This is a genomic window from Pedobacter suwonensis (assembly GCF_044762335.1).
In the GTDB taxonomy this organism is placed as follows: domain Bacteria; phylum Bacteroidota; class Bacteroidia; order Sphingobacteriales; family Sphingobacteriaceae; genus Pedobacter.
The window spans coordinates 57,672-173,014 of sequence record NZ_JBIWEB010000007.1 but is presented as its reverse complement, the minus strand read 5'-3'; the positions used below and the strand labels follow the sequence as shown (position 1 = coordinate 173,014).

The window sequence follows — 115,343 nt, the reverse complement described above, 5'->3', positions numbered from 1 at the left end:
TCAACGGCGATTTACTAGGTTCGGTGTCCTTATTCAGGTTAAGCAACATCAGTACAAATAAGAAGAGTACCATGATTGCCCCCATGTAAACAATAAAGTTTACCACTGCTAAAAACTGTGCGTTTAGCAATACATAGTGAACAGTGAAGGTAAAAAAGGTAAGGATTAAGTACAATACACTGTGGATCGGATTTTTTGCAAAAATCACCAGCAGCGAAAAGATGATACTTAATGTGGCTACGAAATAGAATACTTGTGTACTCATTAATTGTTGTTTATTTATTTATGTCTGTTCGATGGTTTGTATCTCCACAAACCATTATTTATATTTCGTTTCGCGAAGACACGAACCGAGATCTATTGGCATTTCTTGTTTAGTCCTTTCGACAGGCTGAGGATGACAATTATTATTTTTTCATTTCAAGTGGCGCCTCCACCAACTTATCTTTTCCGTAAATAAAATCCTTACGTAAATAATCAGCAGGTACAATCGGGCCATCTAAGTAAATAGCTTCTTTTGGACAAGCTTCTTCACATAAACCACAAAAAATACAGCGCAACATATTGATTTCGTAAGTGGCTGCATATTTTTCCTCGCGGTATAAATGTTTTTCTTCGGGCTTACGTTCTGCAGCAATCATGGTAATGGCTTCAGCCGGACAAGATAAAGCACACAGGCCACAGGCAGTACAACGTTCTTTACCATTCTCATCACGTTTTAGCGAGTGCATCCCTCTAAAGTTGGTAGAAAATTCGCGTTCTACTTCAGGGTATCTTACGGTAGCCTCTTTTTTAAATAAGTGACTGATGGTAATGCCCATGCCCTTGGCAATTGCCGGGAGGTACATGCGCTCCATAAAGCTCAAAGGCTTTTGTTCCAGTACTTTTTTCTTATTACTTAATGATTCCATAATTAAAACTTCTCAATAATCGCAATCACAATACCTGTTATTATAATATTGGCAATAGCCAATGGTATTAAACCCTTCCAGCCTAAATTCATCAATTGGTCGTAACGGAAACGAGGGATGGTCCAACGTACCCACATAAAGAAAAAGATGAACATGACAATTTTACCAAAGAAAACAGCTGTACCAATAAGTGGCGCCCAGGTTGGACCTAAGTGCGCAGCAACGTAATCCATACCAGGATAGTTATAGCCGCCCCAATATAAGGCTGCCATTACTGCCGATGATACAAACATGTTGATATATTCTGCAAAAAGGTAAAATCCTAATTTCATAGACGAATACTCGGTATGGTAACCTCCAATCAATTCGGTTTCACATTCCGGTAAATCGAAAGGTGCACGGTTGGTTTCGGCAAAAGAACAAACCATAAAGATTAAAAATCCCAGTGGCTGGTACCAAACGTTCCAGTTTAATCCATGTTGCTGATCAACAATTTCTTTTAAGCTTAAGGTATTAGTCATTAAAAGCAAAGCGATGATTGATAATCCCATTGCAATCTCATAACTGATATTCTGTGACGCCGCACGAATGGCACTTAATAAAGAATATTTATTGTTTGAGGCCCATCCGCCAATCATTACACCATAAACACCTAAGGATACTACACCAAAAATGTATAAAACACCTACGTTAATATCGGCAACCTGAAGCGGAACAATTTTGCCACCAATTTCAATTGGACTACCCCATGGAATTACAGCGGTACCAATACAGGCACAAAGTAATGCTAAACCAGGACCAACAATAAATAACCACCTGTTAGATGAAGCTGGGATAATCTCCTCCTTCATAAACATTTTAACACCATCGGCCAGGGGTTGTAAAATACCAAAGGGGCCAGCTCTATCCGGACCTAAACGATCTTGCAAATATGCAGCAACCTTACGTTCAGCATAGGTAGAATACATGGCAATAACTAAACTGATGCCGAAAATTACAGCTACCAGGATAAATTTTTCTATAACAAAAGCGCTATCCATTAGTATTTAACTGTTTTATGTAGTTCAATTTCATTTGCAGCCTGTAAAGCCTCATTTGGCTGAATTACATGCAAAGGTTTTAATGTTTCGTAGTGGTTAGATGCAATTACCGAAGTATCATCAATGTGTGTTGGACGTTCAATTACCCAATCAGCAGTTGCTTTTTTATCAAAGCGGCAAGTATTGCAAATAAAGTCTTCTACTTCGCCAAACTGATCTTTACGGGCTGTAACACGCAAAACATCTGTCCCTTTATACCAAAGTGTTACCTTACCACTACACTTTTCATGATCGCAATCGCGGTGTGCATCAACAGGTTTGGTAAACCAAACGCGGTTTTTAAAACGGAAAGTTTTATCAGTTAAAGCACCAACCGGGCAGACATCGATTACGTTTCCTGAAAAATCGTTATCAACCGCCTGCTGGATATAAGTAGAAATTTCTGAATGATCGCCACGGTTTAAGATACCGTGAACACGTTTATTGGTAATCTGATCTGCAGTAAAAACACAACGATAGCATAAAATGCAACGGTTCATATGCAACTGAATCTTATCGCCTATATCTATCCGTTCGAAAGTACGGCGCTCAAACTCATAACGTGTTTTTTGTAAACCATGCTCGTAACCTAAATTCTGCAAATCACATTCACCTGCCTGGTCACAAACCGGACAATCTAAAGGGTGGTTTATCAATAAAATCTCCACCACGCCTGCACGTGCTTCCAAAACTTCCGGTGAAGTAATGTTAAGTACCTCCATCCCATCCATTACGGTTGTACGGCAGGAAGCCACCAACTTAGGCATTGGGCGGGGGTCTTTCTCCGAACCTTTAGTCACTTTTACAATGCAGGTACGGCATTTACCACCACTGCCCTGTAATTTAGAATAATAGCACATTGCCGGCGGAACAATGTCCCCTCCGATTTGCCTTGCAGCATTCAGAATGGTTGTTCCGTTATCAACCTCTACTGTTATCCCATCTATCGTAACCTTAACTTTTCCACTCATGGTTAATGATATTCTTTTTATTTCTTGATCTCGCATTGGTTTGTGTCTCCACTAACCAATTCAATTATATTATTTCTCTTTCGAGATTTTATAACCAATTTCTTTTCTTGGCTGTTGTTGCTGCTCCAGTAGCTCATCAAAATACCTGAAGATGACTTCAATGTTTTTATCCTGATGATCTAGTTTCTTTTTTATCTTTTCTACTTCTAATCTTAAGTTCAGGTTCGAAGCCAATAATTCTCTAATTTCTGTAAATACTCTAACAATTTGGATATTTACCTCAATGGCTTTATCGCTATTTAATACACTTGCCAGCATTACCGCCCCATGTTCTGTAAAAGCATAAGGTAGAGCTGATGAGAATTTCAATTTATTTAGGTGCTCGAATTGCGAAATCAAACTATCTTTTTCATCCTTTGTAATCTGAAACATAAAATCTTCTGGAAAGCGTTTTATATTTCGTTTTACCTGCTCATTTAATCTTTTAGTAGTTACCCCATAAAGCTCGGCCAAATCAGTATCAACCATTACTTTTTTATCTCTCATTTCAATAATTTTATTGAGGATAATCTCAGCTGGTATTTTTACCGACAATTTATCTTTAGCCATAGTTATATATTTCAAAGGCGGTCGCAAATTGCGACCAGCTCCTAAGTAAAATATTACTTATTTCTCTTCCGCTACCGGAGCTTTTTCAATCGGCGTTGCATAATTGGCAATACCGTAATTTTGGCTCTGGCTTTTTACCGGTTCCTTAATGTGCCATTCAAATTCATCCCTAAAGTGACGGATCGCACTGGCAACAGGCCAGGCAGCCGCATCACCCAACGGACAAATCGTATTTCCTTCAATTTTACGTTGGATATCCCACAATAGATCAACATCTTCCATGGTTCCATGTCCGTGTTCAATTTTGTGCAATACTTTTTCCATCCATCCTGTACCTTCACGGCAAGGGGAGCATTGTCCACAGCTTTCATGGTGATAAAAACGGGAAAAATTCCAGGTATTACGAACGATACACTGATCTTCATCGAAAGCGATAAAACCACCAGAACCTAACATGGTTCCCGTTGCAAAGCCACCTTCTGATAATGATTCATAGCTCATTAAACGAGGCTCTCCGTTAGCCAATTTTAAAGTTAAGTTCGCCGGTAAAACAGGTACAGATGAACCACCCGCAACTGTCGCTTTAAGACGTTTGCCATTGGCAATACCGCCGCAATATTCATCAGAGTAGATAAATTCTTCTACCGGTAAACCTAATTCTATTTCATAAACACCTGGTTTTACTAAATTACCAGATGCTGATATCAATTTTGTTCCAGTGCTTCTACCAATACCGATTTTGGCATATTCGTCACCACCATCGTTAATGATCGGCACTACAGCTGCAATAGATTCAACATTGTTAACCACAGTAGGGCAACCATACAAACCAGCAATAGCCGGAAAAGGCGGTTTAATACGTGGATTACCTCTTTTTCCCTCCAGTGATTCTAACAAGGCAGTTTCTTCACCACAAATGTAAGCACCACCGCCAGGTTGAACATATAATTCTAAATCGTAACCTGTTCCTAAAATGTTTTTACCCAACCATCCGGCAGCTTTAGCTTCGGCAATTGCCTTTTCTAAAATACGGATCTGAGGCATCATCTCACCACGTACATAGATGTAAGAAACCTTTGCACCTAAAGCGAAACTGGAAACAATCATTCCCTCAATTAACGCATGAGGGATGTAAGTCATCAGATAACGGTCTTTAAAAGTTCCTGGCTCAGATTCATCGGCATTGCATACCAAATAACGTGCAACACCTTCTGGTTTAGCCAAAAAGCTCCACTTCATTCCCGTTGGGAAACCTGCACCTCCGCGACCGCGTAAACCTGATTTTTTAACCTCTTCTACAATCTCTTCCGGGGTTAAGGTTTTCAGGGCTTTTTCCACAGCACGGTACCCGCCTTTCTGGCGATAGACTTCAAGTGTATTGATGCCCGGTACGTTTATATGCTCAAGTAATAATTTACGGCTCATTATTTATAGATGTGAGATGTGAGATATGAGATGTTAGACAAATGCCTGGTCTCATACCTCAAATCTAGTTTCTCAAATCTTATTTTTTAAATCTTCAATCAATTTATCTACACTTTCGGTAGTTAAGTTTTCATAGAAAGTATACTCCGGGCTAATCTGCAATACCGGGCCATAACCACAGGCAGCTAAACATTCAACTCCTCTAAAGCTGAATAAACCATCAGGAGTAACTTCTCCTTCCTTAACACCCAATTTGTTTTCAAGGTGGGTTAGTATTTTCTCGGCACCCACCAGGCAACATGGACCGGTACGACAAACCTCCAGGGCGTATTTACCTTGTGGTTTTAAAAAATACATGGTATAAAATGTAGCTACTTCATAAACTTCGATCGGCTGAATATTTAAATATTCAGCAACCTGATCCATAGCTGAAGTAGGCACCCAAAGAAACTCAGCCTGCACCAAATGTAATAATGGCAATAAAGCTGATTTTTGTTTTCCTTCTGGATAACGGCTTTTTACTTCATCAAATTTGGCCAGCAATTCTGATGAAAACACTACAGGTGTTTGTTCTTCTACTTTAAGCATCTAATTCTCCTGCAATAATATTCATACTACTCATGTTTATAATGGCATCAGACAATAACATGCCTTCGCTCATTGGTGCAAACATCTGGTAGTTTATAAAACTTGGTCTGCGGAAGTGCAAACGATATGGGGTACGGCCACCATCATTTATCAGATAGAACCCCAATTCACCATTTCCACCTTCTACAGCGTGATAAACTTCTGCTTTCGGCGCATCAATTTCGCCCATCACAATTTTGAAGTGATAGATTAACGCTTCCATATTGTTGTAAACTTCCTGCTTTGGAGGAAGGTAAAATTCAGGAACATCGGCGTGGAAAATACCTTTTGGTTCTGTTTTTAACTTCACAACGGCTTGTTCAATAATGCGGACACTTTGCCACATCTCTTCATTACGTACCAAATATCGGTCGTAAATATCACCGCTTGTACCAACAGGTATTTCAAAATCAAAATCCTGATATGAAGAATATGGATCACTTACACGAACATCATAATCCACGCCTGTTGCGCGTAATAATGGGCCGGTCCAGCTATATTCTAAAGCAGTTTCTTTACTCACTTCTGCAACACCAGCCGTTCTGTCAATAAAAATACGGTTACGCGTTAACAGATTTTCGAATTCTTTTAATGCTTTAGGAAATTCTTTTAAAAATTTATCGATTTTGGCAAAGGCAATATCATTGAAATCTCTTTCAAAGCCACCAATACGCCCTATATTTGTGGTTAAACGGGCACCACATACTTCCTCTAAGATTTCGTAAATATGCTCACGGAACTGAAAAAGATATAGGAAAGTGGTGGTAGCTCCTGTATCCTGACCGATAATCGTATTACAAATAATATGATCTGCAATACGCGAAAGTTCCATAATAATTACCCGGAGATAATCTACACGTTTCGGCATCTGAATATTCAACAACTTTTCCACCGTCATGTGCCAGCCCATATTGTTAATAGGCGAAGAGCAATAATTTAAACGGTCGGTAAGTGGTGTAATCTGATAAAATGGGCGATGCTCGGCAATCTTTTCGAAAGCACGGTGTATGTACCCAATAGTAGAAACGCCGCTCACAATACGTTCGCCATCTAATTGCAGAACGTTTTGAAAAACGCCGTGGGTTGCAGGGTGTGTTGGACCTAAATTTAGGGTTACCAGCTCACTTTGCGGGTCGTTATCTGTAAATACCGGATGGTTATGATTCATAGTTTACCTTCCAAAAAATTCGTCTTTTTTATCTACCCTGTTCGGATCTTCCAATGGATATTGCTTCAACATCGGGTGAACGCCCAAGTCATCCATATTTAAAATACGGCGTAAATCAGGATGCCCTTCAAATCTAACCCCGAAAAGATCGTAAGTTTCACGTTCCATCCAGTTGGCACCTTTCCATAAAGTTGTTGCCGTAGTGATAGTTGGGTTCTGTTCTGAAATGAACACTTTAATTCTAACCCTTACTTTTTCAACCATGTTATGCAAATGGTAAACCACTGCAATACCATGATCTTTACCAGGATAATGAACCGCTGTAATATCAGTAAGGAAATTGAATTTTAATTCTTCTTTAAGATGTGAAAGCACATTTACGATAACATCTTTATAAGTTACAAAAGTTAATAAACCATAAGGCTCAGAAACAGCAGTAACCTTTTCGCCAAACTTTTCAGTCAGTTTAACGTGTATGTCGTTATTTAGCGTGGTTTCTTCCATTATTTAATGCCGTATTGACCTAAGAGTTCTTTGTAATAATCAGAATTTCTTCTTCTGCCCGACTCGTTCTTCACTAAATCCTGAATACGCTGGAAACCATCTAAAATGGCTTCTGGTCTTGGCGGGCATCCCGGAACATAAACATCCACGGGAATCACTTCATCGATGCCTTGTAATACCGAATAAGTATCAAAAATACCACCACTACTCGCACAGGCTCCAACTGCCATTACCCAACGCGGTTCTGCCATTTGGATATAAACCTGCTTTAATACCGGAGCCATTTTTTTAGCAATGGTACCCATAACCATTAACACATCTGCCTGACGGGGAGAGAAACTCAAACGCTCTGCACCAAAACGACCTAAATCATAGTGAGAACCCATGGTTGCCATAAACTCAATCCCACAACAAGAAGTTGCGAAAGGTAGAGGCCATAATGAATTTGACCGGGCCAAACCAATCACCTTATCTAAAGAGGTGGCAAAATAGCCAGGCCCTTCGGTTCCTGGAGGCGCATCAACTATATTAATTTCACTCATGTTTATAAACAAAAAATGCTCATCCCTTCAAAGAATGAGCAACAAATTTACAATATTTTAAAGGCAAAAAAGCGCGCATTACCTGATTTAGAACCTTTCTAAATAAAAAACCGCTATAGGTTAGTGTAAGTGATACACATCCCGGTTTATAACTGGCAATTTTTAGTTTACAGTTATTAAACTCGCGATAATTAAATGCTAATTGCAAACTGATAACCGGGACCTGATACCTGCGAACTGATTAGTTCCAGTCTAAAACCTTTTTCTTGATTACGTAGATAAAACCAAGCAACAATGTACCCATAAAGATAAACATTTCAATCATTCCATCCATTTTTAATGCACGGAAGTTAACTGCCCAGGGATACATAAAGATCACTTCTACATCGAATAATACAAAGAGTATGGCTACTACAAAATATTTGATTGAAAAAGGCTGGCGTGCATTACCTATTGATTTTACCCCCGCTTCAAAAGTCTCCAGTTTATCGCTGGTTTTGCGTTTCGGCCCTAAAAAGTGGGTAGCAACCAAGGTAGTTACTACAAAACCTAAAGCAACAATTACCTGAAATATAATTGGTAAAAAATCTATAGCTGAACTTTGCGCTTGCATAATTTCTATTTTTGTGATGCAAAAGTAAAAGAAAAAGGCAGAGTAACCAAACTCTGCCTTTTCTAAATTATTTAACTTTAAAATTATTTGCCTTTTGGCTTAGCTACTGCACCTGTCAACTCTTTTAATTTAGTTGTTGCATAACTATCAGTTGGATCTAAAGCAAGACATTTATTTAAGTAATCAATTGCCTTAACCTTATCTTTATCAGCATACCAAGAACCTAGCAACCTATAAGACTCTATCAAATTATTTTTAGCAGACGCTTGTTCTTCTGGTTTTACCAAAGTGATATATTTTTCATAAAAAGGAATCATTAAACCTTTTGGAGCTGTAGGGTTCTGAATCTGATCGATATAATCATTAATTCTGGCTCTAAAAAGATAGGATTGAGCTAAGTCAGGGGTTACTTTCGACAAATGACTAAGCGCCGAATCACCTTGAACTAAACCTTGCAAATTCATTGGTTTCTTTTCACGTTTTAATGTATAAGATTCCATAAATCTATTTATTCCGATGTACAAATAGTTATAAAGAGATCCTTTGCCATTTGGATTATACTTAGATGCTAACTCGTAAACCTCAGCTGATTTTGCAAATTTCTTAGCATCATACAAGCTTTTACCCGCCTCTGCCAAAGCTTCAGCATTTGTCGAATCAAGTTTAGCCGCTTCGATAATATTACCAACTGCCAGGCTATCCTGTCCAGCTTTCAATTGTGCTTTACCTAGGTAAAGGTAATCGTTACCTAAAATCTTTGATTTATCCTTTTCCTTAGCGAAAAACTCAGTCATGTAAGTTAAAGCTTGAGGATAGTTTTTATTTTCATAAGCAGCCCATCCTTTTAATCTTGCCACAACGCCTGATTTAGAATCATTAGCTGGAACCTGAATGGTTGACGCAACTTGCTCTAAGGTCTGAAAATCTTTAGCATAGTATAAAAACTGCATATAACGCAATTGAGACTCTAACGATTTATCCGTTAAATCCATATATTTTTTATAATTCTCAATTGCTTTTGCTGCTTTTTCTTTATCAACACCAAAGCTACTCCATTGTAAATATAACTCACCTAACTCACGGTAAGCCGGACCATAATTTGGATCAGCTGCAATTACATCCTGTAGTTCTTTTTCTCCTTCAGGAAAAGCCCTGGATTCTTTATACATCTTACCGATTTGCGTTTTAGCTCTCCTGTTATTCGGATCAACATCATTCACACGCATGTATGGACCTAATGCTTCAGAGTTTTTCTTTTGTAAAGCATATGCATCACCTTGAGCCAGGAAAACCTCAGCATCCTTGTCTTTAGAATCCAATTCATCAGCTTTGGTGATATTGGCTAATGCATTGGTAAAGTCAGGTTTTGATACATCATCGCTTGGTTTATCCTGTGCTAAATAAGCTCTACCGATATACAAATAAGTTTTGTAATCTTTAGAAGCCAATGCTACAGCTTTATCAAAATTAGTTTTTGCAGATGTTGGATCATTAGATAATAAATCCGCTTCGCCCAAACCAATTAAGTTTAGGTTGTTTTTAGGATCAGCGGTAAGCCCTTTGTTAAATACGGCTCTAGCTGAATCAATATAACCGGTTTTTAAATAAACCAAACCAAGATTGTAATAATTATCACCATCTGAAGCTTTTGAACTTACCAACGATTTAAGCATTGATGATGCTTTTTGATATTGCTCCGCGTCGATGGCTTTTTTCGCGTCATTTAAACTTTGAGCAAAAACTGCAGAACCCATCAACACCAAACCTACATTTAAGGTTATTGCTTTCTTTAAAATTTTCATCGGATATCCTGTTTTTTATTTAATAAAAATGAAGTGCCTCTATAGATTTACTTCGTGGTTCAATTTATAATTTTTAATTTAATTTCCTTTAGTCAGGTTAATTTGTCTCGGCATTAATTTATGTGGGCCAAGTCCAGATTTAAGTACAATCAATTGCCCTCTCTGACTTCTTAACCATGTTGCAAATCCTGTGCCTAAACCGTCCCTTCCTTCGCAATCAATAATATTGATATTTCTTAAGAAAGGATAAACGCCATTAATCAAGTTATCTTGAGTTGGTTTATAGAACTGATCATCTCCCGCCTTACCCTTCAAATTCTTCACACCCAACACTTTTATCTTCGACAGGTATTCGCTCAGCTCTGTATCTTTGCCCGTAATCCAATTTACGCCTAAAATACCAATAAAATTTTTATCTTCCGCAATAAGTTTAATTACTTCCTTGCTAGAATTTTTTGAATAAACTCCTGTAGCTGGAAACTGGCTGATATGGGCCAGCTCTTTAAAATACTGAAAGGTACTGGAATAAGCGTTATCAAAGACCAGTTTTTTATCTGATTTCTTCCCTTGCAAAATATCAATAACCTCTTTAACGTTAATTGTACTATCGATATTGTCTTTATTGGTAATTAAAGCAATACCATCAATGGCAAAACGCGAAGTATTGATTTTAATCTGACGTTGGTTGTAATATTTTTCTTCTGCCTTGGTTAACAATCTTGGCAAAACGATCACCCTTACACTATCATTCAAAAAAGCAGGTAATAATTTTTCTTCAGGTTTAACTGTAGCCTGAAATCTGGCATCCGGATAATCTAAACTAAAAATATCGATCTGATTTTGAACAATCGGTCCAACACTTTCATCAACCAATATTTTTAATGTACCACTTGTTCTCGTTTCTTTAACAGCAGCCGCCTTATTTTTGCGCTTGCAGGATACCAATAAAGCCAGTACACAAAATATTAAAAGAATTTTTTTCATTAAATGATTAATCGCGCCTACCAAGGCTTAAAAGTCTTACAAAAGCATAAATAATAAGGAAGATACCAATTGTAATCCGCCCCCATTCCGGAATAGCACTCAACCGAAGTGCAATAGGTTTATAAAATATAAATGCGATACCAAGTATTACATAAAAGATAAACATGATAAGGCCTAAAATGAGCAAAAACCGCTGTTTAGGCGATTTTTGCTTAAAGATATCGAAATTTAACATTTACGATTAGTTCAATGTAAAGTTAACGTTGATGTTATATTTTACCCTTACCGGCTTACCATTCTGGATACCTGGATTCCAACGTGGACTTGCTTTCAATACACGGATGGCTTCTTCATCAGTTCCGCTACCCAAACCACGGGTAACTGTGATATCAGTTAGTTTACCATCTTTTTCCACAACGAAAGATAAAAATACTTTACCCTGAACGTTGTTTTCTTGTGCCATTGGCGGGTATTTTATTGCTTTACTTAAGTAGCCATAGAATTTAGAAATACCTCCCGGGAATTCTGGCTGTTTCTCGATACTCACAAAGTCATAAACTTTATTGTCATCAACCGCAACAGCAGCTTCTCTTTTTGGTCCTTCACCAACCGGCTCAGCGATAACAATATCAGCTGTTGGATCACCTTTGATATCTCTCTGACCTGGATCAGCTTCCTTCAATTTTTCAACCGTAGGTGGTTCATCACGAACCTCAATATCAGGTTTTACAATTGGAGGTGGCATTTTCACCTGGTCAACCTTTGGTGGCGGTGGCTCTACCGGTGGCGGTGGAGGTGTTTCCGGATTTACCGGTGGTGGTGGAGCTAAAATTACTTCCTGTGCTTTTACCTGTTCTTCCTGCTGATCCATTGAGCCTTTAATAAGACTATAGATTTTTGGAGTAAAAAATAAAATCAGGAAGACAATAGATCCAATAATTAAGGCTCTTGTAGTATTAGCACCATTGGTTTTACGCAATTGATACGCACCATAGCTTTTGTTTTTATCTTCAAAAACCACTTCAAGCCATTCTTTTCTGAATATATCTAACTTCGACATAAAATTGGTTTTATTTGATTATAAAATTCCCTTTTCTCTCATGAACTGCTTCTCATTATCAAGGATATTATCATCATCAATCTGACGAACCTTTACTTTAAGAATCTCTAACTCGTCCATAATATCCACAAAGTTCTGAAAGGTAGAACCTGATGTTGGTTTTACCAGGACCACAAAGTCACCAGCAACACCCGAAGCATCAGCTGCTTTTCTATTTTTTACGATAGCATCTTCAATCTGTGAACCTGATTCAATTGTTGGTGCGCTTTCGCCAGCTACTCCCATGTACCAAGCTACTTTATTGTTTTTACCCAATAAAATGGTCATCGTTTTACTTGCTTTCAGCTCTAATCTGTTTTCAGGTAACTTCTCGTTTTTATCCGGCTTTGCAATATCCATCGCTTGTGGCGTAGAGATTACTGTTGTCAAGATAAAGAAAGTTACCAAAAGAAACATTAGATCCACCATTGGGGTCATATCAACCCTTGGCGTGGCTTTCTTCCCGCCCGTGTTTAATTCTGCCATTTCTTATTTCTTCTTTTTAGCTTCAGAATTAGTTACCAACAAAAATTTGTTTACACTTTGTTTCTGAAGTACATCAATAATCTTTTTCACAACTGGATACTCTTCTTTAGCATCACCTTTGATACTGATACGCATATCCTGATTGTTGATCTCTTTTGTAGCCTTACGCGCATTCAGCACCCAAGCATTTAATTGATTATCGGTTGAGTCAGCAGGAATACCTGGCTGAATGCCTGGTTTCATGCGGTCACCCGCGTTCATCGCAATTAACTGCTTTAAGCTTTGAATAGGAACACCGAAACTTCCGATCCCTGAGAATCTAACCGTTTCTTCTGGTGTAAATTTTACACCATATTGTTCGCCCATTAGCTGCAATGTTTTTTCTCTCACTTTTGGTCCTGCTACTTCAAAGAAAACTTTTCCCTGGCCAATGGTCAATATCGCATTGTTTTCTACCGGCACCTTAAACTCATATGTAGATGAGGGTGTAGAAACAGCTAGGGGTTCTGGTTGTCTTGCCGTAGCAGTTAAAATGAAGAACGTAAGTAACAATGCCGCCACATCGCACATTGCGGTCATGTCTGTTACTGTACTTGTCCTTTTTACTTTAATTCTAGGCATAATTTTTTTTACTAGTTTTAATAATGATGATCTTTTTTCCGGTTTTCCATAAAGCCGGTAAAAATTTTTTCAAAATTCTTATTTATGCGAACTAGCGTATGTTTGAACGATGCTGAAACCAGCCTCATCGATTGCGTAAGTTAACTTATCAATTTTAGATGTTAAGATGTTATACATGATGATCGCTAAAGTTGATACCGAGATACCTGTCATGGTATTGATCAAGGCCTCAGAGATACCTACCGCCAATGCTGCCTGATCCGGAGCACCAGAGTTAGCTAAACCGGCGAATGCACGGATCATACCTGTTACTGTACCCAATAAACCGATCAAAGTACCGATTGATACCAAAGTAGCGATGATGGTTAAGTTTTGCTCTAACATTGGCATTTCTAAAGCTGTAGCTTCTTCAACTTCTTTTTGGATAGCAACGATAGATTGCTCAACATCCATATTAGTATCCGCTTCAACTTCACTGTATTTTTTCAAACCAGATTTAATTACGTTAGCAACTGAACCTTGTTGTTTGTCGCATTCCGCTTTAGCTGCTTCGATATTACCTGAATTTAATAAACCTTTTACTTTAATAATGAAAGTATCTAAGCTTGATTTACCACTAGCTTTACCGATAACGATTAAACGCTCGATAGAGAAAACGATTGTTGTTAATAATAAACCAATCAAAACGGCAACAATAGGACCTCCTTTGTAAGCTGTACCTGGATAGTTGTTTGGTAATGGTAAGTTTTCGTTGTTGTTATCGATAAAGTTCGACGGATCTCCCAATACATATTTCCAAATCACGAATCCGATAACGATACAAATAGGAATAACTAATGTTGCGAAAACATTTGAAGCACTAGAAGAGCTCTCTTTTTTAACAGTTGCTGGTTTTGGTGCGTTTGCCATTTTTTTTTGAATTTTTAGTTTTAGTTCTTGTTTTTAATTTTTAGCTGTTTGTTCTTTTTGTATTACACTCAACGTTTCATATTCGATATTGTTGCGAAAAACAAATTTATAAATTGATTTTAAATTACAAATTAATAAATCAATAAGCAATTAAATCGTTACTTAGAATTTTGTTCCGCTAACTCACCACCGTGTATAACAAAAAAATTGCCCCAGCCGAGGCAATTCTTTCACAATAAAAACTAAAAAAAAATCGAATTGCAAATTTTTCGTTCAAAAAATGCATTTTAAAGCACATTTAACATAATTTTAACGCCACGTGACTGCTTTTTGGCACTTTTGTCAGTTCGAACTGCTTAAAATTATCTGTAAAAGCATTTAGTAGTTCATAGGCTTTTAAAAAGTATTCTTCCTGATTATCCCATGTTTTGGCGGGATCTAAAATTTCATCCGGCACCCCAGGGCAACTTAATGGCATCATCAGTTTAAATACATGGTGTTGCCTATATCTGTTATGATCTAAGCTGCCATCCAAAGCTGCGGAAATCATTGCCCGGGTGTACCTTAATTTCATCCTTTCCCCTACGCCATAAGGACCTCCGCTCCAGCCGGTATTCACTAACCACACGTTTACCTGATGTTTTTCCATTTTCTTGCCCAATAATGCGGCATATCTGGACGGATGCAACGGTAAGAAAGCCTTACCAAAACAAGCCGAAAAAGTTAATTGAGGCGCTGTTATGCCGGTTTCCGTTCCAGCTACTTTTGCCGTATAACCGCTCATAAAGTGGAACATGGCCTGCTCTACATTTAATCTTGAAATGGGAGGTAATACGCCAAATGCATCTGCAGTTAAGAAAAAGATGTTTTTTGGAACAGCTCCTATTGAAGGTAAGATGGCATTATCAATATAATCTATTGGATAAGCCACGCGGGTATTTTCTGTTTTACTGATATCAGTATAATCAACCTGTTGCGTACCCGGGAAAAAACCAACATTCTCCAATAGCGATCCAGATTTTACTGCTTTAAAAATCTGTGGTTCTTTCTCTTCGCTTAAATCCACACATTTAGCATAACAACCGCCTTCAAAGTTAAATACCGAATCTTCGCACCAGCCATGTTCGTCATCGCCAATTAATCCTCTTTCCGGATCAGCTGAAAGAGTGGTTTTTCCAGTCCCGGACAAACCGAAGAATATAGCGGTATCGCCGTTTTTACCTCTATTGGCAGAACAATGCATGGATAAAGTATTATGATATACTGGCAGAATAAAATTTAAAACAGAAAAAATTCCCTTTTTTATTTCACCTGTATAACCGGTTCCGCCAATCAAAATCATTTTTTTGGTAAAATTGATGACCGAAAAATTCTGCTGTCTGGTTCCATCGGATACCGGATCGGCTAGAAAACCTGGTGCAGCAATGATCGTCCACTCTGGACTTGCCCCTAATTGATCTTCTGCGGGGCGAATAAACAAATGATGGGCAAAAAGATTCTGATAAGCCGTTTCCGTAATTACCCTGATGGACATCGCATATTCGGGATGGGCGCAGGCGGAAGAATCGCGAACATAGATTTTCTTATCTTCCAGATAATTGGTTAGCTTATAAAATAGCTGATCGAATTTTTCAGAAGAGATTTTAATGTTTACATCTCCCCACCAAACCTGATCGTTGGTGATGTCGTCGCAGACAATAAAACGATCTTTGGGAGAACGGCCGGTAAACTTTCCGGTGTCAACAGCAAGTGCCCCTGAAGTGGCCAACATACCTTCTTTATTTAATAAGGCCTCATCAATTAATTCCGTTGGAGATAATTGGTACTTTACAGCAATGTGATCGCCTAGATTTAAATAGCTTAAATCTGGCGTTTGCAGTTTCTTTTTGCTCATAACAATAAGTTAGTTAGTGCCGCAAAGGTAAAGACTTATTTTGTACAAAAAAGAGTTTTAAAACTTAATTTTTTACATATTGTAGCAAATACACTATGATTTAATCGCCTTAATTTCAATAAATTGAAACCATTTTTTAAACACAAAAAAAATTAAAAATATACACTAAGTAAATTTAGATAAATGGTTTTAGTAATGTTTAATCCTTACGACCACACCTACTTATAAGGATTTAAGAAGTGACGCTTCTTTGATTAAAAGATCAACTCTAAGTCCCATCTATGAATATACTCTTAAAAGCATCGGAGCAGGCTAATCAAGGGAGGGAATAATTAGGCGCTGGAAAGGAAAGCAACTTAGATAGCAGCAACAGCCCGCGTTAATTAAGCCTGATAAAAGCGGAAGCTCCCGATCTCACAAACAGTAAACAGCAATACCATCGGGACTTTAGCGGTTAGCAGGGCTGAAATGCCCAAAGCACTACTGAAGCACCTTTTTAATAAAAAAGTGTCTCCCATATCTTATTGGAAAAGCTTTAGTAGTTTTTTTTGCGCCTTTGAATAGCTGCGGCTTTGAATATTTCCCGAAGACCGGGATAATATCGCTATTGCATTTACTTAAACGTTTTAATAAAAATTTCGAAATAAAAATTAAATAACATTTGCATTTTAAAAAAATAATCTTCTACTTTACGGTGTATAAAGTACACCAAGACAAGATGAATTTTAATACTTCAATTATTACAACGATTATTATTACCACCGGTATAAACCAGCGGGGCTAATTTGTTGTAAATTGAAAAAACATAAAACACAGAGCGTCCCGATTTTCATCGGGACGCTTTTTTTTTAAAACCATGCTGAATGAAACCTGCAAAAACGAGCATTTCAAACCAACGTTGAACGCAGCAACAAACAGTTAAACCTCATATCAATAATGAAAGTACTCAAATTCGGCGGCACATCCGTAGGTTCGGCCGAGAACATTAAAACGCTTTTACGCCTGGTTGGCGAAGAAAAAAAGAACAATAATCCGGTAGTTGTATTATCGGCAATGAGTGGTGTAACCAATTTACTTACCGATATGGCCGAAATGGCTGAACGTCGTGAAGATTACGACGCACACTTAAAAGAAATTGAGGCCAAACACTTTGCTGTCATCCGCGCCCTTTTGCCTGCGGCAGCACAAAACCCGGTGTTTACCCGTCTGAAGATCTTTTTTAATGAATTGGAAGATCTACTGCAGGCCGTAACCAATCTGCGTGAATTAAGTTTACAAACAAAAGATCAGATTCTGAGTTATGGTGAACGCTGTTCCACCTTTATGATCAGCCATATTGCGTCCCAGAACATTGGCGGTTCGCTTTATGTAAATGGATCTGAACTGATTAAAACCGACAGCAACTTTGGACAGGCAAAGGTTGATACTGAATTGACTGAACTGCTGATCAGCAACTTTTATCGGGAAAATAAAGACCAAGTACTTTTTGTAACTGGTTTTATCGCCAGCAATGCTGATGGCAGGGTTACTACTTTGGGTCGAGGTGGTTCTGATTATACCGCAGCGGTTTGGGGTGCCGCATTGAATGCGGAAGAAATAGAAATATGGACGGATGTTAACGGCATGATGACTGCTGACCCCCGTATGGTTAAAAAGGCTTTTTCCTTGCCTGAACTAAGCTATACCGAGGCCATGGAACTGAGTTATTTTGGGGCTAAAGTAATTTACCCGCCAACTATGATTCCAGCTTTTATGAAAAGGATTCCGATTGTGATCAAAAACACTTTCGAGCCTGATTTCGCGGGAACCTACATCAAAAGCGATGTAAAAACATCAAATCTGCCTATTAAAGGAATTTCTTCTATTGATCATATCAGCATCATCAACCTAACCGGAAGCGGTATGGTGGGTAAAGCTGGCTTTAGCGGGCGGTTATTTTCTCTGCTTTCGCGCGAACAGATCAATGTGGTATTGATTACGCAATCTTCATCAGAACATAGCATTACTTTCGCCGTTAAACCGACAGACGCTTCGAAAGCCATTTCCTTAATCAAGAAAGAATTCGAACTCGAACTGGATGCTAAAAAACTGGAATTGCCAGAAGTTGAAAATAACCTTGCCGTTTTGGCCATTGTTGGCGAAAATATGAAACGTACTCCCGGCATGAGCGGACGCTTGTTCAGTGCCTTAGGCCGTAATGGTATCAACGTAAGGGCAATTGCCCAAGGTTCTTCTGAATACAACATCTCGGTAATTATCAGCGCAGCTGATCTATCTAAAGCGGTAAATGCAGTACATGATGCCTTTTTTACCGAACTGAAAAGAACATTGAACGTTTTCTGTTTAGGCACCGGAAACATCGGCAAAACGCTATTTAATCAGTTGAAAGAGCAAATGCCTTTTCTCGCTGCCAATAATGATCTCCAGGTGAAGGTAACAGGCATCAGCAATACACGCAAAATGATCTTCAATGCCGATGGACTTTCTTTGAAAAATTGGGAAACAGAACTGAAAACGGATGGTGAAGAGGCAGATTTAGCCGGTTTTGTTGCCAAAATGAAAGCCCTAAACTTGCCCAACTGTGTTTTTGTTGATAACACGGCAGCAGAACAGCCTATCGGATTTTACCAGGGCATATTTGAAAGCAGTATTTCGGTAGTTACCTGTAATAAAAAAGGCAACTCGGCAGATTATGCACAGTACAAATCATTCAAAGATACTGCCCGTAAATTTGGCGTTGACTTTTACTACGAAACCAACGTTGGTGCAGGCTTACCGATTATCCGTACACTGCGCGAACTGATGATGAGTGGTGATAAAGTAGCACGGATTGAAGCTATTTTATCAGGAACGATTTCTTACATTTTCAATAATTTTAAAGATGATGCGGGCTTTTATGAAACAGTAAAGGAAGCACAGGAACTGGGCTATACTGAGCCAGATCCCCGTGACGACCTAAATGGAAAAGATTTTATGCGTAAGATGCTGATCCTTGCCCGCGATGCTGGTTATCCATTAGAAGCCAGTGATGTAAAAATCGACAATATTTTGCCTGATGCCTGCTTAAATGCAGCATCTGTTGAAGACTTCTATTCAGAATTACAAGCCAATGCAGCTTACTTCGAGAATTTAAAAAACACCGCAGCTAGCGAGGGAAAGGTTTTACGCTATATCGGTAAACTGGAAGATGGCAATGTAGAAATCAGCCTGCAAATGGTAGATGACAGTCACCCTTTTTATATGCTGTCGGGCAGTGATAATATTATCTCTTTTACTACAGATCGCTACAAAACCCGCCCATTGGTAGTAAAAGGCCCTGGTGCTGGCGCCGAAGTGACCGCCGCCGGAGTTTTCGCAGATATCATTAACCTAGGTACTTTAAATAAATAGCTAAGCCAATTAATAATGAAGAATAGTATAAAAGTTTTCGCTCCGGCAACTGTTGCAAACGTAGTTTGTGGCTTCGATGTACTGGGTTTTGCCGTAAACGAACCTGGTGACGAAGTTGAAATGCGATTTACCGATACACCAGGTGTGGTGATCAAACAAATAACCGGTGATGACGGCCGCCTGCCTTTAGATGCCGCAAAAAATACCGTAAGTGCCAGCGTTCAGCATTACCTACGGCATATTAACCGCTTAGATAGAGGTGTAGAAATTGAACTGCATAAAAAAATGCCTATCGGCAGCGGACTGGGCTCAAGTTCTGCCAGTACCGTTGCTGGTTTATTTGCCATTAACAAATTAATGGGCGATTTACTAACGGTTAAGGAACTGGTTCCTTTTGCCATGAAAGGCGAAGAACTGGCCTGCGGTTATGGTCATGCCGACAATGTTGCACCGGCTTTACTAGGTGGTTTTGTACTGGTAAGAAGTTATGAACCCTTAGATGTAATCTCATTACCCACTCCTGCAGGCATGTATGCTGCAATTGTTTACCCGGAGGTTGATGTACCCACTAAAGATGCCCGTCAGATGATTCGCAGTAAGGTAGCTTTAAGAGATGCCGTTAAGCAATGGGGAAATGTTGCAGGTTTAGTGAGCGGACTATTTATGAATGATTTCGACCTGATTGGAAGAAGTATGCAGGATGTTCTGGTAGAACCAGTACGTTCGATCCTGATTCCTGGTTTTGAGGAAATGAGAAAACTGGCAACAGAGAACGGCGCAATTGGATTTGGGATTTCAGGTTCCGGACCATCCGTTTTCGCCTTAACAAAAGATGAAGAAACAGCCAGAAAAATTACCAAATTGCAACAACAACATTTACATAAAATAAATATCAATAGCAAAGCTTTTGTTTCTCCGGTGAATGCCGAAGGACCTAGCGTAATGTAAAATGGAAGATGGATGATGTAAACCATATTTTCCATCATCCATCTTACCTCATCCATTCTAAACATGAAACTATATTCAACCAACAATAAAGATTTACGTGTTTCTTTTAAAGAAGCCGTTTTTAACAGCATGCCACAGGATAAGGGCTTATATATGCCTGTTGAAATTCCACAGCTTAATGCCGAATTCATTCAAAATATTGAGCAATATTCTCTACCTGAAATTGCTTACCAGGTAGCTTCTACGCTATTAAAAGAGGAGATTCCGGCTGAAGATTTAAAAGTACTAATTAACGATGCCATTAATTTTGATGCACCCGCAGTTCAGTTAGATGATAAAACCTTTGTTTTAGAACTCTTCCATGGTCCATCGTTAGCGTTTAAAGATTTTGGCGCCCGTTTTATGAGCCGTGTAATGGCTTACTTTTTAAAAGATGGGGAGCAGTTGCTGGATGTTCTGGTTGCTACTTCGGGTGATACCGGTGGTGCAGTGGCACTAGGCTTTTTAGGCGTGCCTAATACCAGGGTAACGATCCTTTATCCGGAAGGGAAAGTGAGCCCGATACAGGAATTACAGTTAACCACCAACGGTGAAAATATCAGGGCTGTTGAGGTAAAAGGAACATTTGATGATTGCCAGGCTTTGGTAAAACAGGCTTTTGCTGATCGTGAACTGAATGCTAAATTCAGGTTGACTTCTGCAAATTCTATCAATATCTCCCGATTGATTCCACAGACATTTTATTATTTTAACACTTACGCCCAACTTAAAAAGCAAGGTTTTGAGGATGTGATATTTTCTGTTCCAAGTGGGAATTTTGGAAATATTGGCGCTGGCTTATTAGCTTATAAACTTGGATTACCAGTTAAACAGTTTATTGCCGCTACCAATGTTAATGACACAGTACCGCGCTTTTTAGAAAGTGGTGTTTACGAAACCAGGCCATCAACCCAAACCTATTCCAATGCCATGGATGTTGGTGCGCCTAGCAATTGGGTCCGCATTATGGATCTTTTTGATCAGGATGTAGAGGCGGTAAAAAAAATGGTTACTTCTTACCGTTTCACTGATGATGAAACACTGGATGGTATTAAAGAAATAGACGAAAATTTAAATTACGTAGCCTGTCCGCATACCGCAATTGCATATTTAGCCATTGAAAAATACAGAAATGAAAACTCTGCAGATAACAGTGCCGCTGTTTTCTTATCAACGGCGCATGCCTGTAAATTCCCCGATATTTTCCCGGCGGATATCGCAACTAAAATTGAAATCCCAGTGCAAGTAAAGGCGTTAGAAAGCAAGCCTAAACATGCAGATCAGTTGGATGTGGGTTTTGAAGGATTTAAAGAATATTTGCTTAAAGGGTAATAATTAGATTGATCGTCATTTCGAGCGGAGTACAACGAAGTCGAGAAATCTGTCTAGAGATAGATCTCTCCGTTCCGCTGCGCTACAGTCGAGATGACGATTTATAAAAATGCAAATCCATTCCAACTTCTGACCTATCTCTAAAGTTAGCCGGGATTTGTAATCCTTAATCAAAAAAGTCATACAACACAAAGGTCCGGACTATAAATCCGGACCAACTTGAAAATATTTATTTAATTAACAGAAGCGAATGCTGTAGAAGTAATGCTTACGTTATTAAATGTCGCGCTTCCTGAGCTGGTGGTGATGGCCTGTCCATTAAATCTAAAAGTGCGTGAACCTGGGGCTGAAGTGTAAATAATAACCGTATAGGTACCGGCGGTCAATGGCCCATATGAACTTCCGCCCGGACCAAAATAAGCACTAACAGGCGTAGGACCGTACAGGTAAATAGATCCGTTATCACTGGTTCCGTTACTTAAATTTAAGCCAATGCTAAAAAATTTTCTGACGTTAATTTCTGCCTTGGTATTTTGCAAAGGTAATACAGCCAGTACTGTACAAAACAGCAATAATTGAATAAGCTTTTTCATGAGAATTGTTTTTTAATGTAGATTTATATCGGTTAGTTATATAAAAATAGAAATTTAAACGTTACGCAGGAAGATATTTGTAAAAATAAACAGTCATAGCACTACGTTAGTTAATACAAACCTAACTAAATTAAAAATTTCTTTAGAAATTAATCTTAGCAGACTACAAGTCTAAACCCTATTGAACCGGGAATTGTTTCAGAAGCAGAACATTACAACTATAGTTCGGCTATAAACTATGCTGGTGGTTTAGGCCTGCTGGAAGTTGTTTATTTATGATTAGATATTAATTAACCAGATTACAAATCTGATACAATTGGTCCGGATTACAAATCCGGACCAACTAATACCAACTAAATTACTTAGCGCCCTGCGATTTTAGCATTTTTAACTCATGCCTTAATGCCTCGATCTGTTGCTGTTGTTCCTTGATGCTGGCTACCAAAAGCGGAACTAAACTTTCATAATCTACCTTGGTGATGGTAGCACTTTTAAAAGCATTTTTTCCTGCACTGTAATCTTTGGACTGCACCGAAACAATATTTGGAACAGCTGCCTTTGCATCAGCTCCAACAAAACCATATTGGGGTCTGGCAGATAGTTTTAACTTCTCGGCCCAGGTTTTATCATAATTAAAGCTTACGGGCTCCAACCTGGTAACCAGGCTTAAGGCGTTTTCTACAGGTTTAACATTATTCTGCACGACTTCTTGTGCACTGATTTTTAAAGAGGCAGCGATTAAAAGCACTGCAAATGAAATTGCTCGTTTCATATCTATTAATTATTTTGAAATTTTTGAAATAGAAAATTGTTTCTGTTTTTTCGAAACAGGAAATAAATCCAAAAAGATGTATTAAATGGATGGAGGCGGTGTTAAAACCTCTGGAAAGTATGCCAGTTGGAAAGCATGATCAGGTATGATCACCTTTTTCGAAGTCTGAAATGGGAAGTGCAAGATTCCGTTAAATGAAATTTCCTGTACCGCAAATTCACTTTCTGCTTTCTTTTCTTCCTTTTCGGGTGCGTCGTCATTTATAGATAGAAGCTCAACCTGATGATCAGAATAACTTAAATACGAAACCACATGGCTCACTTTTAAGAAAAAGGCAAGCGCCATGCAGACAATCAATATATATCTAAGACTACCTGATTTCATTGCTACAAATATAGATGCTATTAAATTAAAACAATAATTTAAACTTAATGTTCTGTGTAATTTTCAAATGTAGCAATAGGCTAACAGCATTATGGCAGACGCGAAGACCTCTCGTGCCGAAACTTAGGTTAGTTATTTGCTGTAAATTTCAGTTCGGCCCGGAGTGCTCAGCGAAGCTAATCTTAATGCAATCGATTTAAGATTCCCAATCAAGTTAGGAATGACGATCACTCCTGGAGATAATGAAACTTTAAATCTATTTGTCACTCCTACTGATTTTTATACCATAAGTTATTCCTCAAGGACGACAATTCTGTATTTAACACACAGCTTGTTTTTTACTAAAAAATAGCCTTTGCAATTTGTTTGGTCTGTTCAGGGCGGCCCATGGTATAAAAGTGTAATACCGGCGCACCGAAATCAATCAGTTCTTTACATTGTTTGATCATGGCCTCAGTACCAATTTCTTTCGCCTCGTTGTTGTTTTTAGCATATGATAGCGCATCGGTTAACTCATCAGGCAAATCAATATGGAATATTTTAGGTAATACGTTTAACTGTGATAAGGTACTGATAGGCTTCAAACCCGGTATAATCGGAATATTGATATCGTTTTCCCTGCATTTCTTTACGAAATCAAAATACTTCTGGTTATCGAAGAACATCTGGGTAACAATAAACTCCGCTCCCGCCTCAACTTTCTTTTTCAGGTATTTAAAATCGGTATTCATATTGGGTGCTTCGAAGTGTTTTTCAGGATAACCTGCCACGCCGATGCAAAAATCGCTCTTAAAGGTTTCTACATCTTCATGCAGGAATTTACCTTCGTTATGATTCTTGATATGCTCAATTAAATCTGTAGCATAACAGTGTCCACCGGGAGTTGGCACAAAATTCCCGTCTGCCTTACGTGCATCGCCACGCAAAGCTAACACGTTGTCGATTCCCAAAAACTGAAGATCAATCAGTGCATTTTCGGTTTCTTCTTTGGTAAATCCACCGCAAATGAGGTGTGGAACGGCATCAACCTTATATTTATGGATAATGGCCGCGCAAATGGCAATGGTACCCGGACGTTTACGGTAAGATACCTTTTGTAGCAAACCATTAGCCTGCTCTTTATAAATATAATCCTCACGCAGTGAAGTTACATCAATAAAAGGCGGATTAAACTCCAGCAAAGGCTCTATCGCATCGTAGATCCATTGGATGCTTTGCCCTTTGATAGGCGGCAATAATTCAAAAGAGAACAGGGTTTTACCCTTTGCGTTTTTTATATGGTCTGTAATCTTCATACTCCTAATCCCGAATAACCGGGACTTTAAATTTTAATTATATACAATTCCTTCCCCTTTCGAGGAGACGGTTAATAAGCTAAATTCGGACTTAACCATCGCTCTACTTCTTCAACCGGCATATTTTTTCTGATGGCGTAATCTTCTATCTGGTCTTTGGTGATTTTTCCTAATCCAAAATATCTTGACTCGGGATGTGCAAAGTAAAACCCACTTACTGCAGCAGTTGGATACATGGCGTAACTTTCAGTCAAACGTAGACCAATTTTATTTTCAGCATCAAGCAATTCGAACAGGGTTCCTTTTTCAGTGTGTTCAGGACAGGCAGGATAACCCGGCGCCGGACGGATACCTGCGTATTCTTCTTTAATCAATTCCTGATTACTTAAGTTTTCATCCTGGGCATAACCCCAATATTCTTTACGTACCCGTTCGTGCATGCGCTCGGCAAAAGCTTCTGCCAAACGATCGGCCAGCGCTTTAGCCATAATGCTGTTGTAATCATCGTAATTAGATTCGAACTCATTCACCAGTTCATCAATCCCAATCCCTGCAGTTACGGCAAAACCACCAAAATAATCCTGAATTCCGCTTTCTTTTGGTGCAATAAAATCCGACAAAGCATAATATGGCTGCCCATCTACTTTTTCAGCCTGTTGGCGAAGGGTGTGGATTTTGACTAGTTTGGAGTTTGGAGTTTGGGGTTTGGAGTCTTCCAACTCAGCACTCTCAACTCTCAACTCGATGTCGTCTCCTACCGCGTTTGCCGGCCAAAAGCCAATCACAGCCCTTGCGGTTAATAATTTCTCATCGAGGATGCGTTTTAACAGAACCTGTGCATCATCAAACAGTTTCTTTGCTTCATCGCCTACATTTTTATCGTCGAAAATTTTAGGATAACTACCGCGGAGTTCCCACGTGTGGAAAAAAGGTGTCCAATCGATGTATGGAACCAATTCTTCCAGGGGATAATTATCGAAAACTCTCGTCCCTGTAAATTCCGGAACCGGTAAATCGGGCTGAAAATCAATCTTAAATTTATTTGCCCGTGCTTCTTCTAAAGTTTTAAAGCGTTTATCTGAGCGTTTATTTAAATGTGCTTCGCGTGCTTTATCATATTCAGCTTTGATGCCGGCGATATATTCATCTCTCGTTTCCGGATTCATCAAGGTACTGCAAACGGTAACACTTCTTGAAGCATCTAATACATGGATAGCTGGTCCTGAATAATTCGGCGCTACTTTTACTGCTGCATGGATACGTGAAGTGGTTGCACCACCAATGATCAATGGTACGGTAAACCCTTCTCTTTCCATTTCTTTGGCAAAGTGAACCATTTCGTCCAGCGAAGGCGTAATCAAACCACTTAAACCAATAATATCAGCATTTATTTCTTTGGCTTTTTTGATGATATCCTGTGCCGGAACCATCACGCCCATATCTATAATTTCAAAGTTGTTACAGGCCAGTACCACGCCTACAATATTTTTACCAATATCGTGTACATCTCCTTTCACGGTGGCCATCAATACTTTTCCGGCCGAAGAATTCTGGTCCTGATCAGGATTGTTCAGTTTTTCCTGCTCAATAAAAGGTAACAGGTAGGCCACTGCTTTTTTCATTACCCGGGCCGATTTTACCACCTGGGGCAAAAACATCTTTCCGGCACCAAATAAATCTCCCACAATATTCATCCCATCCATCAATGGCCCTTCAATAACCTGGATCGGACGGTCGTATTTCTGCCGGGCTTCTTCTACATCATCATCCAGGTATTCTACAATACCTTTAACCAGGGCATGTGATAGTCTTTCTTCAACAGAACCTTTCCTCCAGCCTTCATCTTTAACTACTTCTTTACCTTTGGTTTTTACGGTATCGGCATATTCAACCAGGCGTTCGGTTGCATCTTCCCTGCGGTTCAACAGTACATCCTCTACCCTTTCTAACAATTCGGGCGGAATTTCCTGGTAAACCTCCAGCATACCGGCATTTACAATACCCATATCTAAACCTGCGCGGATGGCATGATAAAGGAAAGCCGAGTGCATGGCTTCTCTTACGACGTTATTTCCCCTGAAAGAAAACGAAATATTAGAAACCCCTCCGCTTACCTTGGCGTGAGGCAGATTTTCTTTGATCCAACGGGTGGCATTGATAAAATCGACTGCATAATTATTATGTTCCTCCAATCCGGTTGCCACAGTTAAAATATTAGGGTCGAAAATGATATCTTCCGGCGGGAAACCGATTTCGTTTACCAGGATATCATAGCTGCGTTTACAGATTTCGATCCGGCGTTCATAATTATCGGCCTGCCCATGCTCATCAAATGCCATTACCACTACCGCTGCACCATATTGCATAATTTTACGTGCGCTTTCACGGAATTTATCTTCGCCTTCCTTTAAAGAAATGGAGTTAACAATCCCTTTCCCCTGCAGGCATTTTAAGCCATTTTCAATCACCGACCATTTTGATGAATCGACCATAATCGGCAGTTTGGCGATATCTGGCTCTGAAGCAATGAGGTTCAGGAATTTGGTCATGGCGGCTTCCGAATCCAGCATTCCTTCGTCCATATTCACATCAATTATCTGTGCACCACCTTCAACCTGTTGCAGGGCAACGGCCAATGCAGCTTCATAATCGCCACCCAAAATCAGTTTAGAGAATTTTGGAGATCCGGTAATATTGGTCCGCTCTCCAATGTTCACAAAAATGCTTTCTGGGGTAATGGTTACAGGCTCCAGCCCGCTCAGGCGCATGTATTGCGGAAGTGTGGGTAATTTTCTGGGTTTGGCTTTTCGTGCATTTTTAGCAATACAGCCAATATGCGCTGGTGTTGTACCGCAGCAGCCGCCAACAATATTTACAAAACCCGAGGCAATAAAATCATCAACCAGATGGGCCGTTTCGTGCGGTTGCTCATCGTAAGCACCAAACTCGTTGGGTAAACCTGCGTTTGGATAAGCTGAAACATAGCAGCCTGCCTTTGTAGCCAGCTCTTCAATATGCGGACGCATTTCTTTTGCACCCAAAGCGCAGTTAAAACCAATACTTAGCGGTTTTGCGTGCATTACAGAGTTTAAGAAAGCTTCGGCAGTTTGCCCGGAAAGTGTTCGTCCGGAAGCATCAGTAATGGTACCAGAAATCATGATTTCCAATTTACGCCCTATTACCTCTTCATATTTTTTAATGGCTACAATAGCCACTTTAGCATTTAAAGTATCAAAAATGGTTTCAATCAACAATACATCCGAACCACCATCTACCAAACCCCGTACCTGCTCATAATAGGCTTTTTCCAGCTCATCAAAATAAACCGCCCTAAAACCAGGGTCGTTTACATTTGGCGACATGGAAAGGGTACGGTTTGTTGGGCCGATAGCACCGGCTACGAAACATTTACGATCAGGATTTGCTGCCATAAATTCGTTTACAGCTTCTTTTGCCACCCGTGCGCCTTCAAAACTCATTTCGTAAGAAAGGTCTTCCATCTGATAATCAGCCATGGAAATACGCTGTGTACTAAACGTATTTGTTTCGATAATATCGGCGCCGGCCGCCAGGTACTCCAGGTGTATCGTTTTGATGATATCCGGACGCGTGATATTGAGCAAATCGTTATTGCCTTTCACGTCACAGGGATGGTTTCTAAATCGTTCCCCTCTAAAATCTTCCTCGCTTAAGTTATATCGCTGAATCATGGTACCCATTGCACCATCAATCACCAAAATACGTTTTTCTAATTCTTCTCTTATACCCATTTGCTGTTGTAAGATTTGAGATATGAGATATGAGATATGAGAGGGAATAAGACGCAATGTCTCAAATCTCAAATCTATGGTCTCAAGTCTCTAAAAGGCTTATTGAAAAAGTTGGTACGTGAATCGTAATCCTAAACTTATCTGTTTCCGCTATTTGCAGAATAGAATTTAGCACCTTGTAGGTTACAGGTTGCTAAGACTTCGTCGGGTCTAATCCCTCCGTCTTTCTTAATAAGCATACAAAAATGCAACAAAGCATTATCAATTCCAAAAATTATCGCTTTGCGGCCAAATAAAATTACAAAGGCCACGCAAAACTGCGCAGCCTTAAGAATATTATTTTGTTTTTGAAATCTATTTTCTGCTTCCAAAAATGCGTAATAGGAAAAGGAATATGTTTAAGAAGTCCAAGTATAAGGACAATGCAGCTACAATAGCCATTTTCTTGCTTTCAACCTGAAGAACCTGTTCGCCATTTGCCTCAATTCCTTCACCAATTCTTTTGATTTTTTGCACATCATAGGCTGTTAACGCAGTAAATATTGCAATACCAATGAATGCCATAAACAAACTAAACTGTTCGCTTTGAATAAACATATTAATTACACTGGCAATCACTAAACCAATAACCCCAACCATTAAGATTGGTCCAAATTTACTTAGGTCAATATTGGTTGTATATCCCATAAATGCCATAATTCCAAATATTCCCGCAGCGCCCGCAAAACAGCTCACGATTGAGCCTGAGGTATAAGTTAATAAGATAAAACTTAAACTCACCCCAGTTAGTACTGAATACAGAACGAAAACACCAATTAGTGCGGGTAATGATAATCTACTTAAACCAAATCCCATTAAAAGAACTAATCCAAGTGGTGCGAACATGGCAATATATCCGAAAATCGACATACCAACTTTACCGGTAGATGGGTTAACGGTTAGCAGGTATTGCATAAACTGCTCATTTGTTCCAAATAAATAGGCCGCTACTGTTGATAAACTCAATGCCACAAACATCCATAAGAAAACGTTGGCGAAGAATTTTTTAGAAACCGATCCTTCCTGAACGAAAACACTGTTGTTTTGATATTGATAATTTTGTTGTTCCATTTTAATTTTTGTATGTTAAATAATATAAAAATAAACATTTAGTTCAATCTTTTTGTCAGCAGTTCTTCAACTTTTTTAAAGAACTGTAAAGGTTTTAAGGTACGCCATGGCAGATTGTCAAATGCACCGCCAAAGTTAATGTAATAATCAATGCTGTTATCACGGAATTCACTGATTACGTGTTCCTGAAAATTCACCCCAACAATCCAGCCATCTTCTACTTCCTGAAACCATTCTTCATAATAACTATCGTCTGAAGCATGAAAATTCAGTACATTTTCACCAATCAGGATAAATTTATTAAGTCCTTCATCCATCATCATCTCCAAAATATCACGTTTGAGCAACATAATGTCGTTATTAATGGCATCGTTCCACTCGCCTATAAACTCTATAATGGCATAATTGCGGTCATAGTCAGCGTACAAAACCTTCATATATAAGGTATTAGAACCAAACTCATCCCATTGCGGGTGTAGCAAAAAGTTATAGATCTGCTTATCAAAGTAAAGTTCTGAATACTCGGTGTTATAAAATGGCGAACGCTCATCTTCTGCCGAAATATAATCATCTCTCCACTGGTAATAAGGCTCAATTTCGTGCATACTTTTTTTTAATTATTGAAGGATTCAGTTTTGAATGAGTGAATGTTGAGATCAGTTCTAGATCACAGCACTTTTTCAGTCTATCCCTCGGTCATTCAATCATTCCATCCTTCTCTCATTTTTTAGTGCCCTGCTTCTACAGCTTTACGTACACTTCCATAACGGCTTAACAGTTCAGCGGCTTCATCATAACCAATGTTCAGTTCATTGGCCACCATTTGTGTACCGCGGTCTACCAGTTTATGATTGGTTAACTGCATATCGACCATTTTATTGCCAACCACGCGGCCCAACTGAACCATCACCGTGGTGCTTAGCATATTTAATACCATTTTTTGCGCCGTACCGGATTTCATGCGCGTAGAGCCGGTAATAAATTCAGGACCAACAACTACTTCAACCGGGAAATCCGAAGCTGCGGCAATAGGTCCGCCGGTATTACAAACAATGCAACCTGTTAAGACTCCATGTTCACGAGCTATTTTTAATCCGCCCACTACATAGGGCGTGGTACCTGATGCCGCGAGCCCAACCAGGCAATCTTTTTCATTGATATCAAATTCCTGAAGATCTTTCCAGGCTTGGTCCGCATCATCTTCAGCAAATTCTACCGCTTTCCTAATCGCAGTATCTCCACCAGCAATAATTCCTACAACCCAATCAAATGGCACACCGTAAGTAGGCGGGCATTCTGAAGCATCTACTACACCTAAGCGACCGCTTGTACCTGCACCTATATAAAAAAGACGCCCACCTTTTTTCATCCGCCCGGCCACTGCCGACGTTAACTTTTCAATCTGAGGCAAAGATTTCTCAACTGCAAATGCTACAGTTTTATCTTCATTATTAATGCCCTGCAAAACCTCTAATACCGACATCTGATCGATATGTTTATAGTTAGATTCTTGCTCGGTAACTCTGTTCATAAATTTAATTTTGATAAAATTCGGTAAATTCTTTCTAAAAACTAGGTTAAAAATCTAAAAAATATCTGCCATAAATTTTAGCCAACCGCGGCAGGTATTATTTAATGCTAAATATTATAAACAAAAGACATGAAAATACAGTTAAAAAATATATCAACCCGCTAATTTTCATAAATTTGCAGTAACGCCAATGAAAAAAAATACCAGGAACAACATACTAATCGCTTTAAGCTATTCTATAATCTTAATAGCGGGCATGTTTTTGGGTATAAAATTCATTAAAGACCAAGGTTTTGGCGTTAAAAAAAGTCCGCAGCTTGCTGAAAACAGCGACGAAAAACTAAACGAAATCTTACATATCATCAATGGTAATTATGTTGATGACATCAATACGGATTCGCTTCAGAACTTACCTATTGATAGCGTTCTGCACCAGCTTGATCCACATAGTGTTTACCTGCCACCAACCGATGCGCAGGATATGACCGATAACCTGGAAGGAAATTTTGAAGGGGTAGGTATAGAATATTATATGCTTAACGATACCATGATGGTTACAGGGGTGGTGAAGGACGGACCAGCATATCAGGCAGGAATTAAACTAGGCGATAAGATTTTGAGTATTGATACTGCTATAGTAAGCGGACGAAACCTGCCTAAAGATCAACTTACCGGTCGTTTTAAAGGTAAATCCGGCACTGGTGTAAGCGTAGTGCTCTTACACCCGGGCGCATCACAGAGCAACCGCATTATGGTTACCCGTGGTAAGGTAAACATCAGCAGTATTGATGCTGCTTACATGATTAACAACGAAACCGGTTATGTTCGGATCAGTAAATTTGGTGCAAATACGGATAATGATTTTGCTGCTGCAGCCAATAACCTGAAAGCAAAGGGGATGAAAAAACTTATTCTTGACCTGCGTGACAATGGAGGTGGTTATTTTACCGCAGCTACAGGCCTGGCCGATCAGTTTCTGGGAGAAAATAAGCTCATTGTATACACCCAGGGTAAGCATGAGCCCCGGACTGATTACTTTTCTACCGGCACCGGGTCTTTTCAAAATGGCAAACTAGCTGTTTTGATTAATGAAAATACGGCTTCAGCGAGCGAAATTGTTGCAGGAGCTATCCAGGACCTGGGTCGTGGGATTATTGTTGGCCGCCGCTCTTTTGGCAAAGGTTTGGTACAAGAACAATTTGCATTTGGCGATGGCTCTGCATTGAACTTAACCATAGCAAGATATTACACCCCTTCTGGGAGAAGTATCCAAAAATCATACAAGAAAGGCTATGATGCTTATAAACATGAGTTGGACGAACGGATGATGGATGGAGAACTTACCGGAGACCGTACTTCTTTTCAGGATTCTATCGAGAAAACGGAAGGGGTAATTCAACACAATAGAAAAGCTAAACCTGTTGGCGGCATCCAACCAGACGTATTCGTAAAATTAGACACCACTGGCTATAATAAGTTTTACACTGGTTTAGTGAACAAAAAAGTGCTTTCTGATTATGTATTTAATGTACTGACTAACAGGTACAGTGCCAGCTTTGTAGAACAGAACATCAATATCTTTACCATAAACGATAATGACTTCAAAGATTTTATCGGATTCCTGCAACGCAAAAACATAACGATAGACCGGTTTCAATTGTACAATTCAAAGAATGTGATCTTAAATGATCTTAAAGCTTTACTTTGCCGCTATTATTTAGGCGATGTGGGCTATTATAAAGCTGTAAACCAGAATGACAATGCGGTAAGGCAGGCGCTCCTTAACCTTCAATAGCCATATTTTATATGCTTCCAAAGTGAAATTGGCGCAATAAATCAAGTTTAAATTTCTAAATCTACCTTAAAAACAATATAATATTCTGATTTTAAATCAAATATTAATACTAAATTCTGATTTATTAATTTTGCCGGTAAACATTTCATTTATGGAAACGAGCAGATTAGAAGCAAAAGACCAGGAAGCATTAAAAGATCTTTTAGAGAAGGCAAAGGAACAAACCGAGTTATTTCTAGGCTATCCCGTAGCTAAGGATTTTGATTACCAGGCGCTTTCCGGCTTTTTGAAATATCCGATGAATAATCTGGGTGATCCTTTTGTTACTTCCACCTATGGTGTCGGATCGCGCGAACTGGAAAAAGAAGTGGTTCAGTTTTTTGCCGAACTTTTTCGTGCACCCGCCGATAATTGGTGGGGTTATGTAACCAATGGCGGTTCAGAGGGGAATCTGTATGGATTATACCTGGCCCGCGAGCTACATCCAAAAGCAATGGTTTACTACTCAGAAGCTACGCATTATAGTGTGCAGAAGAATCTGCATTTGCTGAATATGTCGAATATCGTAATCCGCACGCAGACAAATGGAGAAATCGACTATGAAGATCTTGAGTACACCATTAGAATGAACCGCCACATGCCTGTTATTATTATGGCCAATATTGGGACCACCATGACTGAAGCACGTGATGACGTGTCTAAAATCAAAGCCATTTTAAAAAAACTGGCTATCCAGCATTATTATATCCACGCTGATGCGGCGCTTTCTGGTACCTATAGCGCACTGATTGAACCCAGGCCAGCATTCGATTTTGAAGATGGCGCAGACAGTATCGCCATTAGCGGCCATAAGTTTTTGGGTTCTCCGATGCCTTGTGGCGTGGTGGTGGCCAAAAAATCTAATCGCGATCGGATTGCCCGTTCGGTAGCTTATATCGGGAGCGTTGACACGACGATTACCGGATCCAGAAATGGCCATAGTCCCTTGTTTTTATGGTACACCATTAAACGTTTGGGCATAGCGGGCTTGAAAAGCAGGGCCATGCATAGTTTAGCAACTGCCGCTTATACCGAACAACAATTTCAAGCGCTGGGTATCGCTGCCTGGCGAAATGCCAATGCCATCACCGTAAACTTCCCTACCCCATCTGCAAAAATCTGCAAAAAATGGCAGCTTGCCGCCGAGCAGGGAAATTCGCATATTATCTGCATGCCAAATGTAACAGCATCACATATTGACCTCCTGCTTGCCGACCTCAGAACCGAATTGGTTTTACAGGATTGAGACTACAAACATTTCTATACACCTGCTGTTTAAGATGAGTATACGTTAAACAGATTTAAATGAAAATAATCATTGTAGGCGCTACAGGTACGCTGGGTAAAAAAGTAACTGAGGCTTTTGCTCCAAGGCACGAGATCATCCGTGTGGGGAATACCAAAGGCGATGTTCAGGTAGACATTACCAATGAAACATCGATCAAGAATATGTTTGAGCAGATCGGTCCTTTCGATGCCCTGATCAGTACGAGCGGGAAAGGTCCCTTTGCTCCTGTAAATCAATTAACGGGCGAAGTATTTAAAAGCGGTTTGCTGGACAAACTATTGGGACAGATTAACCTGGTGCTTATTGGCCAGCATTACATTAATAAAGGTGGCTCATTTACGTTAACTTCGGGCATACTGTCTGAACGTCCCGTTGCCGCCGGTTCTGTATTGAGCACTATAAACGGTGGCCTCAATGCATTTATTTTGGCAGCTGCCCGCGAAATCGGAAGCGGAATCCGCATAAATGCCGTCAGCCCCAATGTGGTTGAAGATTCGCCTGCTTTTTTCGATTCTTTCCCCGGAGAGATCCCGGTCACTATGGAAAAAGTAATTAAAGCTTACGAGAAAAGTGTATTGGGTATTATAACAGGCGATGTGATTAAGGTTTATTAGTAATCTTAAGCATTTCGGAAAAGTCTGTGCTGTGATGACTTAATAAAAACTTAGCGTAAAAATCCACTTAGCTAAAACCCCAAAGTTTATATTAGCCTAACTAACAAAACAAGTATGATTGAAACAGAACGCCTCATTTTAAAACCTTTAACGCACGATCAGCTCTTAAAATATATTAAAGATGATCATTCTTTAGAACAAGAATTTGGCCTTCTACCCACCAGGAAAAACATTTCTCCTTCGCTGCGTGAGGCTTTGGAACAAACGATTTTACCTAACGTTTTAGATAAAGACAAGGATTATCTATACCATACTTTATGGACAATTATATCCAAACCAGACAACAGAATGGTAGGCGATATCTGTTTTGTTGGTGAACCCGACCAAAATGGCGAAATCGAAATCGGTTATGGCACTAATGAAGAATTCAGGGGCAGAGGATTTATGACTGAAGCGATTGGAAGATTAATTGAATGGGCCAGGGAACAGCCTAAAGTAAAATCAATTTTTGCTGCCACAACAAAGGACAATGTGGCCTCTTATACCATTCTAGAAAAAAACAACTTTATCCATATTGGTGAAGTTGATGATATGTTAAGCTGGAAAATAGAATTAAAGTAAGCTTCACTGTCAATGCTACTAGTCTTAGCCTACCGCAAAAATATTGCTTAGTTTTTTGCAACTTTATTAATTTACAACGAAGACACAGAAAATTACGGAATAGTGCTCGCGTTTACCATTCTCATTTGCAAAAAGGAGGCCGTGAAAATGCCGATTTTATCTACTTTCGATTCCTATTCCCACGTTACAAATGTGGATCTCCTCCATCCTCGTTACAAACCAGGACGATAGTAAAATATTGAAACCTGGTCGTATCAAAGGATAAATGAGTTATCTGTATAGCTATAATATTAAGATATTACAATACAATCTCAAATAAACTTAAACTGATTCCTTCGTAATGTTTTGGCAATCCATCTGTTTTTTCCATGGTTACTACCCCAACATAATTAAACCCACAATCGGTATAATATTCCAGAAGCTTTTTATTATCCGCCCAGGTATCCATTCTAATAAATTTAATGTTATTCCCTACCGCATAATCTTTAGCCCATTTTATAATTTCCTTCACAAAAGCATAACCCCTAAAATCAGGATGGGTTACAATCCTATGGATATAAATTGCATCATGATCACGCGCTCCCCAAATTAAAGGATCCTTAAATGTAACGGCAAATACACAGGCTACTACCCCATCTATGAGGATTTTATATTGACGGTTTTCATTAATTTCGGTCTGCACCATATCCATATTGAAGCCTTGCCAGTGTTTGTTAAATACTTTCTTTTGGTGCGCAATAGCCAAATCATAAAATTCGAAAATGACATCGATATCTGTTGCCTGGCTATTTTGTATTTGTAATTGCATGTGGTAAAGTTAAGGATTACTAATAACATTGTCCTTTAGAGCGGTACTGCAGCCAAATTAATAAATCTGTCTGGATAGATATCTCCACTTCGCGTTGCTCCGGTTAAGATGACGACTATTCTGTTGAGATACCGTACCTAAACAGCCTTTATGCGAGAGAAGTAAATTAATTAAGGCACGGCGCCGACACCTTACGGATTCTTCACTTCGCTCAGGATGAAAATGCTGTACAAACAAAAACAGGACTACTTTCGCTATCGAGTGCAGTCCTGCTGTAAAATAATATTGGTTTTCAGGCATATAGATCTTAGCCCTCCACCTTTTAAACTTCAACCTCGACCCTATTTCTGTCTGAAATAAATCTGGATCGGTGCGCCGGAAAAATCGAAGTTTTCCCTTAATTTATTCTCGATGAAACGTTTATACGGATCTTTAATATACTGTGGCAGATTACAAAAAAAGGCAAACATTGGCGAAGTTGCATTAATCTGAGTGATGTATTTAATTTTAATGTGTTTTCCTTTCAAAGCCGGTGGCGGGAATTTCTCAATCAGCGGCAACATTACATCATTTAATTTTGATGTAGGAATTTTCTTGCTGCGGTTTTTATAAACCTCTAAAGCTGCCTCTATTGCTTTAAAAATCCGCTGCTTGTTTAATACGGAAGTGAAAATGATCGGCACATCAGTAAACGGACGGATACGCTCATGGATCTGCTCTTCGAAAGCTTTCATTGTTTGCGTATTTTTCTCGATCAGATCCCATTTGTTTACCAGAATCACAATACCTTTTTTGTTTTTCTCGGCCAGGTGGAAGATATTGATATCCTGACTTTCAATCCCCTCAACCGCATCAATCATTAACACCACTACATCAGCTTCTTCCAAAGCTTTAATGGTACGCATTACCGAATAAAATTCCAGGTTTTCTTTCACCTTGGTCTTTTTACGTAATCCGGCTGTATCGATCAACATAAACTCATGACCGAATTGATTATAGTGGATTTTGATGGAATCGCGGGTTGTACCTGCGTTTGCAGTCACAATATTCCGTTCTTTACCAATTAATGCATTAACGAGAGAAGATTTACCCACATTCGGACGACCGGCAATGGTTACTTTAGGCAATTGATTTTCTTCTTCAGGAATATCTTCGAAATTTTTAACAATTTCATCCAATAACTCTCCTGTTCCGGAGCCTGTCATAGATGATAAAGGATATACTTCGCCCAATCCGAAACCATAGAAAGTATGGATTTCGTTATATAGAGCCGTGTTATCTACTTTATTTGCGCAAACAAAAACGGGTTTATTACTTCTGCGCAATACTTGGGCAATATCATCATCCAGATCGGTAATACCTGTGGTTACATCTACCATAAAGATCAACACGGTTGCCTCTTCAATGGCAATCATCACCTGCTCGCGAATGGCAGCTTCATAAACATCTTCAGAGTTGGCTACATAACCGCCCGTATCAATTACCGTAAATTGTTTATCAATCCATTCGCCCACTCCATAGTGCCTATCGCGGGTTACCCCACTCATATCGTCTACAATGGCTTTACGGCTTTCGGTTAATCTGTTAAAAAGGGTACTTTTGCCTACGTTTGGCCTGCCTACGATGGCTATAATGTTACTCATGGTCTTCTTTTGATAGTTAATGGCTGTAGTTAACGGTCCTGGTGCCTTGAGCAAGCTGCTCAAAAATTTGGCTATCAGCCATTGACTATCAACTACTAACCGATTTATTTCGGGCTGCAAAGGTACGGTTATTTTTTCGTAACCGCTATTAATATTAATTTTTATACTTTTCCAAAAGTGCTTTGATTACATCTTCCGTTAATTCATTTCCTTGCAACAGCGGAAAACCTTCCCACCTTACCACTCCTTTTGGATCAATAAGGATAGCATGCGGAATACCTTTAATCTGAAGCAAATCTTTAACAGTTCCTTTAGTATCTATGGCTTCAAAATAGTTGATCTTTGGATTATTAAAAGCTTCTACTTTTTCCGCTGCTTCATCAGAAATACCAATGATTACAATTTTATCCTCATATTTCTTCTGGATATTGTTTAATGCAGGAATATATGCCCGGCATGGCCCGCACCAGGTTGCCCAAAAATCAATCAGCACAAATTTCCCTTTGGTATCAGGCTGTTTTGAAATCCATTTTTCAACAATTAGTTCCGGTGCCTTTTCGTTAAGGATAGATTTGGCCCACAACTTTTTACCATTGTTTGATTCCTGGGCAAAAACCACTGTACTGATCAACAGCAGGACAAAAGTTAAATTTCTCTTCATATCCTAAAAATCGGAATTAATTATCGTAACCGAAGCTTTTTAAATAATTCTTTTTACTTCTCCAGTCGGGAATTACCTTTACAAACATTTCCAGGAACACCTTGCTATCTAGAAATTTCTCGATTTCTAAACGTGCCTCGGTCCCAACCTTTTTTAACATGCTTCCGCCAGTGCCGATTAAAATGTTTTTTTGCGAATCTCTTTCGACTACAATTTCTGCAGTAATCCTGATCATGGTGCCTTTGCCATTTTTCATTTCCTCCTCCTTAAAGCTCTTTACAATCACTTCGGTACTGTAAGGGATTTCTTTCTGGTAATTCATGAAGATTTTTTCGCGGATCATCTCCGAAACGAAAAAACGCTCAGAGCGGTCGGTTAAATCTTCTTTGTCGTAGTATGGCGGGTGTTCTGGCAACATTTCCAGTACGCGATCCAACAACCCATCTACATTGTGTTTATGTAAAGCTGATATGGCATAAACCGCAACCGGATTTAACTTTTCCTGCCAGCAGGCAATTTTCTCTTCTACCTGTTCTTGCGTAGCCTGATCTATCTTATTGATCAACACAATTGTTGGAATATCCTTACTCAGGATTTTATCCAGAACATCGTCTTCATCATGCACCTCATTAATGTCGGTTACAAATAAAAGTACATCAGCATCGGTTAAAGATCCGTTAACGAAGCTCATCATACTTTCCTGCAAACTGTATTTTGGCTTAATTATGCCGGGCGTATCGGAAAAAACGATCTGATAATCTTCTTCATTTACGATACCTAAAATACGGTGCCTTGTAGTTTGCGCCTTAGGGGTAATAATACTAAGTCGCTCGCCCACAAGCACATTCATAAGGGTAGATTTACCCACATTTGGTTTACCTATTATACTAATAAAACCTGCTTTATGCGCCATTAAAATATTTTTTAAAAAAAATTTGCAGTACAAAGAAACGAATTATATCTTTGCATTCCAATTCGGAAACAGAGTTAAGGATTTAATTCATAAAAAACGAGTTGTATGTAGAGTGCGGGGTGGAGCAGTTGGTAGCTCGTCGGGCTCATAACCCGAAGGTCGCACGTTCGAGTCGTGTCCCCGCTACCAATTCAGTTGGTGGTTCTCAGTTGGCAGTTTACTGCGAATTGAAAACTGGAAATTAAAATACTGAAATGGCCCGTTCGTCTAGGGGTGAGGACGCCAGATTTTCATTCTGGAAACAGGGGTTCGATTCCCCTACGGGCTACGAAACCGCTACAAAGCTGAGCGGTTTTTTTTATCAGTTTCAACACTGCAAAATTGAAGGTTGGTATTTCCCTTAAAAATACATGAGAGTGCGGGGTGGAGCAGTTGGTAGCTCGTCGGGCTCATAACCCGAAGGTCGCACGTTCGAGTCGTGTCCCCGCTACCAATTCAGTTGGTGGTTCTCAGTTGGCAGTTTACTGCAAATTGAAAACCGGAAATTAAATACTGAAAATGGCCCGTTCGTCTAGGGGTGAGGACGCCAGATTTTCATTCTGGAAACAGGGGTTCGATTCCCCTACGGGCTACAAAAATCAATGTCAAATGATGTCAAAACCCTGCAAATCAAACATTTGCAGGGTTTTTTATTGACATCAAAAACCCAAAATATGCATCGAATCGCGATAAAAAAGTGAGTATTTCGGTGCGTATCTAAAACGCTAAACACTACGCACCGAATTCTCAATAATAACCTGAACGCCAACATGTTCACCGAGTAAACATCTTGATGCGAAAAAGCTGCTGCCTTACTTTTGTTTCACTCTAAGTAAGTAATTATGAAAGGTAATTTTCATCTGCTTTATTATCTAAGAAAGCAAAAAGTCTACAAAGGAGGCCCAAGGGCCATTTATATGCGCATCACCGTAGATGGTAAACGGGCAGAAATGTCTATTGGTCGTGAATGTGAATCCGACAAATGGAATAGTTCTGCAGGGCGTGCCATTGGCACAAAGGAAAATGTCAGAACCCTCAATAGCTACCTGGATAGCTTACAAAGTAAGATGAGAATGGCTCATCAGGCTTTACTCGACACAGGGCAACAGATTACTGCAGCGACTTTGCAAGAACAGTTTACAGGCAAATCACAAAAAAGCAGATATCTAATGAGGTTGTTTGCAGAACATAATTCGAGGATGAAGGAATTAATCGGGAATGGCTTTGAGGCCAATACGTTAAAAGGGTACATTAATAAATTAATAAAATGATATTGCACCGCTAACGTTAAAAGCTCGATAATATCTTTACTCGCACATCTTTCTACTATAAAAAAAGCCTGAATAGAAAGATTTTTTAGAGTTATATATTATAGCATCGATTCACCAACTCTTAAAGAATCCCTTATAACATCTATTAATTAGTTGAACTGTAGTTTACCAAATTTTACATCTTTACTCAAAACTATCTTTTATCCTATATTTTTCAACGCATTGATTTATAAATCTAAATTTTATCCCAAACTTACCCACCCTTGCATATCCAAATATGCGTAATGATGTTTTATACATTTAAGATAAATATAATGTAATAAAAATCAATGTTAAATGAATATGTACTTTATGACTGAAAAAGTAACCTTAAAATAAAGATCATAAATTAAATCGACCGTTTATTCCACAAGTAAAATTTTGCATAGGTGTTATTCTTTAATCGCCTAACGTAGGCTAAGTTATTTTGTTAAAAAGAAAGTCAAAATCTATATTGATTTCTTATAGGAAATTTAATTGTCTATTTTATCAAATTGTACCTTTGATTTATAAGATCAAGAGTTAATCTCCACCAATATAGTGGTGATTAATTCGGTGTGTAAACAATTCAAAACCATTTAAAAATCTGAAAAACAGCACCTTAAAACAACTAGGCATTCCCTATTTGGCTACTGATTATTGTCTTAAAATTATTATTTGTTGTATTTAATAGGATCCTGGATTACCTGTTGTATTTTACTACATTCATTAAGGTATGCTAGATGCTTTAAAATGTTGTCTATATTCCCAAGGCGCCTTAAAATTTAAATTCGGTTTAGTTTGATAGTAGAATAGTGAAGCACCAACCCCTTGGAATTGTCACCTCACTATTAATAGCGCTATATACCTTTGAAATACCTAGATTAGCTTAACGAGGATCAACCTGTATTTGAGAATCATAACTGCGAATTAATGAATCCAATTGCTTACTCTGTGAAAATTCGATGCAAGACTTCATATAAGGCTTCCTCCCTTCATAATCTGCGATCTGGGAGGGTCCAATAGAAAGAAAAGTTTTGTATGCCAGACTGTCAATAGCCTTGTAAATGTTTCGGGAACCGGAACGATTGTAATCAGTTATTTCCACATATACCGTTTTACTAATGTCGTTTTGAAGCGCTGTATCTTGTTTGCTTATCAAAGACAAACAACTGCATAATGCATACTCCTTTGCCCATTGGCGTTTTTCTTTTAAGACCGACGCATTGGCGTGTTTTTTACTCACCTTACAGCCTCCTGTGTAAAGTAAAATGCACATAAATGGCATTATCAAAAATGTTTTTTTCATGGTAACTTCCAAACTGTAACTTTTGCCGTTCCACCGTTTGCATTAAAATAATCGTGACCACCAATAGCCATGCTTCCTGTCCACAAAGTTGCATGCCCCATGGCCCCGAATTTTGAAGGGTAGTTCGGTTGCATTATGTATAAACCTTTTATATTTTTTAATTTCCCCCTAAAAAGAGTTCCTTGGGGGCCTCCGTCAGCAGCGGTCAACTCAACTTTGTCGGTGGTTGAAAAAATCTGCTTTACATAATTATAGAGATGCGCTGATGAAACGAAATAATACTTACCATCTGCACCGCTTGTTGTCTCTCCCGGGATATAAGGAATTGCAATTCCCGAATAATTTAAAGCTCGCGAAACGCGTAATGCGCAAGCGTTTGCGTACGCTACCGGATTAGACTGATACAAGCTTAGGATGTTTCCACCTACCAATGTGTAAACATCTGGAGCCGGCATATCTCCGCCTGTAGAATTTTTTGGATAGTTAGCATACATCGTACTGTAAGAGGGAGCGACCTTCACGCCATATTGCGCTTGCGGCGGATCATTCCAGGCCGCTACCTCTGGATCGGTATCCGAGAGATTGGGGATCGCTTCAGCGGAAACAGAAGAATAAGATGATGTTCCATTTGTCCAGGTGATATCTGTGCCGGTTATGGTCTCAGGAAGGAAAGAAGAGGGATTCTCGCTAGATGTGTCAGACCCGTTTCCTTTACCTATGTTATAATAGTAATCTCCTGTAAAAGGGCCTTGAGACTGATCTGCGTGGAAGTAAGCGCTAACGACCTTGCCGTCATTGGTATAAATTTCCGTCATTGTTCCGGTATAAGTTACACCGTCAACAGTCAGGGTCGTTTTAAACTGATCGGAAACCAAGTACCCCATTGATTTAACATAGTCAATCAATGCGCCAAAATTGGAGGCCTGTACAACTGCATTACTGCCATTAATACCAAATATGCCTGGTGTACCAGGACCACCTGGGCTAGGATTATCACCTCCACCATCACTACATATTAATGTACAATTTTGCCCAATCTCCTGAGTCTCACAGATCCAATCGCTATCGTCTCCACTCCCAGGACCACCCGGACCTGAGCAAATAGTCTGAAAGATGGGCGTACACATTGGAACACAAGATGAGGCAGACATTTCAGTACTCGCGCTCAGTTGTTTATTCATCGACGAATTGCTGATTTTATATTTCCCTATAACCTTACCGTTTTCTATACGTAGCAGACGATATGGTACTCCATCCATTTTTTTGAACTCAATATATCCGGTAAAAGAGGAGTTTAACTTTGCAAAAGTATTCTCCCGTATACTTTTTCCCTTATCTATATAGCTAATGTCTGGGATATAGGTTATAATGCTTGATTTAAGAGAGGCCAAAGAGTCTTTGTAAACAATCAGTCTTGATAATGAAAATTTTGACCTTTTAAGATCATCTTTTGCACGCTCACCATTTAAATGGTAAATTGAAATCTCATTCTTTGGGATTGCAATGGCTACCTCGACCATGCTGTAAGAATTTATCACAACTTCAGTGGTACTTTTCCAATTAGGCGTAATCACAGACGTAATCGGCGCTATGTTACCATTAGTAAATTTAACCTGCTGGTTCTTGCTTAGATTATCATAATACTGTTTCGCCTCTGAAGTTGTTAATCGGTCATTTTTTTTAAATCGTAGAGATTCTTTAGCACAAGAGAATGCTAAAAGACAAGTGATAAGGATTAAAAATTTTCGCATTAATTTATTTGATTATTTATATTAAGCTGTAAATATAGATATATGGATATCTGTTATCAAATTTGTTATTGCTGTATTATATGCTAGACTATCAATTATCTGATAATGAACACAAATAATAATTTAACTTAGACTCTCCGATGTATCACATCAAAATACATTTCAACTTGATACGATCCGAACCAATAATCTAATAGGAGAGTGATTCATAACGTTTTGATTGCTTTAAAATTTCAATACACGATACAAATTGATAGATCAATATTTGTATTCTGGAATATCGAATTGTATATTTGAATTGTAAGATTTAGAGTTAGTCTGCATTAAGGTTGTGGTGAGTAATTCGGTGCGCAGGAATTCAAACAGCCATTAAGATATTGAAAGCTAGTAAGATAAGAATATGGTTATATTCCCCTACGGGCTACAAAAGGGATTTACTCCCCAAACAGAGAAAGGCAGCTCCAAAAGAGCGGCTTTTTTTTATTTGGAAACCCCAAGCCTCATTCATAATCCTTTAGTCCGTATTGGTACTTTAAGCACACAAATTTCTTCATACAAGCATTTCACCAACCGATATTGGCCTTCTGTGATTTTAAATAGCAGCATCAAAATCGAAAAACCATAATCATCTAAAACCAACCTATTTTTGGTCAGCAGCATAAAAATTTTGCATTTCCTTTCTTAACCAAACCTCAGCTCCTTTTAAGCATGCCTTTATCAGGTTACCTACGGAAATATTATCTGCAAAATTTATTTAGACTTATTTTAATTAAATATATTTGCGCCTTAATTTTCTATCCCTTAACTAATGATAAGTTATTTACGTACGCTGCTTGTAACTGCTATTCTATCCAGCTGTTTAACAGCAACCGCTCAAAACACTGGAAGCATTACCGGTAAAATCCTTCTTGTGAACGGCACTCCCTATGCTTCAGCATCTGTTACCATAACCGAACTCGAAAAGGCTACGCTTACAGACGAAACCGGCACTTACCACTTTAATCATATTAACAGGGGGAGTTATCATTTAAAAATCCAGGTTTTAGGCGCACCAGAATACATGATAGAAGTTACCGTTATAGAAGGGCAAACCGTAACGGGCAATTTTCAATTACCCAAAGAAAACGTACAAGCTTTGCAGGAAGTGACCATCGCTTCCAACATTAACAGATTTTCCAAACGTGAAAGCCGTTATGTGGCGCGCTTGCCACTCAAAAACCTGGAAAACCCGCAGGTTTACAATTCCGTATCGAAAGAACTGATGCAGGAGCAAGCTGTAATAGATTTGGGTAGCATCTCGAAAAACGTACCTGGAGCGGGCATCCCTTTAATTCTGAACCAGGGAAGGGTTACTTTCCGCTCTCGTGGCTTTGAAACCGAACCTAACGCCCGCAACGGTGTGGCCGGACCTGCTTTTTCATTTATCGATCCAGTAAATCTGGAACGGATTGAAGCCATCAAGGGGCCATCTACAACGTTATTTGGCACCAATATTTCCAGTAGCTACGGCGGTTTATATAACCGTGTAACTAAAAAACCTTATAACGATTTTGGTGGTGAGGTAGCCTATACCGCAGGAAGCTGGAACCTTAACCGATTAACACTTGACGTAAATACACCCGTTAATGCGGATAAAACTGCCTTATTCCGCCTGAACGCAGCTACTACACATCAAAAAAGCTTTCAGGACCTTGGTTTCACCAATAATATTGCGATAGCCCCCAGCTTCTCCTATCAGCTTACCGATAAATTGTCACTGTTGATGGATGTTGAATTTGGACAGGAAAAAGGCACATCTGTTGTGCGATTCAATCCCTTTATCATACCTAATACCAATCAATCGATAACCGATATCGGCTTCCCGTATAATAAGACATTCCTGAGCAACGATCTTACTTATTCCACACAGATGCTGAACATCTTTGCTCAGGTAAATTATAAAATATCGGGTAGCTGGACATCCCAAACCATTATCTCCAGAAACCGTTCAACCATTGACGGCTACATCACTGCACTGAACGGAAGATCTGCCACTACAGTGCGCCCGCAGATTATAGTTGGAAATACCAATTTTATTGCAACCAACATACAGCAGAATTTTATAGGTGATTTTAAAATAGGAAAATTTCGTAACCGCATGGTTGCCGGTATAGATTTTTATAATAATTATAATGATTTTGACCGGGTTACCGTTAATTACAACCAGGATGTAAACTTTATAAACCCGCAGCCGGCGTATCGCATCAGCCGTTTCAAGGTAGACTCGCTGACCAGCAGGGGTACTTTACGTAAAGAATATAACCGCGACAACACCTATGGAGCCTATGTATCAGACGTATTTAACATTACCGACCAATTGCTGGCCATGGCGAGCATCAGGATAAACATGTTCGACTATAAGGGTGTCTATAATATCGTAACCGGCCAAATCACCGGAGGTTTAGGCTCAAGCGGCACGTCTGCAGGTCCTTATAAACAAACAGCTGTTTCACAAAAGCTAGGGTTAGTTTATGAAATTAGCAAAGATCACCTGTCGTTATTTGGTAATTATATGGGTGGATTTTTTAATCGAAACGGCCAGTCACTTGATGGTACCGCATTCAAACCAGAACATGCCAATCAGCTGGAATTTGGTTTGAAAGGCGACTTATTTAATAACCGTTTATCAGGAACGGTAAGTTACTATGATATAAAGGTAGAAAATGTTTTGCGTCTGGACCCAAGGGATATCAACTATTCTATCCAGGACGGCGCGCAACTCAGCCGCGGTATCGAGGTAGACATCATCGCAAACCCTTTCAGTGGCCTGAATATTATAGCAGGCTATGCTTACAATTACAGCTTATTCACCAATGCTGATGCAACGGTAAATAATTTGCGTCCGGCATTATCCGGTCCGGATAAAATGGCTAATCTCTGGGTGAGTTATCGTTTGCCGGAAGGAAGCCTGCGCGGCCTTGGTATTGGCTTTGGCGGTAATTACGGAAGTAAATCCTACCAAACCAACACACAAAGTACCAAGATAACCATACCGGCTTACACCATGTTGGATGCCGCCCTGTTTTATGACCAGCCCAGATACCGCGTTAACTTTAAGGTAAACAATTTAACCAGTGAAAAAGCCTGGTCGGTAAGGTTAACGCCACAGGCTCCGGTACAATTTATTGGCAGCATTGCGCTGAAGTTTTAACAGAATGGCCAATAATCGGTTTAAAGGCATTACGGGCTGGCTGCATTTGTGGCTGGGTTTAATCACAGGACTTGTTTTAATGATGGTTGCATTGTCGGGCTGCCTGCTTACTTTTGAGGATGAACTGGAACTGGTATTTTTTAAGGAACGCCATTTTGTAAGTCCCACCCGGCAACGTTTAAGTGCAGACAGTATATTCAATATTGCCAATAGTATTTACCCTGACAAAAAAGTATCTAAATTAATTTTGGAGGCGGAACCTGAACGAAGTGCAGAAGCACGTATTGGTAAAGGTCCTGAAATGAAAGTTGCTTATCTCAATCCCTATAACGGAGCGGTGTTGTACAAAGGCCTTTTTCAGAAACAGTTTTTTAGATCAGTAAGGAACCTGCATCGTTATTTATTACTGAATCAAACAGGAAAGGCCATAACCGGTATTTCCTGCTGCATTTGTTTATTTCTTACTATTAGTGGAATCATGATCTGGTGGCCGGCCAATAAAAAGGCCATCAAACAACGCTTTAAAATTAAATGGAATGCCAAAAACAAGAGGCTTAACTGGGACCTGCATGCGGTAACTGGCTTTTATCTCTCGTTTTTCCTGATCCTGATTACCCTTACAGGCCTCGTAATGAGTTACAATTGGGCAGAAAACCTGATCTATAAACTGGCAGACGGTAAAGCGCAGAAGGAACTTTCGCCCAAAAACCTGGTAAAGTCTAAAAAAGCCAATCCAGGTATCCTGCAGAAGATCGAGGACAGTATGAATAAGTTGTACCCTAATCCAGGTAGGCTTAACTTCAATATTTCACCTAAAAGCGGTCTGGCGATCATGGCTCAAAAGGAAAGTGAAGAATTACCTCCCGGATGCACCAATGCAGCTTATTTTGACGGCAAAACCGGACAGATCATCAGACAGCTGCCCTTTGCATCTGTAAGCTTGGGGACAAAAATCAAAAAGTATGTTTTGCCTGTACATGCTGGAAGTATCTATGGTTTGGGCACAAAAATCCTGGCTTTTGTGGTTGCCTTATTTACGGCGAGCCTGCCGATAACCGGTTTTATGATCTGGCTTGGCAAACGTAAAAAGAAAAAAAAGCCAGTGGCTGATAAACGTTCTTCAAAAACGTTGGCAACAGCATAGCGACAATTTAAACCAATATCAAACCCGGTGATCAATCACCAACGGTGTTTTACCGGTAATAGCATTGGTATACAGATTTAAATCATTACCAGCTAAAACCTCTACATTTTTTACTTTGTACCCAAACACCTCATATAGCTGTTGAAGTTTTTGTTCTACATACACATCTTTGTCGGTATTGGCTAAACCGGTTATCAGCATAAACCTTATTGACGTATGTCCTTCATGAGGGATAATCTGTATCTGAAACCGTTCAACATCAGCAAAAACAGCATTAAAATCATCCAGATCATAGTTGCACTCATTAAACATAAAGGAATTTGAAGATCTACCCTTTAACTCAAGATAAAGTTTTCCATCAACTTCCCCCCATTTGCCGATATCGCCGGTATCATACCTAAAGATTGGAAAACGCTTACGGAATAGATTGCTGACCAATAGTGAGCCATAGCCATCTGCATCAGGATTATCTGCTTCCACTATCAGGCCATCAATCACGTTGAACAATAATGGCGATCGGCTATAATCGCACCAGGCCCATATCCCCGTTTCTGCAGAACCATATAATGAATAGACCTGCCGGGTTTCAAAAGTATCTTCAAAAAGTTTGATATATGACGGTGGTAAAAACTCGCCACCAAATAAGAGATTGGTGACGGATAAACAAAGCTGGTGTTTTTTAAGGTATTGCGCAAAACAAAATAATTTTGAAGGTGTACCCAATAATACATCGGGCTTAAAATTTAGTGCCATCTGGTAAGTGTCTTCAAAAGGTAGGTTTCCACCGGCTACTAAAGTTGTCGCACTGCACCTTTCCAGCAGATCGTCCATAATTGCGGCGGTACGGTACATATCCATATAACCAAACATATTGAGCGCAATGGTTTTTGGGGTAAATACTTCAGCTTGTTGTAATGTGGAAGCAAGGGCTGCACGCTGTCCGAGATTTTCTGCAATATCGACTGGAAAAACCAGCGGTTTTTGGGTAGATCCACCAGAGCGCACCAGATAAACCCCCTGTTCCTGGCTATGCAGATCAAAATGGTCATTTAATAGCTTAATCAATTCCTTCTTACCAATTATCGGCGCATCTAAATAATCTTCATAATTAAGATAATAAGACCTGAAAAGATCTGATTGTTTGACAACCTGGTAGTATTGATTGAGCGTTGGATTGATCATTATTTATCTTTTGATAAGCAGATAGCCAATGTATTTTGGCAAATAACTGCGATAATGCCATAAAAAACTTATTCTTTGGCGATTGGAGGGCAAATTTTGTAACGCATGTTTATACCAGCGCTCACCGATCATGCCCATCAACAGCCTGTCATGTTTATCCTTACTCCTGATGTACCTTCCAATCACCAGTGGCAATTCGATCTGCTTGAAATGACTGTATGTTTTCCGAGAAAGGCTTCCAGGCACCTCATTAACATAAAGATAAGCTCCGGTTTGCAAGGCTATCTTCCCTGGCACCTCGTTCAATACGCCTTTAAGTACCCGATACCAAAAATCAATACCTTCATTTAACTGCGCATCGGGCTCATATCGGTTAGCGGCAATCCATTTACTTCGTGTAATTACATTACTGCCAACCCCCATAATAAAATGCGGATTGCTAACTGCCCTTAAAGGATGGCTAATCAGATACAAATCCGTATCAAGCGGTTCAAGGTACTTTTTTAAAGGTTCCAGATCAGGATATATTTCCTTACCCGGCATGAAAACGATATTAAGCACCATAAAATCCAGCTGATGCTTTTCAAATGCATGAGCGGCAACTTCCAGTAAATTTGGATGGTATTCATCGTCGGCGTCCAAAAAACTGATTAACTCGCAACTGGCAGCAGCAAAACCGATATTGCGTGCATTGCCAGGTCCCTTATTTTCGGGGAGCTCAATAACCTGTATCCTGCAATTGCCAAAAGCCGAAATATGATCGCGCAAAAAACCGTAGACGACAGAAAGACTATTATCTGTACTTAAATCGTCAACAATGATCAACTCATCCGGTTGTTTACTTTGCCGGATGAGCGAATTTAATGTTTGCACGATGTAAGCTGCTTTATTGAATAGCGGGATGATAACAGCATGCGTCATACCTATGATGTTGATACCATTGCAGGAAAAATGACTCCCCTACCCTGATGGACATTAACCACACTTTCTGCTGAACCACGGAACAGGCCATGACCAAATGACCGGTCATTGCAACACAATAACATCCCTACCAGATTGATCAGGCTCTTTCCGGTATCGTTGCCATATTTAAACAAACGCTGGGGTACATACTGCTGTACCATGTATTCTGTCCATTGTGTATCAATCGTATCCAGCCAAAAACCGGCTTCGCAATCACTTTTTACATACATATCAATACCACGGCCACCACTATTGCGTTTTAATACCCAATTTAAGGACGAGTTGCTTACTTCATTCCTTTTATCTGGTGTATGTAGGGTATATGTGGGAATTAAAAACGACTGTAAGAAAAGATATTCTTCTTCAGAAAGATAATTGCTCATGATCTCTTCGTTATACAGCACAGCAAGGATGCGTTTATCATGAACCAATATCAATGTACGTACATCGTTAAAGTAGTTGCCTTTACTGATGATCAGTTTCAATACTTCAGGATCAAACTTACGCAGTTCTTCGCGGTCCATTTCCAATATAAACTGATCAACGGGTTTACCATCTAGCATAATAAAGCCGTTTTCGCATTTTAACTGGGCTGGATTTGCAGAAATATAATTTAAGCCCTGTTTGCTAAACTCATTCAACAGGTAAAACACTTCGGTTCCTTTTTCTTTCTCATGTACCAGCACAATAGGCTCATGATTATTGAAGCGTTTAAAAACGGTACGGATAAAATCGCGCTGATGAGGAACAGCCTCTAATAGGGGCAAGCTGCTATCCTCAGCAATCATGTTCAGGTAATAACTCAGCATCCAACCATTAATCGGATACCTGGCCCCTATTTCGCAGATTCTGGTGCTGCCATCTTCTGCCTGTAAAAAATCAGGACGGTACAGGCCAACTTCGTAAGGTTGTACGCTTGCAATGCTCAAAATATTGTTCAAACAAGCATCAAAATTGTAAATGGCACGTATCCTTTCATCGTCGAAATAAGCGTTTACAATATTGGTCAGTGCCTTGTTTAGCACCTGGCATAGTTTTTCCATCCGTGAAATTTCGCTACGGCTTACAGCAACAGGCACTGGCGAAAATGAATCAGCACCATTGCAGGGTATTTCGCCCAGGTGTTTCACCAATAATTCGTTCAGCATTTCCCTGCTACAGATCATGTGGTTTTCTACAAGCTCAGCCGTCATCATTTATACAATTTCTTCTTCAGAAAGTACAGGATCCAAACTGGCGCTAATGGTTTCCATTACGGCTGCCTTTTTACTCAAATAATCAGCAACAATCTCACGTAAATCATAATCAGCCAAATTTATACCCATCGCCTTAACGTAATAATTGATGGCATTAACAGCATAAAAGAAATGGTTTTTTTCTGTTGGCCCGCAGTGTACAGTTATCCAGGCCAAGGTATGTTTCAATGTATCCTTATCAAAACCAAAATCATCTTCCAGCCAACTCGTAAACTTTGGTAAAATAAACTCCACCTCACCATGGGTATAAATTTCATGAACCAGCGTAGTTAACAAGCCGATCATTAAATCTTTGTTGCGCAACGAGTTTTGGTCTTTCCAATATTTAAAAGCACGTGCGCTAGGATCGAGATATTGCCTTAACAACCATCCATCGTCGCCACAGGTATTTGTCGCCATCGTATAAAACAGATCAGAGTGCAACACTTTGCCAACAACTGCCAGATCTTCATCAACAATTCTGTTTAGGCTGGCTACCGATCTGAAAAGCTGAGCTTCATCTGCCACAGGTATATTTTTATGGATCAGCATGGTCATGCGGTTACTTAATCCCGCAACAGTAACTGCACTGTTGTTGGTTTGGCTCCAGCTATGAAAAAAGGGTTTAAGATGGTCCCTGTCATGCAGAACTGCCGTTAGTTTCACAAAACTGTCTTCAATTGTTTTGAAATGTTCAGCCTGTTGCGGAAAATAGGTTAAAAGTTGGTGCTTCAATGGAGATTCTTCCATCCCTTCAAGCACAGGAATGATAATTGACAATAAATTTCTCATGATTATTTGGTTAAAGGTTTATTAAACAATAAAGAAATACGAATTAAAATATTCTCAATTTGTATTAAAATACAAGTCTAATCAGACATTTTAGCACCTTAGACGCGAGGAACGGCAGTTATTTTGATAACAAATTATTATCTGATATTTAAAGATATACCATTAGGATATCATAATCGGACTAACTGATGGAAAAGTGATTTTCATTTTGACGAGCGGTTTGAGGGTGATAAGATGAATTTTATTTATACATATATACATACTTTTTATTAAAATAAAGAATACATATTTTATATATTTTTAAAATACACATATAAAACTATTTAATATTCATAATAGTATTATTAAATATACATACATTTCATGGTTTACATCAGGTTAATGCTTACCACGCTTTAGGAAGTTATTTTCAGTTTACAATTAATCAAAGCAAAAAAGATTTACACTTTGATTAGTATAGAGGCTGATTATACGGCGACGGGTATATGGTAGATTTTTTACCCAATCTTAATAATGAGGATAACGGCAATATGTTTTAACATTGCTTTGAAGGAACTTGGAAGGCAGGTGCGGCGAAAAAAGCGATGCGTCATCCGATATTCGAAAACACTCCTGTAAAGAGGCCCATATCGTTAAAATTTAGATTACATTATGGATGTCAAACCATAATAAACATACATAAAAGGAAAATCCATTACGATATGGGCTTCAACGCTATTTCATCGCCAACTGTTGATCATCTGCTTCGGCCATTTCTTTATAGAAGGCCTTAAACTGATCGATTTTATCTAAAGGAACATAATCTTTCTTTAACACAAAACTTCGCTTTAATAACAGTTTATTTCCCTGTTGCTCGCTCTCAAGCTTAAAATCAATAAAGTCATTGCTCAACTTTACTGATTTAAAAGGCTGAACCATTGCCTTGCCATTGGGAAGCTCTAAAGATAATTCCTGGTTAGACTCGTCAATTCCGAATAATTGGGTAAGATCTATACCAAACTTTCTAGGTGAAACCACCTGTAGAGCGGTAGCATAAGATTTGTTCGACCATGGAATAGAGAATATGGACATGCCGGCCACACTTTTGCTCACATTCACCAATTTATAAGAACAGGCTGTTCCTACGGTATCAGATGTTGATTTTGCGGCATTAAGATTGGTAAAATTTAAGCTATAAACTTCATTTTCAGGATAAGTACCCGTTAAATCTTCCTTCATCTTTTTAATTTGATCGGTATTGCTCAAATCGTTAAAAACACTTCTCATGTAGCTAGACATTGATCCGGTATTCCAATTCGTTTCCTTAACCATCATATCGGCATTTTCTAACTTCACCTCGGTTTTGTAACCCATAACATTTCTTCCTCTTATACCAGGATTAAATTGGGTCAGTGCTGTGCTCGTTTTGTTAATTTCAAGGATATTAGATCCGAGAAAAGTATTACTGAAGGTGTTAAAAGGCAAAGTTCCGGAAGTAAGCTCTACCCAGTAATCTTTTCCGCCTATAGCAGCTTTGGCAATGCAATGATTAAATTCGATACTTGGCAATAATAGCGTATGCTGTCCCCGGTCTCTAGTATTTGCTAAAGCCAGTGTAGCCGAAATACCTGCCTCTTTACACATGCTGACAAAAAGTGTAGATACATCTTTGCAATCGCCAATTCGGGTATTGATAACTGTTGATGGATTTTGAGGAATAATACCACTTTGCCTGAACGATACGGAGCTGTATGCGATGTTGGTAATGATGTAATTATAAATCATTTTGATTTTGGTTAAATCATCTAAATTACTTTTGCCCGCAAACAAATCGTTCACTACAGTTTTAATTTCATAACTACTCCTTGCTTTGGCCGAAGCAATATTATCGTACCAATCTGCAATAAATTTCCAATCCGGAATGGATGATAAATACAGCATATTGGTTACATCATCCATTGGAGGCATTTTATCCTCATACCTTAATGCTTCCTGTTTATTCTTCTCCCACACATACAGATCAAACTCATCTTTTGTTGTTTTAACAGGAGTAATATCCTGTTGTGAAAACACATATTTAAATGCTTTATCGCGATGGATTAGCAACGAATATTTAATTTTAAGATTATCAAGTCCGTCACTAAAATAGAAAGCGTCCCAGAAGTGGCTGGACATGGCTCCTACATTGAAATTTTCGATCTTATAGCGGATATTGATTACATCGCCAACTTCGAGGTTTGTAAATACCAATTCATTGTTATCGGTTTCGGCCGGAACTTTGGTTCCATTGGCTTTTATTACCTCAGCAATTTCGATAGCATAATTCTGATCGTTATAGTAAGGAACTGCGTATTCTTTAAAGCTTTCAAGTCCTTTTTGGGTGAGTATTTTCGCCGTAAAAAAGTGTTTCTCTTCTGATCCTCCGTTTTCATAAACAACTTTCTGCACTTCATTATTTAAAACCACAACCTGCCCGTCAGGGTATTCGGTTTTAGATGGCGCCTGGCTAACCATTACCTTCACGTCGGGCTTTTCGAAATAATCGAAAACTGCTTTTTTATCCTGAAGTGTTCTTAACAACTGTATGACAGTGTAATTGTTCGGATCGATCTGCAAACTCTTCTCGTAAGCCTTAATACTTTTCTCTTTCTGTTTATTTGCATTATAAAGCAAACCTAACTGAGAATATACAAATGCATTGTTGGGATCGATTTCGAGTACCTTCAAATATAATTTCTCTGCCTCATCATATTGTTGCAATTTATAATAAATGCCGGCAAGGTCGGTGTAAACCGCAAAACCGATCGGATCATCTTTCAGATCTTTTTTGTAGATATCAATTCCCGCATCAGTTTCACCTTTATCCAGATATAGATTGGCTACATATTTAGCCGCTTTGTAATCGTTATTTTCGTTAATGTATTTTTGAAGAATATCAATAGCCTTTGGGTTCTTTCTAATCTGCACTTCAATCAGGTATTTTAAATTTACGATATCTGCAGAACTTAAATGCTGAGGATAAATTTTTTCAACCAGGGCGATAATTTCCGGTTGTTTTTTCTCTTGCCCAAGTATATTTAATTTTTTAATTAAAACTCCCTCATCCTCGCCATAGATTTTTTCGAGTTTGGCAATAATTTCTTTTGCCCGCACATAATCATTTTGTTGAAAATGCCCTGTATACATCAGTTCAAGTGCAAGCGAACATTCGGGGTCGTGTGTTTTGATTTCTTCTTTCAGGGTTTCTATCCCAGTTCTGTTATCTGCTTTTTCAAACAGTTCTATCATCATCAGGTTAAGATAGGTGCTTTCAGGAAAACGCTTTTTAAGCTTTTCCAAAATCAATCTCGCATCAAACACATTCCCTAAACGCAGGTACAGTTTAGCCATCATTAACTGATTTAAATAATTTTGAGGTTTTGCTTTCAAACCATCTTCAAAATATTTAAATCCAACAGGCCTGAGCTGAGCTGCAGCAGGGCTTGTTTCTTTTAAATAGGTTTGTGGCGTATTTGTAGCAGAAAGGTTATTCAGTGGTGTTCCATTAGCGTCTGTTAACCGAAGCATAAAGTTCGATCTGCCTGCGTAGCTTTCGCCTATTTGTACCAGAATGCGGTTGTAGCCCTGATTTAATTTAACCGGTACGATATAGGCATCAAGGTCGTTGTTTCTTTCTTCGGATTCGCTGATGACCAACTGGTCGTTTACCCAAACCTTTACCGAACCAGACACGCCGATCCTTAACTGTGCTACCGTATTTGCAGGTGCATTAACAAAGGTCTGAGCAAATTGCAATGCATTTTCGTAAGTATTGTAATAGGTAAAATCGAACCATTTATCATGCCTTACATACGGCACCGTTCTCCAGCTAAATTTTCGGTTCTTCTTACCAAAAAAAACATAATCGAGTTCAGGATGGGCCAAAATATCATCATACTGTTTATCAAAGCCACTGGTAGAAATATTTTCATATTCACCTGTAATTAACCAATTTTCGATTTCACCGATCTTACTAAAATACTGATCTGCCTCGGCATATTGTTTTTTCTCTTCGTAATGAGCACCTAACGAAGAATAGGCTAATGCGTTTAGGGTTCCGTCAACGTCTTTTCTTGCCGCAAGTTTTTTATAAAATTCCAGCTGATCAGCAGTCTTTATTTTTGAAGCCCTATTGGGCAAATCGCTCCAGAGTGCAACCAGGTATGGCTGTGGGTTTTTAGAGGTATTGGCTAATTTATTTAAATAGTTAAAACCCTCTTTATCTGAACGGTCCATTTCCGTCATCATAGAAAGTGCAACATTTGCTTCGTCTGAAGATGCAGGTTTTAATGCTGCTTTGGTAAAAAAATCACGGGCTGCTGTACGGTTGTTTTTGAAAAAATATTCCCAACCCGGATTTAAATTTGTTTGTGCCTGGATAGACGAAGAAACAAGAACAGAGAGTATTAATAGTTTGAATTTCATTTTGTAATTATAGAAAAAACAAATCTGAATCAAAAGCAATTATGGACTAAATAAGTATTACAACACATTATTCATATCAGCTAGCAGGCCTGATATTTAAATTTCTTGTAGAAAAGAGTTTAACTAACTAAGCTGGTAACATTTGCTTTGCATTTTGCCTGTAAATTTTGTCATTCTGCGCAGGAGAGCCTAAGCAATATTCTCCAGGTACCTTAATACCTCTTCTTTTTTTCTACTGGAAACCTGGATTTTCTCCCCGTTCTCCATTTGAAGATAACCCTCTCTGAAATATTTTTTAACATGAGCAAAATTAACGAGGTAGGATTGATGACATCTTAGAAAACCGAAGGGAGATAGCAGTCCCTCATAATCTTTTAATCCTTTTGATACCAGTATTTCGTTTGATCCTTTGATCACAAAAGTAGTATACCCTTTATCGCCCTTGCAGAACATAATATTTTCTATAGCAACTACCTCAATGTATTCGAGTGTTTTAAGTGCAATGCGCTTATTGGCAGATAAGCCCTGAGACAGATAGTACTCTTTAGCGATGCTCAGTTGTTGCTCGTCAAATAAATCCTGTTTATGGTGGTGAAAGCATTTATTTATGGCAGAAGTTAGCGATTCATCATCAACTGGCTTAAGCAGGTAACCAAAAGCGCCAAGATTAAGTGCCTGTATTGCGTATTGATCATAAGCGGTTAAAAAAATGACCTGGAAATCGGCTGTTCCAATCTGCTCAAAAAGCTGAAAACTATCTCCATCCTTTAGCCTGATATCGGCAAGAATAATTTCGGGCTTTAAAGCCGGTATTTCTAAGGCTGCAATAGCGATTTCGGCAGCAGTACCCACCACCTGTACATAATCAATCCGGGTTACAATCTGTAGAATATGCTGCAGTATACGCGGTTCGTCTTCCAGTATGTAAATTTTCATGTTAGATGTAAATTAATCGTTAATAATCGGGATATTGATCTTGACCAGCACACCGCGCTCACCCTTATCTTTTTTGTCGGCAAGCGTAAAACTGGCATTTTGACTAAAACGGCAAAACAATGCCTCAAACCGCTCGTTCAGAATGGTTTGCGCCAAAGATTGTTTTTGCTGATTGCCAGTTGCCTTATTATTTAAGCCACAGCCATTGTCATCTATCGTTATTTCAAGCTGATTGTTTTGCTGATGAAAAGAAATCTTAAGTAGTCCTTTATAAGGGATGTTCCTAAATCCATGTTCAATCGAATTCTCGACAAAAGGCTGGATAAGCATAGGAGGAATAAGTGTGGCCTGTGCATCAACCTCTTTCGAAACCGAAATCATATAGGTAAAAGTATCGGAATAACGCATCTGCTGTAATAACAGATAATTATTTAGCGAAGATATTTCCTCCTCAATGGCAATAAAATCCTTCCTGTTTTGTTCAAGAATTGCCCTTAGTAAACCTGAAAAAGATTTTAAATACCTTACAGATTCAGATGTATTTCCAGATGAAATCAGGCCTTGCAGATTGGAAATGGCATTAAATATAAAGTGTGGATTAAGCTGTACCTGCAGTAACTTCTGTTCCATAACTAAACGCTGGTTATCGGCTGCAAGAAGTTTGTTCTTATCCTTTAACCGAAGCTGGCGATAAACGATGATGAACAGCGACACAGCGGCCATTGATATAACCAATACCATAAACATTAACCAGCGCTGTTGATTAATCAGTTTTTCGTTTAGTTGATTACGGCTGTTGAGTTCGTTTATACTCCGGTCTTTTTTTTCTACCTCATATTTTTCATGCAATTCGGCTATTCTTGCGGCCTCTATCGCTTTATTGTTCCTGGTTTCAGTTTTATAAAGAGAGTCGGCAGCTGCCAGTGCCGATTTATAATCGCCTTTTAACTTATAAGCATCGATCAGGCCCATGTAGGGAGAGGTTTTACGCTTGCCGGATGGATCTTTTTTTTCCATTTCCATCCCGGCGCGGTAATAAAAAATAGCAGAATCTGGCTGGGCATTTCGTATAAAAGAAGTAGCAAGATTATTGTATGCAATATCATTGAGGTTATTTGTCTTTTTCAAAAAATGAAAGTATATGCGACTTAACTCCAGCGCCTTAGCCGGCTTCATCTGTTTACTGTAAATCTGTGCCTCATTATCATAGGTGCGGGCCAGCGCAAGACTATCTTTGATATTAACAGCCAGTATGCGCGCCTGGTTATTATAGTACAACATTTTGTTCAGATCACCCATTCTGGAAGCCAGTAGAAAAGAGATATCAAAATACCTTTGTTTAATAACGGGATGATTTTTAAAAGGATGAGCCGCAAAATACCTGGCAGCGTATTCCAATGATTTTTGTTCGTTATGGTTCTGATAATAAGCCTGTGCAATTAAGTCATAATATCGGTAGGTTAAACCGCTCTTCTGCATTTCAACGGTTTTTAAACCAGATAATATGCGGTTCATGAGCCGGGCTTCTACAATTGATCCGCTGGCTATGGTATTCAAAATAATTGCATTTTCCTTTAACATTTCAATATCATCATTTTTGTGGAACCCCTTCATTTGCTGATAAGCTGCCAGCGCGCTATCCTTTTTCTTTGCAAACGAAAATTTTCTTGCCCTAAAATAATGGTAGAAAGGATTTTTTTCCTTTTCCGTTGTTAAAGACAGTATACTATCCTGTCGATTGATGGCCAGCTTTAGCTTGTTAGATCCCGCAAGGGTATCTAAAGAAATGATAAACGAAATCATATCAGCTGCAGATTGCGCTTGAACGGATACCGATTGACCAGTTCCAGTTGCCGCGGGCCTTTGCTTGCACGAAACCAGCCAGAGCATGAAAAGCATAAAAAAAGGAATAAAGCGGAACTGAAAAAAAAGATTCATGTTGCTTAATTGATAATTAATTATTTCTCCTAGAATTAAAGCCTAAATATATCAATCGCACGCTTAGCGGAGAAACCTATATCGATATTCGGGAACTTTGAGGTTATATCCGTTGATAAACTCTACTTATTCGATAAGGGTAAAAGCTGGAAGGTCATACTATGATGATATGGAATGAAAATTTACCGCATATAGGTTAACCCTCTTTCTATTCAGGCTTTTCTGATTAAATTACTTTAGAAGAATGAAGTCCCCCTCTCTTTCAGATATTTTTAACCATCCGGAATAACCAGAACTAACAGAAAATTTTATAATATGGCCGAAATGCTGCAAATACACCCTTACAATTCAGCTAATTACAAGCTTATGAACTAGAATTTTAGTAACACTTCTTGCTTTAACCAGGCTTTCAAATTTGGTTATCAAAGAAGACTCAATAAAATCAAAAATTTAACGATTTATCATCAATTTTATAGGCTAAATAAGCGATATATTCAAAAAAATGTTGTTACAAACCAGTTTTTATATAAATTAGTATAACTAAACGAGAATGGTTAAGTGAAGTCTATACCCATTATTGACGAAAAGGCATTATTAATTGAATTAAAGCGTGGAGATAAGATCGCCTTTAAACAATTGTATGAGGTGTATTCGGGCAAACTTGCCAGTAAATTGATTTATCTGTTAAAATCTGAAGAGTTAGCCCAGGATATCTTACAGGATGTATTCCTAAAAATCTGGATCAACCGCGAAATGATCGATACGGAACTGAGTTTTGGTGCATTCCTGCATAAGATTGCTACAAACCTTTCTAAAAATGTGGTCCGGAAAAACGTTTACGATCAGCTCATGCGCGATGAGGTGGGCAAGGAAGGAGTTTATCATCCTATGGAAGAAGATGAAGATGCAGAGCAAGCCAAGGCTATTCTGGATCAGGCTATGGATCAGCTCACCGAAAGGCAGCGGGAAGTTTACACCTTACATAAACTGGAAGGGCTCAGTTATCAGGAAATCAGTGAAAAGTTGAATATCAGCCTTTCTGCTATTAATCATCATATCCAAAAAGCCAACAAACATTTAAAAGCAGTACTGAAATCAAGGTCATTTGAGCTATTTATTCTCCTGCTACCCACCATATTAAAAAAATAATTAACCAAGAGGTGCTATTTTTTCTTTTTCATGTGTATTCTATTTAAAAGGGATGCTTTTTCCCCTAGTTTAACATGAGCAAACCAAGCAGAATTAAGTTTTTATTTGATCAGTACTTAAACAATGTCATCACACAGGATGAATTGGCGGAGCTTAACGAACATCTTCAAAATAATGAAGATGAATTACAGTTTGATGCTGTAGTTAACGTATACTTTGATTCAGCATCTCACGCTTTTCATCCAAAATCTAAAGCTATTGGAGATTTAGCCTGGAATGCAATCGCTCAGGAAATAGAAGAGGTTCAGCCCAAGCAGCGGAAATTGTTCTCTTCTTTACAATATCTAGCCGCAGCAGCAGCCATCTTGATTTTTTTATGCTCTACATTTTTTATTTACAGATCCATTTATCTTAAAGATACTCTTCGAAAAGATATTGCACATGACATACTTCCTGGTACGCACCGGGCAACCTTACAGGCTGCAAATGGGAAAATCTATCAGTTAGATGGCAGTAAGCAGGAGATTATCAATGATGAAAAAACAATCCGCTACAAAGATGGGGCATTGCTTGAAAAAGAAGATCAGATTCAGAATTTTACTTTATCTACTCCGAAAGGAGGGCAATACAGAATTACGTTAGCAGATGGTACCAAAGTATGGCTGAACGCGGCTTCATCGATATCTTATCCCAGCGCATTTACAGGAAAAGAAAGAAGAGTGATGGTGATGGGTGAGGCTTACTTCGAGGTTGCCCATAATGCTCAAAAACCGTTCATCGTAAAAACCCAGTCGCAGGAAATAAAAGTTTTGGGAACAGCCTTTAACGTTAATGCCTATCAAAATGAAGAGGTAACGGTTACCACGCTTGTCCATGGCCGGGTACAACTCAACAGCCATGATATTTCAGAACCAGCTTATTTGAATCCTGGAGAACAATCGGTATTGAACCAAAATGCTTTCCGGATTACTCCTGTTGATGCTAGTTTTTATACAGCCTGGAAAGATGGGGAATTTATATTTAAAGCTACTCCAATTACCGAGGTACTTCGCCAGATCGAGCGCTGGTACAACCTGGATATAGATTACAGCGGTATACCTGAAGATATTCAAATTCATGCCTCCATTCAACGCGACAGACCATTATCAGCAGTACTGTCGGCGATTGAAAAAATTACCAATTTAAAATTCAGTATCGAAGGAAGGAGGATGAAATTGACTAAATAATTTACTAGTAAGGCAAAAACATGCTAAGGACAAAACTAATCCATGCCGTCGCCTCCTACCTATAAACCAATCAACAACCACTAACTAACCAACAAACTAATCACAATATGAATGATTTCCTTTTTTCTAAGGAGTATAGCGGGCGTATGTCCGGTCATAAAATTAATGGCGGAGCCACTAATACCGATTCTCAGTTCTCTTTTCGGTGGATCATCCTTTTACTTTTTGTATTGGCACTTTCATTTTCAAATAAATCGCATGCACAAACCGTAACCTTTGATCTTAAAAATGCATCGATTGTCAGGGCAACAACAGAAATAAGAAAGCAAACCAAGTATGATTTTACCTATAATGACCTTATCCTTAAAAAAGCAAATCCAGTTACATTAAAACTTGTTAAAGAGCCCCTGAACAGCGCATTAAAAAAATTATTTGCGGGTCAGGATCTTGATTATGAAATCAAAGACCGGATCATCATTATTACGGAAAAGAAAGCAAACGTGGCTAATGGAGCTAATAATAATGGTTTGAACAGCCCGGTAAATGGAAATGTAACCAATGAATCCGGTAAGCCGATGGAGGGCGTTACCGTGAGGGTTAAGGGTACAAAATTCTCTACGCAGACAGATAAAGGCGGTCATTTTGTAATTCCTGCTCAATACTCAGGTAGCTTGCTTGAAATTAATCATTTAGGTTATTATCATCTGGAAATCCCCGCACAAAGGGCACGTGTTGTTTCACTTAAAATATCAGTATCTGATCTGGAAAGCGTGGTGGTAAACACAGGTTATCAGCAAATTGATAGCCGACAGTTAACCAGTTCTGTCTATACTGTTAAAGCTGAAGATATTGTTACACCTGGTATTAATACCATTGATAAAGCCTTGGAAGGAAGGATACCAGGATTGGTTTTTATGCAAAATTCTGGACAAGTTGGTGCTGCACCCAAACTCAGAATCCGTGGAACATCGACCATCTTAGGTAACCGTGAACCACTTTGGGTCTTGGACGGAATTGTATTACAAGACCCGGTAAATGTAGACCCGCAATCAATAAACGACCTGGATTTTGTGAATTTACTTGGAAATGCAATTGCAGGATTAAACCCTGAAGATATTGAGCAGATTGATGTACTTAAGGATGCTTCTGCGACAGCTTTGTACGGTGCTAAAGCAGGTAACGGCGTAATTGTAATTACAACAAAAAAAGGTAAGCCCGGTAAACCAACTATATCTTACTCAACCAACTTTACTTTTAACAGACGTCCTCGTTATTCAGATAGAAACATGAACATGATGAATTCAGAAGAAAGGATGGATGTTTCGAAGGAAATGGTAGAAAGAAGGATACAATATAACAATGTAACACAGTTTTCGGGTTATGAAGATGCCCTTCAACAATATTATAAAGGAACCATCAACTATGATGAATTTAAGCGCCAGAGTGATTATTATGCTAATGTGAATACAAATTGGTTGGGATTGATTACACAAGACTCCTACTCGCAAAGCCATACCTTAACTTTATCCGGGGGGTCTAACCGTATCAAGTTTTACTCATCCCTGGGTTATTTGAATGAAAATGGAACCATAAAAGGAGAATATAATAAACGGTATTCATCAGTTGTAAATGTAACCGCTGATTACGACCAGTTTCTCGCACAAGTGAGCTTTACAGGGAACTATTCATCCAGAAATTATTCACCTGCTGATCTGGGAATCATGAATTACGCTTATAACACCAGCAGAACTTTACCTGCTTACAATCCGGATGGCAGCTATTTTTATTACCCGGTTACCACTCCAGCCACCCAGCTTTTCAATTACAATATCCTAAAGGATAGAGAATACAGTGCTGACCGTACTGATTTGCTTGCAAGTAACTTAAAGGCATTATTAAGATTAAAAATTACACCAAAATTTAATGTTGAAGGTACTTTTGCATATGGCATCAGTAATAACGATCAGCAAATTTACTATACAAAAGACTCCTATTACATTGCCAAACTTAGGCAAGACTATAGCCTTAGGTCTGATTTAGCCCCGGTGGGAGGTGAATGGACAAAGAAAGAAGTTCGTAATAATAATTATACCGGCCGTTTACAAGCCAACTACGCCACCACATTTGGCGCAGAAAATAGACATTCCCTTACCGTTTCGGGCGGAACAGAGATAAAATCAAATGAATACAATGGCTTTGATATCACCAGAAGAGGGTATTTCCCTGAAATGGGCGGTTACTTTGATATTGTACCAACTACTTATACAGGTTATTACAACCAATGGATGTCTAACAAGCTGGCTTTAGGATCTTTCAATCGTCAGCTTACCAACGAGTTTGCCTGGTATGCTACAACGGGTTATTCTTACCGTGATAAATATATTTTCAATTTTCATATCCGGGGTGAACAATCTAACTTATTTGGAACGCGTTCAAACAATAGGTTGTTACCTATTTACGCCTTCTCCGGTAGATGGAATATGAAGGATGATGTAGTTAAAAATACTTCATGGGTGAGCGATCTGGCTTTAAAAGCATCTTGGGGCTGGCAGGGAAATATGCTTTCCGGGCAATCGCCATACATGATCATCAGGCAAAACCCATCTACCGATCCTTATTATGACGCTACATATGCGACTATTTCTAACTACCCAAATCCAGATTTAAGATGGGAGCGTACTTCATCATATAATGTCGCCTTAGACTTTGCTTTATTTGGAAACAAGGTTACCGGTTCAGTTGGGTATTTCTATAAAAGGACTCAGGATGCATTCCTGAATAAAACAGTATCAGAAATTAATGGTGTTCAAACTTACACCATCAATAGTGGAACAATCGAAAACAAGGGAGTAGAAGTGGCTTTAAGCGTTACAGCAATCAATAATGTTGGCATGGATAAGTCGAGAAGGGGTTTCGTTTGGCGTTTTGATCCGCAATTGGGTCAGGTGTTGAATAAAATTATTAACCAGGCCATCAACAACAGAAATAACGTACTCATTGACAATATTAATTACTCCAATTACCTCACCGGTAACATTCAGCTTGCTGGTAAACCCATCAATACCTTTTACTCTTACAAATTTAAAGGTTTAAGCCCTGTTGATGGTTCACCTATTTTCTACGGCTTAGAAGAACAAAATTCGGCAGAATATCAGAACAGATATTTAGATATGGACAGGCAAGACGTTTACCTCGAGATCATGAATGAATCCGGTCGTCGCGAACCCTTTATTCAGGGCGGCTTATCAAATTACTTCGGATACAGGAATTTCGGATTATCATTTAATGTTACCTATTCATTAGGTAACAAGATCAGATTAATGAAAATAGCCTCAGGTTACGCCAGTACCAGCGCTTATCCACAGCAAAACCTGCGTAAAGAATTTGTAGAACGTTGGCGCAAACCCGGTGATGAAGCTTACACCAATATTCCTGGATTGCAGGTATCTGAAAATGCAATTAATGCATGGTGGCAAAACTATCCGGTAAGTAGCCTTGAGCTGGGTGGAAGTGCTTATGAAATGTACGATAATTCTGATATCAGACTGGTGAGTGGTAATTACTTAAAATTACAATCAGCATCTTTCCGATACAATTTTTCAGAATCTCTACTACGTAAATTAAAATTGAGTTCGGCCTATGTCAGCCTTACCGGAACAAATTTATTCACCCTCAGCAATAAAATGTTGAAGGGACAAGATCCAACTCAGTCGGGTTCTACACCAAACATCAATTTATCGGTAAGACCAACCTATTCAGCAAGTCTTAATGTTTCATTTTAAACAAAAACAAGCTATGAAATATCTTTTAACCCTTTTAACTTGCCTGTTGCTTCTGAGCTCCTGCAGCAAGTTTTTGGAAGAATATTCTACAGATCAAAAATACCTGGAAAACACAAATGATCTGAACAAGGTCATGATTGGTGAGGCTTTCATGAATAATGTATATAATATATCTATATACAATGCGGCAACCATGGGCGGGATCACCTCAGATAATGACTTCTCTGCCCCATGGCTTCATCTAATGGATGATGATACTGAAGCATTGGTACTTGGGGCTGCAGACAGAGATCAACCCACTCCGCTAAACATGCTTTCTGGTTTTCACAATTGGGGCGCTAATCCGGCAGTGAACATTTTAGGCTTGGCCTGGAATGATGTGATGTGGAAAAAGGTTTATAAACGCATTGGCGCTGTTAATGCGTTAATTTATCAAGCTTCAGAAATTGCCGCAAAAAATCCAGCCGATGCAAACCTGCAGCATTTACAGGGCGAAGCTTATTTTCTGCGTGCTTACTACTACTTTTTACTCCAAAACATCTACGGCTTTCCTTATCGTAAGGCAACCGCCGCTACCGATGAAGGTGTGCCATTAAAAATTTCTGAAAAAGTAGAAGATAACTATTTCAAAAGAACAAATAATGAGACCGTGTATAAACAGATTATAGCAGATCTTAATCAAGCTGCAGATTTACTTCAAGGCTACAACCCTACGACTAAAATCAGAGTGGGTATTGCTGCAGTCAAATGTTTACAGAGCCGGGTATATTTATTTACCGAACAATATGATAAAGTATTGCAGGTAACTAATGGTTATGAAAATATGGGTTACAGCATCACTGATTTAAAGTCTTATGTAGCAACGAGTAACTTTACTTACCGCAGCTCTACTGAAACCATATTTACTATGGGAACAAACGCTATTCCTGTGGTTTTTCCAAATGATTCTTTAGCATCTTACGCACCTGTGAATCGTCTTGCATCGAGCTTTAAGGCTTCTGATAATTTAATACAGCATTATAACAATAATGATTTACGCTTAAATGCCTGCTTTATGCTGTCTGCAAAAAGTAACGCATACCTTCCGGCAAAATGGCGTACCTGGTCTACCTATAATGATCCTGAGCAAGTATCTTGCATTTTTTCTTTCCGTTTGCCAGAAATGCTGCTTAACCGTGCAGAAGCGCAAGCCATGCTTGGTGCTGATGGTGAAGCCTGGAGTGAAGTTCAAAAACTACAAGCGATGCGCTTTAATAACGGAAGTAGCCAGCGACCAACATCTAACCAGGCATTGGTGAATTTTATTCGCGATGAACGCAGACGCGAATTTTGCTTCGAAGGCCATCGTTGGTTCGACCTGAGGCGGTACGCGGTTAATTCCAAATATCCGCTGGGACCAGATTTCGAGATCAAACATCCAACCTATAATTACGACGCGCAAACCAACACCTACACCCGTGCAGGATATTATATTTTAAAATCTTTTGCCCAGGATGCGGCTAGCTGGCAGGTTCCTATTCCTAATTATGCCATAGAATTTAACAGAGGAGCATTAACTAATCCTATCCGCAATGTGCGCAATATTCAACCTTAACCTGATCAACATGAAAAATACTTTATTTATGATCGCAGTCTGCTGCACGCTTGCGTTGGTATCCTGCAGAAAAGAATCATTCACTAAGTTTCCTGATTATGATAAAAATTGGTTGGCGATGGAAGATAATCCCAATGATCCGACGATTCATGCCAATTTTCTGTTCTATAAAGAAAACGGTATCCCGGTATTTGTGAATGATACCATTGGATCACAACAGCGTGTAGATGTTTTCGGCAAAACCTATACCCATTATGAAGTTTTATCATTAAGCTATTCGCTGGGTGGGATACAGAGTGGTCCGCCTCCTGAGGTGCAGTCCTTTACTTATTGTGATCCGGCAGACGTACCAAATGCCCTAACGTTTTTGAGAAATGAAATTATGCCTGTAATAAAGGGTAATATCCATGTTCCAAGTATTCTTTTGGTTGAGAACATGAATACGAACGCTTTCGGAAGCTATGCTTATAAAGGATTTAATACTGTGGTAATTGCACAAATTTCAAAAATCCCAACCATGGACGAAACAACCAGGGCAGATTACAAAGGCGCCATATTAAGGTCGATGCTTACCAATACCGTGTTGGATAATAAATATGCGGCTATCCTGGATAAGTTTTACACAGTTTCAAGAAGTTTTGTATCAGGCCGGGATGCTTATGGGTTAAATACTTATTTTTTTAATAGTCAGACTATCGTTGGACTGCCACCAGGCACTCCACTTACTTTTCAGGCAATAGGTTTTCTTGGTGAAGATATCAGAATTCCATCAACCACACCCATCTCTACCTGGCTGGACGTGAGTATGTACCTGGAGGCAGCTTTGGTAAATACAGATGCACAATTCAAGCAGAAATATGCAGAGTATCCTAGTATTCTTTTAAAGTACGGCTACATCCGCCAGATTTTAAACGATATGGGAATAAAATAATTTAACACAACACACAATCAATCGTTGGCAGGCATTTTCATCCTGCCAACTTTTAAACAATTACAAAACTATAATGAAAAAAACACTAATTTTTTCTGCGATGTTAGCCCTAGCTGCCTCGTCGTGGTCACAAACTGCAGTTATTAAAGGAAAATTTCATAAGCTCATGCCAAATGGCAGAGAAGCGGGCGAAGTTTTTTTTTCCAAAGCTAATGATGGAGATCTTGAGGTCATTATGCCAATGATTAAGAGTCGCCAGGAACAGGTTTTCCGGGCAGAAGTAAAAAAAGAAGACTTGAACACCATTCGATATGTGGGTCTGTTTGACGAACAATATGCGGTTTACCTGAAGCCAGGTGACGAACTTACTGTAGATGCCGGTGATGGCCAAATCATTTATTCGGGCAAAGTAAACAAAGAAAATCAGGTGTTTGCTGATTACTACAAAATGGTAAAACCTTTGAGAACTTATGGCTATACTAAAGATAATTATCGCCTGCCTTCTGATGGCTATCTTAAAATTGTCGATTCGCTAACTAAGCCTGTTGAGCAATTTATCAAAAATATCAATACCGGAAATGCTGCTTTTGATAAGCAAGCTAAATATTTTTTAACTTACAGTTATAAGTATGATGTGCTTATTCCTACTGCTTCTGGTTTGAATATCGGAAAGGAAAATGAATATCCGGAAAGCTTAGTGAAATTTTATAATGATGAGAAATGGACAGATGCGAATATCTGGACCCTGCCGATGGGCTATCCTTACATGCTTAACTTCGCCTTCGTAAAGCACATTATCTACAACGCGAAACAAGGTATGGCTGCAGATTTTCTGATACCGGAAATTTCAAACAAAGAACTTAAAGCTAAGTTTATCCTGGCACAGGCAGAAAGAGGTGCAACGATGAACTACGTTCAATACCTGGAGCGAAACGAGCAGTTTATGCAAACCAAGGAGCAGCGTGAAAAGATAAAAGTTCTATTGAAAAGAGGCCGCCTGCAACAACCTGGCGGAGACTGGATCGATTTTTCTTATCCTGACGCGTCCGGCAAAATGCACAAATTATCAGATAACTTAGGCAAGGTAGTATTTATTGATGTTTGGGCTACCTGGTGCGCACCATGTTTGAAAGAACAACCAGCACTCGAAGAGCTTGAAAAATCATTTGCAGGTAAAGATATTGTTTTCATTAGCTTATCTATTGATACCGATAAAGCTAAATGGCAGAAAATGGTGGAAGAGGAAAAATTATCTGGTTTACACTTATTTACCAATAACAAAGGACCAGTAGTTAGTGATTATGAAATAAAAGAAATACCCAGGTTCATTTTGTTTGATAAACACGGTAAAACAGTAGACATTAACGCTCCACGCCCTACTGACGCTAAATTAAAAGCGCTAATCGAGGCCACACTTAAAGGAGAAAAAATCGCATCCAAATGAGAAAACTAATTATTCTTACCATCATTTGCCTAAGCACATTAGGCTGGAAATCCTCAATTGCTCAGGGAATAAATTTTGAAAAAATAACCATGACTGAGGCTTTGGGCAAAGCAGCTAATCCGGCAGAGCCAAAACTCATCCTGGTAGATTGTTATACAACCTGGTGCATACCCTGTATAGAGATGGCTTCATACGAATTCCCTAAAAAAGTTGCGGGAGATTATTTCAACCCAAAATTTGTATCAGTAAAATTTGATATGGAAAAAGGTGAAGGAAAAGAACTTGCAAAAAAATATAACGTAACAGCTTATCCTACCTTTTTGATTTTAAATACTCAAGGACAGGAAATCAATCGGGTGGTGGGTAAAGCAACAGCTGATGAATTTATAGAAAAAGTAAAAAGTGCACTGGATCCTAAAAACTCGTTAGCTGGTTTAAAAGCTGCTTATGAGGAAAGCAAAAATATGCAAACCGGATTTCCTTACGCCTTGGCGCTATATCAAAGTTCTAAAGATCCATCAACAGTACTGGAAGAACTATTCGATAAGGCACAGGATTTTGAACGTTTCAGCAAAGATTATCTTGAGCTGGCTTTTGGCATAACCAAGTTTGGCAGTCCTTTCTTCAGGAAACTGATGTTAGAGAAATCCAATATCGATGCTTCCTGGGGTACGGAAGTCACGAACAGGATTATCTTTGATAAGGTCCGTAAAGACATGTATCAAATTGCCAGCGAAACGGGCGCCAGGTACAATATCTTTTACACGCCTAAAGAAGTGGAAGAGATAGCCTACACCGTGGCGTTGCTGAAATTACCTCAAGACAAGCCTGAATCACACATGTGCCGAATTGCCCTTTATGTAGCCAATCAGGATTTGGACGGCTTAATTGCCTATTATAAACGCCACATTGCGCTTATTCCAAATACAGATGTATTCAAAGGAATTTTGGACGGCATTTTAATGAAGAAAATAGATAAAGCCAACGCCGCGCAAAAAACCGCAATCAAAGAATATTTTAGTGGGGTAGCGAAGATTTATGAGAAAGAGGCTAAAGACTATCAGTATAAAGCTGAACAGGTGATGAACGCGGCAGGCAAATAGCGAAGAGGCTTAAAATCGAAAGAAGATGTTAGCAAAAAAAATGTTAAAAAAAGGCCTAATTATCACAACAGGTATATTTCTACTTGTTGTGGGTGCAACCCACGCGCAAACCTTTACCGATGATGCAAAAATTTTGAACGCTTATCAAAAAGCATTAGATTCTTTGTTTCTTAATGTGAAGACCATTACCGCTACCCAAGCACAAACCCAACTGGCTGAAAATATAAATGCTATTTCCCTTAATTTGGTGAAACTTAACAAAAATGGGAAAACTGGAAACGAAATCTACGAGTACGCAAAACCTGCAACAGTAACCGTTGGTATTGCCTATCTCTGTCCGAGATGTAGCAATTCTCATATCAGTGAATCTTCCGGATACGTAATAGACCCTAAAGGCATTGTAGTAACAAACTATCATGTAGCCGCGCTGTACGCCAATATTAGTGATGGAAATAAGCCTTTAGGACTTACCGTTAGAATGGCTGATGGAAAGATATACGCCGTAAAAAGCATACTGGCCTGTTCAAAAACGAACGACCTCGCGGTACTTGAGTTGGTCACTAACGGGGAAAAAATTCCTGCCTTACCCTTAGCACAAGCTGGCAAGGTAGGAGATGAAGTATATGTGTTAGGTCACCCGAAAGGGATGCATTACTTTTTTAGCAGAGGTATTGTAACCAACAAATATATGGAAGAAGCAGGTGAACATGACAAAAAAATTTTCCGCGAAATGATGGCTGTTTCTGCAGATTATGCAACAGGATCCAGCGGCGGTCCGGTAATGGATAGCTATGGAAATGTGATCGGTACAGTATCCAATACCAAAATGTTTACCCATAGCGAAATGAACCCTAGTGTACAAATGGTAGTGAAAAATACAGTACCTGTAGAGTCACTATGGAAACTGGTCAGATCGGAATCAAATCAATAAACTTAGCTTCATATTAACAGCATGTTTCAATACCCGCGATTAAAAACCGCGGGTATTTTTTGTGACATCAAAATTGCGTCCTGCCCATTACCGTGAAATTTACCGCTGCCTAACCCAAGCTTTTGATATCTTTGCGGCATGGAACATGTATTGGATAATCCGATTTATTATGCCCTAACATCCGGGCATAGCCATATCTCAAAAGGCACTGATGAGGTTAAATATTATGTCGAAGATATCACAGCTTTTGCCGGCTTAAAGGATAATTCTCAGAATAATTTAAATACCCTCTATCAAATCAGCCGGCCGGAAAGTCTTTTCGTATTTTTTTCTACAACTCCGGTTGAAATACCCGGAAAATGGAAATTGTTGAACCAGATTAATATGTTTCAATTTGTTTTTCGTAGCAAAGAAATGCCAAAAACAGGTGCAACCAGAATAACAGATCTCGACCTGCAACATGTTACAGAAATGATCAATCTGGTAGAGCTGACCAAACCGGGCCCGTTTTTGGCCAGAACCATTGAGCTGAGCAATTACACCGGCATTTTTACAGAAGGAAAACTGGCTGCCATGGCCGGACACCGGTTTTTTCCAAGCCCCTATCGGGAAGTGAGTGCCGTTTGTACGCATCCTGATCACTTAGGAAAAGGTTATGCCTATAAAATTTTACAGGAACAGATCAAAAGGATATTACTCCGTGCTGAAATACCCTTTTTGCATGTTAGAAATGACAATGATGGCGCTATTAAACTTTACTGGAAACTGGGTTTTGAAATCAGAACAGATATGATGGCCTACGTGATCAGGAAAGAAGCATAAGCCAATAAGAGAATGTTTCTAAATAGAAAACTACTTAAAAACTAACATTTCTATGCTGTAGTTTTGTGCCAAACTAGCACATACATGTCAAAAACAAAACTTACCATTAACAATAACGGCTCCGTTAAAATAGAGGGCGATTTCGAGATAGTAGATAAAAATGGGAATGCTTATGGCCTGCAGGGCAGAGAAGTTGTTTCAATCTGCCGTTGTGGTTTATCTAAAAACAAGCCTTTTTGCGATGGCGCCCATAAGGGCCATTTTGAGCATGAAGCCATTGCATTTGATCTTCCACCTAAAAAAGTTTAATAAATAGCATTTAAAAGCATCAATCTTTCCGGGTTGGTGCTTTTTTGTTTCAGGCGCGACAAATCCAGTTTGCAGCTGGGTAAAATTACTTGATAGGAACTAATTTCATTTTAAAAATTTTAATTAAAATTCGCTATACATAATTTCAAATCCTGTATTAGCTAACCATCTCCCCTCTTTAGACTACTTTTACAGGAACATTTTCTGCAATTTGGTGTTAGGTTGAATAAATAATCTACATCATGGCAAAAGAGAAGAAAAAAAGCAAAAAGAAAAAGGATAAAAAGAAAGGTAAAAAAAAGAATAAATTAGGCGTTAAAAACTCGTTGGTGAACAACATTAATGCCCGAAAGAAAAAAGGCAAGTCGAGATCAAAAAAGAAATCGAAAATCAGCAAAAAAGCCTACAAAAAAATGCAAAAAGGCTGGAAAAAATAACGTTTGGTGATACTATTCTCATGACAGCCACCTAAAACTATCCAAACGATACTTATATCCAAAAAGATAGCGATATCCTTAATTAAAGCTTGTAAATTTGCATGATGGAAACAGGAAAACAACACCGCAACAAAGAAACCTGTACGGCAAGTTTAAATGCGGTAAAAGATGCCCTATATGTACTAAATGGGAAGTGGAAGTTTCCGTTAATTATCGCTTTACAAGATGGCCCTAAGCGATTTAATGAAATCCAGAAATCGCTTGGAGAAATTACGCCCAAAATATTATCGAAGGAACTCAAAGACCTCGAGTTAAATGAGTTTCTGGTTCGAAAAGTATTTTCCACCACCCCCGTTACCGTAACTTACGAGCTTACCCCCTATAGCGAATCGCTTGACAGGGTAATTAATGAGCTAAGAGAATGGGGCTTAAAACATCGCGAAAGGCTGGTTAAGAACAGGAAAAACGAACATAACACTGCGGAAACAATGGTTTCCCTTTAAATGTCAACATGAACAACTATCTCCACCTATCGGCCTGAACGAGTAAAAAAGATAATGATAAAATTCAACTATCTTTGTACAAAATAAAATCCATGGCGGTATTACATAAAAAAGAAGAAAAAATCCAGGCAGTGCTAGGTAGGTTGCCTAAAAAATATACAGACGAACAATTTGTAGAAATGTTTATTAAACTCTACTCTAAAGACTGGGGAAAAATTAAATCAGCTTATATTAAGCAATCTCAGGATAAAGAACCGGGAACCATCATCAACATGCCTAAACCAGAGGTGTATTTAAGACAGGTCCTTGCTAACTATCTGAAACAAGATCATACCTCTGAAGCAGTAGAGGCTAAAAAAGAACCTGTTGCTGAGGCACCTGAAACTGAATTAAAAAAAGCAAAAACTCCGACTAAGAAGAAAGCAGAAGCAACTGAAGGCCTAACGGTAGAAGTTAAAAAAGCTAATGCGCCTGCAAAGAAAAAAGCTGAGGTTACAGAAGAAACTGTCGTAGCAGAAAAGAAAACAAAAGCAGCAGCAAAAAAGCCTGCAACAAAAAAATAAAAAATATTTTACATCATATACAATAAATCACCTTTTTGGTTGTTTATATATCTGAGAGCGTTAATTTAGATGACGGGGATAGGTCGGTATGATTTATCCCCGTTTTTTTTAATTTTTTCTCGCCCAGGTTAATCTTAGCAACGTTAGCATAGAAGCCCTGATCTCAGCCATTCCAACTCAGTTTTTTCAACTCCAACGAGCATTCTCTCGATACGCCATTCCCAACTTGATTGGGAATCTTAATATGCCGATGTAGGTCTATATGTTGCATTACGATTCCCGCCTGCGCCTATTATGTGATACATATTTGTTTTTAGTGCACCTTCATTAAGCAGGTCATCATATTGACCTGTAGCTTAGCGGAAAGCCACGCAGTAAATTGATTTCAGCATCTTTCCTGCAATAAGACCCGGAAATGAATTCAGGGTAACGGCACTAATACTAAAATACCTGGAGAATTGTGCTAAAAGCCACATTATTAATCGACTCAAGTTGAAAATTCATGATAACTAAATTCTATTTTCCTCCTTCCTATCTTTCCCATCCAATTGTAAATTTTATCCGTTTAATTGGCATATCGGAAAAAGTCGATATACATTTGCAACATGGATCAAGTAGAAATATTTAAAGCCCTTTCCAATAAAACACGTTTACAGATTTTAACCTGGTTAAAAGCGCCGGAGTTACATTTTCCGGAACAGCCAAATGCTGATTTTGAAAATGTTGGTGTTTGTGTTGGTCAGATCCAGATGAAAAGCGGCCTGTCGCAAAGCACCATTTCAGAATACCTGTCCATCTTACAGCGTGCTGATTTAATCAGTTCTACACGACTGGGCCAATGGACTTATTACAAACGCAATAAAGAAGGCTTAAAAAAATTAAGCGATATCATTAATACCGAAATATAATTTAAAAATATATGAATACAGATAGTTTATTCAGGCCATTCAGCCTTAAAACTTTGAATATCAAAAATAGAATTGTAATGGCACCTATGACGAGATCATTCTCTCCGGGCGGAGTGCCAACACCTGAGGTTGCTACTTATTATGCAAAAAGAGCGGCCGGAGAAGTAGGTTTAATTTTGTCTGAAGGAACGGTAATTAACCGCCCATCTTCTTCTGCGGATCCAAACATTCCACATTTTTATGGTACAGAAGCTTTAGCAGGATGGCAAAAGGTGATTAATGAAGTTCACCAGGCCGGCGGGCAAATGGGTCCGCAAATTTGGCACCAGGGAATTATGGAAAACCATGCATCAGGGTGGTTGCCCGATGCACCTTTTGAAGGACCTTCAGGTTTTAACAAACCAGGTTTTGAAAATGGTGTACCGATGACGGATGCGGCTATTGCCGATACCATTGCTGCTTTTGGTCAGGCCGCAGCTGACGCCAAGGACTTAGGCTTTGATACGGTTGAAATACATGGTGCACACCAATATCTGATTGATCAGTTTTTTTGGGATGCTACCAATAACCGAACCGACATTTATGGAGGAAAAACCTTAGCAGAGCGTACCCGTTTTGCCGTTGAAGTAATTAAGGAAGTACGTAAAAGGGTTGGCGAAGATTTCGCTTTGATTATCCGTTTATCGCAATTTAAACCCGCTACTTACGATTTTAAATTGGCTAACAACGAGCAGGAAATGGAAGAATGGTTAACCCCGCTCGCAGAAGCCGGAATTGATATTTTCCATTGTTCGCAACGCCGTTTCTGGGAACCGGAGTTTGAAGGTTCTGACCTGAATTTTGCCGGATGGGCGAAAAAAGTAACTGGTAAGGCCACCATTTCAGTAGGTTCAGTTGGTTTAGATGGTGATTTTTTTGGTGCTTTTGCGGGACAAAGTTCGCAGCCTAGCTCGTTAGATGAATTGGTGCGCAGAATGGACCGTGGCGATTTTGATTTAGTAGCAGTTGGACGTCCGTTGTTAGCAGATCCTAACTGGGTTGAAAAGATTAAACATAACCGCTTGGATGAATTGAAAGGCTTCAGCAAAGAAGCTTTGATGCAACTGGTATAAAAACTATATTTTCTCTTTAAGTTTAAAAGCATCTCGAAAGGGATGCTTTTTTTGTTTCTGGTGGTGTCAGATGTCACCATCTGACACACCTCTCAAATATTAATTGTGGAGTTGCTCTCTTTCTAATTTCTGAATACCATTTTTAGCCAGTCAAATGGTAACATCTAACTGCAAATAAAAATTTTCTGCCACGGAAACACTGAAGGCACGAAATCTTTTTGGATAATTATGAAAGCAATACCTGAAATACTTCGGTTACTCCAGCCCCGCCCTTTGCTTAATCCGACTGAAAATTCGGGATAACGCTGTCGGCTGGGTTTATTTCACCTCCGATAGTAGCAATGCCGTAGCCATCTAAACCCGATCAAAGCGGGATGCTCCCGATTTAAGCACTTATTTTTGTTGTTATATGGTGTGGTGCTTGCTTGTTTCACAGGTTTCATCGGGAGCAGAAGCGGGAGCGGGAATACAATAGCCTAAAAGCTTCTGTTACTGCTTTCCAAATAAAATTAAACGACCAAACTTTGTCACCTCAATTAATTTTTCTGTGAGGTCAGATGTTTACATCTGACACGTATACAATCTTTATTTCAATTCTTTCGAGAATACACATCACTAAATGCCGTTTTTATAGATTTAGCTTCGCTGAGCCATCGGGTTCTCGATTCCGTTATACTTCACTCGAAATGACGTGACGAATAGAATTCCAATTTAAATCCCAGTCTTTTTCCATAAATTCACGTCATCAAAAAATTGATTGTCCCATGTCGAACATTAAACTTATTATCGAAGAAAGACCTGCAAATATTGGCAATTTCATGGTTGGCAGACTCCTCCCTTTCCGTGAAAAACGTATGGTTGGGCCATTTTCATTTATTGATCATATGGGGCCTGCTGCAATGAGCGATCATGAAAACCTTGATGTTCCACCCCATCCGCATATTGGTTTATCTACCCTAACTTTCTTGTTTGAAGGCGAGATTACGCACAAAGACAGTTTAGGGTCGGATATTGTAATTAAGCCTGGGCAGGTAAACTGGATGACTTCCGGAAGTGGTATTGTACATTCAGAAAGAACCCCTCAATACCTTAGGCATACGGATAAAATGCTTCATGGCCTGCAGATCTGGGTGGCTTTGCCAAAAGCTTTAGAACAGATGGAACCCGAATTTTTCCACGTGGAAGAGGCAGATATTCCGGGCTGGACCCAAGATGGCGTCCATTTTAAATTGATTGCCGGGGAGGCGTTTGGTTATAAATCTCCAGTACCCGTATACAGCCCTTTATATTTTTTAGAGTTAAAGAGTGCTAACCGCCAGAAAGTGAATATTGGCGACTATCTTTTCGGCGAAAGTGCCCTTTATATTTTAGAAGGCGCAATAGAAAGTGACGGACATATTTTCGAACCCCGCCAGATTCTAATTGCCAACGATGCCAGACTGTGTGAATTTACCATGCACGCAAATACCACGGTTTACATTTTCGGAGGTGAACCTTTTCCTGAAGAACGTTTTATTTACTGGAACTTTGTAGCCTCTGATAGGGAATTAATTGAAAAAGCAAAAATAAAATGGCTGGAACAAACCTTTAAACCTGTACCTGGAGAAACCGATTTTGTGCCTTTACCAGATCCCATCCGCAATATTAAACACTAATTCCTCCTAAACAGATTCATATTTACAGAAATAGCCACGCCTGTCGACGATAACCTGCTATTGCCATAACCTATATCGGTTAACGGAATTTTCATAAAAGGTTTAGCGCTAATGCTTAAATTATGATTGATTTTGTGCTGAAACTCTATACCAACATTGGCTATACCTAAATAATGCTGGTTCGCATTTTTTACTTCGAAATTTTGCGGCCCCTGATAAGTGCCGTTGTAGGAAAAGCTATATTTTTCTTTTAACATTAAATAACTCGATAAACCTGTACTTAAAGAAATAGAATTACGGCGATTATCAAAAACTTTGTAATTTAAATTGATCGGGATATCCAACACGTCACAATTGGCATGGATGTTTGATGGTTTTATGCCGAATACATAGTTTGTGTTGGGCTTGTATAAACTAAAATCCGAATCGTAAATTTTCTTTGCGTAAGATGCCCCTGTAGTAACACTCAGTTTTTTTGTTAGGATAACGGTCGCTTCTATGCCCAAACCTCCACTTAGGCTACTTTGCCCTGATTTTTGTACGCTGGTTAAATCGGGCGCAGCCAGAATACTTAATATCAATCGCGGTTTCTTCTTAAAAACAGGATCTTGAATTTTTGCCACCCTACCCTGAGCAGGCTCAAACACCAGGTTTTGTTTTTCAAATACTATTGGTTCGCGCTCAGTACTTATTTTCGGTTTATAAATTACATCAACTAATTGGTTACTGTTATCACCGCCGGTTTCCATAGCTTTTAGTGAAGTGGACCGTGTTTCAGCGCCGTTTTGCGCATTGGTGGCTTTTTCTGTATCATGATGGCCAGCCAATAAACTTCCTTGTCCATTTCCGGAAGAACTATTTTCATCTGCTGTCTTTTTAACAAGCTCTTCTTTATCATTTAAAGGCTTACCAGTATTATCGTTCTTTTCTATCTTGGTTTTAACCTGTCTGTTTTTGAACTGATCAGCATCGGGTTTAACCAACAAATACACCACCAGCAACATGGCCACTATCCCGGCTACGGCAGTTAGCCATATTATCGGTACTGTTCTCCTTTTTGGTGATGGATGCAACCTTTCCTCCAGATTATCCCAATCTAAATCATTAAAAGGAAGGTCGGGATTTTCCAATCCATCCTTAAATAATTTATCTATATCTTTTCCCTCTTTCATTGCATATTTGTATTTAACCTTATCTGTAAAAGGTTCCTGTCTACCTCCGAACTTCTCACCTGGTAAGGGTTCGTCTCCGTAGCTTTTAACATTTCCTGTAGTTTTTGCCTTGCCTTAAACAGGTTAGATTTTGATGTACCTACCGATATTCCTAACATTTCGGCAATTTCTTCATGCGTATAGCCATCTATAGCAAAGAGGTTAAATACGGTACGATAGCCTGGACTTAGTTCTTGCACCAGCGCCAATAAATCCTGATAAGCCAGCTTATCATATATAGAACTTATCTCCGCTACATATTCATGATCGGTAACATCCACATGATCTGCAAATTTAAGATTGGCACGATAGTAATCGATAGCAGTATTGGTTAAAATGCGCCCAAGCCAGGGCAAAAAAGCTTTGGTAGGTTCATATTTGGCAATGTTCTTAAACGCTTTAAAAAAACCATCGTTCAAAATTCCCGCAGCATCTAACCGATCATTTGCATAACGCAAACAGATACCCATAGCAAAGCTGTAGAAATGTTGATATAGCGCTTTCTGACTATCTCTTTCATTTCTAATGCAGCCTTGAATATACTTTTGTATAAGAATATCTTCTTTGTCGCGCTTAGCGGTCACAATTCTCCTTTCGAAACACATTACGATCAGGAACAACGAAAGGTTGCTTCAAAATCAATCTTTTTTTAAAATATCTGTTATTATTCATTTTGGCTTAAAAACCTTCGTTATGGAAGCAACCATTTAAAACCTGTGGGCGTAATGGAAGCATATCAATTTTTATTAAAGTTAAAACTTAAAACAAAATCTTATGCTAATCTACTTAAAAAGAAATCTAATGGCTGTACTTTGTATAGCTGTAGTATTTACTGCCTGCAAAAAAAGCAATTCCGATGAGCCAACAACTCCGCCAAACAATAAAGGAATTCAATTGGCAAGCGATGCCAAATTCGGCACTGTATTAACAGATAAAGACGGTAAAACCTTATATTTTTTTGCTAATGATGCCGCAGGGGTACCGACTTGTACAAATGGTTGTGAAACCAACTGGCCACTTTATTACAGTGCCGATGCCAGTACAGATTTAAACCTGAATAAGGCAGAAGTAGGCGAGGTTACCCGTACTGATGGGCGTAAACAAAGTACTTACCGTGGTTACCCACTTTATTATTTTTCCGGCGATGCTGCTAAAGGAGACACTAAAGGCGACGGCGTTGGCGGGATCTGGTTTGTGGCAAAACCTGATTATTCGTTGATGTTGGCCAATGCACAACTGGTAGGGGCTGATACCAAAACCTATACCAGTACTTATGTGGAGGGAACCGGACTCACCAAATACCTCACTGATGCATTTGGCAGAACACTTTACGCCTTTGCTCCCGATAAAAATGGATTAAATACTTATACAAAAGGCACAACACAAGAAGGAATCTGGCCGGTTTACACTTCTGAAATACAGAATGTTCCATCTGTAATGGCAAAAACAGACCTGGGTGTAATCACAGTAGCCAGCGTGAATAAAAAACAACTTACCTACAAAGGATGGCCATTGTATTATTTTGCATCCGATACAAAAAGAGGCGATAATAAAGGAATTACTGTCCCGGGATCGGCAGCTCCGGGATCAGTTTGGCCTTATGTTTCAACCACAACCACGGTTGCTCCGGCACAATAAAATATTTGGGGTTGGGCAAATAGAATGGTCGGCTGTGTTTTTACAGCCGGCCTTTTATACCTCTAGTAAGGCTTGTTTAATTTTTTCGGCTGCTTCAGCCAATTCCTCATTGCATGGCTTTAACTTTTCTTTGCTGAAATTCATATCGCTTACATTATTCATCGGGATTAAATGAATATGTGCATGCGGCACTTCCAATCCGATGACCGAAACGCCTACTTTTTTGCATGGAAAAGCTATTTTTACACCTTTTGCCACAATTTTAGCAAACATCCACAAGCCAACATACAAGTCTTCATCCATATCGAAGAGGTAGTCTACTTCGATTTTTGGAATAACCAGCACATGGCCAGCAGTTAATGGCGAAACATCTAAAAATGCTAAATATTCTACAGTTTCAGCAACAACATGAGCAGGAATTTCGCCTGCAACGATTTTAGAGAAGATAGTCATGAGGTGGAAGGTTAAAGGGTGGAAGGTGTAAGGTTTTTAGAGCGGAGTGTAGACCTTAAGCCTTAAACCCTCCGCCTTCTAACTTATCTTGATATTTCTAAAACTTCAAACTGCATTTTGCCTGCAGGCACTTCGATTTCAGCAAGTTCTCCTACCGATTTTCCCAATAAGCCCTGTGCGATGGGCGATTTCACCGAAATCTTCCCGGTTTTTAAATCGGCCTCACTCTCTGCTACCAATTGATAGGTCATGGTTGCCCCATTTTTAACATTTTTTATTTTTACAATAGATAATGCCAGTACTTTTGATAAGTCCAAACGCGACTCATCGATCAAACGTGCATTTGCCAATGTATTCTGTAATTTAGCTATTTTAGCTTCATGCAGCCCCTGCGCTTCTTTAGCGGCATCGTATTCTGCATTCTCCGATAAATCACCTTTATCCCTTGCTTCTGCAATTGCTTTAGATATTAGCTGACGACCGGTGGTAGTTAAATAATGAACTTCCTCTTTTAATTTATCTAACCCTTCTTGGGTGTAGTAGGTTACCTCTGTCATTGCTCTATTAATTTTGTTCAAACGCTATAAAAAACAAACAAGACTATATAGTTGGTTTGCTACATAGTCTTGCTTCAATTATAACGAAGATAAAATGTGGAAATTACAAAAGCAAATAAAAGATTAAGATTTAACGGAATTTTAGCTTTCACCATCTTTTTTTTACGCCAAACTGTTTCATCGCGAGATTAATCAATCATTTACATCACATTCGATCGCACAGGTATTCAAAATTCAATCATTAATTTTAATTTAGCTTAAATTATTCTTAAAAATGAAAAAGTTATTTTCTATTGCCCTGCTCGTTTGCCTGGGTGGCTATACAGTTTCTGCACAGGAACTTTACATGCCCCGGAATATTAAAGCAGCCTATGCTAAAGGTACACGTGCCATGAACGGGAAACCCGGACCAAATTATTGGCAAAATCATGGCAAATACAATATGGATATCCAGGTAGATGCCGAAACCAAAGTAGTTAGTGGTAAAGAAGAAATTTTATACAGCAACAACAGTTCAGACACCTTAAAAAACCTGGCCATACGCTTTGTAAATAACCTGCATAAACCCACTTCACCAAGAAGTGGTTCAGTAGCCGAAGATTTTTTGAGTACAGGTTTAAATATCAAGGCCTTTTGGGTAGATGGTCAGAAATATAAGGTGGACAGCAAAAACTGGGGAACGGTTGGGAATGTTACGTTAAAAAACCCTTTATTGCCAAAATCAAAAATCACGGTTAAAATAGAGTGGGATTACCCCTTATCAAAAGAAAGCGGACGCGAGGGACAGATTGATCCCAACTCATTTTTTGTGGCTTACAGCTACCCGCGTATATCGGTATATGATGATTATAATGGCTGGGACCGCATTCCACATACCGATAGGGCTGAATTCTACAATGACTTTAATGATTACGAATTCACGGTCAAAGCCCCTAAAAACTATGTGGTGTATGCAACCGGCGATTTCCTCAACCCTGATGAAGTTTTACAACCGGAGATTTCTGCACGTTTAAAAAAATCATATAATGGTGATGAAGTGATCCATATCGCCACCGAGCAGGAAATGAAAGATGGTAAAGTAACACAGCAAAAAGACTGGAATACCTGGAAGTTTGCGGTAAACCACATTACCGATGTTACTTTTGCCTTGAGCAACCACTATGTTTGGGATGGTGCAAGTGTAATTGTAGATAAAAAAAACAACCGCCGTGCAAGTGCCCAGGCTGCTTACAACCCAACTACAGGAACAGATTTTATCAACTCGGTGAAGTACAATCTTAATGCTTTAGATTGGTTCTCAAACAATTGGCCAGGCATCCCCTACCCTTATGCAAAAACCATTGCTTTTCAAGGTTTTGCAGACATGGAATATCCAATGATGGTAAACGATTCTCAATTTGGCGACCCCGTATTTGCACAATTGGTTCAGGACCATGAAGTTGCCCACACTTACTTCCCTTTTTACATGGGCATTAACGAAACCCGTTATGCCTATATGGATGAAGGATGGGCTACCACATTCGAATATTTAATCGGCATTGCCGAGCATGGCAAACAGGCTGCTGACGACTTTTACAGGAAATTTAGGGTGAACAACTATATTAATGATAAATCGGCAGAAGAAGACCAACCCATTATTTCGATGTCTGATCAGGTTTCGGGCGCAGGTTATGGGAACAACTCTTACGGGAAAGCTTCATTATCTTATCTGGCACTTAAAGATATGCTGGGAGATGATTTATTTAAAAAAGCACTGCACACCTATATGAGCAACTGGAACGGCAAACATCCTATTCCATGGGATTATTTCAATTCCATGAATGCAGGTTCAGGGCAGAACCTAAACTGGTTTTTCCAGAATTGGTTTTTCACAAATAACTACCTCGATTTAGCCATTAGCAAAGTAACGCCGGCAAAAGAAAAATCAACCTTAACGGTTAAAAATGTGGGCGGATTTGCTATTCCATTTGATGTAGTGGTTACCTATACTGATGGAAAAACTGAAACCATGCACAAAAGTCCGTCAGTTTGGAAAGCCAATCAAAAAGAGCTGAACATCACGCTGAATACGGCTAAAAAAGTAAAATTGATTGCATTGGATAATGGAATCTTTATGGATGCCACACCAAAGGATAATGTTTGGTCAGTAAAATAGTTGAGAGTTTGCAGTTTTCAGTTGGTAGCTACGAAAGCACCAACTGAAAACTATTAATGGAAAACTGCAAACTAATAACTGATAACCGGCTGATGTTTAACCGGAAAATTTAAAGAATTGGCTATGAAACACATTTTATTGGCTTCTTTGTGTAGCGATTCTGCCAGTTCATAAGTCGCCTGATCAGCAATTAAGATTTGAGGATGCAGGATAACTTCTTTAAAACGGCCGCTTCCATCAGCCGATTCTTCCATGGTTCCTACTGCTTCATCTTTATAATCAATAACCACTATTCCATTTTTGGAGCATAAGTGTAAATACCAGAGCATGTGGCAGCTTGATATAGAGGCCAATAACAGATCTTCAGGATTATATTTAGATTTGTCGCCCAAAAAAACAGAATCAGACGAACCGGCAATATCGGCTTTACCTTTTACTGAAATTACATAATCTCTGTCGTACGAACGGTAATCCATTGTACCTGATCCTTTGTTGCCCGTCCAGGTAACAGTGGTTGAATATAGATGATCTTTCGGCATAATAAAACGGGTTAGATTATATAGCCAATTTAAGAAAATAAAATTAACTTTTTTAACGCCTTTCAGGTTTTACAATCTGCTAAATGTTAATCTTATCGCTTAAATGTGCCAGATCGTTTATAAGATTATGATTATTTGAAAAGCAGGGTTCGGTTGTGCTTCGGTTCCCAAAGTCCTGCTATCTCTACAAGTCCTTTCCCAATGAAAATCGGGATCCGGGCTTTTCGTTCTATCAGGTTTAGTTAACATAGGCTTACCGAAGGATATAATGTCGTTGTCATTAACTTTTAATTTTTCGGGAAGCTGCAATAGCCAGCTAAAAATTAAGTCCTTCTAACTTCTTTGCCAAAACTTCCGAAATTTTACGGTAAGAATCAAACGTCCAGCCACCCACATGTGGCGTTAAAATAACCTGAGTATTATGCTTTAATTCATCATACCACGGCTGTTCGCCCAAAGCCGGGAATTTTTCTGTTTGCAGCACATCCAATCCCGCACCTAAAATCTTCCCGTTTTTAATTGCATTCAGTACGGCAGTGGTATTCACAATTTCCCCTCTGGCGGTATTGATAAAAAAGATGGGCTTTTTAAAATGAAAGAAATATTCGTCATCAACCATTTGTCTGGTTTCTGTTGTTAAAGGAATGTGCAGGCTTAGCACATCGCTATATTTCACAATTTCTTCCATGCTCACCTCACGGGCAAACGCATCAGAAAAGCCGGTTTTGTACTTATCATAAGCCATCACATCAACCTCAAAACCGGTCAGTTTTTTAGCGAAGCTTTGTCCCATAAAACCGTAACCTATAATCCCGACTTTTTTGCCTTTCAACTCGTAACCCCGGTTTCCTTCCCGATCCCAGACACCATTCCTGATTTCGATATCCGCCCTGCGGAAATTGTTCATCAGCGATAAGAGTAAACCTGTAGCATGCTCACCTACCGCGTCACAATTACCTTCAGGTGCATTAATCAGTTGGATATTTCTTTTAAAAGCTATTTTATCATCAATATTATCCAAACCAGCCCCTGCCCTGGCTACAAACTTTAAATTGGTGGCAGCAGCAAAAATCTCGGCATCAATTCTAAATTTTGTACGTACGGCAATGCCAGAATAATCCTTTATCTTTTCCAGTGTTTGTTGTCGGGTAATCTGTGGTTCATCATCTACCTGATAACCCATCGCAACGGCCTGCTCTTTAAAGGCAGGATGCAGATCATCAACAATTAATATTTTTTTCATTTTTTAGTCTATGCTCAATATGATGAACAAAAGTAACATTTTGAAGATCGTTCAATTGAAATATTCATTTATAGTTTTATAAAAGCGGTAATTGCGTACGGTTAACTGCAAAACTTCATATTACCCACAAAAATATTACTATAAAATGGCTGTAATAAAATAGTTACGGCCCATTTATTAAACTAAGTTGCCGTTACTTTGTCTCCCTTTATAAAAACATACGAAATTTTATTTTTAATGAGACTTTTACAATCCAGAACTATACAGATTACCCTTTTACTTTTAAGCTTATCATTTAATCTTTTCGCACAAACAAGCGGAAAGGCAAAAATTACCGGAGTACTTAAAGATGCAAAAACCCAGGAAACCATTCCGTTTGCTACAGCAGTTTTAATTGATAAAGCTACGGCCAAAAATGCAAAAATAGCTCAAACCGATGTAAACGGCGCTTTTGTAATGACTGATATTCCTACCGGAACCTTTACATTTAAAATTAGCTTTGTGGGTTACCAAACCATGGTGAGGGATAATGTCAAAATAACGGCAGGCTCAGGTACCTTAAATTTTGGCGATATTAAAATGAATACTGCAAAAGGCAATGTATTAAGCGAAATTACCGTAACCGGCCAAAAATCAGGTATGCAAATGGGAATCGATAAAAAGATTTTCGCGGTAGATCAGAGCGTAATCAGCGAAGGCGGTTCTGCAGGCGATTTATTACAGAATGTACCATCTGTTTCTACCGATATGGATGGCAATGTGAGTTTGCGAGGTTCGTCAGGTGTTAAAGTATTAATTGATGGAAAACCATCTTTAATTGCTGGCGGCAACGTAGCGCAGATTTTGCAATCCATCCCCGCCAGTTCAATTGAAAGCGTTGAGGTTATTACCAATCCATCAGCAAAATACGATGCCGAAGGCCAATCTGGCATTATCAATATCGTACTTAAGAAAAACACCAAACTGGGCTTTAATGGTTCAGTTGCCTTAACTGCAGGTAATCGTGATAATTATAATGCCAATACCAACTTAAGTTTCCAGAACAGCAAAGTCAATATTTATGGAAACTATGGTTACCGTTATGGCAATCGCGTTGGAGGTGGTTTTCAGGATATTACCTATAAATCTGATTCATTAAATACCAGATTTGCCAGTCAAAACACCGTTTCCAAATCATTGGATAAAGGACATAATGCCAAAGCAGGTATTGATTATTACATCGCACCTAAAAGTGTAATCAGCTTATCCGGTGGCTTTAACTCAAGAGATAATGAGCGTAACGAATTCCTCGACATCAGACAATTAAATAAAAACAGTTCACCGGTTCTACTTAGCAACAGAACGAACAATACCGATGGTTTTGGATCAAGTTATGACGCAAATTTAGATTTCGTACAGAAATTTAAAAAACCAAAGGAAGAACTGACATTTAATTTCGGCTATTCGCACGGTACCAACAATAACGATCAGTATTACAGTACCAATACTACCAATCGTAATGGTGTGCCTATTGATGAAACCCTGAGTTTACAGCGTGTATTTAATACCGGTAACAACACCAATTATAACATCCAGACTGATTACGCATTGCCTGTAGGTAAAGCGGGTAAAATTGAAGTGGGTTACCGCAGCCAGATTCGTTTAGGTGAAAATGATCAATATGCCGATTCGATCCTAACCAATAGCAGCATTTACATTAGAAACAACAAATTGATCAATGGTTTTGACAGCAAAGATCAGGTGCATGCCCTGTATTTCAATTACCAGAACCAAATTAAAGATTTTGGCTACCAGATAGGTTTAAGAGGCGAAGATGCACGTTTAGATACACATCTGGAAGGCTATACCAACAATACATTAACCACTGCCGAAGGAAATATCCATTATAAAAGAATATACCCGAGCATATTTTTAACACAGAAACTAAAGGGCGATAACCAGCTTCAGTTGAGTTACACCCGTCGGGTAAACCGTCCACGTCCATGGGATACCAATCCATTTTTAGATGTTTCCGATCCATTAAATTACAGAGGTGGTAACCCGAATTTATTACCGGAAGATGTACACTCATTTGAGTTGGGCTATAGCAAATACTGGAAAAAAGTTACCTTGACTTCAAGCTTGTATTTCCGCCAAACCAATGATGTAATCCAGCGCGTAAGAAGTACACCCGTTAATGGAATTATTACCTCAACGCCTCAAAACTTATCAAACCAGATTAACAGCGGATTGGAATTAATCGGCCGTTTTGACCTGATCAAGGCTTTAAATTTTACCACGAACGTAAACTTGTACCAGGCAAAATTTGCCGGCGACGCTCGGTTTGACATCCCTTCAAGCAGTGGCTTTAGCTGGAACGCCAACGTAACCGGAAATTTAACGGTTGTTAAAAATTTATCATTACAGGTACGCGGCGACTACAGGGCTGCAGAAGTGATGGCACAGGGAAAGCGTAACGCCATGTATGGAATTGACGGGGGAGCCAAATATGATTTCCCTAATAAAAAAGCATCTTTAAGTTTCAATGTTAGGGATATATTTAATACCAGAAGATGGAGCATGACTACTGAAGATCGCGCAACAATTGTTGATTTTGAGCGACAGTTTCAGGGTACAATGGGAAATTTAACTTTCTCTTACCGTTTTGGAAAAACCACCTTTACCGGCACAAATAAAAAGAAAAAAGAGGAGCAGGATAACCGTCCTGATGAAGGGTCATTTTAATAACCAAAGAGCTTAGAAATCATTTCTAAGCTTTTTTTTGATATGGTAGAAACCCACAAAAAAAATAGGACGATTGCTTATCTTGCAGGCATGGAAGAAATCAACCCCTGGAAAACGCTAAAGAGCGAGGTAAAATACGACAACAACTGGATCCGCCTAACCGAACACCAGGTGATTAATCCATCTGGCGGGGAAGGGATTTACGGCACCGTTCATTTTAAGAACCTGGCCATAGGCATTCTTCCGTTAGATGAAAACTATAATACCTGGCTGGTTGGTCAATACCGGTATCCGTTAAACGCCTACAGTTGGGAGATTCCGGAAGGTGGCGGACCGTTCCATGAAGCGCCTTTGGAAAGTGCAAGGAGAGAATTACTGGAAGAAACGGGCATAAGTGCAAGAGAATGGAAAGAGATTCAAAGAATGCACCTTTCCAACTCGGTAAGCGACGAATTAAGCATTATCTATATTGCTACCGATCTTATTGAAGGTATTGCCATGCCTGAAGAAACAGAGCAACTGGTTGTAAAAAAATTGCCCTTTGAAGAAGCCTATCAAATGGTTTTGGCTGGAAAAATCACTGATTCGATGAGCGTAGCCGCAATTTTAAAGGCAAAGCTCATGATGCTGAATGGGGAATTGTAACGGCGACAGTTAACCAGAATAATTTATTATTATCTTTGCCATCCATTAATCAACGAGATGAGCAAGCTTTTCGGATATATTTTAAGCCCTATATTTTATATTTTATTTGGATTAAGCCTTTGTGTCTTTCATCCAATACAATGGCTTTGTTATAAACTTTTTGGCTATAAGGCACATAAGGTTTCGGTTGATATTCTTAATTTTTTCCTTACCTATTGTCAACTTTTCCTTTTCAATTCGATCAGTTTTCAAAACGAATATGATCTGCCAACCGATAGGCCCATTATTTTTGCAGCAAATCACCAAAGTATGTACGATATCCCCTCGCTAATTTGGTTCTTAAGAAGATACAGTGCAAAATTCATTTCTAAAATTGAGCTTACTAAAGGTATTCCATCCATATCTATTAATCTTCGTTTGGGAGGCGGGGCAAACATCAACCGGAAAGATAACAAGCAGGCCATTTCTGAAATCATCAAACTTGGCCGTAGAATGAAAGAACATAACTGGAGCACTGTTATTTTCCCTGAGGGCACGCGGGCAAAAGACGGGAAATTGAAAACATTTCAATTTGGCGGTATCGCTACCCTGTTAAAAGTGGTACCCAATGCGTTGATCGTTCCTGTGGCAATAGAAAATTCATGGAAAATTGTACGATTTGGCATGTTTCCATTAGCGACAGGAAATGCTTTAAAATGGACAGTGTTAAAACCGATAGAACCAGGAGTAAAACCAGCAAATGAGATTACGCTCGAAATAGAAAACGAAATCAGAAAAGTTTTAGATCAGCCGATGGCTCAGCCAGCGACTTTGTAATCTTATTAATCTCTTTTAATGATCCTCCAGCATTATAGACAGATCTTCATAGAATGGTCTTCATCCCGATCTGATAGATAGCTATCGGATGTAGCTTAGCGAAATGGAGATCTATCTAAAAAATGCTCCGCTTCTGTAAATCCATGGCAACAAAATGGCTAAGTGGTTAAACCGGTTAAGCGCTAAAAGACTAACGCCAATCACGCTAAATATTCTTATTCCCAATCACCCTAAAAAATTCATCGCGGTAGGTATCGCCAACGGGAATCGTTTTTTGATTAATGGTAATGCGGCTACGCTCAATACTTTCAATCTTATCAACGGCTACAATATATGATTTATGTACCCGGATAAACTGACTTTGAGGCAAAGCTTCTTCCATTTTTTTCATGCTTTGCAGCGTAATTACACGTTCATCTTTGGTAAAAATTGAGATGTAATCCTTTAATCCTTCGATATATAAAATATCGTGCAGGTAAATTTTCTGGATCTTATGTTCTGTTTTAACGAAAATATAATCCTGAACCGGGTTTGGTGAACCCGAAAAAGGTGCGGGTGTAACAATGGGTTGTGCTACACTAGCGGGTACTTCAACAGGTTTTACCTGATTATGAACTTTTTCTACTGCTTTATAAAATCGATCAAACGCAATCGGTTTCAACAGATAATCCGAAACATTGAGGTCGTAACTTTCTAAAGCATACTGCGGGTAGGCAGTGGTTAATATATAATGGCATTTATTGCCAGCGATTTTTAAAAACTGGATTCCGGTCAACTCAGGCATCTGAATATCCAAAAACACCAGATCAATTCCTCCACCCTGAACAATCTGCAAAGCTTCAATAGGGTTTTCGCACCTTTTAACCATGGTTAAAAAAGGCACTTTAGAAATATAATCCTGTAAAATATCAAGCGCTAAAGGCTCATCATCAACAACAATACAGTTTAGGTTCATTTTAGGTTATTATTTTAATTAATCACTAATCCGGCTTATGTTTGGTTATCCCGGATTATATGTCGATCATCAGTTCACAGGTATAATGCGTAGCCGAATTTACAACATTTAATTTATATCTGTCAGGATAAACCAATTGTAACCGTCGTTCTACATTGGTTAAACCCACTCCACCCTGTGCATCTTTATTCTGTTGGTTCTTTTTATTCACTACACTAAAATGCAAAATCTTCTGGTTGGCAATGATATTGATTTTCACGGGTTCTTCGGGATCAGTTACCACACCATGTTTAAATGCATTTTCAACAAAAGAAATCAGCATCAAAGGAACAATTTTTTGATTATCGATCTCACCGTTCAAAGTCAGTTCGATATAGGCCCCATCCTTAAAACGTATCTTCTGCAATTCAATATAGCTGGTTAGGTAATCTACTTCTTTACTTAAGGCTACGGTTGGCGTATTGCTTTCATAAATCATGTAACGCATAATTTCAGAAAGCTTCATAATCGCATCGGCAGTTTTATCCGATTTTTGATAGGCCAATGAATAGATATTGTTAAGCGAGTTGAAAAGAAAATGTGGATTTAACTGTGATTTTAAAAACTGAAGTTCCATCTCGCGACGCTCACTTTCTAAGTTGCGCTGAATCCGCTCGCTCGCAAACCAATCAATAGTAAATTTGATAATGCAGCTACTGATCATAAAAAAGCCACCAACGAAAGCTTTTCCTGCATAATATTCGTTTACATTGTATTCAGCGGCCTTGCCCCTCACCATCATCATATCCGCAGGATATAAGACAGCAATGACTGTCTTAATTAATGCAAAAACTGCAATCATCAGAAAAAAAGCAAAAACGTAAAGCCAATACTTTTTTCTTCTTTTAATGAGTTCAGGAATCAAAAAAATGTAATTGATGTAGAAAAGTGAAATGTTTAGGATTCCGAATACACCAAATGAAATAAATTCCCGCTTCAGCGTTATTCCTGAGCCCGTTGTGATTACAATTACAACCGCACCTATCACTATAGTTGCCCAAAAAATACTGTGCAATATTAAAGCGCCTTTACCTTCTTTCATTTACAAATTATTTACCAGAAATAGCAGCTAGTCAGACGTGGATAGCTATACCACTTTTCATGCATCCAAAATAAATAAAGTTTTATCGATTTACTTATACAATCTACCAACGGGCATTTTTTTTCTACCAACGGCCCAATAGGCAAATTTTATCGACAAACGCCAAAAATGTCTGTTGATCTAGAATCTTGAACACTTGGTATAATAGATTTTAGCAGGTTATTTTTCTTGAGTTTCTTTGAATCATCAAAACGAAAACAAAATGAAAACATCATCAGCATTCCAGTTCAAAAATCAAACAGTAGTTACTGACGGTGTTTTCACAATCTCTCAAATAAAACCATCGATCATGAAAAAGTTAGCAAACACATCGCCATTTTTACTTTTATTATTACCAGTATTTATGGTGATTATTTTAACGCTTACCGTTAACACCAATCAGAATGATGCAGAAATAGTTGTAAAACCTACAAAAACATCAGGTTCTATTGTGAAACAGGCAACTGCTATTTTCAAATAGTAATAATGGGTAATTACGCTATCGAAACCGTAGGTTTAAACTTTAACTTTGGCAACCAGGCTATAGTAAAAGATTTATCTTTACAGGTCCCGAAAGGGAGCATTTATGGTTTTTTAGGACCTAACGGCGCCGGCAAGACCACTACCATCAAAATCCTGCTGAACCTATTGAAGTCACCATCCGACCAGGTTTTTATATTTGGCAAGGAAATAAACAGTAACCGCATATCGGTCCTTAAACGTATAGGCGCTTTGGTAGAACAACCGGCTATTTATGGCCATTTAACAGGAAAAGAAAACCTGGTTAACAGGTGTATCTTATTGGGCATTAAAAAAACAAAGGCTGATGAAATGCTGTCACTGGTAGGCCTAGCAGAAGCGGCAAATAAAAAAGCCAACAAATATTCGCTGGGCATGAAACAACGCCTGGGCATTGCACAGGCACTAATCTCAGATCCTGAATTACTCCTGCTGGACGAGCCTACCAATGGATTGGATCCAAATGGCATTATTGAAGTCAGGAACCTCATGATCGATTTAGCCACAAAACATCAAAAAACAATACTGGTTTCCAGCCATTTATTGGCAGAAATAGAAAGAACGGCAACACATGTTGGCATTATAAACCAAGGTCAATTATTATTTCAGGGTACGATTAACGAACTTCATTTAATGAGCAAGCCCAGCCTCGAAATCGAAGTTAACAATATTGAAGATGCATGCACCTTGTTAATCAAGCAGGGATATGAAGTTACAGCCAAAACGGAGCGCGTAATTGCTTTACCATTTATTTCTTCTCAACACAGCGGGGAGCTAAATACATTATTAATCCAGAATGGTTTTATTGTGAGCAGTCTGTACCGGCAACGAAAAGATCTCGAAAATTTATTCCTTGACATCACTAAAGCCAACTAACATGCGCGCTCTTTATATTTCATTACGATCAGAATTCTACAAATCAAGGAAAACCCTGGCCTTTTGGGCCGCCATTTTATTACCACTCATTATTTGTGGTTTAATCAGTTCCGGTTTTTATTACGACGCTGAAAAAATCATTGCTAGCCACTACCCTCCAATGCTTTTGTGGGCACGCTATAGCGGCGCATCACTAAATGTAATGGGATTCCTGATCATGCCTTTCTACGTCATATTTATGGCTTTTTCCGTCAATAATATTGAACATAAAAACGATACCTGGAAAATGTTATTTGCCCAGCCCCTCAATAAATTTTCAATTTATGCTGCAAAATACCTGTATGCTATACTTTTGATATTTATCTGCTTATTCTTATTTGGAACACTTACCTATGCATTTGGGCATTTACTGCAGGTAATTGTCCCTAAGTTTAACTTTGATCAATACAATCCGTTAAAAATTCTGATTAACGCTTATACCAAATTATCTTTAGCCTCTTTGGGCATTTTATCCCTACAATTTATATTCAGCTTGTTATGGAGCGATTTTCTTAAGCCAATGGGGATTGGTTTTGTTTGCACCATCATGGGGATTATCACGGCCAACATAGGTTGGAAATATGCTTACCTGAACCCCTATTCTTTGCCAACGCTGGCTTTAAGAATAACTAAGGTAAAACAAGGCGATGATCCATTAGCGTTCCCTGTTTTTACCCAGGAAATATGGACAAGTTTAATTTATGCCTCAGTTCTTTTTATCATTGGTTACTTTATTGTAACCAAAAAGAGCATAAAGTAATTGCACTCAGATCAAAGTTCATTTCCCTTATAAACATACCCACAAATAAAAGCCTGCTGAATTGACTTTAGTATCAAATAGCAGGCTTTTTGTTTAGACTGAGAGGTTGTATATATCTTAACTTATAGAGACAGTATTCTTTCTTTAAACGCCCAAACAATCAATTGATAAGAATTTTTTAGATCTAATTTTCTTACCATATTTCTCCTGTGCGTATTAACGGTGTGTTCGCTGATAAAAAGCATTGCACCAATTTCTTTACTGTTGTAACCCATTGATAAAAGGTGTACGATTTCAATTTCTCTTTCACTAATCGAACCATGATTTTCCTGCAATAGGATGTTAGTTATCATTTTTGAGAGAATTAAGTTGCTAAAATTTCCTAAAACAGACTTATTCCGAAATAAGTCTAAAATATTTGTTTTTAAAGCTTGGACATTAGTGTTTGGTTATAGCAAAAAATTATTTCTTACTATTGTATACCAAAAGTAGTGGCTAGGCGCAATATGATATTAGCACAAAACGCCCTAAATTGCAAGGTATTTTTACGGTATTTATTTACAAATACTTCTTGACAGATCATTAATTATTATCGACTTTTAAACTTTTACAAACAAATTATCTAAATTTATGAGCAAAAAATTAAATATGGAGCCTATCGACCCCAAGGTTGCGGAGGCTATGGTAAATGCCTATGCCAAAGATGGTATGAACGCTTCAGAATGTTATACTAAGGCAGTATGGTTTCCGGCCGAACAGATTTTGGACATTGCAAAATCAATGAGTGAAGGCAAATATGACGGTTTAAGAATTTATTTTGCACAATACCTGGAAGGAGCAATTGATGGTGTTCCTCAATCGTACGAAGGAAGAAATACTTTATTATTGGTACCAACTACTCCAAGAGTGGGAAATGGCGTTGGAGGAAACGACCATTATGATGATCTAAGCAATATTGAAAACCGCGGGCAAGGCTGTCCTGATCAATGCAGCGGGGTAGCTTTATAACAATGAGATATCTATCCCCCATATTTATAGCAGAGGTTATTTGCTTTATAGCTGCACTCAATATGATATGGAAAGATAAAAATGCTTTCGGTAAGGTGATTACCTGCTATTTAGCTGTGGCGTTCATTACAGAAGAGGCTGCAGCTTATTTAGCCATAAGAGGAATACATAATTTATGGTTATTTAATATTTATCTTGTTTTTGAAATCAGCACCATATTATACGGCCTCTACCATTGCCTGAAAAAATATATAAATCCCAAGCCTATAATTTTGATAGGTTTGGGTATTATAAGCCTAACTTATATTTTCTTTTTAATTACGCAACCCTTTTCGAATTTAAATACAGTTACAATTACTGTAATGTCTGTGATTTTCACTCTTTTTTGCCTTTACTATTATTACTTGCTGTTAAAAGATGAAAACTTCATTGAGATCCACTCACATCCGGAATTCTGGTGGATTACAGGCGTTCTGTTTTACTACTTTGGCAGTACAATGTCTAACCTTTTTGATGGATTGTTTTCCGTTAAACTTATAGGCTTTGCTACCGTGAAATATTGTATTTATATCGTATTAAACCTTATTCTATATGGCTGTTGGCTATATTCCTTCATATGCAGAATGAAACAACGAGAATTGCATTTCTAGTCGCCATTGCAACGCTTATATTCCTTCTTGTGCCCGTATTTTTGATTTTATACATCAGGTCTTACAATCGGCATAAAAAGAATCATTTTCTGGAAAAGCAGAATATGCAGCAGAAATTTGAATCAGAAATACTTCAAACCCGTATAGAAGTGCAAGATCAGACCATGCAAAGTATCGCTGCCGAATTGCACGATAATGTGGGTCAGTTGCTCAGCCTCACCACCCTTACCTTAAACTCCGTAAATTTAAATGACGGAGAGAAGGCCAAAAAGAAAATAGACAATTCCTTGGCACTCGTTAACAAATCCATTAAAGAGTTAAGGGAGCTGGCCAAACTATTACATGGCGAACAACTGGTCGAAAATGGTATTGGCCATGCGATTGATCAGGAAATTAACTGGCTTAGCAAAGCAGGCAAATATGAGCTGGAAGTGAATAACCAGTTAATTGACCTGCAAATCACATCGCCTGATAAGGATTTGATTATTCTACGCTTGTTGCAGGAAATCATCAATAACATTATAAAACATGCTCACGCCAAACATATACAGATCAATGCCTATCTGGAAAAAAACATTTTACATCTAAAGGTAGCTGAAGACGGGATAGGATTTGATCCGGTTGAGATGAAGAGTAAAAAATCAGGGATGGGCCTAAATTCTATTTACAAAAGAATGGAGATGATCAATGGAAAATTAGTATTAAATTCGGCGCCGGAAGAAGGCACTTCTCTCACAATTGAAATCCCTTACCCTTAATTATGCAGCAGCCAAGTATTTCCATCGCAATTGTTGACGACCACACCCTCTTCCGTTCCGGATTGGCCAGTTTACTGGAAGAATTTGATGAAATAGAAGTGATGTTCGAGGCCATTAATGGCATTGACCTTCAAGCTAAAATCAACCGACATGCTGAAGTTCAGCTAATTTTAATGGACATCAACATGCCGGAAATGGATGGTTTTGCCACTACGAAATGGATTAAAGCCAATTACCCAAATGTTCATGTACTTGCACTCAGCATGCTTGAGGATGAGAAAGCAATAATCGGGATGCTCAAAGCAGGTGCCGGGGGATATATGCTCAAAGAATCTACACCTTCTGATCTGCTGACCGCCATTAAGGTGCTTGTAGATAAGGGTTATTATGTAAATGAACTGGTATCAGGAAGGCTTTTAGTGGCTTTAAAAGAGGGCGACATGAAACCGACATTTTCTGACAGAGAACTTACATTTTTACAATATTGCAGTACTGAGCTTACCTATAAAGAAATTGCCGACCTCATGAATGTAAGCCCACGAACAGTTGACAACTATAGAGAATCTCTTTTTGCCAAATTAAACCTCAGATCGCGCATCGGATTAGTGGTATACGGCATCAAAAACAACCTCATCAACATCTAACCTGAAAACCATACAAAACTCTGATTATCAAAAATATAAATCCTGTATTTTCTATTACTTTGCCGTAGATAGAAGTTCTATAATGGTAATAAAAACGCTATGTGATTATTTTCAAATAATTATCGGTAAAAATTTGGGCAACTAACCAATTAGTTTTAACTTTAGTTAAAAGCAAATTAATTTGCTATCATCCTTATTATTATTAACTATTATGGAAATTAAAGATTTAACCAAAGCTGAAGAGCAGATCATGCAGGTTTTGTGGCAGTTGGAAAAAGCATTTGTTAAAGAGGTAATTGAAGAGCTCCCCCTTCCAAAACCTGCTTACAACACCGTATCAACCATCATCAGAATTTTGGAAACCAAAGGTTTTATTGGCCATGAAGCTTTCGGAAAGGCTCATCAGTATTACCCTTTAATCAGTAAAGAAGAATATAAAAGGCATGCGACAGAAAAACTCCTGGGTAATTACTTCGAGAATTCTGTAGAGAGTATGTTTTCTTTCTTTGTTAAAGAAGAAAAACTGGATTTAACTGACGTTGATGAAATTCTGAAAATGATTAATCAGATTAAACATAAGCCAAAATGAGTTTTGCCCATTACTTATTACAGGTAAACTTATACTTAATTGTTTTTTTTGGCTTTTACAAATTACTGTTAGATAAAGAAACCTACTTCACTTTAAACCGTATTTATTTAGTAGCTGCCGGAGTTCTGTCTTTATGCACTCCATTTATCCGTTTAGAGTGGTTAACGGAACAAAAAGCGGCGCAGCAGGTTTACACATCAGTTAATTGGGAAGCGGTGTTGGCGCAGGCAACAATTGTAACCGAACGTAACGATGGCTTTAGTTGGGGAAATGCATTTGTATATATTTACTGTGCAGGAATCCTGTTCTTTTTTGGCAGATTCATATTTAACTTACTGGCCGTAAAAAAGCTCTTCACAATAAGTAAAGCTGGTTCAGCATTTTCTTTTTTCGGCAGAAAAGTGATTGATCAGGGATTACCACAGATGGATGTGATTGATATGCATGAAGAAGCACACATCAAGCAGTGGCACACGCTGGATATTTTATTTTTCGAAATTATAGGAATTATTACCTGGTTAAACCCGGTGATTTATTTTTACAAGAAAACTATTAAAAATATCCACGAATATTTAGCTGATGAACTCGCTGCCGAGTTTCAAGGCGACAAGGCAGCCTACGCCATGTTGTTACTCAGCAAATCATTCGGTATTTCACCAAATAGCTTAACAAACGGCTTTTTAGAAAAATCGCTGATCAAAAAGAGAATTTTCATGCTTCATAAAGAGCGCTCTAAAAAGATCGCTATCTTAAAGTATGGAATTTTTATTCCGCTATTCGCACTTTTCATTTTGTTTTCATCTGCTACAGTACGTAAAAATGAGAAGCTAATATCTATTACCGATCAAATCCCAATGGATAAGCCAATAGAAATGGTTGAAAACATGGTGACAACACAAGAGAAAACTATCAAGGCAACAACAAATTCTGTTGATGGTAACACAGATCCCAGCTGGAAGGGATTTTATAAATTTTTGGCGGTAAACATCAAATATCCGAAAGCAGCAAACAGCGATCAGATTCAAGGTAATTCACAGGTAAGATTTAATGTTAAAGGAGGTAAGGTCACCCATATCGCCTCAAATGTAAAATTAGGTACTGGCTGCGATGAAGAATTGATAAGGGTTATTTTATCTTATAAGGGGTTCAAATCTGTTGCTGATGGCAAATATGCACTAACAGTAGGTTTTAGCATTCCTGAATCCTCAAAAGAATTTAAGAACAGCCTGTTGCCTAAATCGGGCGGGTATATAAATCTGAACAAAATTAATATCCTATCCTATCTTCCTGAAAATACCGGAACCAGTGGTATTAAATCTGAGAATACAGATGACATCTATGATTTTGTTTCCATCGAGAAACAACCAGAATTTCCGGGCGGCATAGCCAAATTTTATAAATATGTGGTCAGCAATATAAGGTACCCAAAGATAGCGCAGGATAACAATGTACAGGGTAAGGTTTTCCTTAGTTTTGTGGTTGAAAAAGATGGTTCCCTTTCTGACGTACAGATTACCAGAGGTTTAGGAAGTGGTACTGACGAAGAAGCGATAAGGGTTCTAAAAGAATCGCCAAAATGGAATCCGGGCATTAAAAATGGCTTTGCCGTAAGGGTAAAGTATAATATCAATGTTAATTTCACACTCGCCAATCCTATAACAGAAACAAAAACAAGCCATATTTCTGATGACAAAATCAGATTGACAACGGGTAGCAATATTGATCCGCTAATCATTTTGGATGGTGTTAAATTAGCAGATAATGATCTGCTGGGTAAGGTTAATCCAGATGATATCGAATCAATGGAGGTATTAAAAGATAAAGCCGCAACGGATTTATATGGACCAAAAGCGAAAGGCGGTGTAATTTTGGTAACCAGTAAAGCGCCAAAATATAATATTTTTAGCCCATTTAACTCAAAAGAGGCTACTACAGGAGATAAAGACGCTAACTTTTAGCACTATAGCAATAGAGGTAATAAAAGATGCTGGTTCTCAAAAATTATATAGTGAAAAAGGTAAATATCGAGTGATAAATATTACCACTAAAAAAGCAGTATCACATAAAAATTAATTGGAATAATATTAAAAATTTAATTTTCCAAAAAACACGAAACCCCTGCAAAATTGCCGGGGTTTCGTGTTTTCTCTCCTGTCTCGGAAGATTAAATTTATAAAAACTTTAATACATATACAAATAATGCAGAATAAAATTTCCAAAAATGCAAAATTTTAATATGCAGACATAAGATTATTGCAACTTCGCAAACTTTTATTTCGGCAGCAATTTATTTTGCAACCTTTCGATTTCAAAACATGAAGTTTCATATGTTTTCACAATAGTCGAAAATTGTGTGAAACAAGTATTGCTTTAACTATCTGCCTGCTTAAAAAGCATTGAAAATTTCCTTATTAAATTTACAAAAATAATAATGCCAGGGCATGCTATTATACTAAAACGACTTAAGCAAAACTAAAAAGCCTCCACTAGGTGGAGGCTCAGTATCTGGCTGGTAAACCAGAAATACAGTATAATGTTTAAACAGTTTCTTCTGAAATAAATTTGGCAGTTGCAAAATCGCGGTTCATACGTGCGATGTTTTCTAAAGAAATTCCTTTCGGACATTCCGCCTCACAAGCACCAGTATTGGTACAGTTACCAAAACCTTCAGCATCCATTTGCGCAACCATACTTTGTACCCGACGATAACGCTCCGGTTGGCCTTGTGGCAATAAAGCCAGTTGTGAAATTTTAGCCGATACAAATAACATTGCAGAAGCATTTTTACAAGTTGCTACGCAAGCACCACAACCGATACAAGCAGCCGCTTCGAAAGCCGCATCTGCCTGCATTTTAGGGATTGGTAAGTTATTTGCATCTTGTGCATTACCGGTATTTACTGAAATAAAACCACCGGCAGCAATAACCCTGTCAAATGCCGAACGATCTACGGTTAAGTCTTTTACTACCGGAAAAGCGGCAGCTCTCCAAGGCTCAACAACTATGGTATCGCCATCTTTGAATGAACGCATGTGCAACTGGCAGGTCGTAACTAAATCTTTTGGTCCGTGCGGACGGCCATTGATAAACATTGAACACATTCCACAAATACCCTCGCGGCAATCATGGTCGAATACAACCGGCTCTTCACCTTTGTTAATCAATTGTTCGTTTAATACATCGAACATCTCTAAGAAAGACATATCCGGTGAAATATCGGCCAATTTATAATCTACCAAAGCACCTTTGGTTTTGTTATCTTTTTGACGCCAAACTTTTAGCGTTAAGTTCATATTTCCTGTACTCATGATATTGAGATTTAGGCGGGGAGCATAGAGCAGAGCGCTTGAAAGCACTTTGCACCATGCGCTCTGCTATTTATAACTTCTTTGTGCAACTTTAATATTTTCAAACTTCAGTTCTTCTTTGTGAAGTTCGAAGTTTACACCTTCCTTAAATTCCCAGGCGGCTACGTAAGCGTAATTTACGTCATCGCGTAATGCTTCGCCTTCCTCTGTTTGGTACTCTTCGCGGAAGTGGCCACCACAACTTTCATTGCGGTTTAAGGCATCAATACACATCAACTCACCCAGTTCGATAAAATCAGCTACGCGGCCTGCTTTTTCAAGTTCAGGATTAAGCTCATTAACTGCACCAGGCACACGAACATCACTCCAGAATTCAGCACGTAATGCCCTGATTTCCTCAATGGCTTCTTTTAAGCCTTTCTCGTTACGTGCCATACCACATTTCTCCCACATAATGTGACCTAAACGCTTGTGGAAATGATCTACAGACTTCTTTCCTTTAATGTTGATCAGCTTATTTAAGATGCCTGCTGCCCTTTCTTCTGCCTCTACAAACGCCGGGTGATCAGTCGGGATAGCTTTGGTTGAAATTTCTTTTGATAAATAAGCACCTATGGTGTAAGGTAAAACGAAATAACCATCGGCTAAACCTTGCATTAAAGCAGATGCACCTAAACGGTTGGCTCCATGATCAGAGAAATTAGCCTCTCCGGTGCAATATAAACCTGGTACTGATGTCATTAAGTTATAATCAACCCATAAACCACCCATGGTATAGTGAACTGCCGGATAAATACGCATCGGCGTTTCATAAGGATTTTCACCAGTAATCTGCGCATACATATCAAACAGGTTACCATATTTTTCCTTAATCACCGCTGTACCTAAACGCATGCAGGTTTCTTTATCCGGATTGTGGTTACCTGCCTTAGCCGCTTCGATTCTTCCATAACGCTCTGTATTGGCTTTAAAGTCTAAATAAACAGCCAATTTAGAAGCACCAACACCATAACCTGCATCGCAACGCTCTTTCGCTGCACGCGAGGCCACATCACGGGGAACCAGGTTACCAAAAGCAGGATAACGGCGTTCTAAATAATAATCTCTTTCATCCTCAGGAATTTCTGAGGCTTTACGGTTGTCATCTTTCTTTTTAGGAACCCAGATACGTCCGTCGTTACGCAACGATTCAGACATCAGGGTTAATTTAGATTGATGATCGCCAGAAACGGGGATACAGGTTGGGTGAATCTGCGTGTAGCAAGGGTTTGCAAAATAAGCACCTTGCTTATGTGCTTTCCAGGCTGCAGTCACATTACTTCCCATTGCATTGGTAGAAAGGTAGAATACGTTACCGTAACCACCTGTTCCTAATACAACGGCGTGACCGAAGTGACGTTCGATTTCTCCTGTAATTAAGTTACGGGCAATGATACCACGTGCTTTGCCATCAATTTTAACCACCTCAAGCATCTCGTGGCGGGTATACATCTCTACTTTACCCATACCAATCTGGCGTTCTAAGGCAGAATATGCACCCAATAATAACTGTTGACCGGTTTGGCCAGCAGCATAGAAAGTACGCTGAACCTGTGTACCACCAAATGAACGGTTATCTAACAAACCCCCATACTCGCGGGCTAAAGGCACACCTTGTGCAACACATTGATCTATAATATTGGCACTTACTTCTGCCAAGCGATGCACATTGGCCTCGCGGGCGCGATAATCACCTCCTTTAATCGTATCGTAGAAAAGGCGATAAACACTATCACCATCATTCTGATAGTTTTTTGCTGCGTTGATCCCCCCCTGAGCAGCAATAGAATGTGCTCTCCGTGGTGAATCCTGAAAACAAAAACATTTAACCTTGTAACCCATTTCAGCCAAAGTTGCCGCTGCTGAAGCACCTGCTAAACCTGAACCAACAATGATTACTTCAATAGTTCTTTTGTTCGATGGGTTAACCAAAGGCACAGAAGACTTATATTTTGTCCATTTACTGGCTAATTCGCCTTCCGGAATATTTGAATTAATATCTGACATATATCTTTTGTGCTAAAACTTAATCAATTAAATGTGTGTAAACTGCAATTGGCATCAATGCGAATACGATCGAAATAATTATGGCATACCATACACCAACACGTTTAATAATTCCATTATATTTTGAATGGTTCCATCCCATTGTTTGGAATGCGGATGCAAAACCATGTAATAAGTGGTAACAGAGAGAAATCATTAACAAAACGTAAGCAACAACCCTAACCGGATCCTGAAACTTCTCTTTCATTACTGCATATAAATCTTCATTCCCGTTGGCATCAACGGTCGGAATTCCTGTAAAACGGGAAACCACCCAAAAATCCTTTAGGTGAATAACAAGAAAAATTAACAGTAAAGTCCCCAACAAGCCCATTGACCGACTGTACCACTTGCTGTTAGCACTACCATTATAAACTGCGTAACCTTCGGGTCTTGCTTTCTTATTTTGGATAGTTAGGTTAACTGCCTGGTAAATGTGCACAAGTAAACCTAAAAACAATATGTACTCGCCTGCTCTAATGATCCAGTTGGTAGCCATAAAATGTGCTCCAATATTAAATTTCAGACCATTATCGTCAAGAAATATTAACGAATTAATACCAGCGTGTACAATTAAAAAAAGTATCAGGAATATCCCTGTAATACCCATTACGTATTTTCTTCCTATTGATGAAGAAAGTGCATTTCCGAAACCACTCATTTGATTAGGATTTATATCTAAATTTCCTGCAAAAATATCTAATTATGAGTTTAATTTATAAACGATTATGACAAAACAGCGATAAAACATTTATTTAGAAACATTCTAAAGCATATTCGTAATTAATCGAAAGAATATATGCTTATTTAGCGTTTCGATTTTGATAACGGTTAAACGTAGTGGTCTGGTTAAATGCTTTTAGAACATTAAGCAATCAGAATAACATCGGGATGCCTGGCTGAAACGTTACCGCTATCGAAATAAATGCTCAATTCATTACCAGTTTTTAGCGTTGCGTGATTAATAACGTTTGAATGTTAAATCTGACAAAAAACTCCTGATAATTAAGCCAATATCTTAGATAAATGATCAAACATAATTGAAATAAAATTTCGCCATAGAACTAATTTTTTCGTTATATTACTTCACCAATTGATCAATATGAAAAGAAAGCGCTACTTACTTATTTTATTTGCCTGCTTCTATTATAGCTGTGATCCCGCTCCTGCTATTTTTAATTTCGAAACCAAAAATTTCGGCCCCAATGCGGTGATCTCCGTCCAAAGTTCAGAAAACGGCGAAACCTTAAAAGTCGAAAATATCACAAATGGCAATCAAACGTTCAGGATTAACATGCCCAAAACAGGTTACGCCATATTGAGTACATATGATGACGGCCATGATGAAGAATATTACTTTTATCTGGACAAGGGGAATTATAAGGGGGTTCTTGACGGAAAAAACGCTGCGACTTACCCGTTTAAAATCTTACCGACTAAAGAAGGTGAAGAAATGATCAGCTTTTACAAACAAAAAGCAGAAATGAACAGAAGCCTGCTGGATAGCTTGGCGCTCGCCGAGCGTGAATTCAACCTCGCTACCCCTTACAATATTGCAGAAAAGGCGAAAAAGGCTGATATATGGAGAGCGAAAAAAATTAGTTCAGAACTAAATAATATTGAAATTTTTGCCAAAAATCATCCTAAATCCGATGTTACTATATTTTTACTAGACAGATTTGGAAGAGCAGGTTCTGAAGCTAAAAAATACCTGTCCATTTTTAAAGGCTTGGATAAGGAAGTACAGGAAAGCAAAAGAGGCAAAAAACTGCTTTCAGAAATTATGCAGGCCAACCAGATGATGGCAGGAAATAAAATGCCCCACATCGAAGGCGAGACACCTGATGGGAAAAAGTTTAATTTAAGCATATTGAAAAAAGTTAACCTAATTATCTGCTGGGTTTCCTATAGTGGAAAAAACAGAAAAAACAACCAGATATTGGCTCATCTTTACGAAAAATATAAGGATCAGAACGTAGAGTTCATTGGTGTATCATTCGATAAGAATAAAGATAGCTGGAAAAATGTAATTAATGCCGATAAACTGACCTGGCCGCAATATTCAGACCTTTTGGGGGAGAAATCACCTAACGCAAAAAACTTAAGTAATTATAGCGCAACATATTTCTTTTTGGCAGATAGAAATGGCATAGTGCTCAGCAATAATGACCTCACACTTGATTTTGTGGACACTGAAATAGGCAAACATTTAGCCAATCAATAATAACGTAAACCTGGCTCATAAAAAATCATAAAAAAAGTCCCGATTTACATCGGGACTTTTTACGATTTATGTATTCGAGTTTTCTTAAGCTACTTTAACATTTACCGCATTTAGGCCTTTTCTACCTTCTTCTACATCGTAGTTTACGGTATCATTCTCGCGAATGTTATCGATTAAGCCTGAAGCATGAACAAAAATTTCGGCATCGCCATTAGATGGAATGATAAATCCGAAACCTTTAGTTTCATTAAAAAATTTTACTGTTCCTTGTTGCATTATATTGTATTTTAATTTACACCAAATATAGGCTTAAATACCCATAATAAATTTTTTATTTTTTATTATGTTAAAATCTATAAATATATTGACTATTTGCCCTTTAGAGCCTATTCATTAAAGTATTTTGGTCGACGATTTACCGAGTTTTGTTAACATTTTAGAAATAAAACACCTTCAGAACGACGGTCAACTTTGGTTTTTCTGCCTAAAACGCGTAAAGATTGCCGATAAAAATCGTGTCATAATCTGCCGTACCCTATCTATCAATAGGTGGAAAATCAGCTAAAAATAAGACTTTTGCTTTGATCATAATTCACCGTCACATTCTCGGAAATCTTTACAACCAATGTTTCGTATTCTTTGGCGCTATAGCTCATGATCAGCAAATCATCAACAATCTCATGTAAAACAAGTTCCGGACTGGTATAGGTAATGGACACAACATGCGCTGCTTTATTTCGCAGATCTGAAGCATAAATATGTAGCTCAGCATAATCAAAAATGACTGGACGATTTTCAAGGTCATTTAAAACAGGCATTTTACAATCCAAGGCTGCAATGCTGTTCATCACCGCGTACTGAAGCTTCTGATTTAGCGCAATGGCCTTTTCATTGGCTTGCTGCATCTCAGAGAAGGTATGCAGGTGTTGATCTAAACTATATATGGCTGATCTTTTTTGAAATTCTTTATAAGTATCATGAAATATCCGCCTTTCAAAATCCGTTCTGCACATGAAATTGAAATATTGTTTTACGCTGAGGTTAATATTAGCTAAAGCCATAATATTCAGTTTTTTTTGTTGATTCTAATGTGGAACTATAAAAATTAATTAATCTCCCTAAGGGCTTGTAAACAATCGATGATAACGAAGCTATATCTTGATTATGAAAAACGGATGAATATTGATTTATGTATCAGGAACAAGGCTGAGCAGTTAAGATTTAAGATATTTTAACAGTTCACACTTAAATATTGCCAGATAATAGGTCATAAAATGTACTGATATCGAAACCGATTCAACAATCTTCATTTGGAGATGGACTGTGTTTCACTGGCAGCGAAAAGAAAAATGTATAGGTAACATTACTGAGATATCAGATAAGGTTATCGTCTATTAAACATAAAACAATATACCACGTGAACTCAATTTAAAAAAAACTGTTTGACAGGCTGGCAGGTTATTATTATAAAAACATGTGTAACTAAAACAATTACAATATGGAAACGAGAAACAACCATGCTTTAATCCAAACCTTACTGGATTGTGCGCTAGCTTGTGAACACTGTGCATCATCTTGCTTGAAAGAAGAAAATATCAACATGATGATCGATTGTATTAAACTGGATAGGGACTGTGCTGATATCTGTACCCAGGCGGCCAGATTATTGCAAAGAGATTCGATTATAGGACATCAATATTTACTGTTATGCGAAGAAATATGCAGACTTTGCGCAGCTGAATGTAGCAAGCACGATCATGAACACTGCAGGCAGTGTGCAGTGGCATGCGAAGAATGCGCAGATGCCTGCCACGCCAACCAAGAAACAATCAATCAGGATTAAAATAAAAAAGGCTTCCCAAATCAAATTGGGAAGCCTTTTAACTATTTATTACAACTAATTACTGTGCAGGAAAACTGTAATTATATGAGCCTTGCTCGCTCACACCAGAAATGCTTACCATATTATTTCTGCCTAAAGGCAATGCTTTTTGAACATCAGCCACAGAATTTACGGGTTGTCCGTTTACCTTCGTGATAATTAAACCTTTTTCTACTCCGATATTATCGAAAGCTTTACCGGTAGTAACCGATGTTACAACCACACCGCTGTTGATTCCATATTTCGCTTTTTGTGCTTGAGTAGCCGGAGCGAAAGTTGCACCTAGTTTAGAAACTTCCATGCCTTTGCCAGCCGTATTCTTAGCCGTAAGGCCAACGCTTGCTTCTCCTTTTAGCGTTACAGTGTAATCTTTAAGCGCACCATCTCGCAATACGGTTAACTTAACTTTATCTCCAGGATTTAAACGGCCTACCCTTTCCTGAAGATCGGGTGAATCGTTAATCACTACTCCGTCAACTTTTTTAATTACGTCACCTGCTTTAATGCCCGCCGCAGCAGCACCGCCTCCGGCAACTACATCACTCACATATAAACCACTTATTTCATTGGTCTTGATACCTTCAGGCTTTTCTTCACCACTTAACGGCACAAAGTTAACGCCAATATAACCACGTTTAACAGAACCATATTTCATAAAATCGTCTACAATTTTGCGGGCCAGGTTAACCGGAATAGCAAACCCATATCCCTGGTTATATCCGCTCTGCGATGCGATTGCCGAATTAATCCCCACCAATTCGCCATTAGCATTTACAAGTGCACCACCGCTGTTACCAGGGTTAATGGCAGCATCTGTTTGGATAAATGATTCAATACTGGTATTAGCCGGACGATCTGGTCTTTTGCCGGTACGTTGGTATTCACGATATTCTTCTTCTGTAATTTCATTACCTTGTTGCTCACGGCCGATTATACCGATGCTACGGTTTTTTGCACTTACAATACCCGCTGTTACCGTTGTATTTAAATCTAACGGGAAACCAACCGCTAATACCCACTCTCCAACTTGTACATTATCTGAATTACCCATCTTTACAACAGGCAAACCAGTTGCATTTACCTTGATTAATGCTAAATCCGTATTGGGGTCGCGGCCAATTATTTTCGCCTCTACCTTACGCCTGTCTGTTAAAACCACTTCAACCTTCTCTGCATTTTCTACTACATGGTTATTGGTTACGATATAACCATCCTGACTGATGATTACACCAGAACCTGATGCTGCCCTAGGCATACGCTGCATCTGACGACCACCGCCACCAAAGAAATCCTCCATCATGTCAAAAGGAGAAGAACTTCTGCCGCCACCACTCTGTGCTGCGTAAGTTGTTTTAATATGCACTACACCCGGTGCCACTGCCGCTGCCGCCTGGGTGAAATCTGCAGTACCTGCTGATGACACTTTCAGGGGGTTATTGGCGAAATATAAATTCTGTTTATCAGTAATTGTACTGCCTGTCTGGTTACGCTCAAACAGCTTATAACCTCCGATTGCTGCTGCCCCACCTATAAAAGCAGCTAACACGGTAATTCCTAATATTTTTTTCATGTTTCTGTATGTTTTTTAATGGTCATGATTTATTATAAACTAATTTGCTAGCTAATGGTTTAGCTCATAATATTCATTTATTAAAGTATGTTTGCAGGAGCGTTTTAATTTTGATTTAAGCAGAGTGCTCCAGCAGTTCTCATCTGCTTAAATTTTGTTGAGTAAGTTTGTTCAAATTTAATACCATATAAACGATATTTGTATCATCAAAGCACTTAGTTTTGTGTTAAAAAATGTTAAATCAAAAAACACAAATCATTAACCGGCTTTTCGCATCTCAAATATTGCATTAGAAAATGAAGCTTTCATGAAAATTAATTTCTTTAAATACCAGGGCGCAGGCAACGATTTTATTTTAATAGACCACACCAACGAACAATTAAAAGATATTGACAACCAATTAGTTGAACAGCTATGCCACAGGAGATTTGGCATTGGCGCCGATGGATTAATGTTTATCACAAAACATGAGGATTATGACTTCGAAATGCATTATTTTAATGCAGATGGTAAACCTGGAAGCATGTGCGGCAATGGTGGCAGATGCATTGTGGCCTTTGCCAAACAACTCGGCATTATTGATCGGGACACAAACTTTTTGGCAGTTGATGGCCCACATTATGCCAGAATTTCAGAAAACGGAGAATGGATCGATCTGCAAATGATTGATGTTGATACCATTACAAAAGATAATGAAGCCTACGTACTAAACACTGGTTCGCCTCATTACGTTGCACTGAGAAGTAATTTAAAAGATTTTGATGTTTTTAGCGAGGGAAAAAATATACGCTATAATTCAACCTATGCAGAAAAAGGCATTAATGTAAATTTTGTTGAAGACAAAGGCGATCATTTATTTGTACGCACTTATGAGCGTGGTGTTGAAGACGAAACCTATGCTTGTGGTACCGGCGTTACGGCGGTTGCCATGGCTATGGCCAAACATAAAAACCAAACCGGTCATATTAAAACTGACATTAAGGTTTTAGGAGGCGACATTAAAATAGAGTTCGATTACGATGGTAAAGTATTTACCAATGTATTTTTATGTGGACCAGCCAAATTGGTTTTCGAGGGAGAAGTGGGCTAGTGCTTTTGCTTAACGATCAATTTTCAGAAACTTAACGTATTGAGTAACAATCGAGCATTTAGTGTAAAATATACACCAATGCCATTTTCTGTTTAGTAAAACAAACAGGACCAATCAAAAAAATAAGATTATTTTAAGCAATTTAACAGCTTTTAACAACTGTCTCAAGATATTTACAAGCGTTATTTTAGAATACAAAACACGATTAAAACACTGATAAACAATAGTTTAATCACACATAAGACATATCTAACCTCGAAAATAAATCAATCGATTGATTAAATGACAGAATTTGGACAGATATATTTTTGCTTAGGCGCTATTTTTGGACAATAATTCCGGAAATCGAAGTCCTAATTTTTAGCGACGCTCTTAATTCCCGGAAATTCAAATTTATACACACACAGAAATAGTCCATGAGAAAAGTTACAACTCTCTTTTTTAGCATGAGCATTGGTATGCTTTTAGCATCTTGCGGAAACAATGATGATGCGAAAAAAGCAGCTGCTGCTGCGGCAGCTGGTCCACAAACCTATCCGGTTTTTACCGTAAATACACAAAATACAACTTTAGATTCTGATTATCCGGCAACCATTGAAGGTATCCAAAATATCGACATCCGCCCAAAAGTTGATGGCTTTATTGAAAAGATTTTTGTTGACGAGGGTACCGTGGTCAAAAAAGGCCAGTTACTTTTCACCATTAATGCGCCTCAGTACGAACAACAGGTACGCACAGCAAGAGCGGCCATCAGTAGTGCAGAGGCAGATGTTAATGCTGCCCAGTTAACCGTAAACAAAACCAGGCCATTGGTAGAAAAAGACATCATTAGCAAATACGATCTTGATGCTGCCCAATTAACATTGCAAAGCAGAAAAGCAGCGTTGGCACAGGCAAAGGCTGAACTGGTAAATGCACAGATTAACTTAGGCTATACCTCTGTTAAGAGCCCTGTTGATGGTGTAGTTGGCAGTATTCCTTTCAGAAATGGAAGTTTAGTAAGCAGTACCAGTACACAGCCTTTAACAACAGTTTCCAATATATCAAAGGTTTATGCTTACTTCTCTTTAAACGAGAAACAACTACTTGATTTTTCCAGAACATATAAAGGAAATACTTTGGCCCAGCAAATGAAAAACATTCCAGCAGTAAGTCTGGTACTTGCAGATGGAACAGTTTATGCCCAAAATGGCAAAATCGAATCCATTAACGGACAGATTAATACCAGCACAGGTTCTGCAAGTTTAAGGGCCACATTCCCTAACCCTACGTCTTTATTAAAAAATGGCGCCAGCGCATCTGTAAGGGTTCCGCAGCACATTGAGAATGCCATTCTAATTCCTCAAAAATCAACAATCGATTTACAGGGTAAAAAGTTCGTTTATGTTTTAGGTGACTCTGCTAAAGTAATTAACACCGAAATTGAGATTATGGATTTGGCCAAAGGAAAGTTCTATGTAGTAACCAAAGGCCTTAAAAGTGGAGATAAAATTGTTTTGGAAGGCTTCCAATCGTTAAAAGACGGAACAAAAGTCAAACCAGAAGAGAAAAGTGCCGATTCAGTTTATGCTGAGATCAAGAAATAACAATATCATGTTGCTTATCACACTTTCATAGTGTAATCAATATTAATTATGTTTAAGAAATTTATAGAAAGACCGGTTTTATCAACGGTTATATCCATCATCATCGTTATACTCGGTGTTTTAGGTTTAGCTACGTTGCCGGTTTCACAATACCCGGAAATTGCCCCACCAACGGTGCAGGTTTCTACATCATACCAGGGTGCCAATGCCGATGTGGTGATGAATAGTGTGGTTGTTCCACTGGAAGAGCAGATAAACGGTGTGGAAGACATGACCTACATGACTTCAAGCGCCAGTAACGATGGTACCGCAACCATTACAGTAAACTTTAAATTAGGTACCAATCCCGATCTGGCAGCAGTTAACGTACAGAACAGGGTTGCACGCGCGACCAGTTTATTACCTGCAGAGGTAACCAAGTCGGGTGTGATTACCGCGAAAAGACAAGCGAGTAACGTATTGATATTTGGTTTGTATAGCGACGATCCTTCCTACGATCAGAAGTTTTTGCAGAATTATGCCAATATCAACATCATTCCACAGATTAAAAGGATCAACGGTGTTGGTGATGCGAGTGCGTTTGGAACGCTGGATTATACCATGCGGATCTGGTTAAAGCCCGATGTGATGGCCACTTATGGCCTGGTACCAAACGATATTAGCGTAGCCCTTGCCGATCAGAACGTGGAGGCTGCCCCGGGACAGTTTGGAGAGCTTGGTAATCAGGCATTTCAGTACACCTTAAAATATACAGGCAGGTTAAAAGATGAGGCGCAGTTTGGTAATATTATTATCCGGACTACCGATAATGGCCAGATTCTTCGTTTAAAAGATATTGCCAGAATCGAGTTAGGTGCACAAAGTTATGCCAGTTCGGTTAAATTCAATGGGAAACAGGCTTTGGGTATCGCAATTAACCAAACAGCTGGTTCAAACGCAAAGGAGGTAATCGAGAACTCGATCAAAACCCTTGATGAAGCTCAAAAATCTTTTCCAAAAGGGGTACATTACTCTACTTTGGTTAACGTAAACGACTTTTTGGATGCATCGATTGAAAAAGTACTTCACACCTTGATTGAAGCGTTTATTCTGGTATTCCTGGTGGTGTTTATCTTCTTACAGGATTTCCGTTCAACCTTGATTCCGGCAATTAGTGTACCAGTGGCCATTATCGGAACGTTCTTTTTCCTGAGTTTATTTGGATTTACCATCAACCTGCTCACCTTATTTGCCTTGGTATTGGCAATTGGTATTGTGGTAGATGATGCGATTGTGGTAGTAGAAGCAGTACACGCCAAACTGGATGAAGGTTATACTGATGCCAAAAAAGCAACCATTGATGCCATGGACGACATTAGCGGAGCAATTATATCGATCACTCTGGTAATGGCTGCCGTTTTTATCCCGGTGAGTTTTATCTCCGGATCATCAGGCGTATTTTATAAACAATTTGGTTTAACACTGGCGATTTCGATTATTTTGTCGGCCATTAACGCCTTAACATTAAGTCCGGCATTATGTGCTTTATTCTTAAAACCGCATAAAGAAGAACACAAAAAATCTAAAAACTTTTTAGAGCGTTTCTACGATGCTTTCAATACCTCTTTCGATGCCGTAACCGGAAAATATAAAAAATCGGTAAGTTTTCTTTCCAGAAAAAAATGGATCGTTGGTTTGGCTATTGCCTTTTTCGTTGGACTACTGGTTTGGACAATGAATACTACACCCAAAGGTTTCGTGCCGAATGAGGATTTGGGAACCATTATGAGTGATATTTCCTTACCGGCAGGAACTTCGCAGGAAGAAACCAGTGTGATCATTACCAAGATTGATAGTATTGCGCACCAGATACCAGAAATTAAAAATACGTTAAGGATTGTTGGCCGAAGCATGATCAGTGGTTCAGGCAGTTCATACGGTATGGTAATTTCACGTTTAACACCCTGGGACGAACGTAAGGGCCGAGACGTAAAAGCGATTATTGGCGAATTGTTTGCAAAAACAGCAGGCATTAAAGGGGCAAAAATTATTTTCTTTGCGCCGCCAACTATTCAGGGTTTCGGTACCAGTGGTGGTTTTGAGTTCCAGTTACAGGATAAAACTGGTGGAGATATCAAAAAATTCAACGAAATTGGAAATGGATTTTTAGCAGCGTTAAGTAAACGTCCCGAAATCCAATATGCATCTACTTCCTTTAATCCAAATTTCCCGCAATATCAGATTGATGTAAATGTGGCAAAGGTTAAACAGGCAGGCCTGAATGTTAGTGATGTATTGGGTGTAATGCAAGGCTATTATGGTGGTGTTTATGCCTCAAATTTCAACAAATTTGGTAAACAGTTTAGGGTAATGTACCAGGCCGACGCGCAGTACCGTGCAAATGAGCAAACTTTAACCCGCATTTTCGTTAGAACCTCTTCTGGGCAAATGGCTCCGGTATCGGAGTTTATAACGTTAACCAAAGTATATGGACCACAAGCCATTTCGCGTTTCAACTTGTTTACTTCAATATCGGTAACGGGTAATCCAAATGCGGGCTACAGTTCAGGTGATGCATTAAAAGCTGTTCAGGAAGAGGCAGCCAAAAACCTTCCGGCAGGTTACGGTTACGAATTCTCAGGTTTATCACGTGAGGAGATGGCTGGAGGAAGCCAGACGGTTTTTATCTTTTTACTTTGTGTAATCTTTGTTTATTTCTTACTCGCAGCACAATACGAAAGTTATATTTTACCATTGGCGGTTTTATTCTCTTTACCGGTTGGTTTAGCAGGCGTATTCGTTTTCGATAAAATTTTCAGTGTAGATAATAACATTTATACGCAGATTACGCTGATCATGCTTGTGGGGCTTTTAGCCAAAAATGCGATTTTGATTGTAGAATATGCAGTAGATAGAAGAAGAAAAGGAATGAGTATTGCCAATGCCGCAATTGATGGTGCAACAGCACGTTTACGCCCTATTTTGATGACCTCTTTCGCTTTCATTCTTGGTTTATTACCGCTGATGTTATCATCAGGTGTTGGTGCAGCAGGTAACACCTCAATTGGTACCGGAGCGGTAGGCGGCATGTTAATCGGAACTATATTTGGTATTTTCGTTATCCCCGCCCTGTTTATCGTCTTTCAATCCTTACAAGAGCGAATCAGCAATAAATCGCCTTTTAACGAGGGCATTGACCATGAACAAACGCAAGAAGAATACGAATTGGCTACTGCGAACAGTAAACATT

Annotated in this window: 98 protein-coding genes, 4 tRNA genes and 1 riboswitch (2 of these 103 cut by a window edge); of the genes, 48 read left to right on the top strand and 54 right to left on the bottom strand. The window is 38.8% G+C overall.

The window, feature by feature from the left end; all coding sequences use genetic code 11:
- From ACIQXP_RS13365 to pckA, 18 genes are all read right to left on the bottom strand, one after another.
- Positions 1-265 carry the 5' portion of an NADH-quinone oxidoreductase subunit J family protein gene (locus tag ACIQXP_RS13365; protein ID WP_090984387.1) on the bottom strand. 239 nt of this gene lie to the left of the window's left edge, so the window shows 265 of its 504 coding nt (coding positions 1-265); the start codon lies at positions 263-265; its stop codon lies off the left edge, out of view.
- A gap of 142 nt (positions 266-407) precedes the next feature.
- A complete protein-coding gene (locus tag ACIQXP_RS13360) occupies positions 408-911 on the bottom strand; it encodes a NuoI/complex I 23 kDa subunit family protein (protein ID WP_090504254.1) in 504 nt (167 codons plus the stop codon).
- Positions 912-913: 2 nt separating this feature from the next.
- Positions 914-1,951, bottom strand: coding sequence for an NADH-quinone oxidoreductase subunit NuoH (gene nuoH, locus ACIQXP_RS13355; protein ID WP_293742867.1), 1,038 nt, complete (start codon positions 1,949-1,951; stop codon positions 914-916).
- Positions 1,951-2,961, bottom strand: a complete 1,011-nt coding sequence (locus tag ACIQXP_RS13350; protein WP_387505663.1) for an NADH-quinone oxidoreductase subunit G — start codon at positions 2,959-2,961, stop codon at positions 1,951-1,953. The genes nuoH and ACIQXP_RS13350 overlap by 1 nt, the downstream gene beginning before the upstream one ends.
- 69 nt (positions 2,962-3,030) lie before the next feature.
- Positions 3,031-3,570, bottom strand: a complete 540-nt coding sequence (locus ACIQXP_RS13345; protein ID WP_293742865.1) for an ORF6N domain-containing protein — start codon at positions 3,568-3,570, stop codon at positions 3,031-3,033.
- Positions 3,571-3,627: 57 nt separating this feature from the next.
- Entirely contained in the window at positions 3,628-4,995 is a 1,368-nt protein-coding gene (gene nuoF / locus ACIQXP_RS13340; RefSeq protein WP_265851469.1) for an NADH-quinone oxidoreductase subunit NuoF, read from the bottom strand.
- A gap of 72 nt (positions 4,996-5,067) precedes the next feature.
- Complete coding sequence (locus ACIQXP_RS13335; protein WP_293742864.1) at positions 5,068-5,583, bottom strand: NADH-quinone oxidoreductase subunit NuoE family protein; 516 nt, start codon at positions 5,581-5,583, stop codon at positions 5,068-5,070.
- The gene (locus tag ACIQXP_RS13330) at positions 5,576-6,790 is read right to left on the bottom strand and encodes an NADH-quinone oxidoreductase subunit D (protein WP_387505662.1); all 1,215 of its coding nucleotides are present in this window, start codon (positions 6,788-6,790) and stop codon (positions 5,576-5,578) included. Before ACIQXP_RS13330 ends, ACIQXP_RS13335 begins: the two co-directional genes overlap by 8 nt.
- A 3-nt stretch (positions 6,791-6,793) precedes the next feature.
- Entirely contained in the window at positions 6,794-7,294 is a 501-nt protein-coding gene (locus tag ACIQXP_RS13325) for an NADH-quinone oxidoreductase subunit C (RefSeq protein WP_293742862.1), read from the bottom strand.
- Positions 7,294-7,836 (bottom strand): NADH-quinone oxidoreductase subunit B, encoded by a 543-nt coding sequence (locus ACIQXP_RS13320; RefSeq protein ID WP_039472971.1) that lies wholly within the window; start codon positions 7,834-7,836, stop codon positions 7,294-7,296. The genes ACIQXP_RS13325 and ACIQXP_RS13320 overlap by 1 nt, the downstream gene beginning before the upstream one ends.
- Before the next feature lie 241 nt (positions 7,837-8,077).
- The gene (locus tag ACIQXP_RS13315; protein ID WP_090984401.1) at positions 8,078-8,449 is read right to left on the bottom strand and encodes an NADH-quinone oxidoreductase subunit A; all 372 of its coding nucleotides are present in this window, start codon (positions 8,447-8,449) and stop codon (positions 8,078-8,080) included.
- An 83-nt stretch (positions 8,450-8,532) separates the two neighbouring features.
- Positions 8,533-10,251, bottom strand: coding sequence for a tetratricopeptide repeat protein (locus ACIQXP_RS13310; protein WP_293742861.1), 1,719 nt, complete (start codon positions 10,249-10,251; stop codon positions 8,533-8,535).
- A 78-nt stretch (positions 10,252-10,329) separates the two neighbouring features.
- Positions 10,330-11,235 carry a PstS family phosphate ABC transporter substrate-binding protein gene (locus tag ACIQXP_RS13305; protein WP_293742860.1) on the bottom strand — a complete coding sequence of 302 codons (906 nt, stop codon included), beginning with the start codon at positions 11,233-11,235 and terminating at the stop codon, positions 10,330-10,332.
- 241 nt (positions 11,236-11,476) lie between these two features.
- Positions 11,477-12,295, bottom strand: a complete 819-nt coding sequence (locus tag ACIQXP_RS13300) for an energy transducer TonB (RefSeq protein WP_387505661.1) — start codon at positions 12,293-12,295, stop codon at positions 11,477-11,479.
- 18 nt (positions 12,296-12,313) lie between these two features.
- Entirely contained in the window at positions 12,314-12,820 is a 507-nt protein-coding gene (locus ACIQXP_RS13295; protein WP_090984411.1) for an ExbD/TolR family protein, read from the bottom strand.
- Between the two features lie 3 nt (positions 12,821-12,823).
- Complete coding sequence (locus ACIQXP_RS13290) at positions 12,824-13,441, bottom strand: biopolymer transporter ExbD (RefSeq protein WP_090984413.1); 618 nt, start codon at positions 13,439-13,441, stop codon at positions 12,824-12,826.
- A 78-nt stretch (positions 13,442-13,519) separates the two neighbouring features.
- Positions 13,520-14,350, bottom strand: a complete 831-nt coding sequence (locus tag ACIQXP_RS13285; RefSeq protein WP_090984417.1) for a MotA/TolQ/ExbB proton channel family protein — start codon at positions 14,348-14,350, stop codon at positions 13,520-13,522.
- Positions 14,351-14,648: 298 nt separating this feature from the next.
- Positions 14,649-16,244 carry a phosphoenolpyruvate carboxykinase (ATP) gene (gene pckA / locus ACIQXP_RS13280; protein WP_387505660.1) on the bottom strand — a complete coding sequence of 532 codons (1,596 nt, stop codon included), beginning with the start codon at positions 16,242-16,244 and terminating at the stop codon, positions 14,649-14,651.
- Positions 16,245-17,180: 936 nt separating this feature from the next.
- Here pckA and thrA point away from each other — a divergent pair.
- The 3 genes from thrA to thrC all read left to right on the top strand — a co-directional run bounded on the left by thrA (position 17,181) and on the right by thrC (position 21,953).
- Positions 17,181-19,634, top strand: a complete 2,454-nt coding sequence (gene thrA, locus ACIQXP_RS13275) for a bifunctional aspartate kinase/homoserine dehydrogenase I (RefSeq protein ID WP_387505659.1) — start codon at positions 17,181-17,183, stop codon at positions 19,632-19,634.
- 15 nt (positions 19,635-19,649) lie between these two features.
- Complete coding sequence (locus ACIQXP_RS13270) at positions 19,650-20,582, top strand: homoserine kinase (RefSeq protein WP_387505658.1); 933 nt, start codon at positions 19,650-19,652, stop codon at positions 20,580-20,582.
- 63 nt (positions 20,583-20,645) lie between these two features.
- Positions 20,646-21,953 (top strand): threonine synthase, encoded by a 1,308-nt coding sequence (gene thrC / locus ACIQXP_RS13265; RefSeq protein WP_387505657.1) that lies wholly within the window; start codon positions 20,646-20,648, stop codon positions 21,951-21,953.
- Between the two features lie 233 nt (positions 21,954-22,186).
- Here thrC and ACIQXP_RS13260 read toward each other — a convergent pair whose 3' ends face one another.
- From ACIQXP_RS13260 to murQ, 8 genes are all read right to left on the bottom strand, one after another.
- Entirely contained in the window at positions 22,187-22,546 is a 360-nt protein-coding gene (locus tag ACIQXP_RS13260; RefSeq protein WP_090984427.1) for a hypothetical protein, read from the bottom strand.
- Between the two features lie 358 nt (positions 22,547-22,904).
- Positions 22,905-23,318: a tail fiber domain-containing protein gene (locus ACIQXP_RS13255; RefSeq protein WP_387505656.1), complete on the bottom strand. Its 414-nt coding sequence runs from the start codon at positions 23,316-23,318 to the stop codon at positions 22,905-22,907.
- An 81-nt stretch (positions 23,319-23,399) separates the two neighbouring features.
- Positions 23,400-23,702: a hypothetical protein gene (locus ACIQXP_RS13250; RefSeq protein ID WP_293742852.1), complete on the bottom strand. Its 303-nt coding sequence runs from the start codon at positions 23,700-23,702 to the stop codon at positions 23,400-23,402.
- A 341-nt stretch (positions 23,703-24,043) separates the two neighbouring features.
- Entirely contained in the window at positions 24,044-24,997 is a 954-nt protein-coding gene (gene metF, locus ACIQXP_RS13245) for a methylenetetrahydrofolate reductase [NAD(P)H] (protein WP_293742851.1), read from the bottom strand.
- Positions 24,998-25,068: 71 nt separating this feature from the next.
- Positions 25,069-28,767 (bottom strand): methionine synthase, encoded by a 3,699-nt coding sequence (gene metH / locus ACIQXP_RS13240; protein ID WP_387505655.1) that lies wholly within the window; start codon positions 28,765-28,767, stop codon positions 25,069-25,071.
- 134 nt (positions 28,768-28,901) lie between these two features.
- A riboswitch (SAM riboswitch) is annotated at positions 28,902-29,005 on the bottom strand.
- Between the two features lie 116 nt (positions 29,006-29,121).
- Positions 29,122-29,877, bottom strand: coding sequence for a Bax inhibitor-1/YccA family protein (locus ACIQXP_RS13235; protein ID WP_378932560.1), 756 nt, complete (start codon positions 29,875-29,877; stop codon positions 29,122-29,124).
- 38 nt (positions 29,878-29,915) lie between these two features.
- Entirely contained in the window at positions 29,916-30,482 is a 567-nt protein-coding gene (locus tag ACIQXP_RS13230; protein ID WP_293742848.1) for a hypothetical protein, read from the bottom strand.
- A 122-nt stretch (positions 30,483-30,604) separates the two neighbouring features.
- Entirely contained in the window at positions 30,605-31,408 is an 804-nt protein-coding gene (gene murQ / locus ACIQXP_RS13225; RefSeq protein ID WP_387505654.1) for an N-acetylmuramic acid 6-phosphate etherase, read from the bottom strand.
- Between the two features lie 190 nt (positions 31,409-31,598).
- On the opposite strand from murQ, the gene ACIQXP_RS13220 reads away from it, so the two are divergent.
- The 4 genes from ACIQXP_RS13220 (at position 31,599) to ACIQXP_RS13205 (ending at position 35,765) form a co-directional block, all read left to right on the top strand.
- On the top strand, positions 31,599-33,203 hold the full coding sequence (locus ACIQXP_RS13220) for a S41 family peptidase (protein ID WP_293742846.1): 1,605 nt from the start codon (positions 31,599-31,601) through the stop codon (positions 33,201-33,203).
- A 151-nt stretch (positions 33,204-33,354) separates the two neighbouring features.
- The gene (locus tag ACIQXP_RS13215) at positions 33,355-34,488 is read left to right on the top strand and encodes a histidine decarboxylase (RefSeq protein ID WP_387505653.1); all 1,134 of its coding nucleotides are present in this window, start codon (positions 33,355-33,357) and stop codon (positions 34,486-34,488) included.
- Between the two features lie 59 nt (positions 34,489-34,547).
- Positions 34,548-35,144 carry a short chain dehydrogenase gene (locus ACIQXP_RS13210; protein ID WP_293742844.1) on the top strand — a complete coding sequence of 199 codons (597 nt, stop codon included), beginning with the start codon at positions 34,548-34,550 and terminating at the stop codon, positions 35,142-35,144.
- Positions 35,145-35,258: 114 nt separating this feature from the next.
- The gene (locus ACIQXP_RS13205) at positions 35,259-35,765 is read left to right on the top strand and encodes a GNAT family N-acetyltransferase (RefSeq protein WP_293742843.1); all 507 of its coding nucleotides are present in this window, start codon (positions 35,259-35,261) and stop codon (positions 35,763-35,765) included.
- 298 nt (positions 35,766-36,063) lie between these two features.
- Here the strand turns inward: ACIQXP_RS13205 and ACIQXP_RS13200 are convergent, their stop codons facing one another.
- The 4 genes from ACIQXP_RS13200 to era form a co-directional block, all read right to left on the bottom strand.
- Entirely contained in the window at positions 36,064-36,573 is a 510-nt protein-coding gene (locus ACIQXP_RS13200) for a GNAT family N-acetyltransferase (protein WP_387505652.1), read from the bottom strand.
- 341 nt (positions 36,574-36,914) lie between these two features.
- Positions 36,915-38,216, bottom strand: a complete 1,302-nt coding sequence (der, locus tag ACIQXP_RS13195) for a ribosome biogenesis GTPase Der (protein ID WP_090984664.1) — start codon at positions 38,214-38,216, stop codon at positions 36,915-36,917.
- Between the two features lie 154 nt (positions 38,217-38,370).
- On the bottom strand, positions 38,371-38,877 hold the full coding sequence (locus ACIQXP_RS13190) for a TlpA family protein disulfide reductase (protein ID WP_387505651.1): 507 nt from the start codon (positions 38,875-38,877) through the stop codon (positions 38,371-38,373).
- A gap of 16 nt (positions 38,878-38,893) precedes the next feature.
- Entirely contained in the window at positions 38,894-39,790 is an 897-nt protein-coding gene (gene era, locus ACIQXP_RS13185; protein WP_387505650.1) for a GTPase Era, read from the bottom strand.
- 113 nt (positions 39,791-39,903) lie between these two features.
- On the opposite strand from era, the gene ACIQXP_RS13180 reads away from it, so the two are divergent.
- The 5 genes from ACIQXP_RS13180 (at position 39,904) to ACIQXP_RS13160 (ending at position 41,100) form a co-directional block, all read left to right on the top strand.
- A tRNA-Met gene (locus ACIQXP_RS13180) sits at positions 39,904-39,979 on the top strand.
- A 67-nt stretch (positions 39,980-40,046) separates the two neighbouring features.
- Positions 40,047-40,118: transfer RNA gene (locus ACIQXP_RS13175), tRNA-Glu, on the top strand.
- Positions 40,119-40,207: 89 nt separating this feature from the next.
- A tRNA-Met gene (locus tag ACIQXP_RS13170) sits at positions 40,208-40,283 on the top strand.
- 67 nt (positions 40,284-40,350) lie between these two features.
- Positions 40,351-40,422 (top strand) — tRNA-Glu (locus tag ACIQXP_RS13165).
- A 249-nt stretch (positions 40,423-40,671) separates the two neighbouring features.
- Positions 40,672-41,100 carry an Arm DNA-binding domain-containing protein gene (locus ACIQXP_RS13160; RefSeq protein WP_293742839.1) on the top strand — a complete coding sequence of 143 codons (429 nt, stop codon included), beginning with the start codon at positions 40,672-40,674 and terminating at the stop codon, positions 41,098-41,100.
- Between the two features lie 907 nt (positions 41,101-42,007).
- On the opposite strand, the gene ACIQXP_RS13155 is transcribed toward ACIQXP_RS13160, so the two are convergent.
- A complete protein-coding gene (locus tag ACIQXP_RS13155; protein WP_293742838.1) occupies positions 42,008-42,427 on the bottom strand; it encodes a hypothetical protein in 420 nt (139 codons plus the stop codon).
- The gene (locus tag ACIQXP_RS13150; RefSeq protein WP_387505649.1) at positions 42,424-44,178 is read right to left on the bottom strand and encodes a T6SS effector amidase Tae4 family protein; all 1,755 of its coding nucleotides are present in this window, start codon (positions 44,176-44,178) and stop codon (positions 42,424-42,426) included. Before ACIQXP_RS13150 ends, ACIQXP_RS13155 begins: the two co-directional genes overlap by 4 nt.
- A gap of 808 nt (positions 44,179-44,986) precedes the next feature.
- On the opposite strand from ACIQXP_RS13150, the gene ACIQXP_RS13145 reads away from it, so the two are divergent.
- Both ACIQXP_RS13145 and ACIQXP_RS13140 read left to right on the top strand, forming a co-directional pair.
- Complete coding sequence (locus tag ACIQXP_RS13145; RefSeq protein WP_387505647.1) at positions 44,987-47,368, top strand: TonB-dependent receptor domain-containing protein; 2,382 nt, start codon at positions 44,987-44,989, stop codon at positions 47,366-47,368.
- A gap of 4 nt (positions 47,369-47,372) precedes the next feature.
- Complete coding sequence (locus tag ACIQXP_RS13140; protein WP_387505645.1) at positions 47,373-48,512, top strand: PepSY-associated TM helix domain-containing protein; 1,140 nt, start codon at positions 47,373-47,375, stop codon at positions 48,510-48,512.
- Between the two features lie 18 nt (positions 48,513-48,530).
- On the opposite strand, the gene ACIQXP_RS13135 is transcribed toward ACIQXP_RS13140, so the two are convergent.
- The 7 genes from ACIQXP_RS13135 to ACIQXP_RS13105 form a co-directional block, all read right to left on the bottom strand.
- Positions 48,531-49,694 carry a phenylacetate--CoA ligase family protein gene (locus tag ACIQXP_RS13135; protein ID WP_387505643.1) on the bottom strand — a complete coding sequence of 388 codons (1,164 nt, stop codon included), beginning with the start codon at positions 49,692-49,694 and terminating at the stop codon, positions 48,531-48,533.
- Positions 49,695-49,697: 3 nt separating this feature from the next.
- A complete protein-coding gene (locus ACIQXP_RS13130; RefSeq protein ID WP_387505641.1) occupies positions 49,698-50,615 on the bottom strand; it encodes a glycosyltransferase family 2 protein in 918 nt (305 codons plus the stop codon).
- 2 nt (positions 50,616-50,617) lie between these two features.
- Positions 50,618-51,853, bottom strand: a complete 1,236-nt coding sequence (locus ACIQXP_RS13125) for a hypothetical protein (protein WP_387505639.1) — start codon at positions 51,851-51,853, stop codon at positions 50,618-50,620.
- Complete coding sequence (locus ACIQXP_RS13120; RefSeq protein ID WP_293742831.1) at positions 51,854-52,684, bottom strand: hypothetical protein; 831 nt, start codon at positions 52,682-52,684, stop codon at positions 51,854-51,856.
- A gap of 714 nt (positions 52,685-53,398) precedes the next feature.
- Complete coding sequence (locus ACIQXP_RS13115) at positions 53,399-57,127, bottom strand: tetratricopeptide repeat protein (protein ID WP_387505637.1); 3,729 nt, start codon at positions 57,125-57,127, stop codon at positions 53,399-53,401.
- Between the two features lie 189 nt (positions 57,128-57,316).
- Complete coding sequence (locus ACIQXP_RS13110) at positions 57,317-58,063, bottom strand: LytR/AlgR family response regulator transcription factor (protein ID WP_293742829.1); 747 nt, start codon at positions 58,061-58,063, stop codon at positions 57,317-57,319.
- Positions 58,064-58,075: 12 nt separating this feature from the next.
- Positions 58,076-60,001, bottom strand: coding sequence for a histidine kinase (locus tag ACIQXP_RS13105; protein WP_387505635.1), 1,926 nt, complete (start codon positions 59,999-60,001; stop codon positions 58,076-58,078).
- A gap of 558 nt (positions 60,002-60,559) precedes the next feature.
- Here ACIQXP_RS13105 and ACIQXP_RS13100 point away from each other — a divergent pair.
- The 16 genes from ACIQXP_RS13100 to ACIQXP_RS13025 all read left to right on the top strand — a co-directional run bounded on the left by ACIQXP_RS13100 (position 60,560) and on the right by ACIQXP_RS13025 (position 78,470).
- Positions 60,560-61,150, top strand: coding sequence for an RNA polymerase sigma factor (locus ACIQXP_RS13100; RefSeq protein WP_387505634.1), 591 nt, complete (start codon positions 60,560-60,562; stop codon positions 61,148-61,150).
- Between the two features lie 74 nt (positions 61,151-61,224).
- Positions 61,225-62,376, top strand: coding sequence for a FecR family protein (locus tag ACIQXP_RS13095; RefSeq protein ID WP_293742826.1), 1,152 nt, complete (start codon positions 61,225-61,227; stop codon positions 62,374-62,376).
- A gap of 107 nt (positions 62,377-62,483) precedes the next feature.
- Positions 62,484-66,158, top strand: coding sequence for a SusC/RagA family TonB-linked outer membrane protein (locus tag ACIQXP_RS13090; protein WP_387505632.1), 3,675 nt, complete (start codon positions 62,484-62,486; stop codon positions 66,156-66,158).
- A 13-nt stretch (positions 66,159-66,171) separates the two neighbouring features.
- Positions 66,172-67,752 carry a RagB/SusD family nutrient uptake outer membrane protein gene (locus ACIQXP_RS13085; protein ID WP_387505630.1) on the top strand — a complete coding sequence of 527 codons (1,581 nt, stop codon included), beginning with the start codon at positions 66,172-66,174 and terminating at the stop codon, positions 67,750-67,752.
- A 10-nt stretch (positions 67,753-67,762) separates the two neighbouring features.
- Positions 67,763-68,683 (top strand): hypothetical protein, encoded by a 921-nt coding sequence (locus ACIQXP_RS13080; protein ID WP_387505628.1) that lies wholly within the window; start codon positions 67,763-67,765, stop codon positions 68,681-68,683.
- A 73-nt stretch (positions 68,684-68,756) separates the two neighbouring features.
- Complete coding sequence (locus ACIQXP_RS13075; RefSeq protein ID WP_293742822.1) at positions 68,757-70,127, top strand: TlpA family protein disulfide reductase; 1,371 nt, start codon at positions 68,757-68,759, stop codon at positions 70,125-70,127.
- The gene (locus tag ACIQXP_RS13070; protein ID WP_293742821.1) at positions 70,124-71,230 is read left to right on the top strand and encodes a thioredoxin family protein; all 1,107 of its coding nucleotides are present in this window, start codon (positions 70,124-70,126) and stop codon (positions 71,228-71,230) included. Before ACIQXP_RS13075 ends, ACIQXP_RS13070 begins: the two co-directional genes overlap by 4 nt.
- 25 nt (positions 71,231-71,255) lie before the next feature.
- The gene (locus ACIQXP_RS13065; RefSeq protein ID WP_293742820.1) at positions 71,256-72,161 is read left to right on the top strand and encodes a S1 family peptidase; all 906 of its coding nucleotides are present in this window, start codon (positions 71,256-71,258) and stop codon (positions 72,159-72,161) included.
- A gap of 138 nt (positions 72,162-72,299) precedes the next feature.
- Positions 72,300-72,983, top strand: coding sequence for a GNAT family N-acetyltransferase (locus ACIQXP_RS13060; RefSeq protein WP_387505625.1), 684 nt, complete (start codon positions 72,300-72,302; stop codon positions 72,981-72,983).
- Positions 72,984-73,067: 84 nt separating this feature from the next.
- A complete protein-coding gene (locus ACIQXP_RS13055) occupies positions 73,068-73,292 on the top strand; it encodes a CDGSH iron-sulfur domain-containing protein (protein WP_090984530.1) in 225 nt (74 codons plus the stop codon).
- 242 nt (positions 73,293-73,534) lie between these two features.
- Positions 73,535-73,729, top strand: coding sequence for a hypothetical protein (locus ACIQXP_RS13050; RefSeq protein WP_090984532.1), 195 nt, complete (start codon positions 73,535-73,537; stop codon positions 73,727-73,729).
- Between the two features lie 101 nt (positions 73,730-73,830).
- Positions 73,831-74,232, top strand: coding sequence for a winged helix-turn-helix transcriptional regulator (locus tag ACIQXP_RS13045; protein WP_293742818.1), 402 nt, complete (start codon positions 73,831-73,833; stop codon positions 74,230-74,232).
- Between the two features lie 92 nt (positions 74,233-74,324).
- On the top strand, positions 74,325-74,795 hold the full coding sequence (locus tag ACIQXP_RS13040) for a hypothetical protein (RefSeq protein ID WP_387505622.1): 471 nt from the start codon (positions 74,325-74,327) through the stop codon (positions 74,793-74,795).
- A gap of 605 nt (positions 74,796-75,400) precedes the next feature.
- Complete coding sequence (locus tag ACIQXP_RS13035; protein WP_090984537.1) at positions 75,401-75,703, top strand: ArsR/SmtB family transcription factor; 303 nt, start codon at positions 75,401-75,403, stop codon at positions 75,701-75,703.
- Between the two features lie 11 nt (positions 75,704-75,714).
- Positions 75,715-76,815: an NADH:flavin oxidoreductase gene (locus ACIQXP_RS13030; protein ID WP_387505620.1), complete on the top strand. Its 1,101-nt coding sequence runs from the start codon at positions 75,715-75,717 to the stop codon at positions 76,813-76,815.
- 764 nt (positions 76,816-77,579) lie between these two features.
- A complete protein-coding gene (locus ACIQXP_RS13025) occupies positions 77,580-78,470 on the top strand; it encodes a pirin family protein (protein ID WP_387505618.1) in 891 nt (296 codons plus the stop codon).
- Here the strand turns inward: ACIQXP_RS13025 and ACIQXP_RS13020 are convergent.
- Positions 78,467-79,642: a hypothetical protein gene (locus ACIQXP_RS13020; RefSeq protein ID WP_387505616.1), complete on the bottom strand. Its 1,176-nt coding sequence runs from the start codon at positions 79,640-79,642 to the stop codon at positions 78,467-78,469. The two genes, ACIQXP_RS13025 and ACIQXP_RS13020, sit on opposite strands and share 4 nt — an antisense overlap.
- Complete coding sequence (locus ACIQXP_RS13015; protein WP_387505614.1) at positions 79,639-80,286, bottom strand: RNA polymerase sigma factor; 648 nt, start codon at positions 80,284-80,286, stop codon at positions 79,639-79,641. The genes ACIQXP_RS13020 and ACIQXP_RS13015 overlap by 4 nt, the downstream gene beginning before the upstream one ends.
- A gap of 196 nt (positions 80,287-80,482) precedes the next feature.
- Here ACIQXP_RS13015 and ACIQXP_RS13010 point away from each other — a divergent pair, with 196 nt between their 5' ends.
- A complete protein-coding gene (locus ACIQXP_RS13010; protein ID WP_400453762.1) occupies positions 80,483-81,319 on the top strand; it encodes a hypothetical protein in 837 nt (278 codons plus the stop codon).
- A 54-nt stretch (positions 81,320-81,373) separates the two neighbouring features.
- Here the strand turns inward: ACIQXP_RS13010 and ACIQXP_RS13005 are convergent, their stop codons facing one another.
- Positions 81,374-81,772: an HIT family protein gene (locus ACIQXP_RS13005; protein ID WP_387505610.1), complete on the bottom strand. Its 399-nt coding sequence runs from the start codon at positions 81,770-81,772 to the stop codon at positions 81,374-81,376.
- An 83-nt stretch (positions 81,773-81,855) separates the two neighbouring features.
- Positions 81,856-82,329, bottom strand: coding sequence for a transcription elongation factor GreA (greA, locus tag ACIQXP_RS13000; protein ID WP_090984552.1), 474 nt, complete (start codon positions 82,327-82,329; stop codon positions 81,856-81,858).
- Positions 82,330-82,603: 274 nt separating this feature from the next.
- Between greA and ACIQXP_RS12995 the strand changes: the two genes are divergently transcribed.
- Positions 82,604-84,484, top strand: coding sequence for a M1 family metallopeptidase (locus tag ACIQXP_RS12995; protein WP_387505608.1), 1,881 nt, complete (start codon positions 82,604-82,606; stop codon positions 84,482-84,484).
- Positions 84,485-84,555: 71 nt separating this feature from the next.
- Here the strand turns inward: ACIQXP_RS12995 and ACIQXP_RS12990 are convergent, their stop codons facing one another.
- Positions 84,556-85,023, bottom strand: coding sequence for an OsmC family protein (locus ACIQXP_RS12990; RefSeq protein WP_387505606.1), 468 nt, complete (start codon positions 85,021-85,023; stop codon positions 84,556-84,558).
- Between the two features lie 316 nt (positions 85,024-85,339).
- Positions 85,340-86,266 carry an NAD(P)-dependent oxidoreductase gene (locus tag ACIQXP_RS12985; RefSeq protein ID WP_387505604.1) on the bottom strand — a complete coding sequence of 309 codons (927 nt, stop codon included), beginning with the start codon at positions 86,264-86,266 and terminating at the stop codon, positions 85,340-85,342.
- Positions 86,267-86,503: 237 nt separating this feature from the next.
- Here ACIQXP_RS12985 and ACIQXP_RS12980 point away from each other — a divergent pair, with 237 nt between their 5' ends.
- The 3 genes from ACIQXP_RS12980 to ACIQXP_RS12970 all read left to right on the top strand — a co-directional run bounded on the left by ACIQXP_RS12980 (position 86,504) and on the right by ACIQXP_RS12970 (position 90,451).
- Positions 86,504-88,990: a TonB-dependent receptor gene (locus ACIQXP_RS12980; RefSeq protein ID WP_387505602.1), complete on the top strand. Its 2,487-nt coding sequence runs from the start codon at positions 86,504-86,506 to the stop codon at positions 88,988-88,990.
- A gap of 90 nt (positions 88,991-89,080) precedes the next feature.
- Positions 89,081-89,635 carry an NUDIX domain-containing protein gene (locus ACIQXP_RS12975; RefSeq protein ID WP_387505600.1) on the top strand — a complete coding sequence of 185 codons (555 nt, stop codon included), beginning with the start codon at positions 89,081-89,083 and terminating at the stop codon, positions 89,633-89,635.
- Positions 89,636-89,692: 57 nt separating this feature from the next.
- Complete coding sequence (locus tag ACIQXP_RS12970) at positions 89,693-90,451, top strand: lysophospholipid acyltransferase family protein (RefSeq protein ID WP_387505598.1); 759 nt, start codon at positions 89,693-89,695, stop codon at positions 90,449-90,451.
- A 205-nt stretch (positions 90,452-90,656) separates the two neighbouring features.
- On the opposite strand, the gene ACIQXP_RS12965 is transcribed toward ACIQXP_RS12970, so the two are convergent.
- Complete coding sequence (locus ACIQXP_RS12965; protein WP_090984566.1) at positions 90,657-91,406, bottom strand: LytR/AlgR family response regulator transcription factor; 750 nt, start codon at positions 91,404-91,406, stop codon at positions 90,657-90,659.
- A 55-nt stretch (positions 91,407-91,461) separates the two neighbouring features.
- Positions 91,462-92,487 (bottom strand): sensor histidine kinase, encoded by a 1,026-nt coding sequence (locus ACIQXP_RS12960; protein ID WP_293742804.1) that lies wholly within the window; start codon positions 92,485-92,487, stop codon positions 91,462-91,464.
- 262 nt (positions 92,488-92,749) lie between these two features.
- Between ACIQXP_RS12960 and ACIQXP_RS12955 the strand changes: the two genes are divergently transcribed.
- From ACIQXP_RS12955 to ACIQXP_RS12945, 3 genes are read left to right on the top strand one after another with little or no spacing between them, the layout of a single operon-like run.
- A complete protein-coding gene (locus ACIQXP_RS12955; protein ID WP_387505596.1) occupies positions 92,750-93,007 on the top strand; it encodes a hypothetical protein in 258 nt (85 codons plus the stop codon).
- 5 nt (positions 93,008-93,012) lie between these two features.
- Positions 93,013-93,921, top strand: coding sequence for an ABC transporter ATP-binding protein (locus ACIQXP_RS12950; protein ID WP_387505594.1), 909 nt, complete (start codon positions 93,013-93,015; stop codon positions 93,919-93,921).
- Position 93,922: 1 nt separating this feature from the next.
- Positions 93,923-94,720 carry an ABC transporter permease gene (locus ACIQXP_RS12945; RefSeq protein WP_293742801.1) on the top strand — a complete coding sequence of 266 codons (798 nt, stop codon included), beginning with the start codon at positions 93,923-93,925 and terminating at the stop codon, positions 94,718-94,720.
- A gap of 122 nt (positions 94,721-94,842) precedes the next feature.
- Here ACIQXP_RS12945 and ACIQXP_RS12940 read toward each other — a convergent pair whose 3' ends face one another.
- The gene (locus ACIQXP_RS12940; protein WP_293742800.1) at positions 94,843-95,073 is read right to left on the bottom strand and encodes a response regulator transcription factor; all 231 of its coding nucleotides are present in this window, start codon (positions 95,071-95,073) and stop codon (positions 94,843-94,845) included.
- A 277-nt stretch (positions 95,074-95,350) separates the two neighbouring features.
- On the opposite strand from ACIQXP_RS12940, the gene ACIQXP_RS12935 reads away from it, so the two are divergent.
- The 5 genes from ACIQXP_RS12935 (at position 95,351) to ACIQXP_RS12915 (ending at position 100,327) form a co-directional block, all read left to right on the top strand.
- Positions 95,351-95,728: a hypothetical protein gene (locus ACIQXP_RS12935; RefSeq protein WP_387505593.1), complete on the top strand. Its 378-nt coding sequence runs from the start codon at positions 95,351-95,353 to the stop codon at positions 95,726-95,728.
- A gap of 616 nt (positions 95,729-96,344) precedes the next feature.
- Positions 96,345-97,136, top strand: a complete 792-nt coding sequence (locus tag ACIQXP_RS12930) for a sensor histidine kinase (protein WP_387505592.1) — start codon at positions 96,345-96,347, stop codon at positions 97,134-97,136.
- Between the two features lie 2 nt (positions 97,137-97,138).
- The gene (locus tag ACIQXP_RS12925) at positions 97,139-97,780 is read left to right on the top strand and encodes a response regulator transcription factor (RefSeq protein WP_293742797.1); all 642 of its coding nucleotides are present in this window, start codon (positions 97,139-97,141) and stop codon (positions 97,778-97,780) included.
- Between the two features lie 211 nt (positions 97,781-97,991).
- The gene (locus ACIQXP_RS12920; RefSeq protein ID WP_090984584.1) at positions 97,992-98,369 is read left to right on the top strand and encodes a BlaI/MecI/CopY family transcriptional regulator; all 378 of its coding nucleotides are present in this window, start codon (positions 97,992-97,994) and stop codon (positions 98,367-98,369) included.
- Positions 98,366-100,327, top strand: a complete 1,962-nt coding sequence (locus tag ACIQXP_RS12915) for a TonB family protein (protein ID WP_387505589.1) — start codon at positions 98,366-98,368, stop codon at positions 100,325-100,327. Before ACIQXP_RS12920 ends, ACIQXP_RS12915 begins: the two co-directional genes overlap by 4 nt.
- Before the next feature lie 579 nt (positions 100,328-100,906).
- Here the strand turns inward: ACIQXP_RS12915 and ACIQXP_RS12910 are convergent.
- From ACIQXP_RS12910 to ACIQXP_RS12900, 3 genes are all read right to left on the bottom strand, one after another.
- Positions 100,907-101,677, bottom strand: coding sequence for a succinate dehydrogenase/fumarate reductase iron-sulfur subunit (locus tag ACIQXP_RS12910; protein WP_090984590.1), 771 nt, complete (start codon positions 101,675-101,677; stop codon positions 100,907-100,909).
- Between the two features lie 66 nt (positions 101,678-101,743).
- Positions 101,744-103,723 carry a fumarate reductase/succinate dehydrogenase flavoprotein subunit gene (locus ACIQXP_RS12905; RefSeq protein ID WP_387505588.1) on the bottom strand — a complete coding sequence of 660 codons (1,980 nt, stop codon included), beginning with the start codon at positions 103,721-103,723 and terminating at the stop codon, positions 101,744-101,746.
- Between the two features lie 19 nt (positions 103,724-103,742).
- On the bottom strand, positions 103,743-104,423 hold the full coding sequence (locus ACIQXP_RS12900; protein WP_090984595.1) for a succinate dehydrogenase cytochrome b subunit: 681 nt from the start codon (positions 104,421-104,423) through the stop codon (positions 103,743-103,745).
- Between the two features lie 441 nt (positions 104,424-104,864).
- Here ACIQXP_RS12900 and ACIQXP_RS12895 point away from each other — a divergent pair, with 441 nt between their 5' ends.
- Positions 104,865-105,986: a TlpA family protein disulfide reductase gene (locus tag ACIQXP_RS12895; protein WP_387505586.1), complete on the top strand. Its 1,122-nt coding sequence runs from the start codon at positions 104,865-104,867 to the stop codon at positions 105,984-105,986.
- Positions 105,987-106,070: 84 nt separating this feature from the next.
- Here ACIQXP_RS12895 and ACIQXP_RS12890 read toward each other — a convergent pair whose 3' ends face one another.
- Positions 106,071-106,262: a cold-shock protein gene (locus tag ACIQXP_RS12890; protein ID WP_090984599.1), complete on the bottom strand. Its 192-nt coding sequence runs from the start codon at positions 106,260-106,262 to the stop codon at positions 106,071-106,073.
- Between the two features lie 281 nt (positions 106,263-106,543).
- The gene (locus ACIQXP_RS12885) at positions 106,544-107,047 is read right to left on the bottom strand and encodes a hypothetical protein (protein ID WP_293742793.1); all 504 of its coding nucleotides are present in this window, start codon (positions 107,045-107,047) and stop codon (positions 106,544-106,546) included.
- A 437-nt stretch (positions 107,048-107,484) separates the two neighbouring features.
- On the opposite strand from ACIQXP_RS12885, the gene ACIQXP_RS12880 reads away from it, so the two are divergent.
- The gene (locus ACIQXP_RS12880; RefSeq protein ID WP_387505584.1) at positions 107,485-107,829 is read left to right on the top strand and encodes a four-helix bundle copper-binding protein; all 345 of its coding nucleotides are present in this window, start codon (positions 107,485-107,487) and stop codon (positions 107,827-107,829) included.
- Positions 107,830-107,887: 58 nt separating this feature from the next.
- Here the strand turns inward: ACIQXP_RS12880 and ACIQXP_RS12875 are convergent, their stop codons facing one another.
- Entirely contained in the window at positions 107,888-109,438 is a 1,551-nt protein-coding gene (locus tag ACIQXP_RS12875; RefSeq protein ID WP_145857609.1) for a trypsin-like peptidase domain-containing protein, read from the bottom strand.
- A 307-nt stretch (positions 109,439-109,745) separates the two neighbouring features.
- Between ACIQXP_RS12875 and dapF the strand changes: the two genes are divergently transcribed.
- The 3 genes from dapF to ACIQXP_RS12860 all read left to right on the top strand — a co-directional run.
- On the top strand, positions 109,746-110,528 hold the full coding sequence (gene dapF, locus ACIQXP_RS12870) for a diaminopimelate epimerase (RefSeq protein ID WP_387505582.1): 783 nt from the start codon (positions 109,746-109,748) through the stop codon (positions 110,526-110,528).
- 416 nt (positions 110,529-110,944) lie between these two features.
- The gene (locus ACIQXP_RS12865) at positions 110,945-112,114 is read left to right on the top strand and encodes an efflux RND transporter periplasmic adaptor subunit (RefSeq protein ID WP_387505581.1); all 1,170 of its coding nucleotides are present in this window, start codon (positions 110,945-110,947) and stop codon (positions 112,112-112,114) included.
- A 48-nt stretch (positions 112,115-112,162) separates the two neighbouring features.
- Positions 112,163-115,343, top strand: partial view of an efflux RND transporter permease subunit gene (locus ACIQXP_RS12860; RefSeq protein WP_387505579.1) — the 5' portion only. It continues 2 nt past the right edge of the window; 3,181 of the gene's 3,183 nt are visible here — the first part of the coding sequence; the start codon lies at positions 112,163-112,165; the stop codon is cut by the window's right edge — 1 of its three bases falls inside, at position 115,343.

What these genes read in the sequence shown, in the direction of transcription:
- ACIQXP_RS13080 (WP_387505628.1), top strand. Translation starts at nt 67,763, where the DNA reads ATGAAAAATACTTTATTTATGATCGCAGTCTGCTGCACGCTTGCGTTG.
- ACIQXP_RS13010 (WP_400453762.1), top strand. Translation starts at nt 80,483, where the DNA reads ATGGCTGTACTTTGTATAGCTGTAGTATTTACTGCCTGCAAAAAAAGC.
- ACIQXP_RS13030 (WP_387505620.1), top strand. Translation starts at nt 75,715, where the DNA reads ATGAATACAGATAGTTTATTCAGGCCATTCAGCCTTAAAACTTTGAAT.
- ACIQXP_RS12900 (WP_090984595.1), bottom strand. Translation starts at nt 104,423, where the DNA reads ATGAGTGGTTTCGGAAATGCACTTTCTTCATCAATAGGAAGAAAATAC.
- ACIQXP_RS13285 (WP_090984417.1), bottom strand. Translation starts at nt 14,350, where the DNA reads ATGGCAAACGCACCAAAACCAGCAACTGTTAAAAAAGAGAGCTCTTCT.
- ACIQXP_RS12895 (WP_387505586.1), top strand. Translation starts at nt 104,865, where the DNA reads ATGAAAAGAAAGCGCTACTTACTTATTTTATTTGCCTGCTTCTATTAT.
- ACIQXP_RS13040 (WP_387505622.1), top strand. Translation starts at nt 74,325, where the DNA reads ATGGCGGTATTACATAAAAAAGAAGAAAAAATCCAGGCAGTGCTAGGT.
- era (WP_387505650.1), bottom strand. Translation starts at nt 39,790, where the DNA reads ATGGCGCATAAAGCAGGTTTTATTAGTATAATAGGTAAACCAAATGTG.
- ACIQXP_RS12980 (WP_387505602.1), top strand. Translation starts at nt 86,504, where the DNA reads ATGAGACTTTTACAATCCAGAACTATACAGATTACCCTTTTACTTTTA.
- ACIQXP_RS13200 (WP_387505652.1), bottom strand. Translation starts at nt 36,573, where the DNA reads ATGCAATTACAAATACAAAATAGCCAGGCAACAGATATCGATGTCATT.
- ACIQXP_RS12960 (WP_293742804.1), bottom strand. Translation starts at nt 92,487, where the DNA reads ATGAAAGAAGGTAAAGGCGCTTTAATATTGCACAGTATTTTTTGGGCA.
- ACIQXP_RS12875 (WP_145857609.1), bottom strand. Translation starts at nt 109,438, where the DNA reads ATGAAAAAAATATTAGGAATTACCGTGTTAGCTGCTTTTATAGGTGGG.
- ACIQXP_RS13130 (WP_387505641.1), bottom strand. Translation starts at nt 50,615, where the DNA reads ATGACGCATGCTGTTATCATCCCGCTATTCAATAAAGCAGCTTACATC.
- ACIQXP_RS13095 (WP_293742826.1), top strand. Translation starts at nt 61,225, where the DNA reads ATGAGCAAACCAAGCAGAATTAAGTTTTTATTTGATCAGTACTTAAAC.
- ACIQXP_RS13350 (WP_387505663.1), bottom strand. Translation starts at nt 2,961, where the DNA reads ATGAGTGGAAAAGTTAAGGTTACGATAGATGGGATAACAGTAGAGGTT.
- ACIQXP_RS12985 (WP_387505604.1), bottom strand. Translation starts at nt 86,266, where the DNA reads ATGAAAAAAATATTAATTGTTGATGATCTGCATCCTGCCTTTAAAGAG.
- ACIQXP_RS12935 (WP_387505593.1), top strand. Translation starts at nt 95,351, where the DNA reads ATGAGCAAAAAATTAAATATGGAGCCTATCGACCCCAAGGTTGCGGAG.
- ACIQXP_RS13005 (WP_387505610.1), bottom strand. Translation starts at nt 81,772, where the DNA reads ATGACTATCTTCTCTAAAATCGTTGCAGGCGAAATTCCTGCTCATGTT.
- ACIQXP_RS13035 (WP_090984537.1), top strand. Translation starts at nt 75,401, where the DNA reads ATGGATCAAGTAGAAATATTTAAAGCCCTTTCCAATAAAACACGTTTA.
- ACIQXP_RS13260 (WP_090984427.1), bottom strand. Translation starts at nt 22,546, where the DNA reads ATGAAAAAGCTTATTCAATTATTGCTGTTTTGTACAGTACTGGCTGTA.
- ACIQXP_RS13155 (WP_293742838.1), bottom strand. Translation starts at nt 42,427, where the DNA reads ATGAAAAAAACATTTTTGATAATGCCATTTATGTGCATTTTACTTTAC.
- ACIQXP_RS13050 (WP_090984532.1), top strand. Translation starts at nt 73,535, where the DNA reads ATGGCAAAAGAGAAGAAAAAAAGCAAAAAGAAAAAGGATAAAAAGAAA.
- ACIQXP_RS13060 (WP_387505625.1), top strand. Translation starts at nt 72,300, where the DNA reads ATGGAACATGTATTGGATAATCCGATTTATTATGCCCTAACATCCGGG.
- ACIQXP_RS13190 (WP_387505651.1), bottom strand. Translation starts at nt 38,877, where the DNA reads ATGAAGAGAAATTTAACTTTTGTCCTGCTGTTGATCAGTACAGTGGTT.
- ACIQXP_RS13255 (WP_387505656.1), bottom strand. Translation starts at nt 23,318, where the DNA reads ATGAAACGAGCAATTTCATTTGCAGTGCTTTTAATCGCTGCCTCTTTA.
- ACIQXP_RS13250 (WP_293742852.1), bottom strand. Translation starts at nt 23,702, where the DNA reads ATGAAATCAGGTAGTCTTAGATATATATTGATTGTCTGCATGGCGCTT.
- ACIQXP_RS12910 (WP_090984590.1), bottom strand. Translation starts at nt 101,677, where the DNA reads ATGAGTACAGGAAATATGAACTTAACGCTAAAAGTTTGGCGTCAAAAA.
- ACIQXP_RS12970 (WP_387505598.1), top strand. Translation starts at nt 89,693, where the DNA reads ATGAGCAAGCTTTTCGGATATATTTTAAGCCCTATATTTTATATTTTA.
- ACIQXP_RS13105 (WP_387505635.1), bottom strand. Translation starts at nt 60,001, where the DNA reads ATGAATCTTTTTTTTCAGTTCCGCTTTATTCCTTTTTTTATGCTTTTC.
- ACIQXP_RS12955 (WP_387505596.1), top strand. Translation starts at nt 92,750, where the DNA reads ATGAAAACATCATCAGCATTCCAGTTCAAAAATCAAACAGTAGTTACT.
- ACIQXP_RS13345 (WP_293742865.1), bottom strand. Translation starts at nt 3,570, where the DNA reads ATGGCTAAAGATAAATTGTCGGTAAAAATACCAGCTGAGATTATCCTC.
- ACIQXP_RS12975 (WP_387505600.1), top strand. Translation starts at nt 89,081, where the DNA reads ATGGAAGAAATCAACCCCTGGAAAACGCTAAAGAGCGAGGTAAAATAC.
- ACIQXP_RS13230 (WP_293742848.1), bottom strand. Translation starts at nt 30,482, where the DNA reads ATGCACGAAATTGAGCCTTATTACCAGTGGAGAGATGATTATATTTCG.
- ACIQXP_RS13305 (WP_293742860.1), bottom strand. Translation starts at nt 11,235, where the DNA reads ATGAAAAAAATTCTTTTAATATTTTGTGTACTGGCTTTATTGGTATCC.
- ACIQXP_RS13090 (WP_387505632.1), top strand. Translation starts at nt 62,484, where the DNA reads ATGAATGATTTCCTTTTTTCTAAGGAGTATAGCGGGCGTATGTCCGGT.
- ACIQXP_RS13210 (WP_293742844.1), top strand. Translation starts at nt 34,548, where the DNA reads ATGAAAATAATCATTGTAGGCGCTACAGGTACGCTGGGTAAAAAAGTA.
- ACIQXP_RS13115 (WP_387505637.1), bottom strand. Translation starts at nt 57,127, where the DNA reads ATGAAATTCAAACTATTAATACTCTCTGTTCTTGTTTCTTCGTCTATC.
- ACIQXP_RS13020 (WP_387505616.1), bottom strand. Translation starts at nt 79,642, where the DNA reads ATGAAAGAGGGAAAAGATATAGATAAATTATTTAAGGATGGATTGGAA.
- ACIQXP_RS12965 (WP_090984566.1), bottom strand. Translation starts at nt 91,406, where the DNA reads ATGAACCTAAACTGTATTGTTGTTGATGATGAGCCTTTAGCGCTTGAT.
- ACIQXP_RS12885 (WP_293742793.1), bottom strand. Translation starts at nt 107,047, where the DNA reads ATGGCTTTAGCTAATATTAACCTCAGCGTAAAACAATATTTCAATTTC.
- murQ (WP_387505654.1), bottom strand. Translation starts at nt 31,408, where the DNA reads ATGAACAGAGTTACCGAGCAAGAATCTAACTATAAACATATCGATCAG.
- ACIQXP_RS12930 (WP_387505592.1), top strand. Translation starts at nt 96,345, where the DNA reads ATGCAGAATGAAACAACGAGAATTGCATTTCTAGTCGCCATTGCAACG.
- ACIQXP_RS13145 (WP_387505647.1), top strand. Translation starts at nt 44,987, where the DNA reads ATGATAAGTTATTTACGTACGCTGCTTGTAACTGCTATTCTATCCAGC.
- ACIQXP_RS13015 (WP_387505614.1), bottom strand. Translation starts at nt 80,286, where the DNA reads ATGTGTTTCGAAAGGAGAATTGTGACCGCTAAGCGCGACAAAGAAGAT.
- ACIQXP_RS13325 (WP_293742862.1), bottom strand. Translation starts at nt 7,294, where the DNA reads ATGGAAGAAACCACGCTAAATAACGACATACACGTTAAACTGACTGAA.
- ACIQXP_RS13045 (WP_293742818.1), top strand. Translation starts at nt 73,831, where the DNA reads ATGATGGAAACAGGAAAACAACACCGCAACAAAGAAACCTGTACGGCA.
- der (WP_090984664.1), bottom strand. Translation starts at nt 38,216, where the DNA reads ATGAGTAACATTATAGCCATCGTAGGCAGGCCAAACGTAGGCAAAAGT.
- ACIQXP_RS12950 (WP_387505594.1), top strand. Translation starts at nt 93,013, where the DNA reads ATGGGTAATTACGCTATCGAAACCGTAGGTTTAAACTTTAACTTTGGC.
- thrC (WP_387505657.1), top strand. Translation starts at nt 20,646, where the DNA reads ATGAAACTATATTCAACCAACAATAAAGATTTACGTGTTTCTTTTAAA.
- ACIQXP_RS13065 (WP_293742820.1), top strand. Translation starts at nt 71,256, where the DNA reads ATGTTAGCAAAAAAAATGTTAAAAAAAGGCCTAATTATCACAACAGGT.
- metH (WP_387505655.1), bottom strand. Translation starts at nt 28,767, where the DNA reads ATGGGTATAAGAGAAGAATTAGAAAAACGTATTTTGGTGATTGATGGT.
- ACIQXP_RS13160 (WP_293742839.1), top strand. Translation starts at nt 40,672, where the DNA reads ATGAAAGGTAATTTTCATCTGCTTTATTATCTAAGAAAGCAAAAAGTC.
- ACIQXP_RS12990 (WP_387505606.1), bottom strand. Translation starts at nt 85,023, where the DNA reads ATGCCGAAAGATCATCTATATTCAACCACTGTTACCTGGACGGGCAAC.
- ACIQXP_RS13085 (WP_387505630.1), top strand. Translation starts at nt 66,172, where the DNA reads ATGAAATATCTTTTAACCCTTTTAACTTGCCTGTTGCTTCTGAGCTCC.
- ACIQXP_RS12880 (WP_387505584.1), top strand. Translation starts at nt 107,485, where the DNA reads ATGGAAACGAGAAACAACCATGCTTTAATCCAAACCTTACTGGATTGT.
- ACIQXP_RS13335 (WP_293742864.1), bottom strand. Translation starts at nt 5,583, where the DNA reads ATGCTTAAAGTAGAAGAACAAACACCTGTAGTGTTTTCATCAGAATTG.
- ACIQXP_RS12925 (WP_293742797.1), top strand. Translation starts at nt 97,139, where the DNA reads ATGCAGCAGCCAAGTATTTCCATCGCAATTGTTGACGACCACACCCTC.
- ACIQXP_RS12940 (WP_293742800.1), bottom strand. Translation starts at nt 95,073, where the DNA reads ATGATAACTAACATCCTATTGCAGGAAAATCATGGTTCGATTAGTGAA.
- ACIQXP_RS13025 (WP_387505618.1), top strand. Translation starts at nt 77,580, where the DNA reads ATGTCGAACATTAAACTTATTATCGAAGAAAGACCTGCAAATATTGGC.
- ACIQXP_RS12890 (WP_090984599.1), bottom strand. Translation starts at nt 106,262, where the DNA reads ATGCAACAAGGAACAGTAAAATTTTTTAATGAAACTAAAGGTTTCGGA.
- ACIQXP_RS13150 (WP_387505649.1), bottom strand. Translation starts at nt 44,178, where the DNA reads ATGCGAAAATTTTTAATCCTTATCACTTGTCTTTTAGCATTCTCTTGT.
- ACIQXP_RS13295 (WP_090984411.1), bottom strand. Translation starts at nt 12,820, where the DNA reads ATGGCAGAATTAAACACGGGCGGGAAGAAAGCCACGCCAAGGGTTGAT.
- ACIQXP_RS12905 (WP_387505588.1), bottom strand. Translation starts at nt 103,723, where the DNA reads ATGTCAGATATTAATTCAAATATTCCGGAAGGCGAATTAGCCAGTAAA.
- ACIQXP_RS13315 (WP_090984401.1), bottom strand. Translation starts at nt 8,449, where the DNA reads ATGCAAGCGCAAAGTTCAGCTATAGATTTTTTACCAATTATATTTCAG.
- ACIQXP_RS13290 (WP_090984413.1), bottom strand. Translation starts at nt 13,441, where the DNA reads ATGCCTAGAATTAAAGTAAAAAGGACAAGTACAGTAACAGACATGACC.
- ACIQXP_RS12995 (WP_387505608.1), top strand. Translation starts at nt 82,604, where the DNA reads ATGAAAAAGTTATTTTCTATTGCCCTGCTCGTTTGCCTGGGTGGCTAT.
- ACIQXP_RS13140 (WP_387505645.1), top strand. Translation starts at nt 47,373, where the DNA reads ATGGCCAATAATCGGTTTAAAGGCATTACGGGCTGGCTGCATTTGTGG.
- metF (WP_293742851.1), bottom strand. Translation starts at nt 24,997, where the DNA reads ATGAAGATTACAGACCATATAAAAAACGCAAAGGGTAAAACCCTGTTC.
- ACIQXP_RS13215 (WP_387505653.1), top strand. Translation starts at nt 33,355, where the DNA reads ATGGAAACGAGCAGATTAGAAGCAAAAGACCAGGAAGCATTAAAAGAT.
- ACIQXP_RS13075 (WP_293742822.1), top strand. Translation starts at nt 68,757, where the DNA reads ATGAAAAAAACACTAATTTTTTCTGCGATGTTAGCCCTAGCTGCCTCG.
- ACIQXP_RS13310 (WP_293742861.1), bottom strand. Translation starts at nt 10,251, where the DNA reads ATGAAAATTTTAAAGAAAGCAATAACCTTAAATGTAGGTTTGGTGTTG.
- ACIQXP_RS12865 (WP_387505581.1), top strand. Translation starts at nt 110,945, where the DNA reads ATGAGAAAAGTTACAACTCTCTTTTTTAGCATGAGCATTGGTATGCTT.
- ACIQXP_RS13330 (WP_387505662.1), bottom strand. Translation starts at nt 6,790, where the DNA reads ATGAATCATAACCATCCGGTATTTACAGATAACGACCCGCAAAGTGAG.
- ACIQXP_RS13205 (WP_293742843.1), top strand. Translation starts at nt 35,259, where the DNA reads ATGATTGAAACAGAACGCCTCATTTTAAAACCTTTAACGCACGATCAG.
- thrA (WP_387505659.1), top strand. Translation starts at nt 17,181, where the DNA reads ATGAAAGTACTCAAATTCGGCGGCACATCCGTAGGTTCGGCCGAGAAC.
- ACIQXP_RS13120 (WP_293742831.1), bottom strand. Translation starts at nt 52,684, where the DNA reads ATGAGAAATTTATTGTCAATTATCATTCCTGTGCTTGAAGGGATGGAA.
- ACIQXP_RS13135 (WP_387505643.1), bottom strand. Translation starts at nt 49,694, where the DNA reads ATGATCAATCCAACGCTCAATCAATACTACCAGGTTGTCAAACAATCA.
- ACIQXP_RS12915 (WP_387505589.1), top strand. Translation starts at nt 98,366, where the DNA reads ATGAGTTTTGCCCATTACTTATTACAGGTAAACTTATACTTAATTGTT.
- ACIQXP_RS13320 (WP_039472971.1), bottom strand. Translation starts at nt 7,836, where the DNA reads ATGAGTGAAATTAATATAGTTGATGCGCCTCCAGGAACCGAAGGGCCT.
- ACIQXP_RS13300 (WP_387505661.1), bottom strand. Translation starts at nt 12,295, where the DNA reads ATGTCGAAGTTAGATATATTCAGAAAAGAATGGCTTGAAGTGGTTTTT.
- ACIQXP_RS13125 (WP_387505639.1), bottom strand. Translation starts at nt 51,853, where the DNA reads ATGATGACGGCTGAGCTTGTAGAAAACCACATGATCTGTAGCAGGGAA.
- dapF (WP_387505582.1), top strand. Translation starts at nt 109,746, where the DNA reads ATGAAAATTAATTTCTTTAAATACCAGGGCGCAGGCAACGATTTTATT.
- ACIQXP_RS13270 (WP_387505658.1), top strand. Translation starts at nt 19,650, where the DNA reads ATGAAGAATAGTATAAAAGTTTTCGCTCCGGCAACTGTTGCAAACGTA.
- ACIQXP_RS12945 (WP_293742801.1), top strand. Translation starts at nt 93,923, where the DNA reads ATGCGCGCTCTTTATATTTCATTACGATCAGAATTCTACAAATCAAGG.
- ACIQXP_RS13055 (WP_090984530.1), top strand. Translation starts at nt 73,068, where the DNA reads ATGTCAAAAACAAAACTTACCATTAACAATAACGGCTCCGTTAAAATA.
- ACIQXP_RS13070 (WP_293742821.1), top strand. Translation starts at nt 70,124, where the DNA reads ATGAGAAAACTAATTATTCTTACCATCATTTGCCTAAGCACATTAGGC.
- nuoH (WP_293742867.1), bottom strand. Translation starts at nt 1,951, where the DNA reads ATGGATAGCGCTTTTGTTATAGAAAAATTTATCCTGGTAGCTGTAATT.
- ACIQXP_RS13220 (WP_293742846.1), top strand. Translation starts at nt 31,599, where the DNA reads ATGAAAAAAAATACCAGGAACAACATACTAATCGCTTTAAGCTATTCT.
- nuoF (WP_265851469.1), bottom strand. Translation starts at nt 4,995, where the DNA reads ATGAGCCGTAAATTATTACTTGAGCATATAAACGTACCGGGCATCAAT.
- ACIQXP_RS13235 (WP_378932560.1), bottom strand. Translation starts at nt 29,877, where the DNA reads ATGGAACAACAAAATTATCAATATCAAAACAACAGTGTTTTCGTTCAG.
- ACIQXP_RS13360 (WP_090504254.1), bottom strand. Translation starts at nt 911, where the DNA reads ATGGAATCATTAAGTAATAAGAAAAAAGTACTGGAACAAAAGCCTTTG.
- greA (WP_090984552.1), bottom strand. Translation starts at nt 82,329, where the DNA reads ATGACAGAGGTAACCTACTACACCCAAGAAGGGTTAGATAAATTAAAA.
- ACIQXP_RS13110 (WP_293742829.1), bottom strand. Translation starts at nt 58,063, where the DNA reads ATGAAAATTTACATACTGGAAGACGAACCGCGTATACTGCAGCATATT.
- ACIQXP_RS12920 (WP_090984584.1), top strand. Translation starts at nt 97,992, where the DNA reads ATGGAAATTAAAGATTTAACCAAAGCTGAAGAGCAGATCATGCAGGTT.
- pckA (WP_387505660.1), bottom strand. Translation starts at nt 16,244, where the DNA reads ATGAGCAAAAAGAAACTGCAAACGCCAGATTTAAGCTATTTAAATCTA.